Annotated in this window: 116 protein-coding genes, 4 tRNA genes, 1 other RNA gene and 1 riboswitch (1 of these 122 running past the window's edge); of the genes, 40 read left to right on the forward strand and 81 right to left on the reverse strand. The window is 40.2% G+C overall.

The window, feature by feature from the left end; all coding sequences use genetic code 11:
* Positions 1-181: 181 nt before the first annotated feature.
* From QL986_RS06840 to QL986_RS06850, 3 genes are all read right to left on the reverse strand, one after another.
* A complete protein-coding gene (locus QL986_RS06840; RefSeq protein ID WP_290191374.1) occupies positions 182-505 on the reverse strand; it encodes a hypothetical protein in 324 nt (107 codons plus the stop codon).
* A gap of 299 nt (positions 506-804) precedes the next feature.
* Positions 805-1,542 carry a hypothetical protein gene (locus QL986_RS06845; protein WP_290191375.1) on the reverse strand — a complete coding sequence of 246 codons (738 nt, stop codon included), beginning with the start codon at positions 1,540-1,542 and terminating at the stop codon, positions 805-807.
* 61 nt (positions 1,543-1,603) lie between these two features.
* Entirely contained in the window at positions 1,604-1,996 is a 393-nt protein-coding gene (locus tag QL986_RS06850; RefSeq protein ID WP_290191376.1) for a hypothetical protein, read from the reverse strand.
* Between the two features lie 485 nt (positions 1,997-2,481).
* Here QL986_RS06850 and QL986_RS06855 point away from each other — a divergent pair, with 485 nt between their 5' ends.
* The 5 genes from QL986_RS06855 to arsJ are packed head-to-tail and all read left to right on the forward strand — an operon-like array spanning position 2,482 to position 7,035.
* Complete coding sequence (locus tag QL986_RS06855; protein ID WP_029609889.1) at positions 2,482-3,243, forward strand: metalloregulator ArsR/SmtB family transcription factor; 762 nt, start codon at positions 2,482-2,484, stop codon at positions 3,241-3,243.
* Positions 3,244-3,254: 11 nt separating this feature from the next.
* Positions 3,255-4,277, forward strand: coding sequence for an ACR3 family arsenite efflux transporter (arsB, locus tag QL986_RS06860; RefSeq protein WP_028835005.1), 1,023 nt, complete (start codon positions 3,255-3,257; stop codon positions 4,275-4,277).
* Between the two features lie 14 nt (positions 4,278-4,291).
* A complete protein-coding gene (locus tag QL986_RS06865; RefSeq protein ID WP_016898911.1) occupies positions 4,292-4,795 on the forward strand; it encodes a cyclin-dependent kinase inhibitor 3 family protein in 504 nt (167 codons plus the stop codon).
* A 2-nt stretch (positions 4,796-4,797) separates the two neighbouring features.
* Positions 4,798-5,808 (forward strand): ArsJ-associated glyceraldehyde-3-phosphate dehydrogenase, encoded by a 1,011-nt coding sequence (locus QL986_RS06870; RefSeq protein WP_016898910.1) that lies wholly within the window; start codon positions 4,798-4,800, stop codon positions 5,806-5,808.
* Between the two features lie 9 nt (positions 5,809-5,817).
* Complete coding sequence (gene arsJ, locus QL986_RS06875; protein WP_290191377.1) at positions 5,818-7,035, forward strand: organoarsenical effux MFS transporter ArsJ; 1,218 nt, start codon at positions 5,818-5,820, stop codon at positions 7,033-7,035.
* A gap of 50 nt (positions 7,036-7,085) precedes the next feature.
* Here arsJ and QL986_RS06880 read toward each other — a convergent pair whose 3' ends face one another.
* The 6 genes from QL986_RS06880 to rsmI all read right to left on the reverse strand — a co-directional run bounded on the left by QL986_RS06880 (position 7,086) and on the right by rsmI (position 12,989).
* Entirely contained in the window at positions 7,086-7,304 is a 219-nt protein-coding gene (locus tag QL986_RS06880; RefSeq protein WP_081485404.1) for a GDCCVxC domain-containing (seleno)protein, read from the reverse strand.
* A 331-nt stretch (positions 7,305-7,635) separates the two neighbouring features.
* The gene (locus QL986_RS06885) at positions 7,636-8,337 is read right to left on the reverse strand and encodes a protein phosphatase 2C domain-containing protein (protein ID WP_290191378.1); all 702 of its coding nucleotides are present in this window, start codon (positions 8,335-8,337) and stop codon (positions 7,636-7,638) included.
* 2 nt (positions 8,338-8,339) lie between these two features.
* Positions 8,340-9,662, reverse strand: coding sequence for a serine/threonine-protein kinase (locus QL986_RS06890; RefSeq protein ID WP_290191379.1), 1,323 nt, complete (start codon positions 9,660-9,662; stop codon positions 8,340-8,342).
* 35 nt (positions 9,663-9,697) lie between these two features.
* Entirely contained in the window at positions 9,698-11,596 is a 1,899-nt protein-coding gene (locus QL986_RS06895) for a DUF3258 domain-containing protein (protein ID WP_290191380.1), read from the reverse strand.
* 127 nt (positions 11,597-11,723) lie between these two features.
* Positions 11,724-12,089, reverse strand: an RNA gene (gene rnpB, locus QL986_RS06900) — RNase P RNA component class A.
* Positions 12,090-12,131: 42 nt separating this feature from the next.
* Positions 12,132-12,989, reverse strand: coding sequence for a 16S rRNA (cytidine(1402)-2'-O)-methyltransferase (rsmI, locus tag QL986_RS06905; protein WP_008468384.1), 858 nt, complete (start codon positions 12,987-12,989; stop codon positions 12,132-12,134).
* A gap of 60 nt (positions 12,990-13,049) precedes the next feature.
* Here rsmI and QL986_RS06910 point away from each other — a divergent pair, with 60 nt between their 5' ends.
* The 4 genes from QL986_RS06910 to dolP all read left to right on the forward strand — a co-directional run bounded on the left by QL986_RS06910 (position 13,050) and on the right by dolP (position 16,615).
* The gene (locus tag QL986_RS06910; RefSeq protein ID WP_290191381.1) at positions 13,050-14,930 is read left to right on the forward strand and encodes a penicillin-binding protein activator; all 1,881 of its coding nucleotides are present in this window, start codon (positions 13,050-13,052) and stop codon (positions 14,928-14,930) included.
* Between the two features lie 9 nt (positions 14,931-14,939).
* Positions 14,940-15,311, forward strand: a complete 372-nt coding sequence (locus tag QL986_RS06915) for a YraN family protein (protein WP_058154142.1) — start codon at positions 14,940-14,942, stop codon at positions 15,309-15,311.
* Positions 15,312-15,462: 151 nt separating this feature from the next.
* Positions 15,463-16,056: an SIS domain-containing protein gene (locus QL986_RS06920; protein WP_290191382.1), complete on the forward strand. Its 594-nt coding sequence runs from the start codon at positions 15,463-15,465 to the stop codon at positions 16,054-16,056.
* Positions 16,049-16,615: a division/outer membrane stress-associated lipid-binding lipoprotein gene (gene dolP, locus QL986_RS06925; protein ID WP_013464043.1), complete on the forward strand. Its 567-nt coding sequence runs from the start codon at positions 16,049-16,051 to the stop codon at positions 16,613-16,615. Before QL986_RS06920 ends, dolP begins: the two co-directional genes overlap by 8 nt.
* Before the next feature lie 581 nt (positions 16,616-17,196).
* Here the strand turns inward: dolP and QL986_RS06930 are convergent.
* The 8 genes from QL986_RS06930 to rplM form a co-directional block, all read right to left on the reverse strand.
* Positions 17,197-17,634, reverse strand: a complete 438-nt coding sequence (locus QL986_RS06930; protein WP_028834446.1) for a ClpXP protease specificity-enhancing factor — start codon at positions 17,632-17,634, stop codon at positions 17,197-17,199.
* Positions 17,634-18,260, reverse strand: coding sequence for a stringent starvation protein SspA (sspA, locus tag QL986_RS06935; RefSeq protein ID WP_013464041.1), 627 nt, complete (start codon positions 18,258-18,260; stop codon positions 17,634-17,636). The genes QL986_RS06930 and sspA overlap by 1 nt, the downstream gene beginning before the upstream one ends.
* A gap of 79 nt (positions 18,261-18,339) precedes the next feature.
* Complete coding sequence (locus tag QL986_RS06940; protein ID WP_008110862.1) at positions 18,340-19,083, reverse strand: cytochrome c1; 744 nt, start codon at positions 19,081-19,083, stop codon at positions 18,340-18,342.
* Entirely contained in the window at positions 19,080-20,345 is a 1,266-nt protein-coding gene (locus QL986_RS06945) for a cytochrome b N-terminal domain-containing protein (RefSeq protein WP_008110864.1), read from the reverse strand. The genes QL986_RS06940 and QL986_RS06945 overlap by 4 nt, the downstream gene beginning before the upstream one ends.
* Positions 20,345-20,935, reverse strand: a complete 591-nt coding sequence (gene petA / locus QL986_RS06950) for a ubiquinol-cytochrome c reductase iron-sulfur subunit (protein WP_008110867.1) — start codon at positions 20,933-20,935, stop codon at positions 20,345-20,347. Before petA ends, QL986_RS06945 begins: the two co-directional genes overlap by 1 nt.
* Positions 20,936-21,485: 550 nt before the next feature.
* The gene (locus QL986_RS06955; protein WP_356741852.1) at positions 21,486-22,013 is read right to left on the reverse strand and encodes a four helix bundle protein; all 528 of its coding nucleotides are present in this window, start codon (positions 22,011-22,013) and stop codon (positions 21,486-21,488) included.
* A gap of 67 nt (positions 22,014-22,080) precedes the next feature.
* The gene (gene rpsI, locus QL986_RS06960; protein WP_024600778.1) at positions 22,081-22,473 is read right to left on the reverse strand and encodes a 30S ribosomal protein S9; all 393 of its coding nucleotides are present in this window, start codon (positions 22,471-22,473) and stop codon (positions 22,081-22,083) included.
* Between the two features lie 8 nt (positions 22,474-22,481).
* Positions 22,482-22,910 carry a 50S ribosomal protein L13 gene (gene rplM / locus QL986_RS06965; RefSeq protein WP_002957960.1) on the reverse strand — a complete coding sequence of 143 codons (429 nt, stop codon included), beginning with the start codon at positions 22,908-22,910 and terminating at the stop codon, positions 22,482-22,484.
* 407 nt (positions 22,911-23,317) lie between these two features.
* On the opposite strand from rplM, the gene QL986_RS06970 reads away from it, so the two are divergent.
* Positions 23,318-23,665: a four helix bundle protein gene (locus QL986_RS06970; RefSeq protein WP_290191383.1), complete on the forward strand. Its 348-nt coding sequence runs from the start codon at positions 23,318-23,320 to the stop codon at positions 23,663-23,665.
* A gap of 44 nt (positions 23,666-23,709) precedes the next feature.
* Here the strand turns inward: QL986_RS06970 and mutM are convergent, their stop codons facing one another.
* Both mutM and QL986_RS06980 read right to left on the reverse strand, forming a co-directional pair.
* Entirely contained in the window at positions 23,710-24,519 is an 810-nt protein-coding gene (gene mutM, locus QL986_RS06975) for a bifunctional DNA-formamidopyrimidine glycosylase/DNA-(apurinic or apyrimidinic site) lyase (RefSeq protein WP_138561717.1), read from the reverse strand.
* A 13-nt stretch (positions 24,520-24,532) separates the two neighbouring features.
* Entirely contained in the window at positions 24,533-25,033 is a 501-nt protein-coding gene (locus QL986_RS06980; protein ID WP_290191384.1) for a hypothetical protein, read from the reverse strand.
* 117 nt (positions 25,034-25,150) lie between these two features.
* Between QL986_RS06980 and QL986_RS06985 the strand changes: the two genes are divergently transcribed.
* The 3 genes from QL986_RS06985 to QL986_RS06995 all read left to right on the forward strand — a co-directional run bounded on the left by QL986_RS06985 (position 25,151) and on the right by QL986_RS06995 (position 29,309).
* Positions 25,151-26,074, forward strand: a complete 924-nt coding sequence (locus QL986_RS06985) for a manganese-dependent inorganic pyrophosphatase (RefSeq protein ID WP_013464036.1) — start codon at positions 25,151-25,153, stop codon at positions 26,072-26,074.
* Between the two features lie 332 nt (positions 26,075-26,406).
* On the forward strand, positions 26,407-27,789 hold the full coding sequence (locus QL986_RS06990) for an MBL fold metallo-hydrolase (protein WP_290191385.1): 1,383 nt from the start codon (positions 26,407-26,409) through the stop codon (positions 27,787-27,789).
* A gap of 152 nt (positions 27,790-27,941) precedes the next feature.
* Complete coding sequence (locus QL986_RS06995; RefSeq protein WP_290191386.1) at positions 27,942-29,309, forward strand: MFS transporter; 1,368 nt, start codon at positions 27,942-27,944, stop codon at positions 29,307-29,309.
* A 460-nt stretch (positions 29,310-29,769) separates the two neighbouring features.
* Here the strand turns inward: QL986_RS06995 and galU are convergent, their stop codons facing one another.
* The 19 genes from galU to QL986_RS07090 all read right to left on the reverse strand — a co-directional run bounded on the left by galU (position 29,770) and on the right by QL986_RS07090 (position 51,412).
* A complete protein-coding gene (galU, locus tag QL986_RS07000; RefSeq protein WP_290191387.1) occupies positions 29,770-30,654 on the reverse strand; it encodes a UTP--glucose-1-phosphate uridylyltransferase GalU in 885 nt (294 codons plus the stop codon).
* A gap of 162 nt (positions 30,655-30,816) precedes the next feature.
* Positions 30,817-31,890, reverse strand: a complete 1,074-nt coding sequence (wecA, locus tag QL986_RS07005) for a UDP-N-acetylglucosamine--undecaprenyl-phosphate N-acetylglucosaminephosphotransferase (RefSeq protein WP_290191388.1) — start codon at positions 31,888-31,890, stop codon at positions 30,817-30,819.
* A 14-nt stretch (positions 31,891-31,904) separates the two neighbouring features.
* Positions 31,905-32,606, reverse strand: coding sequence for a WecB/TagA/CpsF family glycosyltransferase (locus QL986_RS07010; protein WP_290191389.1), 702 nt, complete (start codon positions 32,604-32,606; stop codon positions 31,905-31,907).
* Positions 32,603-33,784 (reverse strand): glycosyltransferase family 4 protein, encoded by a 1,182-nt coding sequence (locus QL986_RS07015; protein ID WP_290191390.1) that lies wholly within the window; start codon positions 33,782-33,784, stop codon positions 32,603-32,605. The genes QL986_RS07010 and QL986_RS07015 overlap by 4 nt, the downstream gene beginning before the upstream one ends.
* Positions 33,785-33,820: 36 nt before the next feature.
* Positions 33,821-35,128 carry a DUF6369 family protein gene (locus tag QL986_RS07020; protein ID WP_290191391.1) on the reverse strand — a complete coding sequence of 436 codons (1,308 nt, stop codon included), beginning with the start codon at positions 35,126-35,128 and terminating at the stop codon, positions 33,821-33,823.
* Positions 35,129-35,242: 114 nt separating this feature from the next.
* Positions 35,243-36,652, reverse strand: a complete 1,410-nt coding sequence (locus QL986_RS07025; protein WP_290191392.1) for a lipopolysaccharide biosynthesis protein — start codon at positions 36,650-36,652, stop codon at positions 35,243-35,245.
* An 84-nt stretch (positions 36,653-36,736) separates the two neighbouring features.
* Positions 36,737-37,780 carry a TDP-N-acetylfucosamine:lipid II N-acetylfucosaminyltransferase gene (locus QL986_RS07030; protein ID WP_290191393.1) on the reverse strand — a complete coding sequence of 348 codons (1,044 nt, stop codon included), beginning with the start codon at positions 37,778-37,780 and terminating at the stop codon, positions 36,737-36,739.
* Positions 37,777-38,901, reverse strand: a complete 1,125-nt coding sequence (gene rffA, locus QL986_RS07035; protein WP_290191394.1) for a dTDP-4-amino-4,6-dideoxygalactose transaminase — start codon at positions 38,899-38,901, stop codon at positions 37,777-37,779. Before rffA ends, QL986_RS07030 begins: the two co-directional genes overlap by 4 nt.
* Positions 38,901-40,052, reverse strand: a complete 1,152-nt coding sequence (locus QL986_RS07040; protein ID WP_290191395.1) for an ATP-grasp domain-containing protein — start codon at positions 40,050-40,052, stop codon at positions 38,901-38,903. Before QL986_RS07040 ends, rffA begins: the two co-directional genes overlap by 1 nt.
* On the reverse strand, positions 40,049-40,714 hold the full coding sequence (locus QL986_RS07045) for a NeuD/PglB/VioB family sugar acetyltransferase (RefSeq protein WP_290191396.1): 666 nt from the start codon (positions 40,712-40,714) through the stop codon (positions 40,049-40,051). Before QL986_RS07045 ends, QL986_RS07040 begins: the two co-directional genes overlap by 4 nt.
* 13 nt (positions 40,715-40,727) lie before the next feature.
* Positions 40,728-41,600, reverse strand: coding sequence for a glucose-1-phosphate thymidylyltransferase RfbA (gene rfbA, locus QL986_RS07050; protein WP_290191397.1), 873 nt, complete (start codon positions 41,598-41,600; stop codon positions 40,728-40,730).
* Position 41,601: 1 nt separating this feature from the next.
* Positions 41,602-42,690, reverse strand: a complete 1,089-nt coding sequence (rfbB, locus tag QL986_RS07055; RefSeq protein WP_290191398.1) for a dTDP-glucose 4,6-dehydratase — start codon at positions 42,688-42,690, stop codon at positions 41,602-41,604.
* Positions 42,690-43,964, reverse strand: coding sequence for a UDP-N-acetyl-D-mannosamine dehydrogenase (gene wecC / locus QL986_RS07060; protein ID WP_290191399.1), 1,275 nt, complete (start codon positions 43,962-43,964; stop codon positions 42,690-42,692). Before wecC ends, rfbB begins: the two co-directional genes overlap by 1 nt.
* Before the next feature lie 251 nt (positions 43,965-44,215).
* Positions 44,216-45,334: a UDP-N-acetylglucosamine 2-epimerase (non-hydrolyzing) gene (gene wecB / locus QL986_RS07065; RefSeq protein WP_290191400.1), complete on the reverse strand. Its 1,119-nt coding sequence runs from the start codon at positions 45,332-45,334 to the stop codon at positions 44,216-44,218.
* Positions 45,335-45,388: 54 nt separating this feature from the next.
* A complete protein-coding gene (locus tag QL986_RS07070) occupies positions 45,389-46,351 on the reverse strand; it encodes a Wzz/FepE/Etk N-terminal domain-containing protein (protein ID WP_290191401.1) in 963 nt (320 codons plus the stop codon).
* Positions 46,352-46,399: 48 nt separating this feature from the next.
* Positions 46,400-46,747 (reverse strand): four helix bundle protein, encoded by a 348-nt coding sequence (locus QL986_RS07075; protein WP_016899555.1) that lies wholly within the window; start codon positions 46,745-46,747, stop codon positions 46,400-46,402.
* 168 nt (positions 46,748-46,915) lie between these two features.
* Complete coding sequence (locus QL986_RS07080) at positions 46,916-49,582, reverse strand: SLBB domain-containing protein (protein ID WP_290191402.1); 2,667 nt, start codon at positions 49,580-49,582, stop codon at positions 46,916-46,918.
* Positions 49,583-49,704: 122 nt separating this feature from the next.
* Positions 49,705-50,487, reverse strand: a complete 783-nt coding sequence (locus tag QL986_RS07085; protein WP_290191403.1) for a DUF481 domain-containing protein — start codon at positions 50,485-50,487, stop codon at positions 49,705-49,707.
* A gap of 106 nt (positions 50,488-50,593) precedes the next feature.
* Positions 50,594-51,412: a mechanosensitive ion channel domain-containing protein gene (locus QL986_RS07090; protein ID WP_013464003.1), complete on the reverse strand. Its 819-nt coding sequence runs from the start codon at positions 51,410-51,412 to the stop codon at positions 50,594-50,596.
* 253 nt (positions 51,413-51,665) lie between these two features.
* Between QL986_RS07090 and QL986_RS07095 the strand changes: the two genes are divergently transcribed.
* Positions 51,666-51,741, forward strand: a tRNA-His gene (locus QL986_RS07095).
* An 842-nt stretch (positions 51,742-52,583) separates the two neighbouring features.
* Positions 52,584-53,030 (forward strand): transposase, encoded by a 447-nt coding sequence (locus QL986_RS07100; protein WP_290191404.1) that lies wholly within the window; start codon positions 52,584-52,586, stop codon positions 53,028-53,030.
* Positions 53,031-53,167: 137 nt separating this feature from the next.
* Here the strand turns inward: QL986_RS07100 and QL986_RS07105 are convergent, their stop codons facing one another.
* The 11 genes from QL986_RS07105 to trmJ form a co-directional block, all read right to left on the reverse strand.
* Positions 53,168-55,717, reverse strand: a complete 2,550-nt coding sequence (locus QL986_RS07105; protein WP_290191405.1) for an EAL domain-containing protein — start codon at positions 55,715-55,717, stop codon at positions 53,168-53,170.
* 4 nt (positions 55,718-55,721) lie between these two features.
* Complete coding sequence (locus QL986_RS07110) at positions 55,722-57,263, reverse strand: PAS domain-containing methyl-accepting chemotaxis protein (RefSeq protein WP_290191406.1); 1,542 nt, start codon at positions 57,261-57,263, stop codon at positions 55,722-55,724.
* A gap of 473 nt (positions 57,264-57,736) precedes the next feature.
* Entirely contained in the window at positions 57,737-59,164 is a 1,428-nt protein-coding gene (locus tag QL986_RS07115) for an NAD-dependent succinate-semialdehyde dehydrogenase (protein ID WP_290191407.1), read from the reverse strand.
* Between the two features lie 812 nt (positions 59,165-59,976).
* The gene (fdx, locus tag QL986_RS07120) at positions 59,977-60,315 is read right to left on the reverse strand and encodes an ISC system 2Fe-2S type ferredoxin (RefSeq protein ID WP_008113929.1); all 339 of its coding nucleotides are present in this window, start codon (positions 60,313-60,315) and stop codon (positions 59,977-59,979) included.
* An 11-nt stretch (positions 60,316-60,326) separates the two neighbouring features.
* On the reverse strand, positions 60,327-62,189 hold the full coding sequence (gene hscA, locus QL986_RS07125) for a Fe-S protein assembly chaperone HscA (protein WP_024602640.1): 1,863 nt from the start codon (positions 62,187-62,189) through the stop codon (positions 60,327-60,329).
* A gap of 41 nt (positions 62,190-62,230) precedes the next feature.
* Positions 62,231-62,758 carry a co-chaperone HscB gene (gene hscB / locus QL986_RS07130; protein WP_290191408.1) on the reverse strand — a complete coding sequence of 176 codons (528 nt, stop codon included), beginning with the start codon at positions 62,756-62,758 and terminating at the stop codon, positions 62,231-62,233.
* Between the two features lie 70 nt (positions 62,759-62,828).
* A complete protein-coding gene (gene iscA / locus QL986_RS07135; RefSeq protein WP_008113924.1) occupies positions 62,829-63,152 on the reverse strand; it encodes an iron-sulfur cluster assembly protein IscA in 324 nt (107 codons plus the stop codon).
* Positions 63,153-63,161: 9 nt separating this feature from the next.
* Positions 63,162-63,545, reverse strand: a complete 384-nt coding sequence (gene iscU, locus QL986_RS07140; protein WP_008113923.1) for a Fe-S cluster assembly scaffold IscU — start codon at positions 63,543-63,545, stop codon at positions 63,162-63,164.
* A gap of 40 nt (positions 63,546-63,585) precedes the next feature.
* The gene (locus QL986_RS07145) at positions 63,586-64,803 is read right to left on the reverse strand and encodes an IscS subfamily cysteine desulfurase (protein ID WP_008113922.1); all 1,218 of its coding nucleotides are present in this window, start codon (positions 64,801-64,803) and stop codon (positions 63,586-63,588) included.
* A 24-nt stretch (positions 64,804-64,827) separates the two neighbouring features.
* A complete protein-coding gene (gene iscR, locus QL986_RS07150) occupies positions 64,828-65,319 on the reverse strand; it encodes a Fe-S cluster assembly transcriptional regulator IscR (protein ID WP_008113921.1) in 492 nt (163 codons plus the stop codon).
* 202 nt (positions 65,320-65,521) lie between these two features.
* Positions 65,522-66,247: a tRNA (cytosine(32)/uridine(32)-2'-O)-methyltransferase TrmJ gene (gene trmJ, locus QL986_RS07155; protein ID WP_290191409.1), complete on the reverse strand. Its 726-nt coding sequence runs from the start codon at positions 66,245-66,247 to the stop codon at positions 65,522-65,524.
* A 67-nt stretch (positions 66,248-66,314) separates the two neighbouring features.
* Here trmJ and QL986_RS18865 point away from each other — a divergent pair, with 67 nt between their 5' ends.
* A complete protein-coding gene (locus QL986_RS18865; RefSeq protein ID WP_356741902.1) occupies positions 66,315-66,485 on the forward strand; it encodes a hypothetical protein in 171 nt (56 codons plus the stop codon).
* Between the two features lie 190 nt (positions 66,486-66,675).
* On the opposite strand, the gene QL986_RS07160 is transcribed toward QL986_RS18865, so the two are convergent.
* The 3 genes from QL986_RS07160 to prlC all read right to left on the reverse strand — a co-directional run bounded on the left by QL986_RS07160 (position 66,676) and on the right by prlC (position 70,889).
* Positions 66,676-67,431 carry a class I SAM-dependent methyltransferase gene (locus QL986_RS07160; RefSeq protein ID WP_290191410.1) on the reverse strand — a complete coding sequence of 252 codons (756 nt, stop codon included), beginning with the start codon at positions 67,429-67,431 and terminating at the stop codon, positions 66,676-66,678.
* 65 nt (positions 67,432-67,496) lie between these two features.
* A complete protein-coding gene (locus QL986_RS07165; protein WP_013463997.1) occupies positions 67,497-68,675 on the reverse strand; it encodes a response regulator in 1,179 nt (392 codons plus the stop codon).
* Between the two features lie 162 nt (positions 68,676-68,837).
* Positions 68,838-70,889, reverse strand: coding sequence for an oligopeptidase A (gene prlC, locus QL986_RS07170; RefSeq protein ID WP_290191411.1), 2,052 nt, complete (start codon positions 70,887-70,889; stop codon positions 68,838-68,840).
* Positions 70,890-71,141: 252 nt separating this feature from the next.
* On the opposite strand from prlC, the gene gorA reads away from it, so the two are divergent.
* Positions 71,142-72,503, forward strand: a complete 1,362-nt coding sequence (gene gorA / locus QL986_RS07175) for a glutathione-disulfide reductase (protein WP_013463995.1) — start codon at positions 71,142-71,144, stop codon at positions 72,501-72,503.
* Between the two features lie 155 nt (positions 72,504-72,658).
* Here gorA and zapE read toward each other — a convergent pair whose 3' ends face one another.
* Positions 72,659-73,747: a cell division protein ZapE gene (gene zapE, locus QL986_RS07180; RefSeq protein WP_290191412.1), complete on the reverse strand. Its 1,089-nt coding sequence runs from the start codon at positions 73,745-73,747 to the stop codon at positions 72,659-72,661.
* Positions 73,748-73,880: 133 nt separating this feature from the next.
* On the opposite strand from zapE, the gene QL986_RS07185 reads away from it, so the two are divergent.
* The 3 genes from QL986_RS07185 (at position 73,881) to QL986_RS07195 (ending at position 77,222) form a co-directional block, all read left to right on the forward strand.
* The gene (locus tag QL986_RS07185) at positions 73,881-74,315 is read left to right on the forward strand and encodes a YhcB family protein (RefSeq protein ID WP_008115546.1); all 435 of its coding nucleotides are present in this window, start codon (positions 73,881-73,883) and stop codon (positions 74,313-74,315) included.
* A gap of 384 nt (positions 74,316-74,699) precedes the next feature.
* Positions 74,700-76,052, forward strand: a complete 1,353-nt coding sequence (locus QL986_RS07190; protein WP_008465125.1) for a Do family serine endopeptidase — start codon at positions 74,700-74,702, stop codon at positions 76,050-76,052.
* An 87-nt stretch (positions 76,053-76,139) separates the two neighbouring features.
* The gene (locus tag QL986_RS07195) at positions 76,140-77,222 is read left to right on the forward strand and encodes a trypsin-like peptidase domain-containing protein (RefSeq protein ID WP_013463993.1); all 1,083 of its coding nucleotides are present in this window, start codon (positions 76,140-76,142) and stop codon (positions 77,220-77,222) included.
* A 91-nt stretch (positions 77,223-77,313) separates the two neighbouring features.
* On the opposite strand, the gene murA is transcribed toward QL986_RS07195, so the two are convergent.
* From murA to QL986_RS07230, 7 genes are read right to left on the reverse strand one after another with little or no spacing between them, the layout of a single operon-like run.
* Positions 77,314-78,573: a UDP-N-acetylglucosamine 1-carboxyvinyltransferase gene (murA, locus tag QL986_RS07200; RefSeq protein ID WP_008465122.1), complete on the reverse strand. Its 1,260-nt coding sequence runs from the start codon at positions 78,571-78,573 to the stop codon at positions 77,314-77,316.
* A 14-nt stretch (positions 78,574-78,587) separates the two neighbouring features.
* Positions 78,588-78,845: a BolA family protein gene (locus QL986_RS07205; RefSeq protein WP_290191413.1), complete on the reverse strand. Its 258-nt coding sequence runs from the start codon at positions 78,843-78,845 to the stop codon at positions 78,588-78,590.
* A 5-nt stretch (positions 78,846-78,850) separates the two neighbouring features.
* A complete protein-coding gene (locus tag QL986_RS07210; RefSeq protein WP_008465119.1) occupies positions 78,851-79,144 on the reverse strand; it encodes an STAS domain-containing protein in 294 nt (97 codons plus the stop codon).
* Entirely contained in the window at positions 79,137-79,817 is a 681-nt protein-coding gene (locus tag QL986_RS07215; RefSeq protein ID WP_290191414.1) for an ABC transporter substrate-binding protein, read from the reverse strand. The genes QL986_RS07210 and QL986_RS07215 overlap by 8 nt, the downstream gene beginning before the upstream one ends.
* 5 nt (positions 79,818-79,822) lie before the next feature.
* Positions 79,823-80,371: an outer membrane lipid asymmetry maintenance protein MlaD gene (gene mlaD, locus QL986_RS07220; RefSeq protein ID WP_013463990.1), complete on the reverse strand. Its 549-nt coding sequence runs from the start codon at positions 80,369-80,371 to the stop codon at positions 79,823-79,825.
* A gap of 14 nt (positions 80,372-80,385) precedes the next feature.
* Entirely contained in the window at positions 80,386-81,165 is a 780-nt protein-coding gene (mlaE, locus tag QL986_RS07225; protein WP_013463989.1) for a lipid asymmetry maintenance ABC transporter permease subunit MlaE, read from the reverse strand.
* A complete protein-coding gene (locus QL986_RS07230) occupies positions 81,165-81,980 on the reverse strand; it encodes an ATP-binding cassette domain-containing protein (protein ID WP_013463988.1) in 816 nt (271 codons plus the stop codon). The genes mlaE and QL986_RS07230 overlap by 1 nt, the downstream gene beginning before the upstream one ends.
* Before the next feature lie 266 nt (positions 81,981-82,246).
* Between QL986_RS07230 and QL986_RS07235 the strand changes: the two genes are divergently transcribed.
* The 12 genes from QL986_RS07235 to mgtE all read left to right on the forward strand — a co-directional run bounded on the left by QL986_RS07235 (position 82,247) and on the right by mgtE (position 91,541).
* Positions 82,247-83,215: a calcium/sodium antiporter gene (locus QL986_RS07235; protein ID WP_024601341.1), complete on the forward strand. Its 969-nt coding sequence runs from the start codon at positions 82,247-82,249 to the stop codon at positions 83,213-83,215.
* Positions 83,216-83,218: 3 nt separating this feature from the next.
* Entirely contained in the window at positions 83,219-84,190 is a 972-nt protein-coding gene (locus tag QL986_RS07240; RefSeq protein WP_290191415.1) for a KpsF/GutQ family sugar-phosphate isomerase, read from the forward strand.
* Positions 84,191-84,742 carry a 3-deoxy-manno-octulosonate-8-phosphatase KdsC gene (gene kdsC, locus QL986_RS07245; protein ID WP_013463985.1) on the forward strand — a complete coding sequence of 184 codons (552 nt, stop codon included), beginning with the start codon at positions 84,191-84,193 and terminating at the stop codon, positions 84,740-84,742. It abuts the gene before it with no gap.
* Positions 84,739-85,293, forward strand: a complete 555-nt coding sequence (gene lptC / locus QL986_RS07250) for an LPS export ABC transporter periplasmic protein LptC (RefSeq protein WP_013463984.1) — start codon at positions 84,739-84,741, stop codon at positions 85,291-85,293. Before kdsC ends, lptC begins: the two co-directional genes overlap by 4 nt.
* Positions 85,283-85,822, forward strand: a complete 540-nt coding sequence (gene lptA / locus QL986_RS07255; protein ID WP_290191416.1) for a lipopolysaccharide transport periplasmic protein LptA — start codon at positions 85,283-85,285, stop codon at positions 85,820-85,822. The genes lptC and lptA overlap by 11 nt, the downstream gene beginning before the upstream one ends.
* Positions 85,819-86,544, forward strand: a complete 726-nt coding sequence (gene lptB, locus QL986_RS07260) for an LPS export ABC transporter ATP-binding protein (protein ID WP_013463982.1) — start codon at positions 85,819-85,821, stop codon at positions 86,542-86,544. The genes lptA and lptB overlap by 4 nt, the downstream gene beginning before the upstream one ends.
* A 69-nt stretch (positions 86,545-86,613) precedes the next feature.
* On the forward strand, positions 86,614-88,113 hold the full coding sequence (locus QL986_RS07265; protein WP_024601344.1) for an RNA polymerase factor sigma-54: 1,500 nt from the start codon (positions 86,614-86,616) through the stop codon (positions 88,111-88,113).
* 26 nt (positions 88,114-88,139) lie between these two features.
* Complete coding sequence (gene hpf, locus QL986_RS07270; RefSeq protein WP_010390562.1) at positions 88,140-88,427, forward strand: ribosome hibernation promoting factor; 288 nt, start codon at positions 88,140-88,142, stop codon at positions 88,425-88,427.
* Positions 88,428-88,431: 4 nt separating this feature from the next.
* Positions 88,432-88,884 (forward strand): PTS IIA-like nitrogen regulatory protein PtsN, encoded by a 453-nt coding sequence (ptsN, locus tag QL986_RS07275; protein WP_024601345.1) that lies wholly within the window; start codon positions 88,432-88,434, stop codon positions 88,882-88,884.
* A gap of 19 nt (positions 88,885-88,903) precedes the next feature.
* Positions 88,904-89,746 (forward strand): RNase adapter RapZ, encoded by an 843-nt coding sequence (rapZ, locus tag QL986_RS07280; RefSeq protein ID WP_024601346.1) that lies wholly within the window; start codon positions 88,904-88,906, stop codon positions 89,744-89,746.
* Between the two features lie 24 nt (positions 89,747-89,770).
* A complete protein-coding gene (locus QL986_RS07285; protein ID WP_013463979.1) occupies positions 89,771-90,043 on the forward strand; it encodes an HPr family phosphocarrier protein in 273 nt (90 codons plus the stop codon).
* 139 nt (positions 90,044-90,182) lie between these two features.
* Positions 90,183-91,541, forward strand: a complete 1,359-nt coding sequence (gene mgtE / locus QL986_RS07290; protein WP_013463978.1) for a magnesium transporter — start codon at positions 90,183-90,185, stop codon at positions 91,539-91,541.
* A gap of 77 nt (positions 91,542-91,618) precedes the next feature.
* Here mgtE and QL986_RS07295 read toward each other — a convergent pair whose 3' ends face one another.
* Positions 91,619-93,802 (reverse strand): YgiQ family radical SAM protein, encoded by a 2,184-nt coding sequence (locus QL986_RS07295; protein ID WP_290191417.1) that lies wholly within the window; start codon positions 93,800-93,802, stop codon positions 91,619-91,621.
* A 289-nt stretch (positions 93,803-94,091) separates the two neighbouring features.
* Here QL986_RS07295 and QL986_RS07300 point away from each other — a divergent pair, with 289 nt between their 5' ends.
* Positions 94,092-94,640 carry an SRPBCC family protein gene (locus QL986_RS07300; protein ID WP_028834533.1) on the forward strand — a complete coding sequence of 183 codons (549 nt, stop codon included), beginning with the start codon at positions 94,092-94,094 and terminating at the stop codon, positions 94,638-94,640.
* Positions 94,609-95,490, forward strand: a complete 882-nt coding sequence (locus QL986_RS07305; protein WP_290191418.1) for a TIGR03899 family protein — start codon at positions 94,609-94,611, stop codon at positions 95,488-95,490. The genes QL986_RS07300 and QL986_RS07305 overlap by 32 nt, the downstream gene beginning before the upstream one ends.
* Positions 95,491-95,573: 83 nt before the next feature.
* On the opposite strand, the gene QL986_RS07310 is transcribed toward QL986_RS07305, so the two are convergent.
* The 8 genes from QL986_RS07310 to QL986_RS07345 all read right to left on the reverse strand — a co-directional run bounded on the left by QL986_RS07310 (position 95,574) and on the right by QL986_RS07345 (position 101,078).
* A complete protein-coding gene (locus QL986_RS07310) occupies positions 95,574-96,344 on the reverse strand; it encodes a TIGR04219 family outer membrane beta-barrel protein (RefSeq protein ID WP_290191419.1) in 771 nt (256 codons plus the stop codon).
* A gap of 3 nt (positions 96,345-96,347) precedes the next feature.
* The gene (locus QL986_RS07315) at positions 96,348-97,334 is read right to left on the reverse strand and encodes a DUF2333 family protein (RefSeq protein ID WP_013463973.1); all 987 of its coding nucleotides are present in this window, start codon (positions 97,332-97,334) and stop codon (positions 96,348-96,350) included.
* Positions 97,335-97,342: 8 nt separating this feature from the next.
* Positions 97,343-97,852 (reverse strand): copper chaperone PCu(A)C, encoded by a 510-nt coding sequence (locus QL986_RS07320; protein WP_013463972.1) that lies wholly within the window; start codon positions 97,850-97,852, stop codon positions 97,343-97,345.
* A 78-nt stretch (positions 97,853-97,930) separates the two neighbouring features.
* Positions 97,931-98,257, reverse strand: coding sequence for a hypothetical protein (locus QL986_RS07325; protein WP_013463971.1), 327 nt, complete (start codon positions 98,255-98,257; stop codon positions 97,931-97,933).
* A 10-nt stretch (positions 98,258-98,267) separates the two neighbouring features.
* A complete protein-coding gene (locus QL986_RS07330) occupies positions 98,268-98,474 on the reverse strand; it encodes a PspC domain-containing protein (RefSeq protein WP_013463970.1) in 207 nt (68 codons plus the stop codon).
* Between the two features lie 10 nt (positions 98,475-98,484).
* On the reverse strand, positions 98,485-99,165 hold the full coding sequence (locus tag QL986_RS07335) for a PspA/IM30 family protein (protein ID WP_013463969.1): 681 nt from the start codon (positions 99,163-99,165) through the stop codon (positions 98,485-98,487).
* Positions 99,166-99,401: 236 nt separating this feature from the next.
* Positions 99,402-100,334, reverse strand: a complete 933-nt coding sequence (gene dusA / locus QL986_RS07340) for a tRNA dihydrouridine(20/20a) synthase DusA (RefSeq protein WP_290191448.1) — start codon at positions 100,332-100,334, stop codon at positions 99,402-99,404.
* 123 nt (positions 100,335-100,457) lie between these two features.
* Positions 100,458-101,078 carry a MarC family protein gene (locus tag QL986_RS07345; RefSeq protein ID WP_008115498.1) on the reverse strand — a complete coding sequence of 207 codons (621 nt, stop codon included), beginning with the start codon at positions 101,076-101,078 and terminating at the stop codon, positions 100,458-100,460.
* Between the two features lie 92 nt (positions 101,079-101,170).
* On the opposite strand from QL986_RS07345, the gene QL986_RS07350 reads away from it, so the two are divergent.
* The 3 genes from QL986_RS07350 (at position 101,171) to QL986_RS07360 (ending at position 102,561) form a co-directional block, all read left to right on the forward strand.
* A complete protein-coding gene (locus QL986_RS07350) occupies positions 101,171-101,605 on the forward strand; it encodes a transcriptional repressor (RefSeq protein ID WP_013463967.1) in 435 nt (144 codons plus the stop codon).
* 63 nt (positions 101,606-101,668) lie between these two features.
* Positions 101,669-102,136 (forward strand): chemotaxis protein CheX, encoded by a 468-nt coding sequence (locus QL986_RS07355; protein ID WP_013463966.1) that lies wholly within the window; start codon positions 101,669-101,671, stop codon positions 102,134-102,136.
* Entirely contained in the window at positions 102,133-102,561 is a 429-nt protein-coding gene (locus tag QL986_RS07360; RefSeq protein ID WP_024601659.1) for a secondary thiamine-phosphate synthase enzyme YjbQ, read from the forward strand. Before QL986_RS07355 ends, QL986_RS07360 begins: the two co-directional genes overlap by 4 nt.
* A 311-nt stretch (positions 102,562-102,872) precedes the next feature.
* Here QL986_RS07360 and QL986_RS07365 read toward each other — a convergent pair.
* The 4 genes from QL986_RS07365 to orn form a co-directional block, all read right to left on the reverse strand.
* Positions 102,873-102,948: transfer RNA gene (locus QL986_RS07365), tRNA-Gly, on the reverse strand.
* 106 nt (positions 102,949-103,054) lie between these two features.
* Positions 103,055-103,130: transfer RNA gene (locus tag QL986_RS07370), tRNA-Gly, on the reverse strand.
* Positions 103,131-103,337: 207 nt separating this feature from the next.
* Positions 103,338-103,413: transfer RNA gene (locus QL986_RS07375), tRNA-Gly, on the reverse strand.
* 97 nt (positions 103,414-103,510) lie between these two features.
* Positions 103,511-104,056 carry an oligoribonuclease gene (gene orn / locus QL986_RS07380; protein WP_028834530.1) on the reverse strand — a complete coding sequence of 182 codons (546 nt, stop codon included), beginning with the start codon at positions 104,054-104,056 and terminating at the stop codon, positions 103,511-103,513.
* Between the two features lie 122 nt (positions 104,057-104,178).
* Here orn and rsgA point away from each other — a divergent pair, with 122 nt between their 5' ends.
* Together rsgA and asd are read left to right on the forward strand one after the other, a co-directional pair.
* Positions 104,179-105,237 (forward strand): small ribosomal subunit biogenesis GTPase RsgA, encoded by a 1,059-nt coding sequence (gene rsgA / locus QL986_RS07385; protein WP_013463964.1) that lies wholly within the window; start codon positions 104,179-104,181, stop codon positions 105,235-105,237.
* Between the two features lie 14 nt (positions 105,238-105,251).
* Complete coding sequence (asd, locus tag QL986_RS07390; protein ID WP_016900290.1) at positions 105,252-106,118, forward strand: archaetidylserine decarboxylase; 867 nt, start codon at positions 105,252-105,254, stop codon at positions 106,116-106,118.
* A 109-nt stretch (positions 106,119-106,227) separates the two neighbouring features.
* Here the strand turns inward: asd and QL986_RS07395 are convergent, their stop codons facing one another.
* The 8 genes from QL986_RS07395 to QL986_RS07430 all read right to left on the reverse strand — a co-directional run bounded on the left by QL986_RS07395 (position 106,228) and on the right by QL986_RS07430 (position 113,858).
* A complete protein-coding gene (locus QL986_RS07395; RefSeq protein WP_290191420.1) occupies positions 106,228-107,007 on the reverse strand; it encodes a HesA/MoeB/ThiF family protein in 780 nt (259 codons plus the stop codon).
* Positions 106,991-108,517, reverse strand: a complete 1,527-nt coding sequence (thiE, locus tag QL986_RS07400; RefSeq protein WP_215521913.1) for a thiamine phosphate synthase — start codon at positions 108,515-108,517, stop codon at positions 106,991-106,993. Before thiE ends, QL986_RS07395 begins: the two co-directional genes overlap by 17 nt.
* Positions 108,518-108,529: 12 nt before the next feature.
* A complete protein-coding gene (locus QL986_RS07405) occupies positions 108,530-109,321 on the reverse strand; it encodes a thiazole synthase (protein WP_013463960.1) in 792 nt (263 codons plus the stop codon).
* Positions 109,322-109,325: 4 nt separating this feature from the next.
* Positions 109,326-109,520, reverse strand: a complete 195-nt coding sequence (thiS, locus tag QL986_RS07410; protein ID WP_013463959.1) for a sulfur carrier protein ThiS — start codon at positions 109,518-109,520, stop codon at positions 109,326-109,328.
* A gap of 7 nt (positions 109,521-109,527) precedes the next feature.
* The gene (locus QL986_RS07415; RefSeq protein WP_013463958.1) at positions 109,528-110,529 is read right to left on the reverse strand and encodes an FAD-dependent oxidoreductase; all 1,002 of its coding nucleotides are present in this window, start codon (positions 110,527-110,529) and stop codon (positions 109,528-109,530) included.
* Positions 110,530-110,632: 103 nt separating this feature from the next.
* Complete coding sequence (thiC, locus tag QL986_RS07420) at positions 110,633-112,585, reverse strand: phosphomethylpyrimidine synthase ThiC (RefSeq protein WP_013463957.1); 1,953 nt, start codon at positions 112,583-112,585, stop codon at positions 110,633-110,635.
* Between the two features lie 142 nt (positions 112,586-112,727).
* Positions 112,728-112,834: riboswitch (TPP riboswitch) on the reverse strand.
* Positions 112,835-112,934: 100 nt separating this feature from the next.
* Positions 112,935-113,333, reverse strand: coding sequence for an META domain-containing protein (locus QL986_RS07425; RefSeq protein WP_013463956.1), 399 nt, complete (start codon positions 113,331-113,333; stop codon positions 112,935-112,937).
* 126 nt (positions 113,334-113,459) lie between these two features.
* Positions 113,460-113,858: an acyl-CoA thioesterase gene (locus tag QL986_RS07430; RefSeq protein WP_008465083.1), complete on the reverse strand. Its 399-nt coding sequence runs from the start codon at positions 113,856-113,858 to the stop codon at positions 113,460-113,462.
* Between the two features lie 102 nt (positions 113,859-113,960).
* Between QL986_RS07430 and QL986_RS07435 the strand changes: the two genes are divergently transcribed.
* Positions 113,961-115,343: the 5' portion of a TonB-dependent receptor gene (locus tag QL986_RS07435; RefSeq protein ID WP_290191421.1), read on the forward strand. It continues 717 nt past the right edge of the window; only the first 1,383 of its 2,100 coding nucleotides appear in the window; its start codon is at positions 113,961-113,963; its stop codon lies off the right edge, out of view.

The following is a 115,343-nucleotide window of genomic DNA, read 5'->3' on the forward strand; positions in this document are numbered from 1 at the left end:
TATTCATGCTGTTGTGTGGTAACAAGCCTAATTGCACGTTCACGAAATTCTGATGTATAGCGATTTGATTTTTTCATAGTTCCAGTTTCTCAAGTTATTGAGTCTCTGGCAAACACGGGGCGATTCAAACAGCCAGTTGTTTCAAGTCCTTCTTTGATTTGTTTGTTAGCTGTTTATATATTTAAATGATTGATTGTAAATATTGAGCTATAAAGTCTATAAATTCAGGTCCATAGTTCACCAACTCTACCTTCAAGTTTGCAATAACATCACTTGTATTTGTGTAACCTTGTTCAAATAACGACCTTGCCGCATCCTTAACTGCGGCTCTTGCATCAATTGGTACTAAATTTGGTGCAACTTCTTGAATGTCTTCATCAGGGATCTTATCTACTGCTTCATAAAAGCGGTTTCTAAACTTGTTAATCGAGTCAACTGCCCCATCTGGGGTTGAGAAAAACTCATTGTTAGCACCTTTCCAACCATCTTCCAATTTATGTACCATCTAACCTCCTAATCTTTTTTATTGTTATTTTTGAATCACTGTAAGCTATTTACAGCTAACGAGACTGTAGAATAACTCAAACAGCCAAATTCAATTAAAAAACGAGCTCCTGTAATTAACTCTAAGCGTTTTTAAAGCATTAGGTAATGCATTTGGAACCCATAAAACGAGCTGTTTTTCTTAAAAAAGAGTAATTCTACAGCCTCAACGCCGTTTTAAGCGGCAAATTTTTAGTTGACTAAGATAAGTGAGTCACGAACAAAAAACCAACTAAAATTTGTCCGAATTGAAAACCCTTGTTAGCCGTCATTAAAACCCAGCAACTTAGATAAACCTGTCAGTTGGTCTACTTTTTTAGCTGTTGAGACAGTTTTATTTAGACCGTCCAAAATTTTTAAGTACTTCTTAAATACTCCACCAGAATTATCTTTTGCTACTGATTCTTTAACTTTTTCTCTGTTAAGTACAAGTGAACCAAGACTCAATTCCATCTCTGTTTCAATACCATCTATACCTTTAATTTTATAAGCAATTAATGCCTGTCTAAGGCTCTCAATGTTTCTTAAAAGAAGTAGCTGCAGAGATGGCTCTAAAGACGAATTGGAAATCATCTCCGAAAGTTCTGTGAGTGACTTTTTGATTTGATCTAGTTCGCTATTTTTTAACGCTGTAATTTTCGAATTTCGGTTTAATTTATCTGAGCAAAATTGAAGTCCGTAAATCGTTGGTTCATCAATCAAATTTTTCAAACCCTGCCAATTCGCTTCCAAGTTTATAGAAGAGAATAGACGTTCAATTTTATTAAATGGCTTTAGGTAAAGTTTATGGTCTACATCATCTAAGGCTTCAATTTGAGATTTGGTTTTATAAGTTAACTGAATCAAGTCAGCAATCATTCTTAGAATTGTACCAGTATCACTTTCATCTACACCGAAAACGTCAGCCCAAACTTTTCGAACTTTTTGCTGATCTGGCTTACTTCTAGCTTCTTGTAAAATATCGAAAAGGCGACCTGCTGGTTCAGTTTTAACTTCCATATAATTAATATTCTCCAAAATTTGGTTTGACGGTTAACGCCCGCATATGCGGGCTTTAGGTTTACGAAACCAATAGATCTCCATAGCCCCATACTGCAGTACCAAGAATGACAAAGATATGAGAAACAACACTAAGGATTTTTCTTGAACGTGGCGCTTCTGGCTTCTTTGTTAGGTTTGATTGAACTAAACCGTTCACTATTGGATTATCCGAAACTGATGGCGTGGACGCCTTTTTTCTTGCGGTTTGGATGGCTGCATTATAGATATCTTCATAAGAATAGGATGCAAGCCTAAACTCAACTATTGCTGCGACTAGCACAACTATAGCGCCTGAACGTGCAAACCACGTAGTGGAGTTAATAGAGCATAAATCGAAATATATAGAAACTGAAATACATAACAGCCCAAAAGCCAGCAACAACCATTCTATTTTATATTTTGATAATTCCACGATACTTGCCTGAAAACCTAACTTCTTTATCAGAGGACACTTTCCCATTCCCTATTTTAGCGCGAAAACATCCTTATTTTGTGAACTTACATTAATAGCAAATAGTATTAGTGATTGCCAGCTATAAATATTATGCTTTCTGTAACTCATATAAACATGTAAAAAAGAGGAAACTTTCCTCTTATTCTTACTAAGTTAATGATTACTCACCTAAGTGACCGGTTATCGCTCACAGCCGAACTTCGTAAAAGTGCCACTTTGAGTCGTTCAGTTTAATTCTTTGCTCAACTAATAAAAACTAATTAACAGACGTTTTACCTAATTCATTTAGGTCAGTGGCTTAGCTCTCCAATTAACCAACTGCGGTATTGTACTAGCAGTTATACTTCTAACTAACACTACTCATAACTCATTTTTTCGAAAATATCTGTTGCCACCATAACATAATAAATTTATTATATAATAAATTCATTATGGAGTATTTCATGAAAGTTCTCTTTTTATGCACTGAAAACTCAGCTAGGTCTATCATGGCTGAGGCGTTGCTAAAACATCATGGTAAAGGTGAGTACGAGGTTTATAGTGCTGGTACTGAGCCAAATAGTGTTGATAGTCGTACCTTGTCAGCTATCGAGCACTTTGGGTTACCTACCGATGGATTACACTCAAAACACCTTGATGAAGTTAGCAATATCCATTTCGATTTTGTTATTACCCTGTGTGATAAAGCGGCAAAAGAGTGTGATAGCCGAGTCAATGGTACTAACTGCCTTGCTTGGGATTTCCCTGAGCCTCGTTCTCGTAGAGATGCCAACCCGTTTGAAAAAACGCTACAAGAGCTAAATGAACGGATCAAAATGTTTTTGCTGATACAAGAAAAGCAAATGCCAGCGCCAATAACGCCAACAACTTTTTACAAAGCTCTGGCTGATGATATTCGCTTGAAAACGCTTTTAATCATTGCGGTTGAGGGTGAAGCGTGTGTCTGTGAGTTGATGACTGCATTAGATGAAGAGAGCCAGCCCAAAGTGTCCCGTCACCTAGCACAGCTTCGAAAAACAGGCATTTTATCTGACAGAAAGCATCAGCAATGGGTGTTTTATTCGATCAATCCAACATTGCCAGCGTGGATGAAGCAAACCATCACCTCAACGGTAGTGAATGAGCCTATTTTTATCGAACAAGAGCTAGCCAGATTAAACTCGATGGGTGACCGTCCTACGCGTGTGGCAAGCTGCTGTAATTAAGGAATGTAACTATGGGGATTTTTGAACGTTATTTATCTGTTTGGGTGGCGATATCAATTGCTGCTGGTGTGGCGCTGGGGATTGTTTACCCACCTCTTTTTGAAGCTATTGCAAAGCTTGAAGTTGCCCATGTAAATGTAGTTGTTGCTGTTTTCATTTGGGTAATGATCTACCCAATGATGGTGCAAGTGGATTTTTCAACCATTAAGGAAGTAGGGAAGAATCCGCAAGGCTTGGTATTAACTTTGGTGGTCAACTGGCTTATTAAACCATTTTCAATGGCTGCTTTAGGTTGGTTGTTCTTCGAAGGCTTATTTGCCGATTTTGTATCACCAGAAACAGCGCAAGAATACATCGCTGGTATGATTTTACTGGGGGTTGCACCTTGTACGGCAATGGTGTTTGTCTGGTCGCAATTAACCAAAGGTGATGCGAACTATACCTTAGTTCAGGTGTCGGTGAACGACATCATCATGATTTTTGCATTCGCTCCCATTGCGGGGTTATTGCTTGGTGTAACAGACATTCATGTACCTTGGGGCACCTTGTTTATCTCGGTGATTTTGTATGTATTGCTCCCTTTAATCGCGGGAATCCTGACTAGAAAACACTTAAACAGCTCAGGTCGCGATGAAGCAGCTATCACAAGTTTGCTAGAGAAGTTAAAACCGTTTTCTGTTATCGGTTTACTGGCAACAGTCGTTTTGCTGTTTGGCTTTCAAGCTAACACCATTATTGAGCAACCACTTAATATCTTGCTAATCGCCATTCCGCTTATCCTGCAAACCTATGGCATTTTCATTATTGCCTATTTTATCGCGGTCAGACTCAAGCTTAAGCACAACATTGCTGCACCTTCTTGTTTGATTGGTACATCTAACTTCTTTGAATTGGCAGTGGCAGTAGCTATTTCCCTTTTCGGCTTACATTCAGGCGCTGCATTGGCGACCGTGGTTGGGGTTCTGGTTGAAGTTCCAGTTATGTTGTCTCTCGTATCGATTGTGAACAGAACAAAACATTGGTTTAACGAATAATTAAGAGGCTTTTTATGCACACTCATCCATATGACATACTAACACTTGATAATGGCGCAAGCTTTATCTTTACTCCTTGCCCCGGAACAAAAGACGTTGATTTAACAACATCGGTTACACAATTGAAAGATGCTGGAGCACAAGCGATTGTGACGCTGATGTACGATGCAGAAATGAACAAGAATGAAGCCGAAGACCTTCCTCAAGTGTGTGATGCACAAGGTATTAAATGGTTTCAGTTACCTATTTTAGATGACGATGCACCAAATGAAGATTTTGCAGCAGCGTTCAAATCAAACCTTGATGACATGCTATCTATCTTACGCAATCAAGGCACCATTGCCGTGCATTGTAAAGGCGGCTCTGGTCGCACAGGCTTAGTCATTGGACTACTGATGTTTGAACTAGGTTACGACAAGGCAGACATTATTAAACAAGTGCAGAAAATGCGCCCTAAAGCGCTCTCACACCCAGTACAACTTTCTTTTTTCAATGAGTTTCAAATAGTAGGAGCTTAACAATGGCAATTAAAATTGGTATTAACGGTTTTGGCCGCATGGGTCGCTTAACACTTAGAGCTGCTTTTGGTTGGCAAGACATTGAGTTTGTGCAAATCAACGATCCTGCTGGCAATGCAGAAACGCTAGCACATTTATTAAAGTACGATTCTGTGCATGGTACTTGGTCACATGATGTAACCCATGATGACAATAACGTGATAATTGATGGTCAAGCCATTCGTGTAACGCAAAACAAAGCAATTAATGATACGGATTGGTCTGAATGTGATTTGGTCATTGAAGCGTCAGGCAAGATGAAGAAAACTGAGTTGCTACAAGCCTACTTAGACCAAGGAGTAAAAAAAGTCGTTGTAACAGCACCCGTAAAAGAAGAAGGTGTACTTAATGTGGTTATGGGGGTTAACGACCATCTATATGATGTTGAACAGCACTCAATCGTAACGGCAGCGTCTTGCACCACAAACTGCTTAGCACCAGTGGTGAAAGTGTTACTGGATAAAATCGGCATCAAACATGGCTCGATGACGACTATCCACGACATTACCAACACTCAAACGATTCTAGATGCTCCGCATAAAGATTTACGTAGAGCGCGTGCCTGTGGCATGAGCTTAATCCCAACCACTACAGGTTCGGCAACGGCGATTACTCATATTTTCCCAGAGTTGAAAGGTAAGCTGAATGGTCATGCGGTACGTGTGCCTCTTGCGAATGCTTCAATTACTGATTGTGTATTTGAGGTTGAGCGTCCAACAACGGAAGCTGAAATTAACGCTTGGATGAAAGAAGCGGCTGAGGGCGAATTAAAAGGCATTCTTGGTTATGAAGAAAAGCCACTTGTGTCTATCGATTATAAAACCGACCCACGTTCTAGCGTTGTCGATGCATTATCAACAATGGTCGTTAATGGCACTCAGGTGAAGCTGTACACATGGTATGACAACGAGTGGGGTTACGCTAATAGAACGGCTGAACTTGCTCGTAAAGTCGGATCATCAATTAAAGGGTAATGTAACACTATGAAGCGCTTGACATCATTATCAGACGATATTAAGCAATACCTTGTTGTCACAGGTAACTACTGGGCATTTACCTTAACAGATGGCGCACTACGCATGTTGGTAGTGCTTCATTTCCACGCGTTAGGCTATAGTCCGCTTAGCATTGCGATGTTGTTCTTGTTTTATGAAATATTTGGCGTTGTCACTAATTTAGTTGGCGGCTTCTTAGGTGCCCGTTTAGGGCTAAATAAAACCATGAACATTGGCTTAGCCATTCAAACTATCGCCTTGCTGATGTTAGCTGTTCCTGCTGAATGGTTAACAGTTGTGTATGTGATGATTGCACAAGCGCTTTCAGGCATTGCCAAAGACTTAAACAAAATGAGCGCAAAAAGCTCAATTAAGATGTTGGTTGCCGCAGGACAAGAAGGCACCTTGTTTAAATGGGTCGCGGTATTAACAGGCTCTAAGAATGCCCTGAAAGGCGTTGGCTTTTTCTTAGGCGGCTTACTGTTAACTTTACTTTCCTTCAAAGGCGCAATGTTGTTAATGGCAGGTGTTTTGGCTCTTGTTTGGTGTTACAGCCTTTATGCTTTGAAAAACGACTTAGGTAAAGCCAAGAACAAACCTAAGTTTACCGACATCTTCTCAAAGAGTCGCTCTATCAATATCTTATCGGCTGCACGACTCTTCTTGTTTGGTGCCCGTGATGTCTGGTTTGTGGTTGCACTACCTGTGTTCTTGTCACAAGTGTTTGAATGGGATCATTGGACAGTAGGTGGCTTCTTAGCGCTTTGGGTGATTGGTTACGGTTTTGTCCAATCAATGACACCTAAGCTAATCAATTTCAAAGCTAGCGTTTCTCCTGCCACTGAAACCGTAAAATGGGCAAGCTTGTTGGCATTAGTGACATTAGGTATAGCTTTATCGTTACACTTTAACTGGGAGGTTAAAACGGCACTCATTGCTGGCTTAATGGTATTTGGCGTACTGTTTGCCATTAACTCATCTCTGCACAGTTACCTGATTGTTAGCATGGCTGATGCCGATGGCGTTTCGTTAGATGTTGGCTTTTACTACATGGCAAATGCAATGGGGCGTTTGATTGGTACAGTGCTGTCAGGCTGGGTTTTCCAGCTATACGGGTTAGCTGCTTGTTTAGCAATTTCATTTATCTTTATTAGTTTAGCTGCACTTATTTCTGCCAAGTTACCAGCCACAGCAAGTAACAAGTAAACAGTTTGCATTAAGGCTTTCCCCTGACACTTAGCAGTCAGGGGAATGAATTATTTACCAAAGCAACAACTGTTCCCTTCTTGGATGGGAGGACACTTTACTGTCCCATAAGAGCAATAGACGCAACAATCACCTTTTAATGGTTTAAGCAACTTTTTACAGCTTTCGCATTCGTAGTACCACTGGCAAGCATTTGTAGGCATAATCTCAACCTTACTAAACCCGCACTCTGGACAGGTTATCTTTGATTCTAACTCTATGCCTTGCATACTGGCTCCATAACAGGCCTAACCATATCTAATACTGACATAAATACCATCCATGTGATCAAAGAGACATCATTATACAATTAATGCAGATTGCCTAAACTCAATTTTAGGGCATGAACGGGTTCGCTAAGCGTCCGCTTTGTAGAATTAAGTCCAGATATCCAGATAACTCTGACTGTCTCTTATTCGCTCTTTTGAGGCATTCGCCTCAACACGTTTTGGGGCAGAAACGAGTTATACCTGAATAGCTGCTTTTGGCACATATGCGACTGTCAGGTTTGATCAAAATCAAAAAATCAAACCTGACAGATTAAGTTAAGACTTATTCGCATTAATCAACTTCAATAATAATAATAGAATAGTTATCTGATGCACCAACTTTATGTACATGATTAACTAGGCTGTTACCAAACTCTTTAATATTAATGTGTTTCTTAGATAAATCTCTGAATAACTTCTTATGGACTGAATTATAAAAGCCATCAGTAGTTAATATAATTCTATCGTTCGCTTTTAGATCAAACTCGAATCTATCAATTACTAAGTCTTTCTGTGAGCCAAGAGCACTGTATATAATATTTTTCCTTGGATAGTCAATTGCTTGTTCTTTTGTCAACTTGCCTTCTCTCAAGTATTTAGCAACTTCAGAATGATCTTCAGAAAGCTGCTTCAGTCCATTATTTCTTAAGAGGTATGCTCTTGAGTCACCAACATGTACTCCTTCCAAATGAGTACCTGTAATCAAGGCGGCCGTAAAAGTTGTAGCCATTCCTTTTAAATTCAGATCTTTATCGGCCAAATTAATAAGTAACGAATGGGTTTCATTAATAGCATTAATGAAGGAAACCTCCTCTTCAACAACTAATTTTATAAAGTTTTTAACCGCAAATTTCGATGCAACTTCCCCACCATTATTACCGCCTACACCATCGGCTACACAGATAAGAACTGCGCCAGATCTTAATTTGGCAACGCCAAGATGATCTTGATTAGTGTCTCTTGGCCCCTCTGAGGTATGAGAAAACTTTTTCATTATTATTTACAAAGCTTATGTAGAGTAGTATTAATAATTGGATGAAAGTAACTTAAATCGATACTAATTGAGTGATGTAAATGTTCGAACATTCTGCATGCATTACTCCCTAGAACTCTTATTTCTAGAGCGAAGCGTTTAGCAATATCTTCCGGCATATTTACACTTACATAACTCATAAATTTTCTTTCAACATACCAACGATTATGACTTGTGCCCAAATGTAAAAGTGCTAGTAAAACTTCTGTTTTACATGTCAAATCATCAAGAGAATAAAATGCTGCTAATCGATTTGCGATACCATCACATAAAGAAAAATCAAAGCTCCCACTTTTTGCCCATTCGCAATATTTTAATGCGAATTTAGGGGATAAATCTGTTCCTAATTCAAGAATTTGATTAACCCTTGCCAAACTTAGTTTAGCCAATAGTAAATTCACGTCGTTATCTTTAAAGTTCTTTTCAATATAAGTAAAAAGACTTTGCCATTGCGTAAGATTCAATTCTGAGTCTGACTCGATTAATGAAATAAAGTCGGTAGCTTCTTGCGTTTGTGCATACTCATTACTCAAGTCAATCTCAAGTAAAGCTTCTCGAAGATCTACTACGGACTGAAACCTTCTGTTTGGATCTCTTCTTGTACAGATTCGTATGATATCGGAGAAAATACTTTGGTCATCGCTTATTTCATTACAAGGTATTCTATCACTAGTTCCCACGAAATCGTGAAGAATACAACCTAAAGAGTAAATATCAGATCTAGCACTAGCTCTTCTCAAGTCAGCTACAATTTCTGGCGCAGTGTAAAAATCAGAACCCATCCTCATACCTGTATGGGTGATCATCGATAGCTGTGTATCGTTGATAGACATTAACCCAAAGTCACTAATAGCATACCTGTTATTACCATTACTCCCTAAATTAAGTACATTTTGTGGCTTAAGATCTCTATGGTAGATACCTAGTGAATGGATTTCTTCTAGTGCCGCTATAATATCCATTAATGCTGCTAAATAATTACCATTTAAATCTCGGCTATTACTAATCTCATCACCTAATGTCGAAAACGCTAATTGCATAATAAAATATGGCGGCTCGCTATCAGTAGAACTTTCAAAAACAGGTACTATGTTATTGTGTTTTAATTCAGATTGGACTTTTGCCTCTCTAATAAAGCGACGCTTTACGTTGTCGAGCATTTCTGGTGTATACTGGCCAGGTTGATTTAGTGAGAATGTTTTTTTGGCAAACCTTTTTCCAAACTCATTTTCGACTAGCTCAACTGTTCCAAAACCACCTTGTCCTAATGTTTGTAATGTTCTCATTAATCGTAGTCCTTTATTGATTGTAATTTATTTCATCATAACTTAAAGCTATCGACTACTTCTAGTAGTCTCTTCAAACTAGCACCACCGTGTGTGTACTTATCAGTTATCCCACCTTTTGAAAGTTCATGACCAACCACTTGTTGTATTAGTGAAAGGTCAAACGAGTGGTTATTGCGTATATTACTTATGAACGTATGTCTAAAGCTGTGATAGCTGCGAAGTTCGTTTAGCTCATTCACACTCGGTATTTCAAGCTCCACAACTAAACGACCAAACCAACTAGTGATACTTTCAGCTGAAGTTATTTCATAGAGAATACGTTCTTGCGATTGCTCTACATACTCTAAAAAGCCAAGCTCGATTAAGCGTTTATGGATAGGAATTTTACGTTTAGCGTTACTTGTTTTAAGGCGTTGTGATTCGTGTTCATCAGTTACTAATATGTAGTTAATACCATCTTCAACACGGATATCTGGTTTTCTTAACTGATATATCTCTGTACGTCTTGCGCCTGTGTACATGGCTAATAAAAGTGACCACTTTTGCCACGCATGTTTTGTTTGTATTGCAAATGCTTCAAACTTTTTAAGTTCTTCGCTATTAAAAACACCACGTATACGCTGTTTAAAGTCTCGTTTTATAGTACATGGTGAATGCTGAATATATTCAACAGTATCTCTTTTAGCATACGCGAATATCCCCTGTAACCACTTGTAATAGCCTTGAACTGTTTTCGGTGTAACTAAGTCTTCTTCTGGCACATCAAAGTCTAGGCACTCTTGTAGGCTCATTTTACTGTATGGTGCGCGATTCTTTTTAGGTAGCTGATAACAACGGTCAATAAAGCGACCTATATCACTCGCTTTATAACTTTCAATAGGTTTGTCTTCACTCAGTAAACACCATGCGTCGTAGTGGCGAGCATATTCTTTTACAAGCCGATCACTTAAACCTGCCTTTACTTTAAAATCTAAAAACTCGGCATACACTTCTGAAAATAATGGGCCTTGAGTTTGTTGTTTTTCTTTACTTGGCTGACTATCAGCAATGGTGTGTGAGCTTTTATTAAACATTGAATCTAATAAATGTTTTTGCTCTGAGTTTTTAGTTAAGCAAGAAGCCAAGTATTTAGCCTGCAAATTTCTTGATGTTTCTAACATACTTTTAAATGCTGAATACTCTAATGAGCCATGTTCGAACTCTACATCGTGTTTGTTTAGGGTTTCTATTGCATCAATATTATCGGCATAAAAGTTGTCGTTTTCATCGCAGTCATCAAACAAGCCTTCATCTGTTTCAACTTCAGAACTATTACACATACCAGCGAGTAAAAACGTATCTAACTGCCGTGCAAGTTGACGAACACTTTTTTCGATTTGTTTATTAGCTACAATATCGGCATTACTTAAACCACTATTTTTAAGTGCCATGTACTTGCTGACCAAAACATAAATATTAAGAACTTCATAATCATTGTTTTTTAAAGCTTCAACCAATAATTCACCTGTTTCACCATCTGCAATAGAAAGCATAATGTTTGCGGCAGTTCTTAAATGTGTAGGTGAGTGATTGTTTAACGGCTTTGCTTTAATGCCATGAACAGAGTGCGCAGTTGAAGCATAACGTTGTTCTTCTTTTGCTATTATTTTTTTGCTTAGCTCATGGGTAAGTTTTTGCTTCATATGAATTAAGATACATTTTGCTTGAGTGATTAAAGTTTCAGTATCTATATTGTGTCGATCACTCGCAAGTATTTTTAGTTTATCTAATTCGGGTTTGATTAATTCAAGGAAGTTTAAAGCATGATGAAGGTGTTTGGTTTTAAGTGAAATGCGTATATCGGAGCCGATAAATTTGCGAGGGAAAACATAACGAAAATAGTAACGCTCTTTCCGTAGTATGAGGTGTTCGGGGAGTTTGATATGTCTCATTAAGTTACCTATGTGTAAGTAACGTATTGAGTTTATTTGGCACACTATTTGGCACACTTTTGAAATTTTGTGCCATGAGATTAGTGGTTCAAGCGTAAGCACCTAATAAATCAGATGCTTACGCTTGAGTTTGAGTCAGCCGGTAAGCCGGGTTCTGTCCTTTCCGAAGAAAGTGATAATCATTCGTCTAGGCCATAAATCGCTCTATGGCTCAAGCAACCTACCCGGTTCCAACGTGGGCCACGCCATAAGGAACCCTATTTGGTCTTGCTCCGAGTGGAGTTTACCTTGCAACCGACTATTACTAGCGGCCCGGTGCGCTCTTACCGCACCCTTTCACCCTTACCAATCCGAAGATTGGCGGTCTTCTCTCTGCTGCACTTGTCGTGGGCTCACGCCCCCCAGCCGTTAACTGGCACTCTGCCCTGTGGAGCCCGGACTTTCCTCCCCCTGCGCATTTTCGTTGCAGGCAGCGATTATCTTGGCTAACTCGGCGCGCAGTATACATGAGAGCACCACACTACGCAGTAAACATTTACTGTTTTTCTTCAATAATTGTTTTATACAGCGCGTTTTTCTTCATACCAAAGTAATCGGCCACCACGCCACAGGCTTTTTTCATTGGCATTTCGTTTTCAAGTAGCGCTAACATTTTGCGTGCCTCTGGCGGAATATCGTCAACTACCTTAGGTTTACCCGGCAGCATGAGTACTATTTCACCGCGCTGTTTAGTAGGATCGTCAGTTAAAAACTGCTTTAACTCAGTCACTGTGCCATTAAAAAAGGTTTCAAATGTTTTAGTGAGCTCTTTGGCAAATACCACTTGCTGCTCACCACCTAGCGCTGCTTCTAAATCGTCTAAGCTTGCCATAATACGGTGGGTACTTTCATACATAATACTGGTAATACTTGAGTTAACCGCATCAATAAAAAAGTCTTGGCGTGCTTTACTTTTAGCGGGCGTAAAGCCAACAAACTGAAAACGGTCGGTTGGCAGCCCTGAACAACATACCGCCGTAATAGCAGCGCATGCACCAGGTACAGGTGTGACAAGTGCGCCCTGCTCACGGCATAAATTAACAACGGCATAACCAGGGTCGCTTATAAGCGGCGTGCCGGCATCGGATACTAACGCAATATTTAACCCTTGATTAAGTTGGTCGATAATTTGCTGCGCTTTTTGCTTTTCATTATGGTCATGTAACGCAAAGGTTTTAGCCTTAATACCAAAGTGGCTGAGTAGCTTGCCAGTATGGCGAGTGTCTTCAGCAGCGATTAAGTCAACCTGCGATAATGTCGCGATTGCACGCTGACTTAAGTCGTCATAATTGCCGATTGGGGTGGCAACAACGTAAAGAGTGCCAATTTTCTGTGAATTCTCCTCATTTAACATTGAGGTCTCCTGCGTCAGTCAGTAATATAAGCAAATCGCGTTAACGTATGGGAAATCATTGTGCGACTTAAACTAGTTAGTCTATTAATTATATTGTCAGGGTTATCGGCGTGTAGCACAACCGAAAAACCAACTAAAACCAGCGATAACTTAAATAGCAGTGCCAATACGCTGAAAAATGAAGCACTGAACGCGCAATCGATTTATCAATTAGCGCAAAACCGTTTTGGTGCAGATAAAATTCAACTGCTTTATAGTGCCCGTGATAGCGCCATTACGGAAGAAAACTGGCCGCTACTCGAAACAATATGTAGCGAACTTGCACTTACTGCCAGTGTTGATCAAATTCAAAACCGTTTATATATTGCCTTTGCAAAAAAAGAGCAGAATAAAAACCAGCAAGCACTTGAAGTATTAAACTCACTTGAGGGACAACTCAAGCAACCCGAACATTTTGCCTGGCACCAATTTTTAACTGCCAGCATTTTTGCTTCTCAAAACTTGCCAAAACGTGCTGCACCCTATTTTTTTGCGGCGTCAGAATCTGCAACTAAAAACACTATTTCAATTCCTCAGCTTAGTGATGCACTTTGGAAAAATTTAAAGCAACTCTCATCTTACGCATTAGAACGATTTAACCGTGGTTCTGTGATCCAACAAGGTTGGGTTAACTTAGCTTTGTATCATCAAGTTTACGCCAACAGCTCGGTTGATTTAGACCAAGCCATTAATAATTGGCGCCGCCGTTACCTGGGGCATCCTGGTAACAATGTACTGCCAAAACAAGAAACGTATGCTAATGAATTAGCGCCAATTAATATTGAGCGTTTGGTTGTTTTACTGCCTCAGTCAGGTGCTAATAAGCGCCTTGGGGATGCCTTAAAAGCCGGTATATTGGCAGCGCTTGATAAAAAAGAGATCAACGAAACACTGTTTATAGATGAAAACACTGAAACAGAAGCGTTGAGCGCACAAATTTCTCAGTTACAGCCTGACTTTGTTATTGGTCCACTATTAAAAGCCAATATAGATAAGCTCGCTAATACCAATACATTACTCGATATACCCACCTTACATTTAAATACCTTTGATGGCGAAAGAACCTCGCTGCAACATTACTTTTTTGCGCTTAATCCTGAACATGAAGTACAGCAAACGCTAGAGCACTTTTTAGCACAGGGTTATCAAAAGCCGATGTTGCTAGCGCCAAATAATACCAATGGCCAGCGCTTAGTTGACTACTTTAATCTGCAGTGGCAACGCTATAGTGAAACAACCACGCAAGTTGGTTTTTACAACGATAACAAAGATATGCCCAATACGATTACTAGCTTGTTAGAAGTTGATAAGTCAAAAGAACGTATTAAATCTGTTAAAGCACTTTTTAATAAAGAAGTTGAAAGCGAAACACGCTCACGTGGAGATATTGATGCCATCTACATACTCGGCGACGCCATTGAAACCCGATTAATTAAGCCTTACCTTGATGTTAATGTGAGTACCTTTGCCGATAGAATTCCTATTTACGCCAGCTCTAAAAGCCACAGTAAGCAAATAGATACCACTGACAAAGGTGATTTAGACGGACTCTACTTTACTGAACTGCCTTGGATGTTAGACTCACAAATTAAGCAACATAATCTGCGTCAGCAATACAATGATTTATGGCCTGAACAAGCCGATATAAGCCAACGTTTATTTGCGATGGCTTATGATTCCGTTACCATGCTTAACGATATTAGACAATTGAGTGTTACACCCGATAAATACTTTTCAGGGTTGAGCGGTAAATTGTCGATTAATAGTGCCGGTGATATTGAACGTTCACTGCAATGGGCTCAGTACAGCAACCGCCGAATAAAACCGGTGGAGTTAAAAACACAACGCCCTGTACCGCTATTTATGCAATCAGCTAACGATGGCATAACCATAATTAACTAAGGGGTCGACATGTCGTGGTTTAAACAGCTGTGGCAAAATAGTCGTGAAAAAGGCCAGTATTATGAGCGCCAAGCGCAAAAGTATTTAGAAGCACAAGGCTTAAAAGCGATTGAGCGTAATTACTACTGCCCCTATGGCGAACTTGATGTCATTATGAAAGACGGTGACACCTTAGTGTTTGTTGAGGTTAAGTTTCGTAAAAATAATATAAAAGGCGGCGCTAATTATGCTTTAAGCCCGCAAAAGCAAGAAAAATTAAGACGAACTATTTATCATTACCTCGCGGCTAAAAACTTAAAGAATCAGCCATTACGTATTGATTATGTTGCTATAACAGGCGAGCCATCACTACACATAAACTGGCTAAAAAACGTATTTTAATACCGAGCACATACAAATGAGTGAGCAATTATTACAACAGCTAAATGCATTAATGCGTAGTTAAAAATTAACAAGCTGCTTCTAAAAATCATCATCCTTAATAAAGCGGGTGTGAGCTCACACAGAATTAGATATTAATTGTTGGTAATCCATGCAAGACACAATAAAAGAAATTTTTAAAGAAAGTATTCAAGTTCAAATTGCAGCAGGTGAAGTACTTCCTAGCGCATTGGAGTCAGCGGCATTCACCATTGCACAAAGCCTGATCAATGGTAATAAACTGATATGTTGCGGCACAGCAAACTGCCACATGTTGGCACAACACATGGCTGGCGTATTAGTAAACTTTTACGAAACAGAGCGCCCTTGCTTACCTGCAATTACCCTTTCGCAAGAAAATATTAATCTAGGTCAAGGCCATCAAATAGATGACCACGATACCTTTGCACGCCAAGTACGTGCCTTTGCTCAGCAAGGTGATTTGCTCCTTGCATTAGCAATTAATGGCAATGAAAAACATATAATTTCTGCAGTAGAAGCGGCACTAACCAAAGATATGAAGGTCATAGTAATGGTAGGTGATGATGGTGGCGAACTCGTTGGCTTACTTGGGCACAACGATGTAGAAATACGTACACCGTCTAAACGCCCTAGTCGCATTATTGAATCGCATTTAGTTAACCTTCACTGTTTAAGTGAATTGGTAGATTTAACTCTTTTCCCGCAGGATGAAAATTATGTTTAAACGCTCCCTGATTATTTTAGGCACCGTTGTGTTATTACAAGGTTGTGCTGCTGCTGTAGTGGCCGGCACAGCCAGTGCTGTTACTGCAGCAAACGATAGACGAACCATTGGCTCGCAAATAGACGACAACAACATTGAAATAAAAGCCAGCATTGCTATTAGTGAAGATGAACGTCTTAATAAGTTTGCTCATATCAGCGTTATAAGCGTTAATGGCGTGGTTTTAATGGTAGGGCAAGTTCCTAACCAAGAAATGAAAAACCAAGCGTTTAAAACCATTGAGAACCTATCTGGCATTCGTAAAATTCACAACCAATTACGCATTGGCTCTAATATTGGTATTACCACGCAAACTCACGACTCATGGTTAACCTCAAAAGTAAAAGCGCAGCTTTTAGCGGCTGAAAACATCAGCAGTAATAATATAAAAGTAGTGACTGAAAATGCCGAAGTATACTTAATGGGGCTAGTATCTGACGCTGAAGCAAACCAAGCCGTTAATATTGCCCGTAATATCTCTGGCGTAGAGCGCGTTATTAAAGTGTTTGAGTATTTGTAAAGTATCAGGTTCGAGGTTCGAGGTTCGAGGTTCGAGGTTCGAGGTTCGAGGTTCGAGGTTCGAGGTTCGAGGTTCGAGGTTCGAGGTTCGAGGTTCGAGAAATTTAAAAACCTTGCGGTTAACATCGCAAGGTTTTTTTATACCTGTAGCAGCGGGTTCACCCCGCGTGTGTATTAGGTTCAAGGTTTTAGGTATGAGGCCCGTCGCTCGTGAACTTAAATCAAACTTGCACGGCGTAAGCCCCACTTAAAAAACATTTTTACCACAGAGTACACAGAGACGCTTCGCGCTACACAGAGAAGACAGGACAAATAAAACATGTCTTTAATCATTTCCTCTGTGTGCTCTGCCCCCTCTGTGGTGAATAAAATCTCTTTAAGATCTTTTTGCACAAAGAGAAGTGAATGAGGAGTAAATGAGAAAACAACAACCATTAGCCCAACTAATTAATTCGAGTCTCTAGGCCCGTTGCTCGCTTCTCGCAGCTCGTCGCTCGTGAGCCTTTCTAACCTTTAACCTAATATTTTCATACAGACATAAAAAAACCGCTTATTAAGCGGTTTTTATCTAACATTTAAGGGTTATTTTATAACGCGTAAATGTGAGCCTTTTTTCTTTTCAGGCTTAGGATCAGGTGTTTCATCAACTAGTTCAGGTGATGAATCGACACTTTCAAGCTCTGGAGCAAAATCGTCTTCGTCCTCTAAAAACTCATCTGCAGTAAAGACTGTGCCTTCGCCATTTTCGCGTGCATATATTGCAAGTACAGCCCCTAAAGGCACGTACACTTGCATTGGCTGACCGCCAAAGCGTGCGTTAAAGCTAAGCTGAGAATTATCTAACGAAAACTGCGTAACCGCTGAAGGGCTTATGTTCAATACAATTTGGCCGTCTTGGACAAACTGTGTTGGCACTTGCACTGCAGGAAAATCAGCATTAACCACTAAGTGTGGTGTGCATTCGTTATCAACAATCCAATCAAAAAAAGCGCGTAGTAAATAAGGACGATTAGAGGTCATTATAAACGGATCTCACGCTCTGCTTCAGTTAAAGAAGCTTGGAATGATTCACGTTCAAATAAACGGATCATATACTCTTTAAGTTCTTTAGAGCCTGCACCATTTAGCTCAATACCAAACTCAGGTAAACGCCATAATAGTGGAGCTAAATAACAATCAACCAAGCTAAACTCTTCACTCATAAAGTAAGGCGCTTCACTAAAGATGGGTGCTATTGCAAGTAATGCTTCTGTCAGCTCTTTACGCGCTTGCGCTGCTTCAGACGTGTTGTTAATGATTTTTTCAGCTAGGCTGTACCAATCAGTATCAATACGGTGCATCATTAAACGACTACGACCACGCATGACCGGGTATACAGGCATTAGTGGAGGATGAGGAAAACGTTCATCAAGGTATTCCATGATGATGTTTGCCTGATATAAACCAAGCTCACGGTCAATCAGTGTTGGCACTGTGCCGTAAGGGTTAATTTCGTGAAGTGCTTCTGGCAGATTATCCTTTTCAGCCATATGAATATCTACACTTACACCTTTTTCAGCAAGTACAATGCGTACTTGGTGGCTATACATACAGTTAGCACCAGAAAAAAGGGTCATTACAGGGCGCTTATTGGCAGCTACGGCCATGCCTACCTCCATTAAATAACTAAAACAGCAATAGGGGCTTAAGCCCCTATTGCAAAATTACCTTTAAATATGTTCAAACTTAATGAACATCTCTCCAGTATTCTTTCTTCAGCATAAATGCCAAGATAAATAGAATCACTAAGAATCCAAGTACCTTAATACCTAGCGCTTCCGATTCGAGACGTGTAGGTTCACCTACATACTCTAGGAAATTCGTTAAATCACGAACTGCTTGGTCATATTCATCTACACTTAATTCGCCCGTACCATCTGTTTCTGTACCAGTAATATGAGTGGTTGTTTTACCATTTACTGTTACTTCTTCAGTAATTGCAGTAGGAACACCTTGCAACTCTTGAAGAACATGTGGCATACCCACCGATGGGAATAACGTATTATTTACGCCAAACGGACGAGATTCATCTTTGTAAAACGATTTTAAATAGGTATAAATCCAATCACTGCCACGCACACGCGCAACATTTGTTAGATCCGGCGGAGCCGCACCAAACCATTTTGCAGCATCTTCTTTCTTCATTGCATTATTGATATGACTACCTACTTTTGAACCATCAAAAATAAGTTGCTCTTGACCAATCTCTGTTGGAATACCAATATCGCGGAAAGTACGTTCATAACGTTGATACTGCATTTGGTGACAACCAAGACAGTAGTTCATGAACAACTTTGCGCCACGTTGCAAAGAAGGTTGATCAGATATATCGTTACCCGCTTCCATTAGAGGAACTGACGGGCCTGCCGCCATTGCTGGTAATACGTTTACTGATAAAGCGAATAAACCAATAAGTAGCTTTTTCATCATTTCGTTAACCTCTCAGGCAATGGCTTAGTTTTTTCATTCTTACTGTAAACAAATAACAGTACGAAGAACATAAAGTAAGTCACAGTACAGATTTGCGAAACAAGCGTTTTAAAGTCAGTTTGAGGTGTAGCACCAACCCAACCTAAAAGAACGAAAGTAACTACAAAGCCTGCAATGTTCCATTTGTGGAAACCACAACGGTAACGAACTGAACGAACCGAACCACGGTCAATCCAAGGCAATAATGCTAGCACGACAATAGATGCACCCATTGCTGCAACACCCATTAGCTTGTCTGGAATCGCACGTAAGATTGCATAAAACGGCGTAAAGTACCAAACAGGGAAAATATGCGCTGGTGTTTTAAGTGGGTTTGCCGGTTCAAAGTTTGGCGCTTCTAGGAAGAAACCACCCATTGCAGGCATAAAGAACACCACCCAACAGAACAAGATTAAGAAGCCAACCACACCCACAATATCTTTTACTGTGTAATAAGGGTGGAACGGTATCGCATCAATAATGTCTTTTTTATCTGTGTAGTATTCATGGAACTTAAATTTAGGCTTGTCTTCTTCAGCCACGGTTCCTTTTTTACGTTTGTTATCAATACCGTCAGGGTTGTTAGAACCCACTTCGTGCAATGCAACAATGTGTAAAAATACTAAGATAACAATAACCAGTGGTAATGCTATTACGTGTAATGCAAAGAAGCGGTTAAGCGTTGCACCCGAAATAACGTAGTCACCACGGATCCACAGTGTTAAATCATCACCAATTACCGGAATAGCGCCGAACAGTGAAATGATTACCTGTGCACCCCAAAACGACATTTGACCCCATGGTAATAAGTAACCCATGAACGCTTCAGCCATTAGGGCTAGGAAAATAAACATACCGAATAACCACAGTAATTCACGTGGTTTTTGGTAAGAACCGTAGATCATGCCACGGAACATATGCATGTAAACAACGATGAAGAACGCAGATGCACCCGTTGAATGCAAATAACGTAATAACCAACCGTACTCTACATCACGCATGATGTATTCTACTGATGCAAACGCACCTTCAGCAGATGGTACATAGTTCATCGTTAACCAAATACCGGTAAGGATTTGGTTAACTAGTACTAACATAGCGAGTGAGCCAAAGAAGTACCAGAAGTTAAAGTTTTTTGGTGCTGGATACTGTGCAATGTGCATGTTCCAAACACGTGTCATTGGGATACGGTCGTCTATCCACTCAACAATTTTTCCAAACATTAGGCCACCCCTTGTTCTTCGCCCACTAAAATAGTGGTCTCATCAAGAAAAGTATATGGTGGGACTTCTAAATTTAATGGTGCAGGTACCGATTGAAATACACGGCCGGCCATATCAAACTTAGAACCGTGACATGGACAGTAAAAACCGTCATCAGTCCCTTCCACTTTCTCACCAAAGCCACCTTGTAAAAAGCTAGGTGAACAACCCAAATGCGTACAAATACCTACAGCGACAAAAATCTCTGGGCGTAATGAACGGAAATCATTGGTTGATGATTCTAATTGTTGTGGCTCTTGCGATTGCGGATCACGAAGTTGACCTTCATGTTCTTTCATCTGCTCAAGCATTTTTGGGGTCCGTGATACAACCCATACAGGTTTACCACGCCACTCGACACGTATTAATTGTCCTGGCTCAAGTTTGCTGATATCTACTTCTACAGGCGCACCCGCAGATTTAGCTCGCTCACTTGGATTCCAAGACGCAATAAAAGGAACAGCAGCCCCAGCCGCACCAACACCACCAACAACAGAGGTAGCTATGGTTAAAAAGCGACGTCGGCCATTGTCTACAGGCGCATTGCTCATCCACTTATCTCCACTATGATTCTCAACACTTGCTATATTGAGAACATCAGTTACAGCAGGTTAATTTTTCGAATTTTAAAAGAGAAACGATCATAATTAAAACCCTTGTTTAAAACAAGGTTATTCACAGCCTCCTGCTCGAATAATCCTGACTTGCTCAAATAGTTGATTAAGTTAGCTCGAGTATGAAACCAAATGACTATAGTATCGCTTCCGTAAAAACAATTTGTAAACAAGTACAATCTCACCAACTAAGTACAGTAACCACTGAATTTGGCGACATTAAACTCATTCACTTTATTTGCCCGCCAATTGTAGCAAAAAAATTCACCAATTAACTGATGGATTTAAACTAATTGCGATAATTATTTAACTTTTTTTGCGTTAGTCGGTCATTTTTAAGCTTTCGTTCAATAAATACGCATACTTGGCCTATTTTGATCAAGCTAATGTCGACATTAGTCTTAAAGGGAAAATTGAAGCTGAAAGGCGAAAGGCGAAAGGCGAAACATACTCATATATTTTTGAATGAATATTAATTTTGAACCTCTTATTTCCAAGCATCGATTGATTTCATCAATGCTGAAATCATACGGGAAAGCTCACGAGTTTCCTCAATCCATTCAGTGGCCTTTGTCGTATCAACCTCTCCTATTTTTAATGCAATGTAAATTTGAGAGCGTAATTCTCCACAGCTCCCCTTAGAATATGATAAAAATCGAGTATAATCTTTAGGTGTTACTCGTTCATAACCCTCAGCTATATTTGAAGAAATTGAAAGTGCAGATCGTGTTATTTGATCTTTTAAACCAAACTCTTTGCTCTGCTTAAAATGTAAATAAATCTCGCAAGCTAAATCGGCTGAACGTTGCCATACCCTTAAATCTTCAAACCTCATAACATAACCAGTCAGCTGAAACATGCTTAACTTATAACTGTAAAATAAGAAAGACACAAAGCTTAGATCAAATTTATAGCTTGAACCTTGAGCCTTGAACCTTGAACCTTGAACCTTGAGCCTTGAACCTTGAACCTTGAACCTTGAACCTTGAACCTTGAGCCTTGAACCTTGAAGCAAAATCTTATAGCTACAAAACAAAAAACCCAGCATAAGCTGGGTTTTTGAATTCTTGATAACGTAAAAATTAACGTTTTGAGAACTGTGGACGCTTACGCGCTTTCTTAAGACCCACTTTCTTACGTTCAACTTTACGTGCATCACGAGTAACGAAACCTGCTTTACGAAGTTGTGGACGTAATGACTCGTCAAACTCCATAAGTGCACGAGTGATACCGTGACGGATAGCACCAGCTTGACCAGTAGTACCACCACCAGCAACGGTGATGTGTAAGTCAAACTTTTCAGTCATGTCAACAAGCTCAAGAGCTTGACGAACAACCATGCGTGCTGTTTCGCGACCAAAGTACTCTTCTAAAGAGCGCTTGTTGATTACGATGTTACCAGTGCCTGGGCGTAAGAATACGCGAGCACTTGAACTTTTACGACGACCTGTACCGTAGTATTGATTTGCCATGATAGTGCTCCTTAAATGTCTAGAACCTGAGGCTGTTGTGCAGCATGATTGTGCTCAGTACCCGCGTAAACTTTAAGTTTACGGTACATAGCGCGGCCTAAAGGACCACGTGGCAACATGCCTTTAACAGCTTTTTCGATGATCATTTCAGGCTTTGCAGCTTGAAGTTTATCAAAAGTAGTAGACTTAAGACCACCTGGGAAACCAGAGTGAGCATAGTACACTTTGTCTTTGAATTTATTACCAGTAACAGTAACTTTCTCAGCGTTAATAACGATGATGTAATCACCAGTATCTACGTGCGGTGTGTACTCAGCTTTATGCTTACCGCGTAGGCGATGAGCGATTTCAGTAGCGATGCGACCTAAAGTTTTACCTTCAGCGTCAACTACGTACCAGTCACGTTTTACTGTTTCTGGTTTAGCAACAAACGTTTTCATTTATAAAAATCCAATGTTTTTCAATTAAAACCACAGGTAGTTATGTTTAACTACCGCTCTAAGTTTGCTACAACCCCTTCGAGTTTTAGACTTTTGCGCCGCTCACAAGTGGCTAAACTATATGAGGACATAGAACGCAACGTGGCAGACGCGGGAGTATACCAGCACTTAAATCACATTGCTACCGGCCGGTTGTTTTTTCCTCAAGAAAAGTTATTACTCAACGGTCAGCGGTCAGCGGTCAGCGGTCAGCGGTCAGCGGTCAGCGGTCAGCGGTCAGCGGTCAGCGGTCAGAAAAGCTAATTATAACTTTAGAGTCAACAGAAAATACTTCCTTGCTGAAAATAGATATTTGTAGTTAATAAAATATCAACTAGGATAAAAACTGAGCATAAGGATTTTGTATTATGAACTTTGAAAACTTAGAGGTATGGAAGCGTTCAGCCCGCCTTAGCGCTAATATTTATAAAAATACACAACCAATCAAAGACTTTAACTTTAGAGATCAACTAACACGCTCTAGTTTATCTGTTCCTAGTAATATAGCTGAGGGTATGACAAGAGAGAGCGATAAAGAAAAAACACGCTTTTTAGATATCGCTCGCTCTTCGCTTGCTGAGGCAAGAACCCAAATATATATTGGCATCGATATTAACTATATTGATACCGACATAGGTAAGTCTTGGCTAAATGAAACAGTCCAGCTGTCAAAAATGCTAACAAGTTTGATAGCAAAAATAAAAACAAGTGAGTAACCATTCTTACTGACAGCTGAAAACTTACAGCTGACAGCTATTCTCTACTTCTGACACACCTCACAAAAAACGGTGCTGCGTTGCCCTAGGCGAATTTCGGTTAATTCGGTATCGCAATTTACACAAGGTTGGCCTTTTCGGCCATACACTAATAGCTGCTGCGCAAAGTAGCCTGGCTTACCGTCACTTTGGGCAAAGTCTTTCAACGTTGTGCCGCCTTGAGTAATTGCAGCGGCTAAGGTGTCTTTTATAATTGGGATTAACGCTTGGTAGCGCTTAAGGCTTACCTTTCCGGCTTCTTTACGAGGGTCAATACCCGCTTTAAATAATGACTCGTTAGCATAAATATTACCGACCCCCACCACCACGGCGTTATTCATAATAAACTGCTTAACGGGCACTTTTTTATTACGTGATTGCTCATAAACACGTTTAGCAAAAAAGTCATCAGTGAGTGGTTCAGGGCCTAATTTAGCTAGTAGCTTGTGCTCTTCATTGGGTGCTTGCCATAAACAACAACCAAAGCGGCGTGGATCGTTTAAACGAAGCGCCTTATTGTTCGCTAAAATAAACTCAACATGGTCGTGTTTTTTAAGTGGCTCGGTTTTATTTACAACGCGCAAGTTCCCTGACATCCCTAAGTGCAATATAGCCGCCCCAAGCTCACATTCTAATAGCAAGTATTTTGCGCGGCGTTCAATACTGCTAACCACCAACCCCTCAAGTTGGTATACCTCATCTGGCACAGGCCAGCGCATACTGGCATTATGAATGTTTACCTTAGTAACGACTTGGTTTAGCACATGGGGGGTAATGCCCATGCGGCTAACTTCTACTTCTGGTAATTCAGGCATTTATAAAACTCACTTATGAAAAGGTAAAACTAGGAAATAATTGCTTGGCAGTGCTTAAATCAAGCAACATTAGCCGCTGACTGGTTTTCTCGAGAAGATAATACTCACCATTTGCTTTATATAATAAATACATCCAAGGTAGGGGCTCACCCGCGAGTTCAAACGTCGCTGCCGATAGTGGCTTATTAATATCAAGCGCATCAGGTGTGGTGGTGGTCATCAGCGCTGTATTTTGCCATAAATAAACAAGCTCACTAAGTTGCTGCTCTGAACCTTGCCAACTAAGCGGTACCTCTTTGATCAAAGCAGTAGTACGCCAGCTTGTACCAATGCGCTCAATTTTTTGGTCGCTAAATTCAAGTGTTAACACAAAGCTTTGCACAGGAAGTAGTGGCTGCAGTTGCGCCTGCGTTTCATCGGATCCAATCTTTTTATGAAGACCATTTAAAAAGAAGATCATGATCAACATAGAAAAAATAATAACATTGTTCCAACCTTTGCGGCTTAATCGCATATGCAGTTCCTAATTTATATAAGGTTTTCAAGTTTAGCTAAAACTTAATTGCACTGTCTATATGTTAAAAGCTGGATACTTTGCTAGAATATCGGCAAATTTTAAGGAGTTTAGTCAATGTCAATGTATGTAGTGGGCCATAAAATCCCAGATTCAGATTCAATATGTGGTGCAATTGCACTGGCTTATTTAAAAAACCAAATTGATGAGCCGGCAATTCCAACCCGCCTTGGTGAAGTATCACCAGAAACACAGTTTATTTTAGATAAATTTGGCTTCGAAGCACCTGAGCTTAAACTTAGCTACGCTGGCGAAGACGTTTACATTGTAGACCACACAGAAAAAACCCAAGCACCTGATGATATCGACCAAGCTCGCGTAGTGGGCGTGGTTGATCACCATAAATTAGGTGATTTAACCTCATCAACCCCGCTTGAATGCTGGATCCGCCCTGTTGGTTGTTCAAACACCATCATTAAGATGATGTACGATTTTTATAACGTAGAGATCCCTAAAGATATTGCTGGCATTATGCTTTGCGCTATTTTAAGTGACACCGTTATTTTTAAATCGCCAACCTGTACCACTGCCGATATTAAATGTGTTGAAGCCCTTGCTGAAATTGCAGGCATTGAAGACTTTAAAGAACTAGGCATGGACATGTTCCGCGTTAAATCAGCCGTTGAAGATACGCCTGTACGTGATTTAGTAATGCGTGACTTTAAAGACTTTAACATGAACGGTAACCTTGTTGGTATTGGTCAGTTAGAAGTTATTGACCTTGCAGTATTTGACGAGATTAAAGCTGACCTTGAAGCTGACATTGCCAAGCTTAAAGAAGAAGGCGGTCGTCATTCAGTATTTTTACTTCTGACCGACATTATGAAAGAAGGCTCACAAATGCTAATTGCATCAGACGATGCCAGCCTAGTTGAGCAAGCCTATGGTGAAAAACCAGAAGACGGTAAAGTATGGCTAGACGGCGTATTGAGTCGTAAAAAGCAAGTAGTTCCTCCACTACAAGACGCTTTTAAGAGCTAGATTCGAGGTTCGAGGTTCGAGGTTCGAGGTTCGAGGTTCGAGGTTCGAGGTTCGAGGTTCGAGGTTCGAGAAATTTAAAAACCTTGCGGTTAACATCGCAAGGTTTTTTTATACCTGTAGGCGGGAGTTTACCCCGCGTCAGTATTAGGCTCAAGATGTTAGTTGCTAGGCTCGTCGCTCGTGGCACGCTGCCCGCCCGTTACGGTATGAAGTCCCACCAACATTAAAATACCTGCTATATTTATCGATAAAATAAAGGCGTTAGGCTCTAAGTGCTAGGCTCGGGCTTCGAGCCGTAACCCGTGGCCCGCAGCCAAACATAAGGACATAAAATGCACATACTTCACCACGGAGCAGTAAATGGCGTGACAGGCTCATGCCACCAGCTGATAATAAACGACCAAAGCTCTTTTCTAATTGATTGCGGACTATTCCAAGGTGAAGATTCTGTAGATGATCTAAGCATTGAATTTAATATAGACACTGTTCGCGCATTAATAGTTACCCATTGCCATATTGATCATGTTGGCCGAATTCCCTATTTACTGATGGCTGGCTTTAAAGGCCCTATATTTACCTCTGTTGCATCAGCAAGCTTATTGCCTTTAGTCATTGAAGATGCATTAAAAGTGGGCGTTACGCGAGACCAAAAAATAATAGATACCTGCTTAAGGCTGCTTAAACAACAAGTTGTAGCTGTAGACTTTAAAGCTTGGTTTGAGCTTCCTTGCAAAGGTGAACACACAGCGAAAGCCCGACTACAACGAGCAGGGCATATTTTAGGCTCCGCTTATGTAGAAATAGACATAAGCACGCCTCCTTATAAAGCGAGCAATAATCATAGAGTGGTTTTTTCTGGTGATTTAGGTGCGCCCTACACGCCTTTACTACCCTCACCTAAAGCGCCCTATAAAGCCGATACCTTAGTCATAGAGTCAACTTATGGTGATAAAAATCACCAAGGTCGTAAACAACGTACGCAAACCTTAAAAAACGTGATTGAACGCGCCGTTGCCGATAACGGCGTAGTACTTGTGCCTGCCTTTAGTATTGGCCGCACGCAAGAGCTGTTATACGAACTTGAACAGCTAATTCATGCTTCTGCTAAAAACTCACCTTGGCGCACAATACAAGTAATACTCGATTCCCCCATGGCAGCTAACTTTACTCAGCAGTACCGAAAATTTAAATATTTATGGGATGAAGAAGCCAAACAAAAAGTAGCCAAAGGTCGTCACCCACTCGACTTTGAAAACCTCACTACAATAAACACCCATAGCGAGCACTTAGCGTTAATAAATTACTTAGCCAGCCGCCAAACACCTGCCATTATTTTAGCAGCAAGCGGTATGTGCACCGGCGGACGCATAGTTAATTACTTAGAGCGCTTTTTAACCGACAAAACCACCGATGTACTCTTTGTAGGTTACCAAGGGCGCGGCACGCTGGGTCGCGACATACAAACCTACGGACCAAATAATGGCTATGTGTTGATAAATAATACTAGGGTGAATATTAACGCCAAAATACACACTATAAGCGGTTATAGTGCTCATGCAGATCAGGCAGGTCTCATCAAATTTGTAACCGGTATGCGCAAAAAGCCCCACCATATAAAAATAGTTCACGGCGATGATGACGCTAAAAATACACTCGCAGCAAAATACAGAGAAGTATTGGGAGATGAGGTGACGGTAGAAATTGGCAAGGGATAGGTTCGAGGTTCGGTGTTAAGCTCTAGGCTCGTAGCTCGCTCCCCGCTCCCCGTCGCCCACCGCTCGTCGCCCGCAACCCGCTGCCCTTTAAATCCTGTACAAGCAAGTATATTCACGTATCATTTTAAGGCCAGTAAATAAAAGGATACCTCTTGTTTAATCTCCCCCCCACTACGATTGCACTTATTATCGTTTGTAGCGGCTCTATTATTGGGCCGCTTGGCATGGCTGGCGTTAACATCGCTATTCCTGACCTTGCTGAAGATTTACACGCAAGCGCAAAAATGATTGCGTGGATGCCCACCTTGTATTTACTCAGTAGCGTTATCTTTATGCTGCCGTGCGGTAAAATAGCAGACAACTATGGTCGCAAACGCGTGTATGCATTTGGTTTAGGTTTAAATGCACTGGCCTCGCTAATGTGTGCGTTAGCAAACTCTATTGAGTGGGTGCTTTTTTGGCGCTTTATACAAGGGGCCGCAGGCGCCATGATTTTTGGTATAGGCGTTGCCATTATCACCTCTGTCACGCCTGATAATAAACGCGGAATGGCACTGGGCATCTCTGCGGCGTGTGTATACATAGGACTCAGTGCAGCGCCTGCGGTTGGTGGCTGGCTCACTGAAATATGGGGATGGCGCGCCGTGTTTTACTCGCAAATCCCCTTGGTACTTATGCTACTTATTGCCATTAAACTGTTTTTACATGGCGAATGGAAAAACGATAAAAAATCACCGTTTGACTGGTGGGGCATGGTTATTTTCTCGCTCTTTGCACTGTGCTTAGTATTAGGATTAAGTGATTTACCGAATATAGCTGGCTGGCTATTAACCGCACTTTCAATCATTTGTTTAATGCTATTTATTGTTCACCAAAGTCGCAGTCGACGCCCCTTAATTAGAGTACAAATGTTTTTAGAAAGTCGTGTATTCAGCCTATCGTTGTCTACTTCGTTTCTCATGTATGCTAGTAACTTTTCACTGGCCTTTTTGTTAAGTTTGTACCTGCAATATATAAAAGGATTAAGCCCCGCACATGCTGGGCAAATAGTATTACTGCAAGCGGTTTCAATGGCTATTATGGCACCCCTAGCAGGTAAACTTGCCGATAAAATACAGCCTCGCTTACTTGCCACGCTAGGCTGTGTAATTGTTCTGGTTGGATTTTTTCTGTTATCCCAGTTATCGGTTAGTTCAAGCACCGCTTACATTAGTGGCTCACTGTTATTATTAGGGATTGGGTTTGGCTTATTTTCGACCCCTAACAACAATGCCATTATGGGAGCGGTGGATAAAAGTGAGCTAGGTGTGGCGTCTTCCTCAATGAACTTATCACGCACTATTGGTAATTTATTTGGCATGAGCTTAATCAACTTAATTGTGCATTATTACCTTGGTGACAGCACCTTCTCAGCGCAAAATAGCCACGCATTAATGAGCACCATTTCATTGGCGTTTAAAGTGTCATTAGGGTTTGTCATGCTGGCAAGCTGTATTTCTGCGCTACGAGGCCGGGCTTAAAAGGCTGCTAGCTTCAAGGTTCGAGGTTCGAGGTTCGAGGTTCGAGGTTCGAGGTTCGAGGTTCGAGGTTCGAGGTTCGAGGTTCGAGGTTCGAGGTTCCAGATATTTAAAAACCTTGCGGCTAATATCGCAAGGTTTTTTTATACCTGTAGCAGCGGGTTCACCCCCCGTCGGTATTAGAATTTAGGTTCGAGGCCCGAAGCTCGTCGCCCGTAACCCGTCGCCCGAAGCTCGTAACTTCCTCTAAAAGCGCAGCGTCTCTTAAACTCTTTGTGCATAAATATTTTAAGATCTTATTCACAAAGAGAAGTGAATGAGGAGTAAATGAGAAAATAAAACCATTAGCCCAACTGATTAATTCGAGGTTCTAGGCTCGAGGCCCGAAGCTCGTCGCCCGGAGCCCGTAACCCGTCGCTCGTAACCCGTTGCTCGATGCCCATCGCCCGGAGCTCGCAACCCGTTACCCTTTAACCAACTCTTTCATATATTCGGTAAACTCATCGCCCAAAGTTTCATGGCGCATGCTGTATTCTACAATCGCTTTCAAATAACCAAGTTTATCGCCACAGTCGTGTGAGCCGCCACTCATATGAAACGCTTCTACCGTATCAATAGCCAATAATGCATCAATCGCGTCTGTAAGCTGTATTTCACCACCAGCACCTACATGAGTTTTAGCGAGTAATGGCCAAATATTTTTACTTAAAACATAACGACCAACAACGGCTAAGTTTGAAGGCGCAACCTCTGCGGCTGGTTTTTCAACTATTCTTTTAATTGCTGCACTTTCACCAGCAGCAAGCTCTGCACCATTAATATCAGCAATGCCGTACTTACTTACATCTTCAATAGCAACAGGCTCTAACATAATTTGGCTGGCATGGGTTTGATTAAAGCGTGCGATCATCGCCGCTAAGTTTTCAGTTTTTTGATCTGCCGTATAAGCATCCAATATTACATCGGGTAACACCACAACAAAATCACTATCGCCAACTATCGGCTTGGCACATAAAATAGCGTGCCCTAAGCCTTTAGCCTCACCTTGGCGTACATGCATAATGGTTACATCTGGTGGGCAAATAGAGCGTACTTCTTCCAGTAGGGTACGTTTTACGCGTTTTTCTAACGTGGCTTCTAACTCAAAACTGGTATCAAAATGGTTTTCAATGGCATTTTTAGAGCTATGTGTCACGAGCACAATTTCTTTAATACCCGCCGCTACACATTCATTTACTATGTATTGAATAAGCGGTTTATCAACCAAGGGGAGCATTTCTTTGGGGATTGCCTTAGTCATTGGCAACATACGGGTGCCTAAACCGGCAACAGGAATTACAGCTTTCACAAATAGTCCTTTAACATAAGTGAGTATATTTGCTTACAAAAGTAGCATAGCTAAATATATACAGCCTGAATCAGCTAAAGGTAAGAATAAATTATAGGTGCATAATATTACACAAAGTAAAACACCGAGTTGCTAACTCGGTGTTTAATACAACCATATAATTTAGTTTGGTGAAAACTTTTTCTCTGGTAAGTTTAATTTGCGGCGAAAATAATTCATTACAGTGCAATAATTTATTAAAAATATAAGGTACACAGTAAAAATAGCAATAAACCCATAGAACATAATGAACTCAGGTATTAAGAATACCTCTCCAATAATACCTACAGCGGCAAAAACCGCAGCAATAAAGCAAATTAGAGTTAATGTTTGTAGTGATGAAAAGCCTAAGCGTTGACAAATATGATGTAAATGCTCACGGTCTGGCTTAAATGGTGACTTTCCTTGCTTTACTCGGCGCACCATTATGGCAACCATATCCATAAGAGGAACAGCAATAAGCCATAACGCTGTAACAGGTCGAATCATCGGGTTACCTGCTGTTTGGCTTGCGCCAATAAGTAACCAAATAACAGTAAACCCAATCATCATACTACCAGCATCGCCCATAAACACTTTACGTTTGTGACCAACAAAACCTAAGTTTAATAGTATGTAAGGCACCATACATACTACCAGTAACAAACATAAGTAGCTGAGGCTTTGCTCTCCGGCTAATAAAAGTAATATGCCAATACTTGCAAAAGTCACTATTGATAAGCCACCTAATAGGCCATCAATACCATCAACCATGTTAAATGCATTAATACAGCCAATAACAGCAAGTACAGTTACCACACCACCAAATAGTCCTAGCTCAATAGCGCCAAAACCAAGTAAATTTCCCAATGTATGTAGTTCTGCATTGGCAAAGTAAATCATCGCTACAGATATTAACGCTTGCACTAACATGCGTATTTTTACACTTAAATCAAACCTGTCATCTAATGCGCCAACAGCTGTTAAACCGCAAATACAAAGCATATATAAATTTGCATGGTTAATCATGTTAGGATGTGTATAAATATAATTAACCATAGTTATACATATTGCAACGCCACCAACTAATGGTACATTACCCGTGTGCATTTTTCGCCCTGATGGCTTATCTACTAGGCCTACTCTGCGAGCTACCTTACGCATTAAAAACAATATTGCAAAGGCAATAAAAAAAGTAAAAAGCAGATCTAAAAACATTATATTTACTGAACCTATCTAGAAAATTTATCAAAAATACACCTAAATAAAAATTTAGGTAGAACAATCTGCCTGCGCCATCTTGATGGCTCTAAATATAATCGGTAGATAGACTCTAAACCTAAATTAACTAACCATTTGGGAGCTCTTTTTACTTTTCCAGTGTATAAATCAAAAGCACCTCCCACAGGGTAAAATTTTGCTTTTAAAAGCCGTTGTTTTAATTTTTTACTAAGCACCTCTTGTTTTGGTTGCCCCATACCAATAAAAACGAATTCAGGCTTTGATTCTACTAATCTTTCTATTATTTCTTTTTCTGACGAAAAGTATCCATCGTTATAAAAAACAATATCTAAGTGCGGGTAATTATATTTTATTTTACGAATTAATAACTCCATCGTATCTGTAGTAGCCCCTAAAAAAGCAACCTTACCAGTTTCTAATTTATCTAAAACAGATAGCCAGAGCTCGCATCCTGGTAGCTTCTTTAAAACCCCACTGCCATTTAAGGAGCTTGCTAAAACAGGGCCTACACCGTCGCTAAAACCATAGTTATCGTTGACTATATTAATAAAGTTAGCATCCTTTTCATATAAGCATTCAGCGTTAATTGATATATAAATACCAGGATTATTTATAGAAAAGGTAGCCAATTCATCAACACTATTGAATGCAAAAACCTTAAAACCATAGAGATATTCGATAATACTACTCACTTGTATACCTCAACATACTTATTGATATGACAATTCCAAGAGTAGTTTTCTAAAACATATTTAAATGAAGAAGTAATTAAAGCATTATAATCATCAAAACTGCTATAAACATCATAGAGTGTATCCGCTAATTCATCTACATTCTCAGCAGGAACAACAAGTCCATTTACTTTATCTGTTACCAATTCCAGCATACCTCTAACATCACTAACAATCACTAGCTTCTTCTGTGCCATAGCCTCTAGCGGCTTAAGAGGAGTAACTGTATGGGCAATTTCTTCATCTCTTCTAAAGTTTACAATTACATCGACTGAATCATAAAATTTATCTACACTTTCAAATGGAAAACTACCACAAGCATGAACTTGCTTTGTTATACCTAGTAACTGCGATTTAGCTATGATAGTACTTACTGATTCCCCCTTACCCGCTATAAAGAAATCAATTTCAACTCCATAATCCCTTTTTACTATTTTTAATGCATCTAAGACTAACTCTAGCCCTTCCAAAGGAATAAGCGAGCCAATAAAACCAAAACTTATTTGTTCATTCTTTTTCAGCAATAACTCATTTTTTGTAAAACGATCATCATGCACAGCATTGGAAATAAGGAAAGTCCTTGGATTTACCTTCGAATACTTTTCGAATAACCCAGCACTTATTACAACTAAGCTATCAGCTTTACTTGCAACGTAGAGTTCAATTTTACCAAAAAGGTTTTGATAAAAAGTACCTGAAGAAAAGGCCTCATCTAAATGCCAATCACTGCGAATTTCATATACGAATTTTTTGCCAAGCAACCTAGCAACTATTAATGCTGGCACTCCACAAAATGCCATAGCATGTGCATGAATTACATCAACGTCATATTTTTTGGAAACTTTATAAACATCTTTAGTAAAATAAATAAAGGATACAGCTTTCTTTAATTTAGTAAAAAAACTTTTTGGTTTATTGACTTCATATTTTTCATTACCTCTTTTAAATGTCCTGTAATATGAAACACCATCTATAATATCATAAGATTTTTCACTACAACCCTTTTGTAATGGACTGGTAATTACAATGGGTTCAAAAGTTGATGAATTATACATTGCATCAACAATACTTTTACTGCGAGTACTAGAACCTGATATATTAGGGTAACTTTGATACAAAACATGGAGTACTTTAAACATATAAATATTTTAACCTTAAATTTTTTCGCTTATGAATTAAACATTTTTATTTTGGCGTTTAACTTGAACCATAGAAAAAAACAACCAACATATTGCTAAATATGAGAATGATGATTGGTACCAAAAACTCATTGTTGTGCAGTAAGCAAACAAAGCCAAACTCACCACTGATTTCACAAGGAGCTCTTTTGAAACTTTACTAATTAATAAATAAAAGAAATATGTGAGTGTTAACAAACCTACCACACCAAACTTTGCTAGTATTGACAGATAAAAGTTATCTATAAAAGCTGAGTATGGATCTATTCCCGGCCGATAAGCAAACCAAGGGATATAAAACGATGTGCCAGCCCCAAAACCAAAAATGTACGCCTGCAAACTTGTATCACTATCATAAAGCTGGAACAAAGGCGAATAACGTATTTCCAACAAACGATATATTGTCTCATATGAAAGCAATGAAGAGAACCGGTCCAAGTTTTCAATATTTATGGAATTTTCAAACCTCAAGTCAAAAGCCAATATGATTAAGAAACAAAAACACAGTAAAAACCCAAATATCGATGCAAACAACCGCCCTTTAGCACTAGAATTCAAGGAGAACGTTATGAAGAGAATCATATATATAAATAGAAATGTTCTATTTCCTGAAATTAAAGATAATAAAAGCGCTGCAAGGAAGGTCAAAAGAATAGAAAACAACGGAGAGGTTTTGGAAGTAAAAATAAAACTTACCAATATAAAAACCATTGAAAAATCTGAATATCTTGAAATCATTTCAGCATCTGATGTGTAAAACCCATCACTAGATGGAGACGAAAGAAATCCATTGTAATTTAAGTATAATAAAATTATACACTTTACAACCAAGATTAATTCAAGTAAATGAGAATAAACAAAAGAGGCATTTTCTCTATAGTCACTTTTCCTGCCAAGCTCACTGACTATAATCTTGTACGAAAAATAAATGGTAAAAATTAAAAATAATGGCTTTATATCTTTAATGACAGCTAACACCCTAAAGTGCTCATTGTAAAAAATGGAAATCACAATAGAAAAGAAAAGAAAGTTTACTATTATAAAAAAATAAATAACGATTGAAGTCGGTAAGTGAATTTTAACTTTTTCAATTAATAAAAGATATAGACTAGAAAGCGCCATACCTATGATAAAAAAATCAAATACATTTGCGCCAGAGAAATAAAAATAGACATTAAAGATTGCCGAATAGGGCAACAAAGCACCTACAACCACTACAGTGACCAGATAAATAAATTTTCTTTTAACTATAAATAAGCACCCCATGACTAGAAAAAAAATAGACTGTATAAAAAATAAAATCATAAGAAGTCCGCGATAAAGTACATCAAAAGTAATGGGCTAGTTTTATTAATTTCTAGAACATTATTGATTATTGGGCTTGCTCCGAGATAGAAGTTATTTTCAAAGCCACCTTGATTACTTACTTGCATTAGCTATCCAAATAAAAATTTCTGCGACTTCTTTTCTAAAAAAGAATAAACTAAATACAAGTGTAATTAACCAAAAAGCAAGCAATGGAATCGTGTAATTTTTACCATAAAAAGTGCTTAGGGAGGCACCAATTACAAGCAAGGCCGTATAGCTATATAATTGCAATCTCGGAAAAGGTTTCCATACATAAATCGAAAACTCAGTCCTTAATAACAAAAACACCCAAAACGATACGCAAGTACTTACAGCTGCTCCTGCCGCCCCAAAATCAGGGATTAGCCACCAATTCCCAAGTAAGTTTACAACAAGAGCTAACAATGCAGCGAGCATTGCAAAACCAGAACGACGAGTAACACCAATCCCCACTACCGTTGTCTCTGAAAGAGTATAAAGTAATGGGAACCCTAAACATGGTATTAAAATCCATTGCACGTCATTATAATTGCTAGGAAGTATTAAAGTTACAACCCACGAGAATAAACCTGCCAAGCAAAAAAGTACAATTACCGCTAATAATACATAACGATTTACTTTATATATTTTATCTAGATTTTCACCAGCTGCTGCCCACCTATAAACCATAGGTGCCCAAATAGTTGAAAAAACACTTTGGAAAATGGTCGCTGCAGCCGCAAAACTAACAGCAACCGAATACAGACCTAACTGTTCAAAATCAGATAGCTCTTTTAAAAGGATTTTATCTGTCGCCGTTAGTCCCCAAAATGCCAAACCACCAAATATCAGTGGAATCCCAAAACTAACAAGGCTTTTTAGGTAGTTATAGTCAATACTTTCTTTTATACCTAGCAACCACTCGCTACGCGTATTCCACGCATATATTATACAAACAAATAGTGTAGCCGACACATTCGCTAAAACGAGGTTGGTTATACTTTTACTCACAGAAAAAACGACATACCCACCAATAATTAAAATTAAAAGTAACTTAGGGAGTAGCTGACTCATAGAATAAGCAAAGCCTTGCTCATTCATACGTAATATTAAAGATAAAAATCGAGATAAAAAAGCAGATAAAACGGCTACAGACACAAGTAAGCTAAGCAGTACACTATCTATTTCAAACAACCAGAGTGAAATTACATTATCAAAGCAAAGCAATACGCCTAACGCTATAAATATAAGCACTAAGCCTGGCAGTAAAGTGGTTTTAAATAATGCAGGTTTACTTTTTATTTCATGGAATTCTCGTACATATGCTTGATCAAGACCTAAACTAAAAAGTAAAATGCTAAAGCTTATTACAACATTTAGCATCGCTAAACGACCAATATCTTCTTGAGAAAAAAACCATGTTATTATTGGAAGTGTTATAAAACCCAGTAACGCTCCACCTAAAGGGCCGAGTGAAAATGCGGCTATTTTTTTTGGATTCATAACTTTCTATTTTTTACCATGTTTTTAATTCCATAAAAACTTTATAAAATAAATGACGCAAAAGCCTTAATACCTACTAGGAAGTTACACTTCAAATATCTTAGCAAGTTGTTTTTTATAATTGTCTAAAGAAAAATACTCTTTGACATACTCAATATTTTCTTTTTTTTCATAACACTCTAAACTGCTGAGTAAATCTATATCACCGACTTTGATATTTTTTTCTTTCAAAAAAGACCATTGAGAAGTGTCGCTGCGAATATAAACCGTTTTTCCAAGCCCTAATAGCGTAATAGTGTTACCCATCGCTTGTTGGCGTTTATGATTAAAAATAGCGATATCGATTGACCCTAAAAATGATAAGTATTCTTCAAAAGGCATAAAATCAGTAAGGGGCTTAAATTTATCTCCGAACCACTCTTCCCCCTGCTTTATGACTTGTTGAGCATATACTTCTGAGCCATATGATAAAGGTACAAAAATACATATATTTTCATTTTTAAACGGTAATAATTTTTCAAGCGCCTCAATATGGTTATTACTCGGATCAGCTGAGTTACCGAGCTGAATATTCACAGTAGTTTCTTTATTTTCAGGTACTTTGTACTCTCTGTACAAATTACTCGTGTACATTAAACATTCTTGGTATTTGCCTGTTGCACCATACCATTTTCTTGCAAGCGAAATATCACCTTCGATATAAGTGACTAAATGCCCCATATTTTTTATAACAGGGCGACGGAAAAACTCTTTAACTTTCCATTTAAAGTTTTTAGTACCTGACTGATATGTGTATAAATCAGCCCCCCATATAGCCCAGTGACACTTTTTCAATAACCACGGTGAAAAGAAGAGAATTTGTACAACTTTTATATTGAATAAGCCATGTAAAATAACTTGATTAGCTTGGTGCATTTTTATAATTAAAGAAAAATAATACTTTAATTTTGAAAGCTTTGTTCTCCCTATTAAATTTACATTAGTACAATAATCAAGTTCTCCAGATGACATGCCACCCGTTAACATAAACTCATGCTTAGTTGAATCAAAATGCGAATTAACAAAATCAATATAAGGAGGGATAAACTTATCACAGTCCGCTATATGCAGTATCTCCTTACCCTTCAAGAAAAAAACTCCATTGCCGATTCAACTACTTTTTGCTGTTCAGCGAGGGTCATTCCAAAATAAAGGGGTAAACGTACTAATTTGCTGCTTTCAAGTGATGTGTATTTATCATTGCCCATGAATTTGCCAAACTGCATACCTGCTGGGCTTGAGTGTAACGGAATGTAATGAAAAGGAGTGATAATATCGCACGTTTTCATAAAGGATATAAATTTAGCTCTTTCCTCGCTAGTACCTAATTTAATATAAAACATATGTGCATTGTGTTTTAAATCATTAGGTATGTGTGGGAGCTGCGCTGGTTGCAATATTTTACTAAACTCAGTGTAATAGTTATTCCATAGTGACAAGCGAAAGTCATTTATCTCACTAGCAGATTCTAATTGAGCATATAAATATGCAGCCTGCAATTCACTTGGTAAAAAGCTTGATCCGATATCTTGCCATGTATATTTATCGACTATACCGTGTAAAAACTGGCTACGATTAGTGCCTTTCTCGCGAATAATTTCAGCGCGAGCAACTAATTTAGGGTCATTTATTAATATTGCCCCGCCTTCTCCACCCGATGAGTAGTTTTTAGTCTCATGAAAACTGAAGCAACCAATATGGCCTATCGCCCCAAGTGCTTTACCTTTATATGTTGACATTACACCTTGAGCTGCATCCTCTATAACCCAGAGTTCATGTTTTTCAGCAATGGTTAATATAGTATCCATTTCACATGCCACACCAGCGTAATGTACGGGGACTATTGCACGAGTTTTAGGCGTTATAGCGGCTTCGATTAATGATGCATCCATGTTCATAGTATCCGGGCGTACATCAATAAAAATGATTTTTGCACCTCGTAGTACAAATGCGTTAGCGGTAGATACAAACGTATACGAAGGCATTATAACTTCATCACCTTCTTTTATATCTATTAATATTGCCGCTAATTCCAATGCAGCTGTACATGAAGGAGTAAGCAACGCTTTAGCTGTATTAAAGTTTTCTTCTATCCATGCTTCACATTTTTTTGAAAACTGGCCATCACCGCATAACTTATCTGAGTTAATAGCTTGCTCAATATATTTAAGCTCAGCACCTGTTTTGGGGGGTATATTAAAAGGGATCATTACTGGCATACCTGCTTAATTTTCATAACTTCTGAATTCGGTACCTTAATTATATGGTATCCATATCTTTCTGAACTACTTAAAACATTACCAGAATAATTTTCATTAACTGCAGTATCAATAATTTTAGAACAGAATAACTCTTGAACCTGGTTGTAATGCTTTTCATCAAACGAAAATATAACACTAATAACCGATTCTATTTCTTTATCTCCTGTCAGCTCACTATCACTTACATCTTGACCTAACGCGTTCATTATCTCTAATCTTAAGAAATCTACTTTCGTATTTTGTATAACTAAGTCGGAGCCGATGAAGTCTCCTCCCATTCTCGAACCTATTTCGATTATTTTTATCTCACCTGCTTCATTTATCTTAATTTCTGAATGGCTTGAGCCAAATTCGACTTTTAAATTAGTTAATGCTTTCGATACAACCTGTTTAATTTTTTCTTCTAATTTAATATCAATAAAAGCAGGAGCTAGGTGTGCTCTTTCTATAAACCTAGGAGCACCGGTAGTATATTTCTTTGTAATTTGTAATATGAAATGTGAGCCATTTTTACTATAGCTTTCAATACTATATTCATCGCCTTCTATAAACTCTTCTATTATTGATTCAGATAAAAATGATTCTTCAATACTCTCTTTGACTGCTTTTTGTAATTGATCAAAGTTATGAACTAAATTAACTCCGCGGCTACCGGATCTGTCAACAGGTTTTACAATATATGGGAAGTGACACAACTCAATTAAGTTTTGGTTTTTTTTAGCTACCTGATAGTATGGGATTGGACTTCCACCTGCTTTCAAAGCCCCCCTCATCAAGTACTTATTTGTTGTTAATTCGAGACAATCATTTGAATTTTTAATATGCCCTAACTTCTCTCTGATATAGTTTACTGTTAAATTAGTTAAATCTGATGCAATACTGCAAACACCATCAACTTTTAAAAGCTTACACTTCTCAAATATTTCTTGTCTCTTTGTTACATCAACCTGATAAAAATTATCAGCGTTTAATTCCCCTGCTTCTCCTCCACCCCAAGAAAAAACATGTGTTTCAATTCCTAATTCTTTTGCTTTTAAAATTAGGCGATTTTGATACTCATTAGCACCTATTATTGCTATTTTCTTTCCTGTGAAGTTCATCCTATCTTTATTCCCATATCTGAGTGTGTACCAACTTTCCTTGCCGGCTGCCCAATGAGTTTGGTATGAGGTTCACTATTATTTAAAACTAATGAACAAGCGCCAACTAACGTTTCATTTTCTATAATAATTTGTTGTAACACCACTGCATTAAAACCAATAAAACACATATTTTTTACATTTGAGTAACCGCCAACAATACAACGGGCTGCAAAAAAAGAATGGCTTTCAATGCTAGTATCATGACAAATAGTTACACCGCTCCAAAAAATGTTATTGTTCCCTATACTTACACCATGTTCAATAATAACACCATCCATGAAAATATTATTACATCCAATCTTTACTGTAGAATTAACCGTTGCGTCATTGCTTACATAATTAGCAAGAGAATAACCCTTAGCTATAGCATTTTCATATAACCTTTTCCTCGCACGCATAGAACTATAACCTACAGCTACAAACATAGAGTAGTCTTGTGGGGGGTATTTTTTGGTAACATTACTGAAAGAAATTAACTCTTTGTCATTGAATGTATCGCTGCTTCTATACTCATCATCTACTGTATACGCAACAACTTGAAACTGACTCTCAGATTCAAAAATTCTGGTGCAGTGTAGAGCAAAATCTCCAGCGCCATAAATTATCAGCTTTTTTGCCATAGACACCTCAAAACTAATCAACTAATGCTATTAAGTATTGGCCGTAACTATTTTTTAATAGTGGCTTTGAGAGTTCTTTAATTTTCTCTTTACTTAACCAGCCATTATAAAATGCAATTTCTTCTAAACAGGCTATTTTATAGCCCTGGCAGCGTTCAATGGTTTCTACAAACTGCGCTGCTTCAAGTAAACTTTCATGCGTACCTGTATCCAGCCATGTAAAACCACGCCCTAGCATTTCGACATTCAGCTTATTTTTCTTTAAATACATTTCATTTAAACAAGTAATTTCAAGTTCGCCTCTATGTGATGGCTCTACTTGTTTAGCTAAATCGACTACGGAATTGTCATAAAAATACAAACCAGTTACTGCAAAGTTTGATTTAGGTTTTTTTGGTTTTTCTTCTATTGAGATCGCTTTTTGATTTTCATCAAACTCAACTACGCCAAAACGTTCAGGATCTTTAACTTGGTAGCCAAATACAGTAGCTCCCTGACCGTTTTTTGCATTTTCAACAGCGTGCTTTAACTTAGGTGTAAAACCTTGGCCGTAAAAAATGTTATCACCCAAAACTAAGCATACATCATCATGACCAATAAAGTCTTCACCAAGTATAAAAGCCTGCGCTAATCCATCGGGGCTTGGCTGTACTGTATAGCTAAGCTCAATACCAAATTGTGAACCATCACCCAGTAGACGTTTAAATGAGTCGCTATCTTCCGGGGTAGTAATAATAAGTACTTCACGAATACCCGCTAACATTAATACTGACAGCGGATAATAAATCATTGGCTTATCATAAATTGGTAATAACTGCTTAGAGACACCCATGGTTATAGGGTAAAGCCGAGTGCCAGAACCTCCAGCAAGAATAATTCCTTTCATATTACTTTCCTTTGGCTTTTGTATTTATTTCACCAAGTCGCTCGCGCTGATATGATCCATCCTGCACATTATTACACCATGCTTGGTTTTTTAAGTACCATTGAACTGTTTTCCGAAGCCCTGTATCGAAAGTTTCAACTGGCTCCCAGTTAAGCTCTTTACTCATTTTTGATGCATCTATAGCGTAACGGCGATCGTGCCCTGGCCTATCATTAACAAATGTTATTTGCTCGGCATAACTCGACTTTTTTGGCACCAACTCATCTAAAATACTGCAAATGGTTTTTACTACTTCAATATTTTGTTTTTCGTTATGTCCGCCAATATTGTATGTTTCGCCAACTTTACCTTCAGTTACTACCTTGTATAAGGCTCGAGCGTGATCTTCTACATAAAGCCAATCACGTATTTGGTCACCTTTACCATAAATTGGAAGTTCCTTCCCCTCAAGTGCATTCAATATCACCAAAGGAATTAACTTTTCAGGAAAGTGATAAGGGCCATAATTGTTTGAGCAGTTTGTAATTATGGTCGGTAAACCATAAGTGCGCAGCCAAGATCGAACTAAATGATCGCTTGACGCTTTACTTGCTGAATACGGGCTACTTGGTGCATAAGCAGTTTGCTCAGTAAATAAGGGGAGCTCGCCATCTTGTTCATCTGGATGTGGTAAATCACCATAAACTTCATCGGTGGAAATATGATGAAATCTAAATGTTTGTTTAGCACAACCATCCAACGTATTCCAATATTCACGAGCAGCTTCTAATAAGTTATACGTACCTACAATATTAGTTTGTATAAACTCTGCAGGGCCTGTGATTGAGCGGTCAACATGGCTCTCCGCAGCCAAATGCATTACTGCCTCAGGCTTATGCGTTTTGAAAACACGGTCAAGCTCTGCTCTGTTACAAATATCAACCTGTTCAAATGTGTAACGTTCACTCATAGATGCTGAGTTAAGTGACTCTAAATTACCTGCGTAAGTTAGCTTATCAAGATTAATAACTGAGTCTTGTGTATTTTCTATAATATGGCGCACTACTGCTGAACCGATAAAGCCGGCCCCCCCAGTTACTAGTATTTTCATTACCAAATGCCCTTAGTATCAATTAGGTAGTCACTCTTTATCGCCCAGCCCTTAAATTCTTTATGATCAACTAATAATAAATGAATGTCCGCATTTTCTTTTGCATTCTCTAAGGTAGATAAATTGAATGACGAAATGCTACTCGGCAGTTTATTTATATTAGGTTCAATTGTTATAACAGAGCCCGAATGCAGTGCTGTAATTTTTTTAGTTATATTTAATGCAGGGCTTTCTCGTAAATCATCGATATCTGGTTTAAACGCTAAACCATAACAAGCAATGGTTACATCTTTTGCTGTTTTAGTTGGGTTAGCTTGTAAAAAATCAGCAATTGCCAACTTAACTTTATTAATTACCCATTGTGGTTTGGCATCATTTACTTTACGAGCAGTATGAATAATTTTTGCCTGCTCAGGGGTTTTACTAACAATAAACCAAGGATCTACTGCAATACAGTGCCCGCCAACTCCCGGGCCTGGTTGTAAAATATTAATACGTGGATGGCGGTTAGCAAGTGAAATAAGCTCCCAGACGTCAATATCTAACTTATCGCAAATGATTGATAATTCATTAGCAAAGGCAATTTGAACATCGCGGCATGAGTTCTCTGTTAATTTTGCCATTTCTGCTGTACGCGCATTTGTTATTACACACTCACCTTGCACAAATGTTTTATAAAGCTCTACAGCGCGCGCAGAACATTTAGCAGTGATACCACCAATAACGCGATCATTCTCAACCAGCTCACGCACTACATGGCCTGGTAATACACGTTCAGGGCAATGTGCTATATTTACATCTATGTTAGTATCTGTATAACTACTTTCAGCACTAGGGAATGTTAAGTCTGGCCGCGCAGCGGCTAACCAGTCAGCCATTTGCTCTGTAGCCCCTACAGGCGATGTTGATTCTAATATAACTAAGTCACCTTTTTTAAGTACTGGTGCAATAGCTTCACTGGCTTTTTTTATATAGCTTAAATCAGGCTCAGGTATTTCAGAATCATTATTTTTGAATGGTGTTGGTACGGCTATCAAAAAGGCGTCCGCTAACTCAGGTTTTGTTACCGCTTTTAAATACCCCTCAGTCACAGCAGTATGTACCATCATATCAAGATCAGGCTCTACAATATGAATTTCACCACGGTTAATTGTATCTACCGCATGTTGATTTACATCAACCCCTATTACGTTTTTTTTACGTGATGCAAACATTGCTGCAGTTGGCAAGCCAATATAGCCCAAACCAACAACTGAAATTGTATCAAATGACATGGTATTCCTTGTGTATGTAAATCCTAGGTTCTAGGTTCTAGGTTCTAGGTTCTAGGTTCTAGGTTCTAGGTTCTAGGTTCTAGGTTCTAGGTTCTAGGTTCTAGGTTCTAGGTTCTAGGTTCTAGGTTCTAGGTTCTAGGTTCTACAATATTCTAATCTTAAATTTTTTATGCAAGCATTACTTATATTTTTATAGCTTGCGAATCTATTCTCTATAATATTGTGACGCGATATAAAATCGCTGCTACCAATTAATCTTTTGCTAAAATATCGCAAATACGTTGGCACGCCTTACCGTCACCGTAAGGGTTATGAGCGCGGCTCATTGTTTTATATGATTCATCGTTGGTTAAAAGCTCATTTAATGCTGAGGTTATTTTAGCTACATCGGTACCAACCAACCTAACTGTTCCCGCATATACTGCTTCAGGGCGTTCAGTGGTGTCACGCATAACAAGCACGGGTTTACCTAAACTTGGTGCTTCTTCTTGAATACCACCAGAATCAGTCAAGATAATATGCGAGCGATTCATTAAATACACAAATGGTAAGTATTGCTGAGGCTCAATTAAATGTACGTTATCAACATCTTTTAAAATACGTTTTACTGGCTCTTGTACATTTGGGTTTAAATGCACAGGGTAAAGTATTTGGCAACTTGGATGCGCTTTAGCTGTTTGTGCTAATGCCTCACAAATTCGCTCAAACCCACCACCAAAGCTTTCACGGCGGTGCCCTGTAACTAAGATGAGTTTTTTTCTTTCATCCAGCATTTGGAACTGCCCGGCTAACGAATTACTTAAATCGGCATTATCTTCTATTTGTTGCTTAACAAGTAAAAGTGCATCTATAACCGTATTACCAGTTACTGATATATTTTCAGCTGAGTAATTTTCTTTCAATAAGTTAGCTTTAGAGTTTTCGGTTGGTGCAAAATGGTATTTTGTAAGTGCGCCCGTTAATTTACGGTTGCCTTCTTCTGGCCATGGTGAATATATATTCCCAGTACGCAAGCCGGCTTCAACATGTCCAACTGCTATTTGCTCATAGTATGCCGCCAAACTTGCAGCAAAAGTGGTAGCAGTATCACCGTGTACCAGCACTACATCGGGTTTGAATTCTTTTAGTACGGGAGTAAGCTCTAATAAAATACGGCTCGTTACTTCAGGTAATGTTTGCCCAGCTTTCATTAAATTTAAATCGTAATCAGGCGTTATTTTAAAAAGTTCAAGTACTTGATCTAGCATTTCACGGTGCTGTGCCGTCACACATACCTTTGCTTCAAAACGATTATCACTATTAAGTGCGTGTACTAACGGAGCCATTTTAATAGCTTCAGGGCGTGTGCCAAATACGGTTAAAACTTTCACTTTAAATCCTTATTTTATAAATAACTCGAATTATATAAACTATTAAGCTTTTAACTATTTTTTATTCATAAAATATCTAATAATTACTGACGTAATGCTCAACATACCACCTAGTAAAACACCTAAAATACATAATAGCGCACGTTTAGGGCCTGATTTTTCTTCCGGTACTAAAGCAGGGTCAATGGTTTTAAATACATATTCATCACGCACGTTAGCAAACATGATGGTTTTTGTTTGCTCTTCTACTAGTTTGTAAAGTACGGTACGTATGTCAGCAATTTTAGTTTGTTCTAGCTGCTGAGTTAAAAAAGTAGTACTTTTGTTTGCCTCAAGTACGTCGCGTTGCTTCATAGTTTTATTAATATCTTGTATTAACCAGTTTACCCATTGTTGCGCTACATAAGGTGATACATGCTCTATGGCTATTTTAACCATTCCAGTTTCCTTATCCTTATTTGCACTAACAATTTTACTAAATTCTTTATAAGCCTCTTGCATTGAAGGCTCTGGTTTAAAAGGCAATTCAACTTCGCGAATCCATTTATTTTGATCTGCAATATAAAGCTCTTCATCATAAATAACTGTATTAGTTTCACGGTTCCATGTTTTTGCTGCCATTAAATCTGGCAAAATATTGTGCTTTTGAATAAATTCACTGGTAAATTTGCGCGACTTTAATACCTCAAGCGCCATTTGCGTTTTATCAACCCCGCCACCTGAACCTAAATTAACCCCTGCTAAACTTGCTAAGCCACCAAACTGGCCCGCTAGAGCCCCCAAGCCACCAGCTTTGTCTTGCTCTGCAGGGGCAAGTAACGCCTCAGACTTATAAATATTTGGCTGGTTTATGGCGTAAAAAACAGATGCAACAGCAAATAGGGTAGTTATAGCGATAATGATCCATTTACCTTGCCAAATAGCGGTAAATAGTTCGCGAAGGTCTATTTCGTCATCAGCAATGTTGTTTTGCATTGGCATATTTGCTTGATTTAGATTGTTTGAGTTGTTTTCCATTTAAATCTCATAAGTTCTAGGTTATGGCTTCGGGCTACGAGCTATTGGCTAAGAGCTATTTTTAATGACCGTTATCAATCTGCTTAGCATCTTTGCAATTACCTCACATTCCTCAAGGATATAACCTGCTTTTAAGCTATTTATATATCCTAATTCTGAAGCAATCATTACTTGTGTTTTTAATTCGCCTATGGAGCCTTTAGCTATCCATAAAAAACGAGCTTTTTCTTTTTCAAAGCCTCTTTCCATCCCCTCTGCAATATTGCTAGGTACAGAAACAGAGCATCTGCACATTTGATCTTTTAGACCATAATCCTGGAGCTGCTGAAAGTTTTTATAAATCAATAAACTTAGCTTAAAAGCTCTTTGCCAAACTTCTAGGTTTTCATATTTCATTTTTAACTCTAAAGTAATACTTTAAAGTTAAAATGTAGCAGGTTTTAACACCTTTACTGTTAGCTAAGCTCCAGTTAGTAGCTATATACAGCATCGGCCGTGAGCTTCGAGCTCTAGGCCCATAGCCCATAGCCATGTGCTCCAAGCTTTCCTCGCACCTACATTATATTAAATACTGCTTATGGCTGCTACTGCTACACCTAACTGGTAAAGTATTTGTGTTGCGGTGCTCCAAAGCGTTAGCTTATCCATATGGCCTGCGTCTAGTGGGACAACAATGGTATCGCCTGGTTCAAGTTGGTTTGCGTTATTAACTGCAAACCAGTTGCCGGTATTTGGTATTTTTACTGAGCCGTTAGCTTTTATTATGTAAATACGGTCATCAGCAGCGCGCTCTTTTAAGCCACCGCTTAGGTCTATGTATTCGTCTACACCTATACCTTCTTTGTAAAGGTGCGAGGTAGAGTAATTAACCTCACCTATTACACTAATTGAGTCGCGCTCACTCGGTACATAAAGTACATCGCCATCTTGCAGTACTAAGTTTTGCTGATTGTTAACAATAAGCGGTAAATCTATAACTAAGCGGCCTACGGCATCAACGTTAGCAAGGTCCTTCAAAAGCTTATTCATTTCATCGTAAGTAAGTGTGTTGCTACTTACTGAACTTTGAAAGCTTTTTGATGCTATATCTCGGCGAAGCTCGGTAGATAAACGCGCTAGCTGTTGTTGCTCTTGCTTTTTAATCGACTGACGAGTAAATACAGCGGCATTAGTGGCTGCAAACTCAGAAAAGCCACCAGCGCGTTCTAGTAAGTTACTTAAAGTTTCACCGCGGCGAATAGTGTAAGTCCCTGGGAATTTAAGCTCACCCTTTAGCTCTACTTTTAGGTTTTCTTGCCAATTTGGTATAGCAAATATATTTACGCTGTCTTTACTCTGTAATGAAATATTAGATGCGGCTTTACCTTGCATAGCACTTTTTAAATCAAACTTAATATGCTCAATGTTTGATACATCGTTATTGGCAATTCTTGTTACTTCAGCTTGTTGTGTGTAAGCCGACTCTAACAAGCCCCCCGCAGCAGTAATTAGGTCTTTTACTTCACCGCCTTCCATTAACGGGTAAATGCCTGGGTACATTACACTGCCGCTAATTTCCACTATTTGCATCGCCTGCATTACACCGGCCTGCTGCTCTAACTTAGCAATTACCGGTTTAAGTAAATTATGGCGGCTAAACAACGCATAACTTTGCGCATCTTCTTCTTGTTCTTTAAGCTTTTTCTCAAGCATTTCCGCCATGCTTAAATTTGGATTTACCTCTTCAAACTCTGACTTTTTAACCGCCACACCAACGTATTTTTCAAACTCTTTTTGTTGGTATTCATGCCAAAGTTCAGCTTTGCGTTGTTGGTCTTGCTGCTCTTTAGTTAACGCTAAATTTGCAAGCGCTATATCTTCTAATGCTTTTTCTTCAAAACGACTGAATACAATAATTTTATCGTTAGGGTTAAGTGGTAAGTTGTTCTCAGTATTTTTTGTAATGGCTTTTGCTAAATCAAACTGATGAATTTCAATATCACCATTTACGTTGGTTTCGCGCACTACTAATGCATAATCTAAATCGGCCTGTGGTAGTAAGTCACCACGTACTGAGCCTAATATGTCTGAAATACGCTTACCCTTGTACCACTGGTAATTACCTGGGCGTACTACAGCACCAATTAAACTAATTGAAGTTTGGTATTGCTCACCAATGGCACTAAAACGAATACGATCGCCATCTTGTGGAATGTAGTTAACTTGCTCTTTGCTAAAGTCTACCGAAAGCACTTCTTTATGTTGGTTATTAAAACGTTCAACTATCACACTTTTAGCGTAAGCATTTGGCTTTATGCCGCCCGCCATTTTTAATAATTGTTCTGCCGTTTCGCCTTTTTTAAGCTCAAAAATAGCAGGGCGTTTTACTAAACCATCAACGGTTACTTGCTCGCCAACAGACGGTATAAATACCACGTCACCCGGTTTTAAAATAATATCGTTGCTGCTATCACCGCGAATAAGTAAGTCGTATAAATCAAAGTTAGTAACAACCTTACCACCGCGTTTTACTTGAATATTGCGCAGTGAGGCAATATCAGACACGCCACCACTTACAAATAATGCATGCGACACAGTAGTGAGTGACGATACACTATAGCTACCTGGTTTGTATGCTTCACCTAAAACCAAAATACGAATACTGCGAAGTTTACCAAGCGATACAAACGCTTTTACACCTATAATCTCTTGTTCAACTTTTACTTTTATTAACTCTTTAACTTCAGCAAAGGTTAAACCAGCTACCTGAACAGGACTTAAGTCGGGAATGTTAATACGTCCTTCCCTATCAACGATGACTTCGTAGCTTGCGCTTTCTTTACCGTAAAAGTTGATTAATAGCTGATCGCCACGCCCCACTAAATACGTATCGGGTACTGCAGCATTTTCGTTGGGCATGAATGTGGTGGGTTCGCCGGCAAATAAGTCATAACCAAATGGTTTTACCGTGTTATCTTCTGGCTTAAAGCGTTCTTCATCTGTAAAAGCTTGTTCGTCGGCGGTATTGCGTTCACCTACTGTGGGTTTATCTTGTTCGTTATTTTTGCCACTGGCATTGCCTGCACCTTCAAGGCTTGAAATATCTACGCCATATTGCTTTGCAAGTGCCTGCTGTTGAGACTTAGGCAACTTTTGAAACTGCTCTAGTTGAGCGGCTGTTGGCGCAAATGCTAATGTGCTAAAGCTACATATAAGTACAAAAGCACTTAATAAATGTTTAATAACGTTCACGAGTAGGTATTTCCCTAGGTCTACAACCAAAATTGGTGGGTATCATACATTATTTATGGGCAAATAAAAAAGGGACTTTAGCCCCTTTCATAGTTTTATTACAATTAATTTACTACTTGATGTTAAAAGCTGTAAACCAATGTTAATGAGGTCTCAGTGTCGGTTGCTTCTTTGTCATCAGCCACATCTGAGTTATTGGTGATATTGTAGGCTACTTTCATTTGTAATGAGCCATTAATTTTAGTAAGTAGCGCAGTTTCTGAGCGAGTTTTGGTATTGGTATCACCATATTCTACCGATACTAACTGGGTAAAACGCGCGTTGTCTGAAATTTTCCAGCTAAAGTCTAACTTACCTAACGCAATTACTTCGCCTTCGTATTCACCCGCTAGTGAGTTGCCGTTTTCATCAACCTCTTCGCTTACATCTGGGTATTTAAAGTACTTATAACCCGGGCCAATTTCAGCATTTAGTTTCATGTTTGACTCGTTTAGTAAACGTAAACCATAACCCGCTGAAATAACCGACTCACTTCGGTATGCACCAAAGTAGTCAGATACGTGTGATCCATAAATAAATAAATGAGCGTGTTTCTCATTTAACTTGTAATTACCTTGTGCTGAAATAGAGTACTTTTCGTTAGTACGCTGTTTTTCTTTTATGCCGTTTTCGTTTTCTACCTCATCTTCTTTGTAGATGCCGTCTAACTTATACTCGTTGTTCCAATTTTCTAAGTTATGTAATACTTTAATACCGCCTTTTAAGGTCGTTGTTTCGGTATTACCGCTGGTAATAATAGCGCCTACTTCACTGGTAACTTCCCAGGTTTTTTGTTCTTCTTCTGCTGCAAATGCATTGGTTGTAGCTGAGGCTGCTACTAAAATTGATAAAAGCTTAAGTTTCATTAAAAAATAACCCTGTAAAAAATATATTAATACCTATTAAAAAGGCAACGCGCATACTAATAAATCAAATTTGAGCGCTGCCTTAATAAATAAGTATTTTAAAAAATTAGTCTTGCTTGTGTAAATGTACATCCATTTGCGGGAATGGAATGGTAATGTCTGCGTCGTCTAACGCTATTTTAATGTTTTCCATTAACGACCAATATGTTGGCCAGTAATCTTCTGAGTTAACCCACGGGCGCACTATAAAGTTAACGCTTGAATCGGCAAGTTCAGATACAGATACGTTATATGCAGGATCTTTTAAAATACGCGATTCGTTATCAAGCACTGATTTAAGTACTTCTTTTGCTTTTCGTAAGTCGGCGTCGTAGCCAACACCAATCACAAGGTCAACGCGGCGTGTTGATTCGCGCGAGTAGTTAATGATCGCATCTGACATGATTTTTGAATTAGGCATTACAATAACTTTGTTATCGGGTGTGCGCATTTCAGTTGAGAATATTTCGATTTTTTTAATCGTACCGGCTTTACCGCCCGCTTCAACGTAGTCACCTGATTTAAATGGGCGAAGTAGAATAATTAATACGCCTGACGCAAAGTTAGATAACGACCCTTGCAGTGCTAAGCCAACGGCTAAACCTGCCGCACCTAAAATAGCAATGAATGATGTGGTTTCGATGCCAATTTGTGACAGCGCCATTAAAATAGTGGCTGCAAATACAATGGCATATACAATACTAGAGACAAACGATGAAACCGCTTTATCTACTTTTTTCTTGTCGAATGCTTTTTCGGTTAACTTTGCACAAAATTTAGCAATTCGTCCACCCAGTAAAAATATAACAAGCGCTATGACTGCTTGAATACCGTAGTGTAAGATTAAGCCTGAATTTTCATTCAGCCAATTGAGTATTGAATCCATATTAACTCCTGATAGTGTTATTAAGCAGTTTAGCGGTGTTGTTTATTGTATTGTAAATCTTTAATACGTGTTTGCAACGACCTTATTAAGGGTTAAAGCTACAAGGTTTAACGGCAACCACGAAAAATAAGCGTCATATTATAGAGCAATTTTTATACGTTGGTAATAAGTTTAATTTTTTTTGATTTTTTGCTTCACAAGCATGGGGATATTATGTATTATGCGCGCCACACCAAACAAGGTGTATGTAGTGGCGGTTGTAGCTCAGTTGGTAGAGCCCCGGATTGTGATTCCGGTTGTCGCGGGTTCGAGCCCCGTCAATCGCCCCACTATTCTCTAAGTCTCCTTAGCAATATCTAAAGTTAATCTCTAAATTATATTTACCCGATACAAAACAAAGTCCAAAATAAAGAAAGCATGCTAACTTGTCTGTAGGTATGAGTTTACCTTACGCATTTATTAGATCTTAAACCTGACGCGACATAACGTCGCTGCTACCATAGATTTACAAACAACACCCATAGCAGTGGATTTACCCCCGTTTAATTATGTTCTTTATTTTATGCTTTTTATAAAACCCTGACGCGACATAAAGTCGCTGCTACCATAGCTCTACAAACAACACCTGTAGCAGCGGGTTTACCCCGCGTTTAATTATGTTCTTTATTTTATGCTTTTTATGAAGCCCTGACGCGACATAAAGTCGCTGCTACCATAGCTCTACAAACAACACCTGTAGCAGCGGGTTTACCCCGCGTTTAATTATGTCATTATTTTATGATTTTTATAAAACCCTGACGCGATATAAAGTCGCTACTACCATAGATTTAAAAACAACACCTGTAGCTGCGGGTTTATCCCGCGTTTAATTATGTTCTTTATTTTATGCTTTTTATGAAGCCCTGACGCGACATGAAGTCGCTGCTACCATAGATTTACAAACAACACCTGTAGCTGCGGGTTTACCCCGCGTTTAATTATGTCATTATTTTATGATTTTTATAAAACCCTGACGCGACATGAAGTCGCTGCTACCATAGATTTACAAACATCACCTGTAGCAGCGGGTTTACCCCGCGTTTAATTATGTCATTATTTTATGCTTTTTATAAAACCCTGACGCGACATAAAGTCGCTGCTACACTTTATTCTTTATGCGCAAGGACTCGCTATGAAGAAGGCTTATCGACTCAGAAAAGGGAGGGTTTCACTAGCTAATCATTACTATATTGTCACTATTGTATCCCATAATCGGGGTAAGATTTTTACCGAACTTAATATGAATCGTTGTTTAATCAAACATATGCGAAAGTTAGAACGAGAACAACGAATAAAATCAATCGCATTCGTTATTATGCCGGATCATTTACATTGGCAATTTCAAATTATTCCTAACAACACACTTTCTAATATACTTCGTCTTTTTAAAGGCAGAACCGCCGCTAGTTTTTATAAGTTTGGAATTTATAAATTGTGGCAAAAGGGATATTACGATCATTTAATTCGTGATGAAGAAGACCTTGTAGCAAGTGCACGCTATATTATTGCTAATCCTTTGAGGGCAAAGTTAGTAGTCAACGTTGCGGATTACCCTTATTGGGATTGTGTATATGTTTAATATTACACCCGACGTGTAGCAACAGGTTTACCCCGCGTTTATAAAAGTTTCGAGGCTTTAGATTATACTCGAATCTAACAGCACGTTGTATGCACCTTTAACCAAAAACGCGACATAAAGGCGCTGCTACCGGTTTATTAAAGGCACTCTTTCCACTGTGCAATAGGCAGTGGCTTTGAAAATAAATAGCCTTGAAATAAGTTGCAACCGCGCTGCTTTAAATAATTAAATTGCGCAGGTTCCTCAACGCCTTCAGCAACGCTATTTACGCCTAAAGCACTGGCCATGTCGATGATCATATTAACGATAGTTTTACTTGAATTATCGTCAGTATCCATAATGCCATCGACAAAGTATTTATCTATTTTAAGCTCTGAAATTGGCAACTCTTTCAAATAACTCAGGCTTGAATAACCCGTTCCGAAGTCATCAATTGAAAACCTAAAGCCCATTTTATTAAGTTCAAGCATAGTCTCTTTTACTAGTTCGATGTCTGACACTAAGGTCGTTTCGGTCAGCTCTATCACTAAGTTACGTGGTGACACTTGCCACTTATGAACACTGGCGAGCAATTTTTCCTTAAAATCGGGGGCTACAATTTGTTTAGCGCTAATGTTAACGGCAATACAGGTGTTTTTTCCTGCTCGGCTGACTTCATGCAGCAACTTACATACTTGATCAACCACCCAATCGCCAATTTTAATAATGGCTTCACTCTCTTCTGCTAGGGGTATAAATTCCCCAGGGCTTATTACGCCTAATTCCTCAGAATCCCAACGTAATAATGCTTCGGCTGAATTAAAGGTATTTTCATTAATAAATTGTGGCTGTAGTACCAGTGTTAATTCATCACTTTTATCAACATTTATTAGTAAATAGCGAATCTTATTGGTACGTTCGTAACGTTTTAATGCATCTAAATCTGCAAAGTAATAACCAAAAGGAGACAACTTTTTGGCTTGTTTTAGTGCGTATTCCAACTTATCAAACATAGAGCTATAGGAGTCTCTACTCGCATTAATAATTGTACTGCCCAACGAGGCGCTTAGTACCACATCAAGATCACTGATCTTATGTGAGAAGTTATCTAGCGCTAATATTTTAGAGTCTATACTTGGTTGTTGTTGCTCTAGGTAGGATAAGTCATTACTTATATTGGCGCTTATAATTAAAAAAGAATCGACTCCGCTTTTGTATAGCTTGTACTCGCCCTGTACCGCATTTGATAGTTTTTTAGCCGTTAAAATGAGTGCTTCGTTGCCCGCCTCAATACCGTACTTAAAGTTAAATTGCGCTAACTTATCCATATCTAATAATGCAGCATATATATAGCCATTATTAATGCTGGCACTTTGAAGTAAACTTCTGCATTCGCGCTCAAACCACCGCTTATTTTTTAATCCTGTTATGGGATCTGAATAAGCTAAATTATAAATGGTATCTTGCGCTTTGAGTTTTTCACTAATATCTCTAACTACACCAATATATTCAACGCTTTGCTCATTAACTGCTTTGGTAAGTGACAATTCTATTTGAAAAATAGTGCCGTCTTTTTTTCTTGCAGGTAGTTGCCTACCAACACCAATAATTTTAGCCTCACCTGTTTGCTCATAATTTCGCATATACGAGTGATGCTTAGATGCATAAGGCTCAGGCATTAAGTTGTTAATCGACAAGCCAAGCATTTCATTTTGCTTATAGCCAAACATAGTTAATGCGGTTGAGTTACAGTGAACAATAACGCCTTGCTGATTAATAGTGATCACTGCATCATTTAAGTTATTTAAAATAGCTTCAAGGCGATTATTTTTATCATCAACCTTGGCCTTTAACTCATACTCTAAAGTGACATCTTCAAAAGCACCATGCACTTTAATAACCTGATGATCATCATTAAAAACAGGGTGACCACTCGTACGTACCCACTTTTTATTGCCATGAGCATCTACAAACTCAAAGTCTTCACAATAAGGAAGACCATGTGTTTGCAAACGATTAAAAAAATCACGAATACGCGCTTGCTCTTTTTCACCAGCATAATGCGCAATCGCTTGTGTGGTCGTGAGCGGTTTGCGCTTATCAAGGCCATAAATATTATAAACCTCGGGTGAATAATTTAGCTCGCCGGTTGAAATTGTGTATTCCCACGTGCCTACCTTCGACATAGCTTCAACAGCACTAAATAGTGATTGCTGTGAGCTTGATTTATCTTCTAAAAAACACTTTTGCAGGAACACTGCTGTATAACTCGCAAAGTTAATTAGCCTTGGTAGGTAGCGTTCGATTGTTGGATCACTATTTAAATAAAGACCAACCAGTACGCCGCTTAATTGGCCTTCATCATTGCTTATAGAGACGCCAATGTAAGCTTGCGCATTTATAGTTTTTAGTAGCTTGTTTTCAGGGTAGTGTTGTTGTAATTCATCCGTTATAAAACACGCACTTTTTGAAGGTAGTTGTTCACAAGGCGAGCCTTCTAGCGAATAAGAAAAGTTATCAACGACCTCTGCGTTATGTAAAACCAATTGCGTAGTTGCTAATTTATCTTCATTTACAGAGGCAATAAATAAGTAATCGGCTTTAATTTCTTGCTGCAGTACTCTCAATTGTGCACTTAAATTTGCACATTGAGAATACGATACATCATAGGCTGTACCTATATCTAACTGCTTGCTATCCTTGCTCACTTTACTAACCTACTTTGAAAGAAAGACCTAATGACGCTAATGCTTTAGAGTGTTTTTCAATCGCATCAGACTCTGCCCCTACACAATGCGCTTGGGCTAAGTTTTCTGAAGACGCGCTACTAATATTGGAAATATTGCGGCTAATTTCTTGCGATACCATGCTTTGCTCTTCTGCAGCGGTTGAAATCTGCGTTGCTAAATCAGAAATATCAGTAATTGCCGCATATACTTTTGATACGATATCTTGCGTATTACGCGTTTCTTTCACACATGTTTCAGCAGCGTGTTTACCCGCTTCCATTGTTTTTGACCAGTTGAGTAGCGTAGACTGCATTTCGGAGATAGAGACTTGAATTTGCTCTGTGGCGGTATGTGTTCTGCTTGATAACGCACGTACCTCATCAGCAACAACAGAGAAGCCTCGGCCATGTTCACCAGCACGCGCAGCCTCAATAGCAGCATTAAGTGCAAGTAAATTTGTTTGATCGGCAATCCCTTGTATCTCTTGCATTATTCCACCTATTTTTTCAGCTTCTGTTGCTAACTCGCTCGCAGAGCTTGCTGAGTTATCAACCTCTGTCGCTAACAACGACACCTCTCGCATTGTCCCTGACATGGCTTGTGTTGCTGATTCACAATCTTGGTGAGCTTGTTGCACTCGTTGATTAGTAACTAAGGTATTTTTTGCTACCTCGTCAATTGAATGCACCATTTCTTCGACCGCAGACGATACCTGATGTAATTCAGACGCTTCTTTTTCAACGCCAGCTTGCGCAGCCTCAGCACAAACTTTAAGCGAATCAGCTCCTTTGCTAAGGCTTAAAGTACCATCAATAATACGCCCAACAATGGTCGTTACTTTACCCTCAAGTAATTTAATCTGAAAGTCTGCAAAGCTGAGGCTATCGCTACCAGAGTAAATATGGCGAGATACGCTATCTGGGCCTGCTTTGGTTTTTTTGATTTTGCTTTGCGAACGAATTAACTCTTCATAAAAAATAACAAAAGGCAGAGGAACAAACAGCAAGCATAACCAGAACATGTAACTTGTTAACCAAGCAATTAAAGCAGCACACCCAATAAATAGAGGCAATTTAAATGCAGCTAATTTTTCACTTAAAGGCGTAATTGATTGACCGTTGTTTAAACGTTGGTAAAGCTTTTCTGCGCGGTGTTTATATTCTGGAAGGAGTTGTTGACGAACTGATTGATAACCTACTTTTTTACCGTTTTCGTAAATAGGGGTAACAAATGCATCAACCCAGTAATAACGCCCATCTTTACATCTATTTTTTACAGCTCCTCGCCATGCGGTATCGCTTTTTAAATTAGACCACATATCACCAAATGCCGCAGGTGGCATATCTGGGTGACGAACCATATTATGATTTTTCCCTTTTAACTCATTGATGGTATACCCTGAAACTTTACAAAAGCTATCATTTGCATAGGTGATAACCCCTCGTAAATCTGTTGTAGAAACTAATTCTTCGTCAATGCCAAACGAAACTTCCTGGTCTACCGTTGCTTGATTTCTTCTACTCATAGTGGGTGCTTCATTATTTTTTAATGGGTGAATTTGCGGGATGTTAATTTATAAATGTATAAAACACAATTATACATTATTACTATATTCTAACAGTTCAAAAGAGCCTGAAACTTCATATTACACCTCAGCTTAGTAAAAATATACATTTAAAAACATGAGGTTACAAAAACTCACAAAAACAAACGAGAATAGTTATTACTTTATTTTAAGCTTATATACAAAGTTTAAACACCAATCACTGCTTATAGAGTAATTTTAGACCGAAGCGATAAGGTTCGCCACAAAAGTGGCTAAAAAAAATGCCACCAAATGGTGGCATTTACACACGGGGGTATTTCTACTTATAGAAATTTTTTTACTATTTTGTTACGAAAAATATATATTAAAAAGGTAACATTTAGCCCATTATCTAGCAACATTTAACCGAGTTTTATCTTACAACCATTAACTCATCGGAACAGTCTTAATCATTACACCTTAATACATACGTATTTTTCTTCTAAGTACTCATCTAAACCCTGATGCCCGCCTTCACGACCAAGACCTGATTGCTTTACACCACCAAACGGCGCAACTGGGTTTGATATAACTCCCTCATTTACACCTACCATGCCAAACTCTAGCCCTTCGCTTATACGATAGATTTGTTTAATGTTTTGGCTATAAAAGTACGCAGCTAACCCATAAGGGACGTCATTAGCAAGCGCAAGTACTTCGCTTTCTTCATCAAATGGGATCACCGTTAATACAGGACCAAACACTTCTTCGTGATAAATATCCATTTGTGTAGTGACATTGTTGACTATTAATGGGTTTTGAAAACTGCCACCTAAATTGCTGTTATCTCCAATTAGCGTAGCGCCTTTATCAAGAGCGTCTTTAATCAGTTGTTGCACTTTCTCTTTTGCTTTGGGGTAAATAAGCGGTCCTATGTCGGCATTTTCATCAAAACCGTTCGCAACTTTGAGCGCAGCGACTTTGGGTGTAATTTTTTCAAGCACGTCATTTAATATATTACGCTGAATAAAAATACGATTTGCTGCAACACATGCTTGTCCTGAGTTTCTAAATTTGGCCGCCATTAACCCATCAATAGCATCGTCAATATCAGCATTATCAAATATTATAAACGGGGCATTTCCCCCCAATTCCATTGAAGTACGCTTTATTGTAGATGCACATTGAGAGAGTAACTGCTTACCTACACCGGTAGAGCCAGTAAAAGTAAACTTACGTACCACGTCTGAGTCGGTCAGCATTTTGCCCACCTTTTTGGCATCTTGTGACACAAGCACATTAAATGCACCTTTAACAAAGCCAGCCTGATCAGCTAAATAAGCTAAAGCGATAGCACATAATGGTGTGTGCTCGGAAGGCTTGAGTATAAAACTACAGCCCGCGGCATAAGCCGGCGCGACTTTTCGAGTCACCATAGCAACAGGAAAGTTCCAAGGCGTAATACCTGCTACCACGCCAATAGGTTGCTTGAAGCTAGTTAAACGATGACTGTTATCGGTGGCGGGGATCACATCGCCGTAGCTGCGTTTAGCTTCCTCTGCAAACCATTTAATAAAACCGGCGCCATAATCTATTTCACCTAGCGATTCTTTAAGCGGTTTTCCCTGCTCTTTAGTCATGAGCTTAGCGAGTGTTTGTTTGTGCTTTATCACTATATCATACCAACGCATCAGGGTTTCACTTCGCTCGGTAGCATTGGTGGCTTTTAATTTTACAAAAGCGCCTTGCGCTGCTGTTATGGCATTTTTTACGCCTTGCTCATCAATATCACTTACATCAACAATACTTTGTTCGGTGGCCGGATCATCAACGCTAAAGCGTGAGTTGGTTTGATAAAATTCACCGTTAATAAACGAGTCTGAAAAAATAAGATCACTCAAAATATACCTCCAAAATGGGTTTTGGGCTTCGGGTTTTGGGCTTCGGGCTTCGGGCTTCGGGCTTCGATAAATTAAAAAAGCCTTGTGGTTAACGCTACAAGACTTATTCATTTTAATTTACCCGCCGCCCGTAACCCTTTACCTTCAACCTTTGTATTTATTCACTTCCTCTGCGCACTCTGTAATCTCTGTGGTAAATAAAATCACTAACAAACGTTAGATAAACCGCTTTAAAAAGCATATGCACAAAGAGAAGTGAATGAGAAGAAAATGAGAAAACACTAACCATTAGCCTGAGTGATTAATTGTTTTGTCACTTCCTCTAAAAGCGCAGCGTCTCTTAACCTCTTTGTGCATAATTTTATTACCTTTAACCACATTTTCGCGGCGTAAAGCCGCGCCTACAGGCTATTTTAATTTACCCGCGTCTCGCAGCCCGCCGCTCGTAACCTTTTGCCTTTCGCCTTTAACCTTTAAAAAAGACGCGGGGTAAACCCGCTGCTACTTCTGCTCGGCGTAAAGCCCCGCCTACAAAATATTTACACCACAGAGAATACAAAGGCGCTTCGCGCTTCACCGAGGGGTTAAGGTAAATAACACTAAACCTTTGCCTTTGCTCACTTTCTCTGTGAACTCTGTGCCCTCTGTGGTGAATAAATCACTAAAAAATCAAACAATGAGCCGCTGCAAGGCTAACTTGAGAAAGCTCTACGTCTACAAAAGATTTGTCTGCGCGGCATAAATCTTCGCCTAAAACAAAAAAGCCGCTGTATCAAACAGCGGCTTTTAATATAATAGTCATTAATTAAAAACTAGTGTTCTTCATTAACGATATTGAGATTGTACTTAGGTATTTCAACCACTAAGTCTTCATCCCTAATAATTGCTTGGCAACCTAAGCGCGATTCAGGCTCTAAACCCCATGCTTTATCTAGCATGTCATCTTCTAGATCATCACTTTCATCTAATGAGTCAAAACCTTCACGGATCACTAAATGACACGTTGTACATGCACATGATTTTTCACAGGCATGAGGAATGCTAATGCCATTTTTAAGCGCGATATCAAGTACCGTTTCGCCAGCGGGCGCTTCTATTGCTGCACCGTCAGGACACAACTCCGGATGGGGAAGAAAAACAATTTGTGGCATTCTAATCTCTCTTATATATTGTCTACTGACTGACCCGTTAAGGCTTTTTTAATTGACGCGTCCATTCTGCGCGCGGCAAAATCACTGCTCGCATTATCCATTTTTTCAATGGCCGCTTTAATTTCGCTTGGCTCTTGCGCACTCTCGCGTACTTTCGCAAGTTCGCTTATTTCCACTTTTAGCGTCGCTAATTGCTCAGGCTCAAGTAAATCGCCATCAGCAGCTAATGAGGCTTCCATCGCTTCTATTACACGAAGCGCTTCAACTTGTTGCTCTTTAAGCATACGCGCTTGCATATCGCCTTTAGCGTTACTCATCGACTCTTTAAGCATATTAGCAACTTGGTCGTCAGACAAACCAAACGACGGTTTTACTTGTATTTCTGCTTGGACACCCGTTGATTTTTCCATGGCTGATACGCTTAGTAAACCATCAGCGTCTACTTTAAAGGTAACGCGAATATGCGCCGCCCCCGCCGCCATAGGAGGAATACCTTTTAAGCTGAACTTTGCCAGCGATCGACAATCGTCAACCAGTTCACGTTCACCTTGTAATACATGCAACGACATGGCCGTTTGACCATCCTTAAACGTAGTAAATTCTTGCGCACGTGCAACCGGAATCGTGGTATTGCGTGGAATGATTTTTTCAACCAAGCCACCCATTGTTTCAAGGCCTAACGACAACGGTAACACATCAAGTAATAACATGTCTGAATCTGGCTTGTTACCAATTAATACGTCAGCTTGTAATGCAGCACCCAGTGCAACAACGCGATCAGGGTCAATTGAAGTGAGTGGCTGTTTATCAAAAAATTCACCGACTTGAGTACGCACTAATGGCATACGGGTTGAACCACCAACCATTACAACTTGTAATACTTCTTGATTTTCAATACCAGCATCTTTTACTGCACGACGACATGAGCGGAGCGTTTTTTTAACCAGTGGCATAGCGAGCTCATTAAATTTTTCTCGCGTTACTTCAACCATGTATTTTTCATCGTCAAACTCAAGGCCAACATTCACTTTTTCGTATTGGCTGAGTGCTTCTTTACAGGCTTTGGCTTTATTAATGAATAAGCGTAATACCGAAGGAGATAAGCCTGTCACGCCGGTTTCTTGTTTTAGGTAATCAACTAATAATGAGTCAAAGTCGTCACCGCCTAGACTAGAATCGCCACCGGTGGCCAGCACTTCAAACACGCCTTTATTAAGACGCAGAATAGAAATATCAAAGGTACCGCCTCCTAAATCATAAACGGCGATAATACCTTCTTGCCCTGAATCTAAACCGTAAGCAACGGCAGCGGCAGTAGGCTCGTTTAGTAAGCGCAGTACATTAATACCGGCAAGCTCAGCCGCATCTTTGGTGCTTTGACGCTGTGCATCATCAAAATAAGCTGGTACCGTAATCACTGCCCCTAAAATATCTTGATTACCAAAGCTTTGCTCAGCGCGTACTTTTAAAGCATTTAAAATATGACTTGAGGCTTTAACTGGGCTGATTTTTCCCGCAGCCGTTTCGATAGCCAATGCACCATCATCATCGCAAAACTGATAAGGCAGTTGGCCATAGCTTTGTTCTATTTCGGTTTGCGTTTTACCTAAAAAGCGCTTCACTGAAATAAGCGTATTAACCGGATCGAGTGTAGCTGCTTGCATTGCATCATTACCCACGGTAATGCCGCCAGCTTGATAACGAACCACTGAGGGTAACATCGCTTCGCCTGACTCATCAGTAATAGTGCGTGCTTCGCCGCTTTGTACGGTTGCCACTAATGAATTTGTAGTGCCTAAATCAATTCCAATGGCTAATTTGTGTTCATGTGGTGCCGCGCTCTGCCCCGGCTCAGCAATTTGCAATAATGCCATAATGCTCTTTAAACTCGTGTTGCTCGCTTTGCAGCAAGTAATTAATCGTCAAATAAACTGTCTTCAATGCGTTCAAGTTCGTCTTGTAACTTATATACAAATTTTAATTTGCGAATGTTGTCAGCAGCGTGTTGATATTGTTGCTCATCGTTGCTTGCAAGTTGCTCAGCCAATTCGTTGCTATACCGGGCTTTTAATTGCTTTATTTGCGACTCAAAATTAGCAATAGCGATATCTGGATCACTTGCAGAGGGAAGTTCTTCAAGCTCTTCGCGCAGTTCCATTTGTTGCATCAAGAACATGGGATCTTGCAGTGTTTGCTGCTCAGCGCGAATATCAACGCCCAGCTCACTCAACATATATTCAGCACGTTTAACCGGATGCTTAAGTGTTTGTAATGCGTCGTTAATTTCAGCGGTACTTTGTACGGCTATTAATTTATCACGACTGCTGGCATTAGCATGGCGATCAGGGTGTACAGCACGTTGAAGTTCTAAGTAGTGCTTGTTGATCATTGCTAAGTCAATATTGTAATCAACCGGTATTGCAAATAACTCAAAATAACGCATAACTTCTCACAAATGACAAAGCCCTACATTAACTGGCAGGGCTTATTTATATCTTAAAACAAGTTTGAGCTTAAACGGTAAAGCTTTCGCCACAGCCACACTCATCAGCTTGGTTAGGGTTATTAAATTTAAACCCTTCATTTAAACCTTCTTTAGTGTAGTCGAGCTCGGTGCCGTCGATATAAACTAAGCTTTTAGCGTCAACAATTAAGGTAACGCCTTTGGCCGCAAATGTTTCATCGTCATCGTTTAGCTCATCAACAAACTCTAGAACATAAGCAAGACCTGAACAGCCCGTCGTTTTAATGCCAACTCGCAGGCCAATGCCTTTACCACGGTTTGCTAAAAATGATTGTACGCGGTTTGCTGCCGCATCTGTCAATGTCACTGCCATGAATATCTCTTAGTTTGTATGTTTGCTTTTGTAATCTGCAATTGCTGCTTGAATTGCATCTTCGGCTAAAATTGAGCAGTGAATTTTCACTGGTGGTAATTCTAGCTCTGCGCTGATATCGGTATTTTTGATAGTCGCAGCTTCGTCTAATGTTTTGCCTTTAACCCACTCTGTTACCAGCGAAGATGAAGCAATTGCGCTACCACAGCCGTACGTTTTGAATTTTGCATCTTCAATAACGCCTTCCGCCGATACTTTAATTTGCAATTTCATTACGTCACCACATGCTGGTGCGCCTACCATACCCGTTGCCACTGACGGATCATTTTTGTCTAGAGCACCTACGTTACGTGGGTTTTCTACGTGGTCGATTACTTTATCACTGTAAGCCATAATTCTATCCTCACTACCTGCTAGGTATGGGCTCCACTAATTAGTGGTGCGCCCATTCAACTGAATCTAAATCAACACCTTCTTGGTGCATTTCCCAAAGAGGAGACATTTCACGTAAACGGCCAATCGAGTTTTTCATTAGCTCAACGGTGTAATCAATCTCTTCTTCGGTGGTAAAACGGCCAATACTAAAACGAATCGAGCTGTGCGCTAGCTCGTCGTTGCGACCTAATGCACGTAATACGTAAGAAGGCTCTAAACTTGCAGATGTACAGGCTGAACCTGACGATACCGCAATATCTTTAACAGCCATTAATAACGACTCACCTTCAACAAAGTTAAAGCTAATGTTGACAATACCAGGTACTGATTGGTCTTGCGTGCCGTTAAAGTACACTTCGTCCATATCCGTTAAAATGCCGTCGATTAGGCGTTTACGCAACGCACTGATGTGTGCGTGATCTTTTTCAAAATCTTGTTTTGCAATTCTAAATGCTGCACCCATACCCACTAATTGATGAGTTGCTAATGTACCAGAACGCATGCCACGCTCATGGCCGCCACCGTGCATTTGTGCTTCTAAACGTGCACGTGGTTTACGACGAACATACAAAGCACCTACGCCTTTAGGGCCGTATACTTTGTGCGCCGAGAATGACATAAAATCTACTTTGGTTTGTTGCACATCGATTAAAACTTTACCCGCGCTTTGTGCCGCATCTACGTGGAACATAATTTTACGTTCGCGACACATTTCACCAATAGTATTGATGTCTTGGATTACACCTAGCTCGTTATTTACATGCATAATACTTACAAGCACGGTGTCGTCACGCATAGTGTCTGCTAATTTTTGCAGATCAAGTAGGCCGTTTTCTTCAACGTCCATGTAGGTTACTTCAAACCCTTGACGCTCAAGTTCACGACATGTGTCGATAACCGCTTTGTGTTCAGTTTTAGCGGTAATAACATGCTTACCTTTTTTCTTGTAAAACTGAGCTGCACCTTTAATAGCAAGGTTATTTGATTCTGTTGCACCCGATGTGAATACAATTTCACGTGGGTCTGCATTAATTAAATCAGCAATGTCAGTACGTGCTTGGTCAACGACTTCTTCAGCTTGCCAACCAAAACGGTGTGAACGCGATGCTGGATTACCAAAATTACCGTCCATAGTCAGGCACTGCATCATTTCTTTGGCAACTCGTTCGTCAACAGGCGTAGTTGCTGCGTAATCTAAATAAATCGGTAACTTCATTTCTCTCTCCGCTGCAGGTCAACCTTAAAGTTGACAGCTTACTTGAATATTTTCCAACTGCTTAATTGCATCATTAACGCTGTTTTCTTGGCGAAGAGCGACCGCTTTAACGTCCGACTTTTCAACCAGTTCAGCTAAGGTAATATTATTTAAAAATTCTTCAATTCGTGCGCTTAAGTCTGACCACAATGTATGGGTTAAACAACGCATACCACTTTGACAACCAGTATTGCTTCGCTGACACCGTGTAGCGTCAACAGATTCATCTACCGCATTGATAACATCGCCAACTGAAATTACGTCAGCCTCACGTCCTAGTAAATAGCCCCCACCAGGACCTCGAACTGAGCTTACGAGCCCATTTTTACGTAAACGGGCAAATAATTGCTCAAGATAAGACAAAGAAATTTCTTGGCGCTGCGAAATATCTGCAAGCGCTACAGGGCCTATATTTGCATGTAGTGCAACATCCAGCATGGCTGTAACGGCGTATCTGCCTTTTGATGTTAACTTCATAACGCCCCCCGCACAAAAGAGTGCAAATTTTAATTACCAGAGTAGATTAGTCAAGTATTATCCTGATTGGCTAGCCTCGAATGCCAGCCGATAAACTTGTAATACCCGACTGTTTTGGTCAAGTATTGGGTCTATTGTAATTACCTGAGTAATTTAGTCAAGTATTAGTAGAGCAATAAAGGGCGCTATTTATAACTAATTGCTATTTTATAGACTTATTAATTGAGGTAAGAATACCTCGTAATATGTTCATTTCAGCATCTTCAGGGCGAGCACGATTAAACAAGCGACGTAGCTTAGTCATTACCATGCCTGGGTGCTGCTTAATGATGAAGCCTGTTTTAAACAAGGTGTCTTCAAGATGTTCGTAAAACAGCTCTGTTTGTTTAGACGATGGATATAGGGTGTCGTCTTCTTCTTGTTCCGCTTTAGGCTGTTGATTTAAAAACGCCATACGCGTTTCATAGCATAAGGTTTGTACTGCCATGGCTAAATTTAGCGAGCTGTATTCTGGGTTAGCAGGAATACATACATGGTAATTACACAGTTGTAATTCTTCGTTTGTTAAGCCACTGTTTTCACGACCAAATACAAGTGCTACAGGGCCATTTACAGCTTCGCCAACAAGCTTTTCACCACATTCTCTCGGCTCAACCATAGGCCACGACAATGTACGCGAACGGGCGCTAGTACCAATCGTTAATGCACAATCAGCAATCGCATCTGCAACACTATCAACAATAACGGCATTGCCTAGCACATCAGTCGCACCAGCAGCGAGTGCACTTGCATGGCTGTCTATTTCACAGGCTGGATCAACAAGGTATAACTTTGATAATCCCATGGTTTTCATGGCGCGCGCCGCTGAACCAATGTTACCAGAGTGTGATGTGTTTACTAAAACGATGCGAATATCATCTAAGATCATTGACAGTGCTACTTATCGAGTACAAAAAAATTGCGCAAATTCTAGCATGAAAACGCGCTGAGATCCTATATTCAATAGTCGAGATCTAAAAGATCAGTTCGGGGTCAGCGGTCAGCGGTCAGCGGTCAGCGGTCAGCGGTCAGCGGTCAGCGGTCAGCGGTCAGCGGTCAGCGGTCAGCGGTCAGCGGTCAGCGGTCAGCGGTCAGCGGTCAGCGGTCAGCGGTCAGCGGTCAGGTAGTAAAATACAACACCGAGCCTTATGCAAGCCCAGTTTTTATATTATAGGCGAGAGTTTACCTCGCGCACTTTCACAACATGTCAAACTACCTGCGCGGCGTAAAGCCCCGCCTACGTTTAACCCAAACACCGTACTTGGCTTAATCTTTTGCTGACAACTGACAGCTGAAGACTAAAAACTGTTCTTTAACCTAAACCATCGCGGCTTTTACATATACATCAAAGCGGTTCTTTTTAGTTTTGATTTGCATGCTTGGGGTTTTATCATTTAAAAATGGCGCATAATCGGGGCGTTTAACTACAACACGTTTGCTGGCAAGGGGGTAGGCAAACTCGAGTAAATCATCGGCGTCGGTATCGCCACCCACTAACTCTTGGAATACCCGCATTTCTTTTTTAACCAGTGCTGATTTTTCACGGTGCGGAAACATTGGATCTAAATACACCACATCTGGCATGCTGTCACATTGAGTAAGTAAGGTATGGCTTGAGCCAAATATTAAGCTCATATTTTGCTGCATCCATAGGCCAATTTCACTATCGTTATAAGCGCGTTGTAAACCGTCATATAACAGCGCGGCAACCACGGGGTGGCGCTCATGCAAAATCACTTTACAGCCTAGCGAAGCTAAAACAAAACCATCACGTCCAAGCCCTGCGGTTGCATCGAGTACCACTGGCGTTGCGCCCTTATTAAGACCAACGGCTTTAGCAATTGATTGCCCTTTACCACCACCAAATTTACGCCTATGTGCAACAGCACCAGTTACAAAGTCTACGTTAATTGCACCTAGTTTAGGCTCATCAGTTTTATATAGGCTTAGCCCTTTATCATCGTAATGCAAACTAAAGCCACGGCTTTGCTCCGCCCATTGAGCAAGCCCAAAACGTGTTTCTAACTCATTCAAATATGGCCGACACTCTTTAAACGCACACTGTATAACCACTTCACACTCCGATGATAAATTTCACCGTTATTATACTCAAACAAAAGCAATATACGATCTCTAGTTTAAAACAACTCAATATCGTTATTTTCACTCTCAGATTCTGGCTGCGCTTGTTGTTTACTTAGTTGTGTTTGAGTAATTAAGTCATCACGCTGTTGAGTAGTTGTTTTTAGTTGGTGCTTAATAAAGGCTAAATCATTCGTGGTTGCAACCAGCTGCTGTGATGTATGGCTAAGCTGAGTTATTTGCTCATTGAGCTGCGAAGCTGGTAAGTCATTTTGTGTTTGCATTAACGATTGGAGTTGCTCGAGCTGCTCTGTAAGCTGGCTAATCGCATTCGTTTGCATGGCGTTTTGATTTTTAAGCTGGGCAACAATATCTTTAAAAGCAAGGGTGAGCTCATTGTCGCGCATTAGTCGATATTGGTGCTGCTGTATAGTAACTACTTTTTCGTTAGTTACTTCTAAAATATGCGGAAATAAATCTTTATAGCGACCATACAGTGATGGCGTATCTATTGGCATATTTTTAATTAACAGTGAAATATTAGGGTAATTAATAATAGTACTATGACCAATATCAACAAAGCGCTCTGCATTTTTATGCTGCATGAGTAGCTCTTGCTCTAATGGGCATACGCCCGTCTCTTGGCTATAAAACACTCCCTGGTTATTTTGCCAAAAAACAACCACGACATTGAGGTGTAATGGCGTAAAAAAGCCTAAAAAGTATTCACTTAATAGTTCTAAATTATCAGCATGGTAGCTTTGACAAACAAAGCGCATAATGCGTCCCATGTCACCGGTTTCAATCATCGCCATTTCAGCTGTTTTATTGGCCTTTGCTATATCATACTGCAGTGCTGCGCATTGCTTGCGGTACTGGTAAAGAATTTTAATGCGTGCCATCAGCTCCTGCGCGTTAAAAGGCTTTAAAATGTAGTCAGCCCCGCCAACACTAAACCCTTTAATACGTTCGGCCTGCCCCACTTTGGATGATAAAAACATTACCGGAATGTCTGTTGTGGCTTTATTTTGTTTAATACTTTGGCAGACCTCATAACCAGACATACCCGGCATTTCAACATCAAGCAAAATAATATCAGGGTTATATTTATTTGCTTGTCTTATGCCATCTTCACCATTTTTGGCATGGAGCACTTTACAAAACCCAGCTAAAGACTCTTCAATAATATGGTGCATTAATTTATCGTCATCAATTGCCAGTATTAACTTTGCCATGCGTTAGTCCCTTTTAGTACTTTGTTCAAAGCATAGTACGCTATGTTGAAACTACTAAAATTTATTCAAAATATTCTTTAACAACGCTGTGTTTTAGGCAATAAAAAAGCGCCACTGGGGCGCTTTTGTAATTATATTTTAATCCGCAAAGGTCAACAGACCCTAAGCGGCAATGCCACTGTGGCGTAGTAGTGCGTCTACACTTGGCTCACGACCACGGAAGTTTTTAAACAATGTCATCGGCTCTTCGCTGCCGCCTTTTTCAAGAATGTGCTGCATAAACGCTTGGCCTGTTTGTGGATTAAAAATCCCCTCTTCTTCAAATTTAGAATAGGCGTCTGCCGAAAGTACTTCAGCCCATTTGTACGAGTAATACCCCGCGCTATAACCGCCCGCAAAAATATGACTAAAGCCATGCTGAAAACGATTAAACGCTGGCGGCTTAATGACTGAGGTACGACTGCGTACATCATCAAGCACAGCTTGAATGTTACATGGTTTGTCTGCCACGTAATCGTGGTGGATTTTAAAATCAAATAACGAGAACTCAAGTTGTCTTAACATTTGCATACCTGAGTTATAATTTTTAGCCGCAAGTAGTTTATCAAGCAACTCTTTTGGTAGTGGCTCACCGGTTTCGAAGTGACCTGAGATAAAGCTAAGCGCTTCTTCCTCGTAACACCAGTTTTCTAAAAACTGGCTTGGCAACTCAACAGCATCCCACGCTACCCCATTAATACCAGCAACGGGGGCTGCATCTACTTGGGTAAGCATATGATGAATACCGTGACCAAACTCATGAAACAGTGTGGTTACTTCATTATGGGTAAATAACGCCGGCTTATCGCCAATCGCTTTATTAAAGTTACAGACTAGGTAAGCAACCGGTGTTTGTAGCTCGCCATTTGCGCGCACTTTTCGACCCATACAGTCATCCATCCACGCACCACCACGCTTGTGATCGCGCGCATACAAATCTAAGTAAAAACGACCACGTAAAGTGTTATTGCTGTCATAAATTTCAAAAAAGCGTACATCTTTATGGTAGCTATCAAAATCAGCGACTTCTTTTACAGTAATGCCAAATAGGCGATTAACCGTTTCAAATAAGCCACTCAGTACTTTATTTGCTGGGAAGTACGGGCGAAGGACTTCATCTGAAATCGCGTACTTTTCTTGCTTTAGTTTTTCACTGTAATAACCAAAATCCCACGCCTGCAGTTCACTAATACCATGCTTTAGCTCTGCGTATTGTTGCAGCTCTTTAAGTTCTTGCTCTGCTTGTGGTTTAGACTTAGCGGCTAAGTCTTCTAAAAATGAGAATACCTGCCCGGGTGATTCTGCCATTTTTGTAGCCAACGATTTTTCAGCGTAGTTATTAAAGCCAAGTAATTGTGCTAACTCATGACGCAGTGCAAGTTCTTCGCTCATTATGGCTGAGTTATCAAACTCTCCCGCATTAGGGCCTTGATCGGATGCACGGGTAGAAAACGCGGTGTATGTTTCTTTGCGAAGTTCACGATTATCTGCATAGGTCATAATCGGCAAATATGAAGGGAAATCTAGGGTAAATACCCAGCCATCTAGCTCTTTACTTTTTGCTGTATCGGCCGCTAATGCAAGCGCTGATTCTGGTAAACCAGCCAATTGGCTTTCATCGGTAATATGCTTATGCCATGCAAGCGTGGCATCCATCACATTATTACCAAATTTTGAGGCAAGCTCTGATAAACGCGCACTAATTTCACCGTAGCGTTTTTGCTGCTCAGGATTTAGTGCAATGCCTGAAAGCTTAAAGTCACGCAATGCGTTAGTAATGGTTTTTTGCTGGGCAGTAGTGAGTGTTTTAAATTCGTCACTGTTATAAAGTGCGTTGTAAGCCTCATACAAACCTTGGTGCTGACCAACAAAAGTCGAGTATTCAGAAATAAGCGGTAAACATTGCTCGTAGGCTTCGCGAAGTTCATCATTATTCATTACTGAGTTCAAATGCGATACCGGTGAAAACAATCGCGATAGTTTATCGTCAGCTTCTTCAAGGGGTAATACTAAATCTTCCCATGTGTATGATTGCTTTGCTAATACATCATCAATTGCACTGCGACAGTGCTCAATACCTTTTTTTAGTGCCGGGACAACATGCTCTGGCTTTATTTTTGAAAAAGGCGGTAAACCTTCAAGCCCGATTAGGGGATTAGTATGTGCATTGGTCATAGTGATTCTCGGTTTATGCAAAATATAAAAATTTAAGTTGGGGCAAAATACGTAAATACAAGGGCAAACCTACTTTACTAGTTAACGAGTGTGTATCTGTAAATGATCACCTAGCAGCTTGATCTGAAATAGCATATCTTTCGTTTGATGAAGGATGTTTGATAGATTTTAGCAGCCCCGAACAAGTGACTTGCTCATCGCATATGCTATCATCGGCACAGAAAAGTTAAATTAATATTTAGAGGATTAAACATGGCTCAGCATTTTGATTACATTGCAATTGGTGGCGGTAGTGGTGGTATTGCATCAGCTAACCGTGCAGCAATGCGTGGCGCAAAAGTAGCATTAATTGAAGCTAAACACATGGGTGGCACCTGCGTAAACGTAGGGTGTGTTCCTAAAAAAGTAATGTGGCATGGCGCTCAAGTTGCTGAAGCAATTAATCTTTATGCTCCTGATTACGGTTTTGATGTTGAAGTTAAAGGCTTTGACTGGTCAAAGCTAGTAGAAAGCCGTGAAGCCTATATTGGCCGCATTCACAAAGGCTATGATAATGGTTTAGCTAAAAATGGCGTAACTGTGATCAAAGGCTTTGCAAAATTTGTGGATAGTAAAACCGTTGAAGTAAATGGTGAGCATTACACTGCTGATCACATTTTAGTTGCCGTAGGCGGACGCCCTACTATTCCTAACATTCCAGGTGCTGAACACGGTATTGATTCAAACGGCTTTTTTGAGCTGAACGAACAACCTAAGCGTGTTGCCGTTGTTGGTGCCGGTTACATTGCCGTAGAAATCGCTGGTGTGCTACACAGCCTAGGGACACAAACCCATTTATTTGTTCGTAAGAGCAAGCCGCTGCGCACCTTTGACCCATACATTATCGACACACTGGTTGATATTATGGCAAAAGAAGGCCCTACTCTGCACACTGAGTGTTCGCCAAAAGAGGTGGTAAAAGAGGCTGATGGCAGCTTAACTATTCATTTTGAAAACGGTTACAGCGAAAATGTTGATCAGGTTATTTGGGCGATTGGTCGTACACCTACAACCGATAAAATTAACCTTGCTGCAGCAGGCGTTGAAGTAAACGAAAGCGGCTATGTAAAAGTAGATGAATACCAAAACACCACGGCTAAAAATGTATACGCTGTGGGTGATATTATCGAAAATGGTATTGAGCTTACACCTGTTGCTGTAAAAGCGGGTCGTACTCTATCGGAGCGTTTATTCAATAAAGAATTGCCGAACGATTTGAAAATGGACTACAGCCTAGTACCAACCGTGGTATTTAGCCATCCACCTATCGGCACCATTGGCTTAACTGAGCAAGAGGCAATTTCTCAGTACGGCGAAGAAAATGTAAAAGTATATAAATCAAGCTTTGCGGCTATGTACACCGCAGTTACTCAGCATCGCCAAGCATGTAACATGATGCTTGTGTGTGCAGGCGATGATGAAAAAGTTGTGGGCTTACACGGTATCGGTTTCACCGTTGATGAAATGATTCAGGGCTTTGCTGTCGCCATGAAAATGGGCGCGACTAAAGCCGATTTTGATGCGGTTGTAGCACTACACCCAACAGGGTCGGAAGAATTTGTTACCATGAGATAGGTCGAGGTTCGAGGTTCGAGGTTCGAGGTTCGAGGTTCGAGGTTCGAGGTTCGAGAAATAAAAAAACCTTGTGGTTAACATCGCAAGGTTTTTTTATTTAGAAGTTAGGTGTTTTGCTCGAGACGCGCAGCCCGTCGCCCGCTAACCTTCGTATTTTAAGCTAAATGCTCTCGGGCTAAATATTCTAACGATTGCATTTCTTGCAGGCGACTAATACAGCGTTTAAATTCAAAGTTTAAATTGCCTTGTGTATAGAGCTCGGTAATGGGTTTTTCTGCAGAGATAATTAACGTCACATTGCGCTCATAAAACTCATCTACCAACGCAATAAAACGCCTTGCTGCATCATCATTATTTTGTCCAAGCTGTTTTACGTTTGATAAAATCACCGTGTTATATAATCGGCTTATTTCCATGTAATCCACTTGGCTACGCGCGGTTTCACACAGTTCGCTAAATTCAAACATAACGATGCAATCAGACACCTTACGGGTTTTGATCATCCGCCCTTCTATTTCAATTGGGGTGTCTACTTTACCGGCCTCAGGGGAGAGCTTATCAAAGTATTCAAATAGGTTTTTATCAGCTTGCTCATCAAGCGGGCTGTGAAAAATTTCTGCTTGTTCCAGTGTACGTAACCGGTAATCAACACCGGAATCTACATTAACTATTTCAGTATGCTTATTCACTAAGGCAATAGCCGGTAAAAAACGAGCGCGTTGTAAGCCATTGCGGTATAAATCATCAGGTATAATATTAGAGGTTGCAACCAACACAATACCACGAGCAAATAGCGCTTCCATTAAACCACCGAGCAGCATGGCATCGGTAATGTCTTGTACAAAAAACTCATCAAAACAAATTATGTCTGTTTCTGCTTTAAAAATATCGGCAACTGTTTCTAATGGGTTTGCTGTGTTGTTTAACTTTTTAAGCTCGTCGTGTACTCGGTGCATAAAGCGGTGAAAATGCATTCGCATTTTTCTATCGCTCGGTAAAGCTTCGTAAAAAGTATCAACAAGGTAAGTTTTACCACGGCCTACGCCACCCCAAAAGTATAAACCTTTAATGGGAGCTGGCTCTGCTTTATTAAAAAGCTTTGCAAAAAAGCCTTTAGATTGTGGTTTTGCTTGTGTTAAATCGTCGTATAAACGCTGTAAATGACGAACTGCATTTTCTTGTGCTGCGTCATGTACAAAGTCATCGCGTTGAAGGTCTTGCTGGTATGTTTGCCAAGGAGTCATATCTATTTACAGTTAAAACACAGTTTAATTTGTAAAGCATATTAACACGCATCAATACTCAGGGTATATTAGACTTAGTATGAATTATTATTGAACTAAATTTTTTTAGTTATTTTCGCATAGAGGTGAATTTATGGGTACATTTACATGGGTAGGTTTAGTGATAGTGGTTGCTATTGCTGCATTTTTCGTTGGTGCCTTTGTCACTAAAAAACAATTTAAACAAGATGAGTTAGAGCAACAAGCAGAGCAAGCTAAGCATTCGCTTGAGCAGTATCGTCAAGATGTTGCCGACCATTTAGCGAACACTGGTAAGTTAGTAAACAAAATGAAAGAAAACTACGACCAGTTATTAAGCCATGTTGAAGAAACCAATCAACTATTACTTGAAGACAGAAATAAAGCCCCTGCTGAACCGTTTTTCTCTAAAGAAACCACAGAGCAGTTACAAGCGTCATTAAAAGAGCGTAGTTCAGATCGCTCAAACGCCGATGCTCAACCAGCTGATTATGTGTCGGGTAAATCAGGATTATTTGCTGGTGATGTGAATACTTCTAAAGCATCTTGATGAACTTTTTTTTGACCCCATAGTCTTTAGTAATATACCCAATCAATCTCATGATGAAGAATTCAGCATTTCACAGGGATTGGCTATCAAGGCGTGACTTTGCATAAATGGTAGTCCCTTTTAAAAAGTCACAACACCGAGAGCCTGTTCCTGTGAAATGCCCCATGGGTTGGTTTAAATGCGATTTATACTGCGTTATTGATTTTAATAATAGAACCACTATTACTTACAATCAATGCCTTGCCTAAATCGCATTTAAATCCAACTGAAACTCCCATCATGAGGTTGATTGGGTATACAGCTTTGTTGTTTTATCTTACTGATATACTTTTTTGAGGCTGCTTATTGCAGCCTTTTGCTTTTTAAGTGGAGTAAACCCTGACTATGAAAATGAAATTATCACTTATCAGTGCTGCTATTTTATCTACTAGCTTATTACTAAGTCCAACCGCCTCGTTTGCTAAATTGCCGGTTGCCGTTAATGGTCAACAATTACCAACACTTGCCCCTATGCTTGAGCAAATTACCCCAGGTGTAGTGAGTATTCAGGTTTCAGGCTCTAAAGAGGTTCGCCGACGCGGTGACCCGCTCGATTTCTTTTTTGGCAACCCGCAGCCACGTAGCCAAAAGCGCCAGTTTAGTGGTTTAGGCTCAGGAGTTATTATTGATGCTGACAAAGGTTATGTCGTTACTAACAACCATGTAGTGCAAGACGCTGAAAAAATGGTGGTCACCCTTGAAGATGGCCGCGAATATGAAGCAACAAAAATTGGTAGCGATAAAGAGTCTGATATTGCGCTACTACAAATAGACGCAGATGAATTAACCGCAGTAAAGCTAGCTAACTCAGATGACTTACGTGTCGGTGATTTTGCCGTCGCAATTGGTAACCCTTTTGGTTTAAGCCACACGGTTACCTCAGGTATTGTTAGCGCATTAGGCCGCAGTGGCTTAAATATTGAGGGTTACGAAGATTTCATTCAAACCGATGCCGCGATAAACCAAGGTAACTCAGGTGGGGCTTTAGTTAATTTAAACGGTGAGCTGATTGGTATTAATACCGCTATTTTAGGTGCATCAGGCGGAAATGTGGGGATTGGCTTTGCTATTCCGTCAAATATGATGAAAAACCTAGTTGATCAAATTGTAGAGCATGGTGAAGTACGCCGTGGTTCGTTAGGTATTTCAGGCCGCCCTCTTGATGCAGGTCTTGCTAAAGCACAGCAGCTTGATGTTAAACAAGGGGCTTATGTTATGCAGGTAATGGATGACACTGCAGCCAGCAAAGCGGGAATTAAAGCAGGCGATGTAATTATTAGTATTAATGGTAGTGAAATTAGTGGCTTCCATGAACTACGCAGTAAAATTGCCACCTTAGGTGAAGGCCGCGAAGTACAATTGGGGATTTACCGTGACGGTAAAGTTAAAAATGTGGAAGTAACCCTAGATGGTGCATCAGGCATTACCGCTGCGGGCGAAGAGTTACACCCAGCATTCCAAGGTGCAACGCTTGAAAACGTGAAGAAGAACAAAATGAAAGGGATTGAGGTGACCTCTGTAGACCCTCGTTCGCCATCAGCACGGGTTGGCCTTGAAGAAGGCGATGTTATTGTGCAAGTAAACCGTCAACGAGTAGAAAGCATTCGCGACATGAACAAAATTATCGAAGATATTCAAGGTAATATTGTGTTAGGTGTGAAACGCGGACGTGAATCTATTTTTGTATTAATTCAGTAATAATACAATAAAAGTAACAGCGGCACTTGCCGCTGTTATTTTTTTTGTGCCATCATAAAGGGATTGCTCACTAACAATAAGAATACCGTGCTAAAACTTCTAAAATTTGTACTTCCTCCTCTATTTGCCGGTTTAGGCATTGCTTTTTTAGTGGTTTTTTTTAGCCCTAACATGCGCACTGCATTGCTACCTAACGTGCCGCTACCTAGTGCAATGACTGCAAGTCATTTGAGCTTTTCTGATGCAGTTAAGCGCGCAGCGCCATCGGTTGTCACCATTTTTTCAGAAAGCATTTCTAAAGAGCCACGCTATAAACGCCAAAATACGGTGCAAGAGCTTGGTTCTGGGGTGATCATGTCACCTGACGGTTATATTTTGACTAATTACCATGTGATCAATAATGCCGATCAAATACTGGTTATTCTTACTGACGGCAGACGTTTTTTTGATGTGCAACTCATTGGATTTGATACTATTACCGACTTAGCATTATTAAAAATAAATGCCAATCACCTGCCTGTTATACCCGTTAACGATAACTACAGTTCGAGTGTAGGCGATTTAGTATTAGCCATCGGAAACCCACTTAACTTAGGGCAAACCATTACTCAGGGGATCATTAGCGCCACCGGTAAACAAAAAATTACCGATAGTCCTTACAATAACTTACTGCAAATGGACGCTGCTATTAACGTAGGTAACTCTGGTGGTGCACTGGTAAATTCTAATGGCGATTTAGTAGGGATCACCTCTGCCCAGTTTAAAACCCGTGAAAACTTAAATATACAAGGGATCTTTTTTGCGGTGCCTTACACCTTGGCAAAAGAGGTAATGGGCAAACTTATTCGCCATGGTCGTGTAGTACGCGGCTATTTGGGCTTTGAAGGCACAGCGGTAGACAGTACAGGTAAAGAGGTCAATGATAGCTTAACGCCCGTTGCAGGCATGCGTATTACCAACCTAGACCCTTTAGGTCCTGCATGGCAGGCGGGTATAGAAGAGCAAGATATTGTGATTAAAATTGCTGGGCTTTCAGTGGCTAATCCACAAAATGTATTGAAAAAAATAGGCAGTACCGAACCGGGGAAAGAAATTGAATTTGAGCTTTACCGTAACGGTGAAATACAAAAAATAATGGTAAAAGTAGCAGAGCTTGAAACCAAGCTATAAAGCGCTTATTTATACTTTGGCATTAGACATAAAAAAACGCGATAGATCATCGCGTTTTTTATGGATTAGAATAATAATTGTATTAGTATAACTAATTGCTTTTACGTTTGATGTTAGCACCTAGCGCACTGAGTTTATCTTCAATACGCTGATAGCCTCTATCTACATGATAAATACGATCAACAACCGTTTCGCCTTGAGCCACAATCCCCGTTAGAATAAGACTTGCCGATGCGCGTAAATCGGTTGCCATAACCTGCGCACCCGATAAGCTTTTTGTTTCACCACAAAAGGCCGTATTGCCTTCTAAGCGAATATTAGCGCCCATACGTTGTAGCTCAGGCACATGCATAAAACGATTTTCAAAAATAGTTTCGGTAATCGTCGCACTACCATTAGCCACCACATTTAATGCGGTAAACTGCGCTTGCATATCGGTTGGAAAACCTGGATGAGGCATAGTTTTAATATTCACCGCTTTAAGCTCTCGGCCTCGCATGTCTAAATAAATACTGTCATCGTGCACTTCTAATAACGCATTGGTTGCACGTAGTTTTTCTATTACAGGCTCAAGTGAATGAAAATCGGTCATTTTACATAGTACTTCGCCGCCAGCCATCGCTGCAGCCACTAAAAAGGTACCTGTTTCAATACGATCCGGTAATATGCGGTGTTCACAACCTGATAAACGCTCAACCCCTTCAATCTCAATACGGCTTGAGCCCGCACCACTGATTTTAGCCCCCATAGCAATTAAGCAATTGGCTAAATCGATAATTTCTGGCTCGCGGGCAGCATTTTCTAGTACTGTTTTACCCTCGGCGAGCGTTGCCGCCATCAGTAAGTTTTCAGTAGCACCTACGCTAATCATTTCCATGAAAACTTCAGCGCCTTTTAAGCGACCATCTACTTTGGCATTAATATAACCGTTTTCAACGGTTATTTGAGCGCCCATACGCTCTAAGCCTTGAATATGAATATCAACCGGGCGCGCACCAATAGCACAGCCACCAGGTAAGGATACTTGTGCCTCACCAAATCGAGCGACTAAAGGGCCAAGTGCAAGCACTGACGCACGCATTTGCTTTACTAAGTCATAAGGCGCTAACGTGCTATTTACCGTTGCACCATCAATAATGAGTGAATCGCCCTGCCACTGAACATCAGCGCCTAACGTTTTTAATAAGGCTTCGGTCGTAATGATATCGCGAAGATGTGGTACGTTAGTAAAAGTACTTTTGCCATCAGCTAATAAAGCTGCAAATAGAATCGGAAGAGCTGCGTTTTTAGCGCCAGAAATAGTTACTTCACCAGCCAGTGAAGTGCCACCTTGAATTACAAATTGATCCATCTAAGGGGCCTTATTTATTGCGGTAAAATTAATTTTTGCTCACGTTTCCACTCTGTCGGAGTAAAAGCGCGGATAGAAACAGCATGAATGGTACCGTCTGAAATAGTGTTCATTAATGGCCCATATACTAGCTGTTGCTTTTTAACACGACTTAATCCGTCAAAGCATTCACCGACAGCAATTACTTCATAATGACTGCCGTTGGCTTTTACATGTACTTCAGCTAACTGAAGTTCGTCGCGTAATAATGTTTCGACTTGACTCGTTTCCATAACTCTCACTCAAATAGGGTTGTAACCTGGCCTAACTGCATAAGGTTTTGCAGTTGTTCAGGTGGGTTTTGCAATTCAAGGCGAATGCCTTGTTGCTTAAATTCTGTAAAAGAGTGAATTAACCAAGCTAAGCCGGCTGTGTCAACCCTTGTCACCTCACTTAGGTCAAAATAAAGGGTTTTATGCTCAGTTTGTCGCTTGGTATTCAGAAGCCGTTCATTGCCAATTGAATTATGAGTCAATTCACCACTGACTCGTAGATGCTGTTCATCGACTTGGCTGATTGCCAATTTAGTCATTTGTGTCACTGCCTCTAAACTGAACCGGTAACTTACTTTTTTGCTCTAACAGGTCGCTAACGTGGTCAATACCTTGTTGGCGTAAAATGCCCTGAAGCTCACTTTGTTTTGCATCAAGTAAGCTAATGCCTTCAGCAATCATATCGTAAGCGCGCCATTCGCCACTTCTATCTTCACGTACTTTAAAATCAATTTTAATATCAGGCTTACCGGCTTCTACAATTTTGGTTTTTACCACCACCACATCTTTGCCTTTAAAAGGCTGCTCGGCAGCAAATTCAACTTGTTGATTAGTATACTGGGTAAAAACGCCAGCATAAGTGGCAACAAGGTACTCTCTAAACGCGCCAATAAAACGCTGAATATCTTCAATTGCTTTTGCTTTTTCTGCTTTGTCGGTAATAGCGCGTACCTTAGATACTTCGCTACCTAACACTCTCAGTGCAGCATATTTGTAGTCAATGTAAGGCATCAGTTCTTCTTCAACGATGACCCGTAAATGCTCTTTATTAGTGGTTATTAACGGCTGGTCTTTGGTAATACGCTCAAAGGTATTATCAGCAACCTGACGTACCATTTTATTAGGATCAGCCAATTTGACTTCACTGGCGTGTACACTTTGTACCAGCGCGACAGTTACTAATGCGATACTTGCTAAAAATGTTTTCAACATAATAATTACTCACTACCTTGGTTGAATAAAAACTGGCCTATTAATTCTTCTAGTACCAATGCTGACTTGGTATCTGTAATAGAATCGCCGTTAGCTAATGCTTTACTTTGAACGCCAAATAAATCGTCAATGGCTTGATCTTGTTCGCTGTTCGCTACATCTTCGCCTAAGCATCGCTGTTTAGCTGAATCTGATGCGATCACAGGGTTAATACCTAAGTATTGCTCACCTAAAATACCCGAGGTTAAGATAGAGATGGAACTAGTGTCCGAAAAACGACACAAATACTGCGCATCAATACTCATATTTACTACTGGTAAAAACTCTTGTGGGTGTACATAAATTGACTCTACACGACCAATAACAACGCCGCCCACCTTAATGGGTGCACGTGTTTTTAATGATCCTATATTTTCAAACTTGGCGTTCAATGTGTAGGTTTCACCTGAGCCGCTAATACCTGAATTGGCCACTTTAAGCGCCAGCATTGAAAATGCCAAAATGCCCAATGCTACAAAAAAACCAACTAAAATTTCTAATTTCCGTGAATTCATTATTTAATACCCTATTAGCTGGTAAACATTACCGCTGTCAAAATAAAGTCAAAACCTAATACCGCTAGTGATGAGTGCACCACTGTCTCTGTTGTTGCCTTGCTGATCCCCTCTGATGTGGGAACACAGTCATACCCTTTGTAAAGCGCAATCCAGGTAACAACAATCGCAAATACGATACTTTTAATTAAACCGTTTAGTATGTCTTTTTCAAACGACACCTGAGATTGCATAATTGACCAGAAACTTCCCGTATCAACGCCTAGCCAATCAACCCCCACTAAATGAGCACCAATAATAGCTACAGCAGAAAAAATAAGTGCCAACATTGGCATACTAATCAAACCAGCCCAAAACCGCGGCGCTATAATTCGCCTAAGCGGGTCGATGGCCATCATCTCAAGCGATGATAACTGTTCGGTGGCTTTCATTAAGCCAATTTCAGCGGTTAACGCACTGCCTGCCCTACCGGCAAATAATAATGCGGTTACTACTGGCCCAAGTTCACGTAATAAACTGAGTGCCACTAAAGGGCCTAAGCTGTCTTCAGCGCCATAATCAACTAAAACAGTATAGCCTTGCAGGGCTAATACCATGCCGATAAACAATCCTGATACAACAATGATCAATAATGACTGTGAGCCAACCATATATAATTGGCGCACGAGTAAAGGTGTGCCTTTTTTAAAATTGGGTACATGCCATAACGCACTTGCCAGCATTTGGGTTGAACGCCCCAGTGCAGCAAATCGGCCCAGCGTTTTGTGGCCTATTTTTTGTAGTAAATCCAACATTACTGCTGCTCTCCTAACAGTTCATCTGCATAGGTTTGTGCTGGATAATGAAATGGCACTGGACCATCTGATAACCCTTTTAAAAACTGTTGAACAAGTGGTGATTCGTGCTCTCGCATCTGCTCTGGTGTACCACTGCCAATAACGCCTTGATCAGCAATAATAATAACATGGTCGGCAATACTCATTACTTCTGTCACATCGTGCGTGACAATTAAAGAAGATAAGCCAAGTACTTCGTTTAAAGATTTGATCAGCTTAACTAAAACCCCCATTGAAATAGGGTCTTGTCCTGCAAAAGGCTCATCATACATAATAAGTTCAGGATCAAGCGCTATAGAGCGAGCCAAAGCTGCACGACGTGCCATACCGCCAGATAACTCTGAAGGCATTAAATCTTTAGCACCACGTAAGCCAACAGCTTGTAGTTTCATTAATACCACTAAACGGATTAAATCTTCACTGAGTTGCGTGTGCTCTCGAATGGGGAATGCAATGTTATCGAACACCGACATATCAGTAAATAAGGCACCGCTTTGAAATAACATACTCATGCGTTTACGTGCCGCGTAGAGTTCTTTGCGCGACATAGCGACAATGCTGTCGTTTTTAAATAAAATATCACCGGAGTCTGGTTTAAGCTGGCCACCTATTAGGCGTAGCATCGTGGTTTTGCCAATTCCGCTTGGCCCCATAATGGCAGTAATTTTACCCTCAGGTACGTCAAAGCTCATATTTTTATATATGACCCTATCGCCTCTAGAAAAGGTAACATCCTTGACTTCAACTATTGATTGCGACAAGTCGCTCTCCATAACAATACTCTCTCATATTTCTATTTTAAGGGTTTTTTAACCAATATGGAAAAAACAATTCGTAAGATTTTGTAATAGTGTCGCAAAAACAGTTATAAGATTGATTCAAGCAGCCTTAACTTTGGCTTAAAATTTCATATAAAAAGCGCCAAAGAATACTTAAAATAACCGCCTAATGTATTACACCTTATTCTTTTATTTATACTTTTATGGTGGCTTTTGTTACTATTCGCGCTATCTGAATTTACATTAATTGGCTTATCACAATGGTTACCTCGTTTGTCATTTTAATTCTTGGTTTTGCGGCTCTCGTATGGAGTGCAGACAGGTTTGTTTATGGTGCAGCAGCACTGGCTAAAAACTTTGGCGTGCCAACGCTAATTGTAGGTTTAACCGTGGTAGCTATGGGCTCTTCAGCGCCTGAAATGATGGTATCGGCTTCAGCAGCTTTGGCAAATAAAACCGATACTGCCGTGGGTAATGCAGTTGGTTCAAACATCACTAACATCTTATTAGTTTTAGGTATTACCGCCCTTTTAAGACCCTTATCAGTATCTTCAAGTACGTTAAAACGTGAAATTCCACTGGTACTGCTGGTCTCCATTGCAACTTGGTATATTTTTTCAGATAACTATTTTTCATTTTTTGAAGGTGCAGCCTTATTATTTGGCTTTGTTGTTTTTATTGGCGGACTTATTTTTGTCTCACTGCGAGCTAAAAACCAAGACGATCCGTTTGTGAGCGAAGCCTGTGACGAAGTACCTGACAACGTACCAACCAAAAAAGCTGTTTTTTGGCTGGTAGTGGGTATGATTTTACTGCCGGTTAGTTCACACTTTTTAGTTGGCTCAGCCGTTGATATCGCAAAATATTTTGGCTTAAGTGACTTAGTGATTGGTTTGACCATTATTGCTATAGGCACCAGCTTACCTGAACTTGCAGCTTCAATTGCAGGTGTACTTAAAAATGAAGATGACTTAGCGCTGGGTAACATAGTTGGTTCGAATATTTTTAATATTTTAGCGGTATTACCGCTGGCAGGATTAATTAATCCATCGGTTATCGATACTTCGGTTGCTAACCGTGATGTTATTATTATGATTGGCGCAACCTTGGCGCTAATTGCTATGTCATTGAACTTTAGAGGTCAAAGACGTATCAATAGAATAGAAGGTGGCTTGCTCATCGTCGCATTTATGATTTACCAAGGTTATATTTTTAGTCAAGTAGGATAGCCCATGTCAACGCTAAACTTTATTCAACAAGGGTTACGTGTTCTAGAGATTGAACGCCAAGCACTCAGCGATATTACACAATACGTTAATGAAAGCTTTAACCAAGCCTGTCAATTAATGTATGACTGCTCAGGTCGTATTATTGTTATTGGCATGGGTAAATCAGGCCATATTGGTAACAAAATAGCCGCCACTCTTGCCAGTACCGGCAGCCCCGCATTTTTTGTTCACCCGGGTGAAGCAAGCCATGGTGATTTAGGAATGATCACAGCAAATGACGTGGTTATCCTCATTTCAAACTCTGGTGAAACCAGCGAAGTACTTAATATTATTCCAGTATTAAAGCGCATTGGTGCCAAAATGATTGCCATGACAGGCAACCAAGGCTCAACCATGGCAACATTGGCAAATGTGCATGTGTGTATTAAAGTTGAACAAGAAGCCTGCTCATTGGGCTTAGCACCTACTGCAAGTACCACTGCCACACTCGCTATGGGTGATGCCATGGCGGTGGCATTATTAGAAGCACGCGGCTTTACTGCTGATGATTTTGCACTATCGCACCCTGGTGGTAGCTTAGGCAAGCGATTACTCTTAACTCTTAAAGATGTTATGCACAGTGGTGCTGATACGCCTATCATTAACGAGACGCAAACGATTAAAGATGCCTTAATTGAAATGTCGGCCAAAGGACTCGGCATGACCGCTATTGTTGATAGTGACCAGCAATTATCAGGCCTGTTTACCGATGGCGATTTACGCCGTATTTTAGAGCAACGTATTGACATTCATAGCACTGAAATTAATGTTGTGATGACCAAGTCGTGTACTACAGCCACCCAAGAGATGCTCGCGGCTGAAGCGTTAAATATTATGGAACAAAAACGTATTAATGGTTTAATTGTAATTAATGAGCATAATCAACCGATTGGCGCACTAAATATGCAAGACTTACTTAAAGCCGGAGTGCTATAAATGCAATTTGAAGATCTCTATCAACCGCTAAGTGATGATGCAAAGGCGCGCGCAAAAAAAGTAAAGCTATTAATTTGTGATATTGATGGTGTATTTTCTGATGGCCGTATTTACCTTGGAAACCAAGGTGAAGAACTCAAAGCATTTAACACCAAAGACGGATTTGGTATCAAAGCCCTGATTAACAGCGGTTTTGAAGTCGCCGTGATCACCGGGCGCCATTCTCATATAGTGCAGCAACGTATGAGCAGTTTAACCGTACAACATATATATCAAGGCCAAGAAGACAAACTCATAGCCTATCAAGAATTAAAACAAAAATTAGCGCTTAGCGATGAGCAAATTGCTTATATAGGTGATGATGGCCCAGACATGCCAGTAATGGAGCAAGTCGGTTTTGCGGTTGCCGTAAACGATGCTCATCCACTTATTAAACGTTTATCACATTATGTAACCCAACTGCCCGGCGGTTTTGGTGCGGTAAGAGAGCTGACAGACTTACTTATGCTCGAAAATAACAAGCCACTAACTAGCCAAGGAACGAGTTCATGAATGTAGCGCGCATTATACTGAGCGTTTTATTCATAAGCTGTATGGTTTGGCTCTGGTATCCTTATTTTACTAAGGTTGATATTACTGCAAGCGAAGAAACACAAGTTATTGCTAAGCCTGATTATACCGCTATTGAGCTAAAACAAACGGCTTATAATGAACAAGGTAAAGTGAGCCATAAGGTAACTGCGGTAAAAATGGAGTTGTATCAACAACTCGGTTTTACCTTTTTTGAAAAGCCTATATTCACTTTATACAACGAGCAGCAAACATGGCGTATTAACGCCGATGAAGCCACCCTCTACGACGACCGTCAACTGGTGTTAGAGGGTAATGTAACCGCTCAAAACTTAGTAGATAACGCCATGATCGATACGATCAACGCCCAGACCATCAATGTTGATATAAAACTATTAACCATGCAATCACAGCAGCCTGTCGTTATTACAGGACCTAATTTAAAAATCACAGGTAAAGGCCTTGAGGCCGATTTAAAAACCGAGGTGATTAAACTTATTAACCATACGCGAACCCTATATTATGACCAATAACCTATTTAAAATTTTAATTGTTCCCTCACTATTAATTGCTTTTAACAGTAATGGCGCTGAACCTGCTGAAGCCCCCGCTGCTAATCAAATTTCAATTAGTGCAGATAAGCAAGAAGGTCAATTAAAAGAAAACGTAGGCATTTTTGAGAAAAATGTTGAAATTATTCATGGTAATCGCCGTATCACAGCTGACCGTTTAGAAGTGCATAAACGCGATGAGCTAGGCGATAACAAACAGTTATTAATTGCCACAGGCAGCCCTGCATATTTTGAAGAAACACAAGCTGATGGCACCATAATGAGCGCCAGTGCTAATGAAGTGCGTTACGATGTGTCGCTGCGTTTTTTAACCTTAATCGGCGATGCAAGCATTGCTCAAGCAGGTCAAAAAATAACAGCTAAAAGTATCACTTACGATATCGAGCAGCAGTTAATTAGCGCAGAAAAAGACGAAAACTCAACAGACCGTGTACACACTATTTTAGTCCCTGTTGAAAATAAAAAAGAAGATGATAAAGGTCAACCATGAGCACATTAAAAGCAGAGCTATTAGCTAAAAGCTACAAAGGTCGTGAAGTTGTAAAAAACGTTGGCCTAGAGGTTGAAGCTGGCAGTATTGTGGGGTTACTTGGCCCTAATGGTGCAGGTAAAACCACCACTTTTTATATGATTGTAGGCCTTGTGCCTAGCGATAAAGGCAAAATATCAATTGATGATAAAGATATTACTTTATTACCGATGCACAGCCGAGCGCGTTTAGGGATTGGTTATTTACCGCAAGAGTCGTCTATTTTTAGAAAGCTGACTGTTTATCAAAACTTAATGGCTATCTTAGAAACACGTAAAGAATTAAATAAACAACAACGCGAAGATACCTTAAATAATTTACTTGATGAATTTAGCATTCAGCATATCCGCGATAGTCAAGGTATGGCTTTATCAGGTGGTGAACGTCGCCGCGTTGAAATTGCTCGCGCGTTAGCAGCAAACCCTAAATTTATCCTTTTAGACGAACCCTTTGCGGGGGTTGATCCTATCTCAGTATTAGATATTAAAAAGATTATAGAGCATCTTAAAAACCGAGGAATTGGCGTACTTATCACAGATCACAACGTACGCGAAACTCTTGATGTTTGTGAAAAAGCCTACATAGTTTCTCATGGAGAGTTAATTGCATCAGGCACTCCAGAATATGTATTAAACGATAAAACAGTACGCGATGTTTATTTAGGCGAGCAGTTCAAGCTCTAATATGTGTGTTATTACACTAAGCATCTGCTAATATTAATTATAATAATTTAAAAGGATTGTTAGAGATACATGAGGCAATCATTACAGCTGCGCATGGGCCAGCAACTTACAATGACTCCACAGTTGCAACAAGCAATTCGCTTATTGCAACTCAGTACATTGGATCTCCAGCAAGAAATTCAAGAAGCGCTCGATAGCAACCCCTTGCTTGAAGTTGAAGAACACGATTACAGCGAAGACACTGCAGGTAAAAACGAACAAAAAGCCGATAACGATGACTTAACGCTAAGTGCCTCAGCTGACGATAAACCTAGCGAGTATGAGCAAGATAGCGGCGAAGCAATGACCAAAGACACTATTAGCGATGATATGGCTATGGATGTTACTTGGGATGAATATATGAGCGCTGCGCCTGCCTCTTCATCGGGCCCAATGCCAGAAGATGAATCTATTTATCAAGGCTCTTCGACTGAAACGCTGCATGAGTATTTAATGTGGCAACTTCAACTGACGCCGTTTAGTCCTACCGATGAAGCGATAGCTATTGCAATTGTAGAAGCTGTAGACGACTCAGGGATTCTAACCCTTAGCTGTGAAGAAATATTAGAAAGCTTTAACCAAGAAAACGACGGCGAAGATGAAGTTGAACTTGACGAAATAGAAGCGGTACTAAAGCGTATTCAACTATTTGATCCAGTGGGAATAGCCGCGCGTAGTTTACAAGAGTGCTTGTGTATTCAGCTAAATCAATTTGATAAAGACACACCTTTTTTAAACGAAACAAAAATGATCTTAACCGATCATATTGATTTACTTGCTGCACGTGACTATCGCACGTTAATGAAAAAAACAAAGCTTAAAGAAGATGAGCTTAAAGAAATCATGACGTTGATTCATACGCTCAGCCCAAAACCGGCAGACACTATTGTCAGAGAAGAGTCTGAATACGTTATTCCTGATGTGTCGGTTAAAAAAGTTAAAGGTCGTTGGGTAGTTGAATTAAACCCAGATAGCATGCCTAAGATCAGAGTAAATAGCCAATATGCAGCTATGTCGCGTACGGTTAAATCAAGTGGTGATAGCCAGTTTATTCGCTCGCACTTACAAGAGGCTAAATGGTTTATAAAAAGCTTAGAAAGTAGAAATGACACGCTACTTAAAGTAACCAACTGTATTGTGCAGCAGCAACAGGCCTTTTTTGAACACGGTCCTGAGGCTATGAAGCCTATGGTGCTTAACGATGTGGCTGAAATGGTGGAAATGCATGAGTCGACTATATCGCGTGTTACTACGCAAAAATACATGCATACACCACGTGGCATTTTTGAGCTTAAATATTTCTTTTCAAGCCATGTAAGTACTGAAAATGGTGGCGAATGTTCATCAACAGCAATACGTGCATTAATTAAAAAATTAATCGCTGCAGAAAACTCAGCTAAACCATTGAGTGATAGTAAAATTGCAGATATATTGGCAGAGCAAGGAATTAAAGTAGCGAGGAGAACCATTGCAAAATATCGCGAATCTCTAGCTATTCCCCCGTCTAATCAACGTAAAAGTTTGATTTAAGGCGTACAACAAAGAGGAAAATGTTTATGCAACTGAATTTAACTGGTCGCCATGTAGATATTACCGACTCGCTTAGAGACTACGTAAATAGTAAATTTTCGAAGTTACAGAGGCACACTGATCACATAACGAATGTGCACGTTATTCTCGATGTAGAAAAACTAAACCAAAAAGCTGAAGCAACCGTTCATGTTAGTGGCGCTGAGATTTTTGCCTCTACTGAGCATCAAGATATGTATGCCGCTATAGACTCGCTCATTGACAAGCTAGATCGTCAAGTAATTAAACACAAAGAGAAACTTGCTCGACACTAACACTATGAAACTAAGCTCACTTATCTGTCAGGACTGCAGTAAAGCTGCGGTCCTTTTTAATAGTAAAAAAAGAATTTTAGAATTTATCAGTGAATTGGCTCACAATAAGCTGCCCTATTTAACACAACAAGATATTCTTAATGCATTAACTGCAAGAGAAAAGCTTGGAAGTACAGGCATTGGCCGAGGCATTGCTATTCCACATGGTCGCATGAGTGGAGCTCAAGAGCCCCTTGCTTTGATTTTAGTGAGCGAAACAGCTATTAATTTTGATGCGATTGATAACCGACCGGTTGACATTTTTGTCGCGTTAATTGTTCCCGATGGCGATAATCAGCAGCATTTGAAGATGCTAGCCACGATTGCTGATAAGCTCAATGATAAAGAATTTTGTAAACAGTTACGCGCCGCCAAATCGGATAGCGAACTGTATCAGGTTATCGTCAGTCAATCGTAGTAATAAAGAAAGGTGATAAATGGAATTAATAATTATAAGCGGTCGCTCAGGGTCAGGTAAATCTGTGGCGTTACGCGTTGTGGAAGACTTAGGTTATTATTGTGTAGACAATATTCCTCTTAATTTATTACCATCATTAGTGCGCAGCGTTTCCGACAGTTATAATAAAATTGCTGTGAGTGTTGATGTGCGTAATCTACCTAAAGAGCAACAGCAATTTAATGAAATACTCGAATATTTACCTGGTTTTACTAAACCAACGGTATTTTATTTAGACAGTGACGATCAAACATTAATAAAACGTTTTTCAGAAACGCGACGTCTCCACCCTTTATCTATTGATTCTTTGCCGCTTGATTTAGCCATAAAAAAAGAAAAACAACTGCTTGATGTATTGATTAATCGTGCTGATTATATGATTGATACCACAGATTTAAGTGTGCATCAGCTTGCTGAATCTATTCGTGAAAAAATACTCGGAAAAAAAGATAAACAACTGATCATTACCTTTGAGTCATTTGGTTTTAAACACGGCATCCCTAAAGAAGCAGATTACGTATTCGATGCCCGTTTTTTACCAAACCCGCATTGGGAGCCTGAACTTAAGCCACTTACGGGGCTGGATCAACCAGTAAAAGACTACCTAGCAAGTCACAGCATAGTGCAAAAATTTACATGGCAAATTCAAACATTTGTGCAAACATGGCTGCCGCATTTAGAACGAAATAACCGCAGCTACTTAACCATTGCAATTGGCTGTACCGGTGGGCAACACCGCTCTGTTTATTTAGCGCAAACCATTGGTGAAAGCTTTGCAATGAGTCATCCTAATGTAAAAATTCGCCACCGAGAACAAGAATAAAATCAAAGCTTGCGAGAACATGTCATGCGGTTAGAAAATACATTTTTAATAAAAAACAAATTAGGATTACACGCTAGAGCGGCGACAGTATTAGCTCAGCTTTCTGTGCAATTTGATGCCACAATCACTTTATTTCAAGATGACAAACAAGCCGCTGGCGATAGCGTGCTGGCACTTATGTTACTCGAAAGCAGCCAAGGCAAAGAAGTTAAGGTGGTATGCGAAGGCCCCGACGCTGAGCCTGCACTTAGCGCAATAGGTGAACTCATCGACCAACGATTTAATGAGCAAGAATAAAAAAGTTCATTATTAACTCATCATCCTAAGCTTAGGTTAATAGTGGTTGAGTTAGTTTGCTCACATAAAGTAAGATAAACTAAAATTGAATAGCATTTATACCCTTCCAGCATGTAATACAATTTAATTAAGGACGCCAATGCCTGAAGCTTTAGAACAAGATATTCCACTACAACAACTAAAACAGGTGACTAAGTCACTAAATAGTGGTCAATTTGTTCAAGTTAGACGCATGCTGGCAAAAACGGCGCCTTGTGATACCGCACTTCTTTTAGAATCATCCCCGCATAAAATTCGCCGTATGCTCTGGCAGCTTGTTGATCCTGATGTACAAGGTGATGTGCTTGAAGAGCTGTCTGAAGATGTACGTTTGGGCATTATTGCGCAAATGGCACCCGAGCACATTGCTGCCGCAACCGAAGACATGGGCCATGATGACTTAGGGGAAGTACTACGTAGCCTACCTGACACCGTTTATAAAGATGTTGTTAGCGCTATGGATATTCAAGATAGAGAACGTGCAACGCAGGCTTTATCGTATCAAGAGCGCTCTGCTGGCGCATTGATGAATATCGATACCGTTACTATTCGCCCCGATGTGACTCTAGATGTGGTACTGCGTTATATTCGCTTACGCGGCGAATTACCTGAGGGTACAGATGACTTATATGTGGTTGATGAAAATAACTGCTTTTTAGGCGCCCTATCGCTGAGTACTTTATTAACTAATCCCCCTGAAAAAATTGTTCATGAGTTAATGGATGAAGACTGTGAGTCTATTCCTATTTCAATGGATGAGAGCGAAGTTGCACAATTGTTTGAGCGTCATAACTGGATATCGGCACCGGTTGTTGATGACAACGCACACTTGCTTGGGCGGATCACCATTGATGATATCGTTGATGTTATTCGTGAAGACGCTGAGCACAGTTTACTGGGTTTAGCGGGTTTAGATGATGAAGAAGATACCTTTGCACCTGTGTTGAAAAGCTCTAAAAAGCGCTCAATTTGGCTGGGTGTAAACTTACTAACTGCATTGCTGGCTGCAATTGTGGCGAGCTTTTTTGAAAACACCTTAGCTATATTACCAATTCTTGCTGTGCTCAATGGCATTGTCCCGTCAATGGGTGGGGTTGCAGGCAGCCAAACCTTAACTTTGGTTATTCGCGGTATCGCGGTGGGTCATATCAACCAAACTAACCAACGTTTTTTATTATTAAAAGAACTCGCTATCGGTGCGATTAATGGTATGGTTTGGTCTATCCTAATTGCCGGTGTTGTTGCGCTTTGGCAATGGGATTTCAAACTCGGTGGTGTTTTAGCGTTTGCTATGTTTATGAATTTAGTTGCAGCAGGTATTGCGGGTGCTAGTATCCCACTATTGCTTAAAAAAATGAAAATAGATCCAGCACTTGCAGGCAGTGTGGTACTAACCACGGTAACTGATATTGTTGGTATATTTGCCTTCTTAGGTACTGCGACTTGGTTATTGATTTAATCTTTTTATAAACAAAAACACCGCATCAATACTCGGTGTTTTTGTTTAAGCCGATAGTTACTTTACATAAGTTAAGGCTACTTAGCGCGCTGGCGATTACCACCTACCTTAGGCTTAGTGTTGGCTTTTTTAAACTGGCTAAAGCCAGTATGACGAGTCAGCGCAGGACGACCGCCCTTATTGCCTTTACCGCGTTTGGTTTGCCTTTCATCTCGGCCTTCTTCTGGCACTAAACAATTTGGACCTTTACCAATAAGCTTGGCTTTGCCCATGTTACGCAGGGCTTCGCGGATCATTGGCCAACCGGCAGGATCGTGATAGCGTAAAATTGCTTTATGCAAACGACGTTGGCGCGCTCCCTTAGGCACAGCAACTTGCTCAGTATTATTTTTAATATTACGAAGCGAGTTCATTTCTGTGTGGTAAATGGTGGTAGCGTTGGCCATCGGTGATGGATAAAAGTTTTGTACCTGATCAAGCTTAAAATCATTCGATTTCAGCCACAAAGCCATGTTTACCATGTCTTCATCTTTAGTCCCCGGGTGAGCAGAAATAAAGTATGGAATTAAATACTGCTTTTTACCCGCTTCTTTTGAGTACTTATCAAATAACGCTTTAAATTCATCATAGGCGCCCATACCCGGCTTCATCATTTTTGATAATGGGCCGTCTTCTGTGTGCTCGGGTGCTATTTTTAAATATCCACCAACATGATGGGTTACTAGCTCTTTAACGTAACGAGGATCACGTACTGCAAGGTCATAACGCACGCCCGAAGCAATTAAGATCTTTTTGATCCCTTTAACCTCACGCGCCTTTTTATATAAGTCGATAGTGGGTGTGTGATCGGTATCCATATGCTTACAAATATCAGGATACACACACGACAAGCGACGGCACGTACTCTCTGCTTTTTTGCTGGTACAACGCAGTTTGTACATATTTGCAGTTGGCCCACCTAAATCAGAAATAACCCCCGTAAAGCCCGGCACTTTATCTCTAATTTGTTCAATTTCTTCGATAATCGATTCTTGAGAACGGCTTTGTATTATGCGCCCCTCATGCTCGGTAATAGAACAAAACGAACAGCCGCCAAAACAGCCGCGCATAATATTTACCGACGTTTTAATCATATCGTAAGCAGGGATTTTATCATCGCCATAACTTGGATGTGGTATACGCTGGTAAGGTAAACCAAACACGTCATCCATTTCCTGAGTTTCAAGCGGATAAGCCGGCGGATTCACCCAAATAGAACGATCGCCATGACGCTGAAATAACGCCCTTGCACAACCTGGGTTGGTTTCTTGATGTAAAATACGTGATGCATGGGCATACAAAGGCTTATTAACGCTAACCTGCTCAAATGCCGGCAGTTTAACGTAAGTTTTTTCCCACGGCTTAGGACGAGCAGGCTGGATGGTAATTGGTTTTGCAGCTTCTGCTTGTAAATCGATGCCGGCTTGCTTAAATTCTGATTTAGCACAGCCCACATCATCCGCGCCATAAGGATTAGGAATAGGGTCTATTTTACCAATTTTATCAATGGCTGTTGAGTCACTGCCACGCCAACCAGGTAAAGGCTCTTTACGAATAACTGCCGTGCCTCTAACATCCTGTATGGTATCGATGGTTTCACCGGCAGCGATACGATGCGCTACTTCAACTAACGGGCGTTCGGCATTACCATAAATTAAAATATCGCCTTTAGCGTCAAATAATACGCTACGACGTACTTTTTCTTGCCAGTAATCATAATGAGCAATACGGCGCAGACTGGCTTCAATGCCCCCTAACACTAATGGCACATCTTTGTAGGCTTCACGACAGCGTTGTGAATAAATGATCACTGCGCGATCTGGGCGTTTACCGCCGACATTTCCTGGTGTGTATGCGTCATCATGGCGCATTCGTTTTTCAGCGGTGTAACGATTGATCATCGAGTCCATATTACCGGCTGTAATACCAAAAAATAAGTTAGGCTTACCCAATGCCATAAACGCATCTTTAGAGTTCCAATCTGGTTGAGCAATAATACCCACTCTAAAACCTTGCGCTTCTAGCACTCGGCCAATTACGGCCATCCCAAAACTAGGATGGTCTACATAAGCATCACCGCTAATAATAATAATATCGCAGCTATCCCAGCCAAGCGCGTCCATTTCTTCGCGTGTTGTTGGTAAAAATGGAGCTGTGCCATAACACTCAGCCCAATACTTGGGGTATGAGAATAAGGCGCGTTCAGCTTTTAATGTGCTCATAAAATTGGCCGTTCAATAACAAAAGGCGCGAATTATACCCTATCGACATCCCCGTTGATATAGCACAAAATGAAAGCGCTGATTAAAAATTGTTTACCTTTATGGCATTACTAAAACTAATAAATCATCTAAACTTATTACGGCTAATGTCTGCTTTTGGAATAATACAAGGTAGATAAAATAGATCAAAAGCAACCGCGACTTCGTTAAACTATTAAATAATTAATAATTGATAGACGCTGTAAATTAAAATAGATGAGGAATACCTATTAAACTACTTAAAAAAATAATGCAGTTTTCAATCATTTTACTCCTGGTTTTTGTTGTCGTTGGATTATTGTTACCACAAAATTATCATGTGCAAAAAAGTATAAAGATTAACGCACGCGCTCCCGTAATAAAGTCATTAGTTGAGGACTTTACCCAGTGGTATAAATGGTCGCCGTGGCAACAAATAGACCCTAATATTAAGTTTAATATTGGAGAACCGAGCTCTGGCGCAGGAGCCTACCAATCTTGGGAAGGTAAATGGGGCAAAGGCGAAATGACAATATCGTCATTAAGCGATAATGAAGTTGTATTTAGTGTGTTATTTAATCAAGAGCATATTATCACTAGCAAATTGCTATTTAGCCCGCACACAAAAACCGTCACGTGGCATATAGAAGGACAAGCAACGATGCCGCTTATTTCTGGGTACGTTGCTATATTTGCTGAAAATATATTAGGTAATATAGTGACCCTAGGGCTAAATAACTTAAAAACGGTCGCTCAACTCAGTGATGCACAAGCAATAATGGAAAGCCATGACAGTCAAAACCGCACAAGCCAGGATTAAACTTGCCAATATTATTGAGTCACTGCTAGGTTACTCGGTCACAAAAGTGAGTAATACGCCTGCCATTGATGAAAAAACCTATAATCCTCAAGGTAAAGCCAAATCGCTTTATAGTATTAATAGCGAGCATTCAATTTTAGCGCGTGCTCAAAAAAGACAAGACTTACTACTGATTAAACAGCAACAAAATATTGAGACTATTTTAGCCTTAGCAATGGAGTTTTGTCCTGATGTTGCTTGCGCCAAACAGCCCGATGCTGATTGGGTAGAGCACTTTATAGCCTTATGTGAAGATACCTCAAATCAATCTATGCAAGTGTTGTGGGCAAAAATTTTTACTGGCGAAACCATTAGCCCAGGTACTTTTTCTATTAAAAGTTTACAAACACTCAAGCACATGACCCAGCGCGAAGCCGATTCATTAAGAAAGTGCGTGTCTATTTCTGGGTATAACGAAAAGGATAGCAGCCACCTAATATTCTTGGGGTATTACAAAAAACCCTCGTTATTTGATTTACTAGGTAAAGGCAATAAAGTGTCATTAAGCATAGGTAAAAGCGGCGTGAGCTTTCCAGACGTACTAACTTTAATGGATTTAAACTTGCTGTATCGTAAAGAAATAGAGTCAGCGGCATTAAAAGTAGGACAAGAGATCACCCTTTCCTTTTTATCACAAAAATTAACCTTAAAAGCAAAAAGTAACGATTTGGTGCTTAGCTATTATAAGTTTACTCAAACAGGTGATGAACTGTTTAGATTAATGAACTACCCAATTAACAAGGTGTACAAACAGTTAATTGGTTCAGCATTTGAAGGGGAATTTGAATTAGTTTGGCATTCTTTAAAATAGCAAACAAAGATGACTAATAATAAAAGCGTGTGTTAGCTTTTAAAAATAAGAGCCACACAAGGTGGCTCAAAATAAAACTTTAATTAAAAGTGAACTTGAATACCGGCAAACGGCCCTGATGCATCAATATTAGTATTAATATCATCAACATCATCAAGCTCTAAAGTCATTGAACGGTAGCCCGCTTTAACCGCAACATCGACGGCTAAGTTATCAATAAATTCCCAAGCAATACCCATTTGATAATCTTGTACTTTGCTGTCATCGATGGCTAAAAAGCTGCCTTCAGCAAAAACACTTAAACCACTAAATGGTAAACCCGCTTCAAAACGTCCATATACTAACGGCACAACACCAGAGAACTCTTCGATTTCAGTAAAGTTAGCGCCACCTTGTTGTGATGTACCTGTTACAACAAGCTCACCATCAAACTGCTTAGCATTAAGACCTAAATCAATTGAGATTAAATCGTTATCAAAAATCTCGTAGTAAAGAATATAATCAATGTGCGATAAGTCAGTCACTGAATTAACATCAGTGCCAACAATATAATCAGTACCGTTAAAACTAAATGTGTCTTCAAGCACTGTTGAACCGTTTAATTCAAGCTCAGTGTATTTTAACTTTAAGTTTGGCACTAATGGCACTGGGTGCTCAAGCGCAGCGTAATAACTGACAAAGGTTTCATCTTCAAAGTTGAAGTTTTGCAGGGCGTTATTATTATCAGAAAAGCTCCCGTCATTATCTGCTTTCCAACCATCAACCCCTACATATAAACCCAATACAGTGTCGGCTTGTGCTACAGGGGCTAAACATGCCATTGATAAGGCTGCTGCTATACAATACTTTTTCATTTTTTATCCTTGCGCTAATAATTCGCTAAGTTCAATTAGTGCCGCATTGGCTCTAGAAATATAATTTGCCATAACAAGTGAATGGTTGGCGACATAACCAAATCCATTACCGTTTAAAATCATTGGGCTCCATACCGTTTCTTGGGTTGCTTCAAGCTCGCGAATAATTTGTTGCAAGCTGACACGGGCGTTCTTTTTATCAAGCACATCGGCAAAATCATATTCAACCGCCTGTAAAAAGTGCAGTAAAGCCCAAGTGGCCCCACGTGACTCATAAAATACATCATCAATTTCCCACCATGATGTTTTTATTTGTTGTTGTAAAGGCGTATAGGTGGCCTGTGTATTTGAAGAGTTACCGGCGAGGTCAGTGTTAACCTTATCTTGACCCACGCTTGCACTTAAACGCTGACTTAAGCTGCCTAAACGCTTTTCAGCTTCTTTTAACCAACTGCGTAGGTTATCTGCACGAGAGTAAAATTGGCTATCGCGCTCATGCTGATTGGCTATTTGAGAACGATATACCATTAAATAATCAATTCCTTTTTGGTATTCACCCTCAGCACTTGGCCATGCCCATGCTTCAGAGCTGATATTAAATTGTGGCTGAGCTTTTTTGAGCGCTTCGTGTTCAGTTGATTGCGATTGTGAGCGGCTAAAATCTTTTCGCATAGACAACGCTAAATCACGCACCATTTCCAGCGCACCATACTCCCAGGCCGGCATATTGTCCATTATTACGCTCGGTGGTAGCACATCATTTGATAAGTAACCGCCTGATTTAGTTAAAAGCGTATCAGCTACAGTGATGAGTGTTGAAGTTGTTACATAACCTGTGACTAGTTTTTCACTGCGTTGCTGCGCTTGTTGCTTAGCATTTTGCACAACATCAAAACGTGAAGGCTCTATACTCCAGTACACTGCAATGGCGTAAAACACGACAAATAACAGTACCAGTGCCGTTATTATTTTTCCTTTATGCTGTGACATTTATCCTCCTAATGATGACTATGATCTTTCGATGCTTTTACCGGCTCTGCTTGTGAGGCTAACGAAACGACTTTTGCATTGGTAAATACTCGGTTCCCGTCTTCAAAATATAGCGTGAGTTTACGTTCTTGACCTACTTTTAACGGTTCTTGTGGTTCAAACACCATTAAATGATAGCTGCCTGGCTTAAAATCGAGTTGTTGGTGAGCTTTAATAAGCAATGATTCGACTTTTTGCATTTTCATCATACCGTCAGCGTGAACGTGCTCATGAATTTCAACACGCCCTAGGCCATCAATTGTCGCTTTAGTCAACGTTGCTGGTACATTGCTGTGGTTTTTAATACTAAAGTAAGCCACACTCGCTTTGGTTGCCGGCAAAAACTCTCTTACTTGCGCATGTGTTACTTGTAGCTGCGCAACAACACTATCGTGTTCATGTCCTTCGTGCGCCATTAACGAAGACGAAAAAACACCCACCATTAATGCACTTGCTATCAAAATACATTGTTTAATCATCAGTAAAATCCTTGTTAAAACAAAAAAATATAGTTCAAATTTATCATAATTCCCCTATGTTAGGCAGCTAATTTAAGCTCAAGAGACGACTTTTTTGTTATCTGCGATTAACCAACACAGCCCTGCTACAAACAATAACGGCCAAGCAATCATCAATGATCCGAATAAAAAAGCTAAAATAGTACCAGCCAGTGCCACCATCGCCGCGCCAACTAACCCCATCGTCACTAAAGCAACAATCGCAATAACAACGATAATAGCAACTAATGCACCAATGAGCTCTATACCTGTCCAGCTAATATCTGAGATCCATAGCGGAAACTGCCACACATCAAAGTGAATAATTGAACCGCTATTAATTAAAAACAACGCAAGAATAACTAGGCACACGGCGAATGTTTTCATGCTGCTCTCCTTACACTGCTTTTTCTTCAAGGCAACAGTGAGCAATTAAATAACCTAGCGCCACTGCAAACGGAAAACTTAAAAATAATAAAACAGTCACTAAGCGAGTAGACCATACCGGAAAGTCTAGTCGGTAAGCTAACCCACTACAGACGCCTGATATTTTTTTGTTAAGCGTATTTTTGTACCAACGACGGTGTGTATTAAAACTATTCATAACAATCTCCTTAAGCTGTTTGTTTATTAGCAGTATTTAAACTTGCTTTTAAACTAGCCAGTTCTGCATCAATTTTTTCATTTTTAACCAGTGACTCAATTTGCATAGCTGTATTGCTCGCAGTATCTGTGAGCTCATACGCTGCAACTTGCGACTCTACACTTTCAACGCGGCGCTCTATTTGCTCAAATCGTGATAAGGCAAAAGCCACTTTATCGCTTTGTAGTTGCGTATTTATTTTTGCCCTTGCCTCAACTACGTTTTCACGCTTTGCAAGTTGTGCTTGCTTTGCTTTTGCCTGCGTCATTTTTTGCTGTAAGCGCTCGCAGTCTTCAGTGATTTTAGTAATCGATTGTTGTAATGCCTCAAGCTGCGTTTGCAAGCACCCTATGCTTTGTTCAACTGTGTGTTTTTCGGCTAATGCTGATTTAGCTAAATCGTCACGATTTTTTGTCACAGCATGCTCAGCTTTTAATTGCCAATTTGCGAGCGCTTGCTGTTTGTTACTTATTTGACGTTTAATGCTCTTTTCTTCACATAAAAGTGCAGCTGCCGTACTACGACACTCATTAAGCGCTTCTTGCATTTCAGTAAGCATTAAATTGAGTAACTTTTCTGAGTCTTCTGCTTTATCAAGCATAGCTACAATATTTGCTTGAATGACGTCGTTTACGCGGTTAAATATGCCCATGTTATTCTCCTGATGATTTTTATTTATACATCAACAGGATTCCAAGAGTTATGCCAACAACTTAAAATGGTTTTATTTTCATTAAATATCATGTGGTTAAGTTATTTTAAGTAGGTAAATTAATGACTCACCACTGAATGAAATTAAGTCGAATTGGCTAATAAATTAAACTTTTGACCAAAATTTGGGATCAAAAAAAGCCACCTGAGGTGGCTTTTTTCTATACAGAGGATCTGTTATTCGGGTACGTAACTTAGTGCTTTATCCATAACACTCAAATCAGCTTGCTTGCCATGGCCATTTTCAGATAAATGGCGTCTAAAACCACGCGCACCGGGTTGTCCCTGAAAAATACCTAACATATGGCGAGCAACATGCCAAAAGTTAGCGCCTAAACGCATCTCTTCTTCAATGTAATCATACATAGAGCGCACAACATCATGACGTGTCTGAGTATTAGCAACATCACCATATATTTTTTCATCCACTTCATTTAGCATAAATGGATTGCTGTAAGCCTCTCGCCCAACCATCACCCCATCTATGTACTGTAAATGCTCAAGGCTTTGCTCAATGGTTTTAACACCGCCATTAATACTTAAATCAAGTTGTGGATAATCTTTTTTAAGCTGGTAAACGCGGGGGTAGTTAAGCTCAGGAACTTCGCGATTTTCTTTTGGACTCAATCCTTTTAGCCATGCCTTACGGGCATGAATAATAAAATCATCACAGCCTACTTTATGCGATGCTTCAATAAGCGCACATAAAAATTCATAGGAATCTTGCTCATCAATACCAATGCGCGTTTTTACCGTAACAGGAATACTGACTTCACTTTTCATTGCAGCAACACACTCTGCCACAAGCTCGGGCTCTGCCATTAAACAGGCACCAAAACGCCCATTTTGCACACGATCAGACGGGCAACCTACGTTAAGGTTTATTTCATCATAACCGCGCTCACCTGCAAGCTTGGCACACTGTGCTAGCGCTTGCGGATCTGAGCCCCCCAGCTGCAGCGCTACTGGGCCTTCATGTTGATTAAAGTGCAAATAGTCACCACGGCCAAACAAAATAGCACCTGTGGTGATCATTTCCGTGTAGAGCACGGTGTGCTTTGTCATTTTACGATGAAACGTACGACAATGGCGATCAGTCCAATCGAGCATGGGGGCAACAGAAAAGCGTCGATTTAAAGTACGTTTATCCAAAATGTAGTCCTCAAAAATTTATAATTTAAGCACAGCTTAAAAGGCGCTGCATTTTACACAAAAGCCCCATGCGCAGCAATATTAAGCAAACACCTGCAAGCCAAAGTATTGTGCGATACCATTTAAAATATTCGTTACTGCGACTGAGCTTAAAATTAACCCCATAATTCGGCTAATAATACTTGCCCCACTATCACCTATTATTTTATGTACATGCGTAGCAAGTAATAACAAAATAAGTACCACCACTAAAACGGCCAGCATCATTGATGAGGTAATCATTTGTTCAACCCAAGTATATTCTTCATTACGCGTCATTAATACCGCACCTAACATAGCGCCTGGGCTTGCAATTGAGGGTATAGCCAGCGGAAAAATAGCGGTTTCAGTGCTATCGCGAACACTTTTAATTTCAGCTTCGGGTTTACTTTCACCAAACGTCATGGAGAGTGCAAAAATTAATAAGATCAACCCACCGGCTATTTGAAATGCCGATAGTGGAATCTCAATCACATTGAGTAATTGCTCACCGGCAACCACAAAAAATAACAGTACTAAAGCAGATACACCCACTGCTTTAAAAATTACTTTACGCTTAAACTTGTCGTCATCACCCCGAGTTACGGCGATAAAAACCGGAATTGTGCCGATTGGATCGATAACTGCAAAAAAGAAAATAAATATGGCTAATAGTTCATGCATTAATGAATACCTTTTCACAAAAGCGGTTAATAAAACGCTGCAACTACAATACAGTATGTTAGTATATCACGGCAAAGTAAGGATGAGAGAAGATGAATATAGAATCACTCGTAAGTAAAGCAAAACAAGTATGCGACAACCGTGGTGCGCGATTCACACCTATTCGCGAAAAGGTATTTCGTTTATTAGCAAGCGCTCAAGGTGGTGTGGGTGCATACGATTTGCTAGAGCAATTAAAAGTCACTGAAACAGGCGCAAAACCTGCGACAATTTATCGTGCTTTAGACTTTTTAGCAGAACTCGGTTTTATTCATAAAATTGAAAGCACTAATGCATTCATGTTGTGTCATCACTTTGATCATATTCATCCTGTTCAATTACTAATTTGCGATACATGTGGGTTTGTTAAAGAGCTGCATTCAACAGTAATTTCACATGAGCTCAATAACTTAGCAGCCGAAAGTGGCTTTGTAGTTTCTGGGCAAACCATAGAAGCACACGGTAAATGTGACGCTTGTCGAGCATAGCTGAGCGACTATAGCTATACTTTACGTATACCCTCTATCAGTACCAATTTAAGGATATATAATATGAATGTAGAGTTCATTAATCCCTTTTTATCTTCTTTGATGAATGTATTGAGCACCATGGCTCAAACTCAGTTAAAACCAGGTAAACCTCGCATTAAAACCGATGAAGTAGCCTGTGGTGATGTATCGGGATTAATTGGTATGGTTGGCCCCCAAACTCGCGGTTCATTTTCAATAACCTTCGACGAAAGTTTAGCGCTGACTATAATGGAACGTATGTTAGGTGAGCGACCTGACAGCGTAAATGAAGAAGTCACTGACATGGTCGGCGAAATAACCAATATGGTCACCGGTGGTGCTAAAAACCTATTAGGTGAAAAAGGCTATGACTTTGCCATGGCAACCCCCATTGTTGTGTCTGGTAAAAACCATACTATTACGCATAAAAGTGACGGCAAAAAAATTATTATGCCATTTACCAGTGATGCAGGTAATGCAAACATTGAAGTGAGCTTCGATAAGCTATGAGCTGGTCGCAAACCACGATTACATTAAAGCCTCGCTCGCGGGGCTTTCACTTAATTGATAACGACATACTGACTAAACTCCCACAGCTGAGCCAACTAAAAATAGGTTTATTACACTTATTTATTCAACACACCTCTGCCAGCTTAACCATTAATGAAAATGCCGATCCGACCGTGCGTATGGATATGGAAAGCCACTTCAATCAGTTTGTACCTGAGCGCCAGCCTTATTATCGTCATGACTATGAGGGCGATGATGATATGCCTGCTCATATTAAAACCAGCACTTTAGGTTGCGAGTTAACGATACCTATTAATGATGGTCAATTAGCGCTGGGGACTTGGCAAGGAATATACTTAGGCGAACATCGCGACCATGGCGGGGCTAGGCGTATTATTGCCACTTTGCAAGGCGAAACGTTTTAGAGCTAGGTTTTAGGTTTTATACCAATTCGCTTAATTAAGCGGTCTATTTTGAGGCAGGAAAAACGGGTTGATAGCTAGGCAAAAAATTCGCTATTTAGTTGTTCTAAATGAGAATTTTTTAACACAGATAGCGACACGTTTAGCCCCGCAAAATGATTGAGTATTATTGCGGATTGGTATTACAACACAGATCGTTCGCATCCATTGAGCACTTCAAATCTAATAAAAATTATATAAATTAAATTTATAATGATTCACATGTGGATTATTGTTTGCTATTTGAAAATGAATATCTGGAAAGTAAATAAGATTGGAGCGGTACACGAGGCTCGAACTCGTGACCTCGACCTTGGCAAGGTCGCGCTCTACCAACTGAGCTAGTACCGCATTATATGAAGATTCTAGGTCCTAGGTTCTGTCAAAATTAAACCTTGTTCCTTTCGCCTTTCATCTTGAATCTTTATTTCTACTACAATTTCTTTTGGTGAGAAATTGGAGCGGCACACGAGGCTCGAACTCGTGACCTCGACCTTGGCAAGGTCGCGCTCTACCAACTGAGCTAGTGCCGCATTCAAAATAGTCAGTAATTCGTCCGTTAGTGCGCGACGGGTCGCGTCCTACATTCTGACAACTGAGCTAGTGCCGCATTCAAAATAGTCAGTAATTTGTCCGTTGGTGCGCGACAGGTCGCGTCCTACATTCTGGCAACTGAGCTAGTGCCGCATTATATCAATTTTAACTTTTCATCTTGAACTACAATTTCTTTGGTGAGAAATTGGAGCGGCACACGAGGCTCGAACTCGTGACCTCGACCTTGGCAAGGTCGCGCTCTACCAACTGAGCTAGTGCCGCATTCAAAAGTCAAAGCTCAAACACACTAACCCCGCGGGGGTTATCGTCTTGAGCGGGGCAGGATTCTACAATAATTAGGGTGCTTTGCAAGTATTTTTTATAAATTAAAAAACTTTTCTCGGTAAACCTTTAATTCCATAATCGAATCTTTAATGTCGTCTAACGCTAAATGTGACCCTTTTTTATTCACTTGAGCCAATACATCTGGTTTCCAACGACGAGCAAGTTCTTTAATGGTACTTACATCTAAATTACGGTAATGAAAAAAGTCTTCAAGCTCACGCATATACTTATTCATAAAACGACGGTCTTGGCCAATCGAGTTACCACACATAGGTGAAGCACCCGCTGGCACCCATTGCTTTAAAAACGCGAGGGTTTGATCAACGGCATAAGCTTCATCGAAAGTACTTGCCTTACAACGCGCTGTAAGCCCTGATTTGCCATGCTGAGTTGTACACCACTCATCCATACCATCAAGTAGTTCATCACTTTGATGAATGGCAATGGTTGGGCCTTCGGCTAATATATTCAGATCAGCGTCAGTGACAACAGTTGCAATTTCAAGTATTTTGTCAGTCTCTGGTTCAAGTCCGGTCATTTCCAGATCGAGCCAAATTAAATTTGATTTATTAATAGTCATAATTACCTTAAACGGTGCTTTTCTTTAGATCCAACGCATTTCGATATATCATATTAGCATCAACCGTCGAGCTAAAGCTTTTTTTGGCAAACTCGGCATTTAACTCAGGTTATAGGCCTCAAGTGGCAAAACAGAAAAAATTAAGTAAAGGCCAATCCCGTAGGATCAAGGCCAATCATCAAAAGCGCTTATCGAATGCCGATACAAAACCGGCAAAAGTCGGCGCGCAAGAATGGCAAACAGATAATTTAGGTCAAGTGGAAAATGCGATTGTTATTAGCCGCTTTGGACAACATGCCGATGTAGAAACACAAAACGGTGATGTATTACGTTGTAATATTCGTCGTACCGTATCGAACTTGGTTTGCGGCGATGAAGTATTGTTTCGCCGTGCAAAAGTAAGTGAAGGTGATTTAGCGGGTGTTATTGAAGCAACTCAAGAGCGCCGTTCACAACTCACGCGCCCCGATTTTTATGATGGGGTTAAAGTGATTGCCGCTAACATTGATCAAATTTTAATGGTTTCAGCGGTACTGCCAGAGTTTACCCCGAGCATTATTGACCGCTATTTAATTGCCTGTGAAGACATGGGTATCGAACCCATTTTAGTACTTAATAAAATTGATTTAATTGATGAAGCTGGTTTAAACGAAATACAACAAATCCTCGACATTTACCGTAAGCTTAATTATCAGGTGCTGCTAGTTAGTAATATAACTGGCGAAGGCATTAATGAGTTAAAAGAAGTACTTGCGGGCAAAAATAATATTTTTGTTGGTCAAAGTGGCGTGGGTAAATCTACCTTAGTTAACACTGTACTGCCAGATGCTGAAATTTTGACTAAAGAAGTGTCTGAAAACAGCGGGCTTGGCCAGCACACCACCACGGTATCGCGTCTTCATCATTTACCGAGCGGGGGTAATTTAATTGACTCACCGGGAATTCGTGAATTTGGCCTATGGCATTTAGATGTTGAACGCGTCACTTGGTGCTTTAAAGAATTTAGAGAATTTATAGGCGGATGCCGGTTTAGAGATTGTAAACATTTAAACGATCCGGGCTGTATAATTAAACAAGCGGTAGCCGATGGCGATATTTCAAAATTACGCTTTGAAAGCTACCACCGTATTTTAGAAACCATGGCCGATGGCCGTGCAGGCGCTCGTGCGCCCCGCGTATAATAAGGGAATAACCTGTGAGTTTAGATAAATTTAAAATCGCCATGCAGTATGCCATGCCAAAACACTTTATTTCTCGTGTGGTAGGTAAACTTGCTGCAGCAAAAGCCGGTGCGTTAACAACCACATTAATTAAATTATTTATTAAACAATATAAAATAGATATGAGCGAAGCTAAATATTCAGATCCGGCTCATTACAAAAGCTTTAATGAATTTTTTACCCGTCCGTTAAAAGACGGTGTGCGTCCTATGGTTGAAGATGACGATATTATTATTCATCCAGTAGACGGCGCAATTAGCCAACTAGGCGACATTGTTGATGGTCAACTTATTCAAGCTAAAGGCCACGATTACAGCTTACAAGCATTGTTAGGTGGATCACAAGACGACACAACCCCGTTTTTAGGCGGTAAATTTGCAACTATTTACTTAGCCCCAAAAGATTACCACCGTATTCATATGCCAATTGATGGCACGCTAAGCAAAATGATTTATGTACCGGGCGATTTATTTTCAGTAAACCCACTTACCGCTCAAAACGTACCAAATTTATTTGCCCGTAACGAGCGTGTAGTGGCTATTTTTGAAACTGAAATTGGCCCGCTAGCTATGGTTTTAGTAGGCGCAACCATTGTTGCCAGCATAGAAACTATTTGGGCTGGCACAGTGACTCCACCAGCTGGCAGTGATGTGTTTAGCTGGAACTACCCAACTAAAGGCGAAAACGCGATCACCCTTAAGAAAGGGGAAGAAATGGGTCGCTTTAAATTAGGCTCAACGGTTGTGCTCGCATGGGGTGCGAACAAAGCAGAAATATTAGACGATCAACTCCCAGAGGTAGTTACTCGTTTAGGCACTGCCTTTGCAAAAATTGATGATTAATAGGTAGTGTCAGTTCGAGCTAAAAAAAACACCGCGTTTATTTTCAATAACCGCGGTGTTTTTTTCTTGTAGACGGAGAGCTTACTCACGTTAAAAGCCAAGCTTTTCATTACTCATACCCGCCACACTCTTTACACGCTAAATCCTTAGTCATCTTAAAATGCTGTTGCTTTAAGCTTAATGCGTCAAACGTTATAAACACATTCCCCTTAAAATGACCTAACAACATATTGAGGGTTAATTGTGCCTGCATTGACCCAACAATCCCAAGTAAAGGGCTAATTACCCCGGCATTACTACAATTTATAACCGGTGCATCGCTACTTTGAGGGAAAACACAGCCGTAACATGGGCTGTCACTTTGCCTAAAATCAAACCCCATTAATTGCCCTTGAGTTGCCAGCGCAGCCCCTGTAATTAAGCTAGTGTTATTAGCAATGCAATAGCGATTAACCGCATAACGGGTACTAAAGTTATCAGAGCAATCAAGCACTATGTCGGCGTTTTTTAAGAGCAACGCACTGTTGGTATCATCCAGCTTTTGAGTGTGGGTTATTATATTTATTTGATTGTTAAGGCTCACAAGCACTTTTCCAGCCGCGCGAACTTTGTTTTGCCCCAAATGATTTACTTTATAGAGCACTTGGCGCTGCAAGTTAGACAGTTCAACTACATCGTCATCAATTAAAATAAGCGACCCAATGCCAGCTGCCGCTAAATACAGCAGCGCAGGACTACCTAAGCCACCTGCGCCAACTACGGCAACCGTTGAGCGTTTCAGCGTTAACTGCCCTTCAAGCCCCACTTCATCAAGTAATATATGGCGGCTATAACGCAAGGTTTCTTTGTCGCTGAGCTGCTGCGTTTGCATGTTAGCAGGCATTCTCATTTATCACCGATTTTAAGGTATTGATTGCCTCTACATAATCATCAGCCTCGGTAATAGCACGTACCACGGCTACACTGCCCACGCCCGTTTTAGCAACCTCTTGCGCCCTATTTAAATCAATTCCGCCAATAGCCACTGTAGGATAGCTTTGCATTAATGGCACAAACCGAGTTAGCTTTTCAAGCCCTTGTATCTGGCCAGTCATGTCTTTGGTCGTCGTTGGGTAAATAGCACCAAACGCCATGTAGCTTGGGCGATAATTATGCGCGCGTAGCATTTCATAAAACCCATGGGTAGAGAGACCAAGTCGCAGGCCTGCTTCTTTTATAGCAACTAAGTTTGCACTCTCTAAGTCTTCTTGTCCTAAATGCACCCCATAGGCGCCATGTTTGATGGCAAGTTGCCAGTAATCATTTATAAATACCTGCGCATTATACTGCTCACCCAAAGTGACCGCTTTGGCAATCAGTTCATCTAGCTCATTCTGCGTTTTATTTTTAACACGAAGCTGAGCTGTTTTAATTCCTTGCTGTAAGCACTTTTCTAGCCATTCAATGCTATCAACCACACCATAGAGGCCAAGCTTTTTACTTTCACAGGCTGCAAAATCAGCAGCCATATTAAAATCAAGCGGCACATCAAAATCCAACTCATCACCTAACCAGCTACCCGGTTCAATCACCTGAGGGTAATGTGCTAAATCGGTAGGAAACTGCGTTTGTGCGACTGGCCCTATGCCCTCGCCATAGCGAACTGATTGCTTTAAACCTTGGTTTATATAGGCTTTAGCTAAAATAAACGCATCTTTTAACGGATAGTCTTTTGCAAGACACGCAGCAATTACTGACGCCATACTGCACCCTGTACCATGGCTATGAGGAACTTGAATTTTTTCATTACCTAGCCAATAGTCTTCAGCGTTTTGTGTGCAGTAATCAATGCAATACCCGCTTGGGTAATCCCAATGTCCGCCTTTAATCACCACCGCTTTTGCGCCCCACGCCATCAGCTTACTCGCCGCTTCTTTAATCGCTGCAGGGCCAATTAAATACACACCCGTTAATAACTGTGTTTCGTGGGTATTTGGGGTAATTACATCTACCAGCGGTAGTAAACATTCTTTTATCGCGCTTACGGTGTCTTCTTCTGTTAGTAAGTCACCGCTTGAGGCAATAGCAACAGGGTCATACACAATAACCGGCGGCGTTGGCCATTTGGTTTTGTAGTGGCTTATGTGCTCACTAATTAACTGAATTTGCTGCACATTGGCAAGCATGCCAATTTTTATCACTTTGGCTTTCATGTCTTTTTCAAGTGCAAGCAACTGAGATTCAATAATATCGGTAGACACTGCATTAATAGCCTCTACACCTAAGCTATTTTGAGCGGTAAGCGCGGTGATTGCTGTACAAGCATGTACACCAAAACTTTGCATTGCCTTAATATCGGCTTGAATACCCGCGCCGCCGCCAGAATCAGAGCCAGCAATTGTCCACACTACGTTTGTCATATTTTTATTTCCTTACTGCTGATGCCAAAATGGCATACCCATTGTTGGGGTTGAGGGGGTTGCAACGTCTTTTTCGGGCATTGCTTTGGCATTGTATGCAAAGCGCCCTGCCTCTACCGCAGCTTTAAATGCACGGCTCATAGTCACTGGGCAACCCGCCCCTGCAATGGCTGAATTTAATAATACAGCATCATACCCTAATTCAAGTGCTTGGCAGGCATGCGATGGTAAACCTAACCCGGCATCAACAATTAATGTTGTATTAGGCAGGCGTTCTCTAATGGTTTTTAAATTATAACTATTTAACAATCCTTTACCGGTGCCAATAGGCGCGCCCCACGGCATTAGCACCTCACAGCCTAATCCATTCAAGCGCTGACACAGCACTAAATCATCAGTGCAATAAGGCAGTACTTTAAACCCATCATCAATCAATATTTTTGTGGCTTCAAGTAATGCAAAGGGATCGGGCTGTAAATTATAGTCATCGCCTATTAATTCAAGTTTTATCCAATCGGTAGCAAATACTTCTCGGCACATTTTAGCTAGGTTAATAGCCTCTTTGACGCTGTGGCATCCGGCAGTATTAGGCAGTATTTTTAAACCGGTGTTTTTAATTAATTGCCAAAAATCATTCCCTGCCGCCGCGTTTTGTTGTCGTCTAAGTGACACGGTGACTATCTCAGCACCTGAGGCTTTAATCGATTGCGTCATGATATCTGGTGACGGATATAACGCAGATCCAATTAACAAGCGACTATTGATTGGTTCACCATAAATTGTTAAACAGTCTTTGCTTTGCATAGCACTATCCACCTTGGATAGGTGACAATAACTCAATACTGTCACCTTCATTTATAACAACGTGGCTATGGCGACTCTGAGGAATAAACTCTCCATTTACAGCCACGGCATAAGGCGCCATCGCACCCACGTTTTTTACTATTTCCAGCAGCGCATGGCTAGTCACATTTAAAGGCTCACCATTAATTGTAATGTTCATTTAATACTCACTCTATTTGCGATAATGCTTGTGCCACAAGCGCGGGTGCCAACATATAGCCGTGGCGATATAAGCCATTGATACTGATAACCTTGCTCGTTTTTTTTACCTGTGGGCGATTATCGCTAAACGCTGGGCGTAAGCCTGTTTGAATATTTAATAATCGCGCTTCGGCAAAGCCACTATGAACAGTGTAGGCCGCTGATAATAGTTCAAGGGTTGAGCGCACAGTTGCAGGACCTGTATCTTGCGATTCGATCTCCGTTGCCCCTATGACATATTCATGATTAGGTTTAGGTGCAATATAAATAGGGTAACGCGGATGCATTAAACGCACAGGCCGCGTTAAGTTAACCTCAGGGGCGTATAACCTTGCCACTTCCCCGCGCACGCCTCGAAGTGGCTGATCTTGTTTGGCTCCAAGCCCTCTGCAATCAATAATGTAATCAAACTCTCGATTATTCACTTTATTATCAAAGATGCTGGCGCGTTGATTAAACACAAACTTTACTTTGCGCTTATTTAGCAACCTAAAGCTGGCTTTATAAAAGGCTTGGTTATCTATTTGCGCTTCACCGGATAAAAATAGCCCTTGATTAAAACGCCCTGTAAGCTCAGGTTCTAAATCCGCTATTTGCTGCGTATTAACCGCTTTGGCACTAAAATTTAGTAACGGCTTTATTCGCTGTGCAAAACTTTGTAAGTCGCCTTTATCCTGCGGGTGAGCAACCACTAAGGTGCCCTGCTGTTGAAAGAACACCTCACTGTTTAACTCATCTAAAATAGCAGGCCAGCGAGCAATAGAATCTACTCCCAATAGTGCTAAATCATGTTCACACATAACCGACTCAGCTAGTGGTGCCAGCATAGCCGCCGCCACTTTACCCGCACTATTTTGAGTATGCTCGTCATCAGCTTCAAATACAGTAATACGGTGCTGCTTACTTAACTCAAGCGCCGCCAACCGCCCCGCTAAACCAAAGCCCACCACAGCAATGTCATAAAACATAAACACTCCTACATTTAGCTGCGAGCTGCGGGTCTCTGGCTTCGAGCAACAAGATGTTAAGATAAACATTTCGCTACTCGATGCTCGCAACTCGCAACCTATTTTATATTGCTTTATGGTAAATCTCTGAGCCTGTTTGTTTAAACTCTTCAGATTTAGCTTTCATCTCGGCCTCTACATCAACCATTTTGATTTCAATGGCATCACCCACGTTATTAGGATCAATACCGCGCGCTTCTAGATCTTTGGCGTAGTCACGTACTTCTTGGGTTATTTTCATCGAACAAAATTTAGGACCACACATGGAGCAAAAGTGGGCTACTTTTCCTGATTCTTGCGGCAGTGTTTCATCATGGTATTCACGAGCGCGAACAGGGTCTAAACCAATGTTGAATTGGTCGTGCCACCTAAATTCAAAGCGTGCTTTTGATAAAGCATTGTCTCGCTCTTGTGCACCGGGGTGACCTTTGGCTAAATCGGCGGCATGAGCAGCAATTTTATAGGTGATAAGGCCTTCTTTAACGTCTTCTTTATTTGGCAAACCTAAATGTTCTTTCGGTGTTACATAACACAGCATGGCACAGCCATACCAAGCTATTTGCGCAGCCCCAATCCCTGAGGTTATATGGTCATACCCTGGTGCAATATCTGTGGTGAGTGGGCCTAAGGTATAAAAGGGCGCTTCGTCACAATGTTTAAGTTGCTCTTCCATATTGGCTTTGATCATATGCATAGGCACATGCCCAGGGCCTTCTATGAACACTTGTACATCATGCTTCCAAGCTATTTTAGTCAGTTCGCCTAAGGTACGAAGCTCACTAAATTGCGCTTCATCGTTAGCATCAGCAATAGAGCCTGGGCGAAGGCCATCGCCTAATGAAAAACACACATCGTATTGTTTTAAAATTTCACAAATATCTTCAAAATGCGTGTATAAAAAGTTTTCTTTGTGATGAGCTAGGCACCATTTAGCCATAATAGAGCCACCGCGCGATACAATGCCTGTTACGCGTTTTGCTGTCATAGGCACATAGCGCAGCAGTACACCAGCATGAATAGTAAAGTAATCAACACCTTGCTCGGCTTGCTCAATCAGCGTGTCACGAAATATTTCCCACGTTAAGTCTTCAGCTACGCCATTTACTTTTTCAAGGGCCTGATAAATGGGTACAGTACCAATAGGGACTGGCGAATTACGCACTAGCCATTCGCGGGTTTCGTGAATGTAGCGCCCAGTTGATAAATCCATTACGGTGTCGGCACCCCAACGGGTTGACCACACCATTTTTTCAACTTCTTCCTCAATGGATGAACCCACTGATGAATTACCTATATTGGCGTTAACTTTAACTAAAAAGTTGCGACCAACAATCATAGGTTCGGTTTCTGGATGATTAATATTGTTAGGTAAAATAGCGCGACCACGCGCTATTTCAGCACGCACAAATTCAGGAGTAATAAACTCAGGAATACTCGCGCCAAACGATTCCCCTTTATGTTGTGCCGCGAGAAGCTCTTCACGTATTTGCGCACGCCCCATGTTTTCACGTATCGCTACATATTCCATTTCTGGGGTAACTATCCCTTGGCGGGCATAGTGCATTTGCGTTACGTTTTTACCCGCTTTTGCACGGCGAATTTTTGGTAAATGCTCAAAGCGAATATGATCAAGCCCATCGTCAGCCATACGCTGCTGCGCAAACTGTGAGGTAACTGACTCAAGTACTTCAGTATCACCACGGCTTTCAATCCACTGCTCACGGTATTTATCAAGCCCTTTACGTACATCTAATTCAAAATTAGGATCGGTATACGGGCCAGATGTATCGTAAACACGCAGCGGCTCATTTGACTCATACACAGGGTTTTCATCTGTGCCACCTATGAATGTATCGCTTAATGTTATTTCGCGCATACCCACACGCACGCCTTGCTGGGTTCCTTCAACATACACTTTATGAGAGCTTGGAAATGGTTGACCCGTTAGGTTATAAATATAGTCAGATGCAGCAGCACGAGTTTCTCGGCGCGACGATTTGTTTGTAGTGTTTGACATGACTTACCTCATTGCTTAAGGGTTGTCTTGCCAGATATTCCAATGGAATAGAGAAAGATCGTAAAGTAGCTTTATGCCACTTTGCAGCCTAAATTGACGGGTTTGATTTTGTTGTACGCATAAAAAAAGACGCACAAGCGTCCCGTTTAGGCAGCTTGTTCCCTACGCAGGTATTAACCTGATCAGGTTCACGGATCCCGCTTTCGCGATCTCAGCCTAAATAAAACTTAGGCACTCCGACAAGTAGTTAAATTGTTCGTTGATTTGATAATGTTTTAATCAAATCTGCTATGAGTGTACGCCAGTTGAAAATTCCCTGCAAGGGGCTGTTTTTCAAAATGTGTAAAATTTACTTAGGGATAAACACAAATTTTTGCTCGCCTTGCATCACCAATTTTTGGTCTTGCAGGTTAAGCTCGGCACCTTGCTTAAGCGCTTGTAAAAACTGCTGTTCAAACTCATCCAGTTCAGGGCCGCATGATTTGCGTGTCATACCTAATTTACTTACGCTCAAGCTGCTATCTTCAAGCGAACCTTCACCAAAAAACTTATTGCATCCGGCAAAGCCATTTATTTGTAGCGCTTCTATAAAGCTCATTGATGCTTTAAAAGATGCGGGAATAGCCAAACCATCAACCTTTGATAATTGCCATTGTGTATATTTTAGCTGCTCAGTGGTAACTGTCCCTGTTGATGCGCAACCAACACATAAACCGATTACAAGCATCGGTATTGCTGCTAATTTCATGTTACTACTAACTTATTGTCTAATTAATGTAATAGTATCAATATTTGTCAGGTTTATCCGTTAAAAATGCATGTTTTAAATGTAAATTTTTGTTCTAAGCTAGTTTAAAAGCAGTGCTATTTGGAATTAAGCAATTGCTTGGAATAAGTTATCTATCTGTGGTGGTAAAAATGGACGACCTTTCTCGTTAACCGACGTACCTATTACTAAGGCATTGAGCATCACTTTTTCGTCTAATTTGCGAACTACCGTTTGTTTAAACGCAAATTTAAGGCGACTAATGCGTACAGGCTCTACTGCTACATAAAATTCATCCGCGGGCTTTAAAGACTGCTTGTAATCCATTTCACTGCGAAGTACCACTAAGTTAATTTTATCTTTGGCAAGTTGTGCAAAATCAACACCCTGTGCGTATAAAAACTCATGACGAGCGTGCTCCAGATAATTAAAATAAACACTATTATTTACAATACCTTGTAGGTCACACTCGTAGTCACGCACTTTAAAGTCTACTTTAAAGGTCATATTAGTAATCCAAATTATTTAACGTATAATTGCCGCGTTTATAGCACAAGTGTTGAAATAATTGCTACCATACAAGTCCCTAAAATGGAGTTAAGTAACCTAATGAATTTACGTTTGTCTTTAATTACAGCCACGTTATTACCACTATTCGGTGCCCCAATCTACGCCAATGCAGATGACACCGACCTAGAGAAAATCATTGTTACTGGTGACTTTCAAAAAGAAAGCATTCAAACGTTAAGTGCCAGCGCAAGTTTATTTTCTGAAGATGAAGTAAATCTCAGAGGGGCTACTTATTTAGATGAAATGCTAGCAAGCGCTGCAAATGTGAATTTTGCTTCAGGCGCCTCGCGCGGACGTTATATTCAAATTAGAGGGGTGGGACTTCGTTCACAATTCGTCGACCCAATTAACCCATCTGTCGGTTTAGTGATTGACGGTATAAATTATTCTGGCCTTGGTGGCAGCTCATTATTATTTGATATTGACCAAGTAGAAATTTACCGTGGTCCACAAGGTACACGTTTTGGCGCCGATGGCATGGCGGGTATGATTCAAATGCAATCAGCTAATGCAACCAGCGATCCTAGTTTAAAATTACATTTAGGTGCTGGCACTTATAACAGCCATGAAGCAGGCGTTGCTGCTAGCACAGGTTTAACCGATGATACCAGTGCACGCGTTAGCTACTTTCGCAGAAAATCTGACGGTTACGTAAACAACCTCTATTTAAATGATGAAACGCAAAACCAAGATGAACAAGTTGCCCGCTTTAAATTAAATAGCCAACTCACAGCTCATTTAAATTCAGAGCTAAACCTGCACTATATCGATATCAATAACGGTTATGATGCATTTACCCTTGATAATTCTCGCAACAGTCTTGCTGATCAACCGGGCGAAGATAACCAACAAAGCTATGCTGTTGGCCTTAATAATACTTACACCGGTTTTGACGCCTTTGATGTCAGCTTAAACCTTTCAGCCATTGATACTGAGCTTTTTTATAGTTTTGATGAAGACTGGGTATGTAACGATACAAGTAAGCCGCAATTATGTGCTGCCGGTCTGCACCCAGATGGTTATAGCTCAACAGATATTTATAGCCGCGATCGTGATGATCAAGCGCTCGATCTGCAGTTTAATGGCAAAACAGGTAATTGGGTGGCGGGTATTTACTATCAAAACCGCGATGTTGACCTTGAGCGTCAATATACATGGTTAGCCAATCCATTTGCCTCAACCTATGAAACCAATAACATGGCAGCTTATGGCCAATTAGCCACAGCAATAGGCCCAAAAACTACGCTTATTACCGGTTTACGTGTTGAGCAATATCAAGGTGATTACACAGATAGTAACGGTTTTATTGAAGAAACTGACGATATTATGCTCGGTGGCAAGGTTGCACTTGAATACCAAGTTATTGACCGCACCATGATTTATACCAGTATCACGCGCGGTTACAAAGCCGGTGGGATTAAT

Origin of the sequence: Pseudoalteromonas sp. APC 3250, from assembly GCF_030407915.1 — a bacterium.
Classification (GTDB): Bacteria; Pseudomonadota; Gammaproteobacteria; order Enterobacterales; family Alteromonadaceae; genus Pseudoalteromonas; species Pseudoalteromonas tetraodonis.

Excerpts from the sequence above, each read along its gene's own strand:
- QL986_RS06840 (WP_290191374.1), bottom strand. The coding sequence starts at position 505 with ATGGTACATAAATTGGAAGATGGTTGGAAAGGTGCTAACAATGAGTTT.
- QL986_RS06845 (WP_290191375.1), bottom strand. The coding sequence starts at position 1,542 with ATGGAAGTTAAAACTGAACCAGCAGGTCGCCTTTTCGATATTTTACAA.
- QL986_RS06855 (WP_029609889.1), top strand. The coding sequence starts at position 2,482 with ATGAAAGTTCTCTTTTTATGCACTGAAAACTCAGCTAGGTCTATCATG.
- arsB (WP_028835005.1), top strand. The coding sequence starts at position 3,255 with ATGGGGATTTTTGAACGTTATTTATCTGTTTGGGTGGCGATATCAATT.
- QL986_RS06865 (WP_016898911.1), top strand. The coding sequence starts at position 4,292 with ATGCACACTCATCCATATGACATACTAACACTTGATAATGGCGCAAGC.
- QL986_RS06870 (WP_016898910.1), top strand. The coding sequence starts at position 4,798 with ATGGCAATTAAAATTGGTATTAACGGTTTTGGCCGCATGGGTCGCTTA.
- arsJ (WP_290191377.1), top strand. The coding sequence starts at position 5,818 with ATGAAGCGCTTGACATCATTATCAGACGATATTAAGCAATACCTTGTT.
- QL986_RS06880 (WP_081485404.1), bottom strand. The coding sequence starts at position 7,304 with ATGCAAGGCATAGAGTTAGAATCAAAGATAACCTGTCCAGAGTGCGGG.
- QL986_RS06885 (WP_290191378.1), bottom strand. The coding sequence starts at position 8,337 with ATGAAAAAGTTTTCTCATACCTCAGAGGGGCCAAGAGACACTAATCAA.
- QL986_RS06890 (WP_290191379.1), bottom strand. The coding sequence starts at position 9,662 with ATGAGAACATTACAAACATTAGGACAAGGTGGTTTTGGAACAGTTGAG.
- QL986_RS06895 (WP_290191380.1), bottom strand. The coding sequence starts at position 11,596 with ATGAGACATATCAAACTCCCCGAACACCTCATACTACGGAAAGAGCGT.
- rsmI (WP_008468384.1), bottom strand. The coding sequence starts at position 12,989 with ATGTTAAATGAGGAGAATTCACAGAAAATTGGCACTCTTTACGTTGTT.
- QL986_RS06915 (WP_058154142.1), top strand. The coding sequence starts at position 14,940 with ATGTCGTGGTTTAAACAGCTGTGGCAAAATAGTCGTGAAAAAGGCCAG.
- QL986_RS06920 (WP_290191382.1), top strand. The coding sequence starts at position 15,463 with ATGCAAGACACAATAAAAGAAATTTTTAAAGAAAGTATTCAAGTTCAA.
- dolP (WP_013464043.1), top strand. The coding sequence starts at position 16,049 with ATGTTTAAACGCTCCCTGATTATTTTAGGCACCGTTGTGTTATTACAA.
- QL986_RS06930 (WP_028834446.1), bottom strand. The coding sequence starts at position 17,634 with ATGACCTCTAATCGTCCTTATTTACTACGCGCTTTTTTTGATTGGATT.
- sspA (WP_013464041.1), bottom strand. The coding sequence starts at position 18,260 with ATGGCCGTAGCTGCCAATAAGCGCCCTGTAATGACCCTTTTTTCTGGT.
- QL986_RS06940 (WP_008110862.1), bottom strand. The coding sequence starts at position 19,083 with ATGATGAAAAAGCTACTTATTGGTTTATTCGCTTTATCAGTAAACGTA.
- QL986_RS06945 (WP_008110864.1), bottom strand. The coding sequence starts at position 20,345 with ATGTTTGGAAAAATTGTTGAGTGGATAGACGACCGTATCCCAATGACA.
- petA (WP_008110867.1), bottom strand. The coding sequence starts at position 20,935 with ATGAGCAATGCGCCTGTAGACAATGGCCGACGTCGCTTTTTAACCATA.
- rplM (WP_002957960.1), bottom strand. The coding sequence starts at position 22,910 with ATGAAAACGTTTGTTGCTAAACCAGAAACAGTAAAACGTGACTGGTAC.
- QL986_RS06970 (WP_290191383.1), top strand. The coding sequence starts at position 23,318 with ATGAACTTTGAAAACTTAGAGGTATGGAAGCGTTCAGCCCGCCTTAGC.
- mutM (WP_138561717.1), bottom strand. The coding sequence starts at position 24,519 with ATGCCTGAATTACCAGAAGTAGAAGTTAGCCGCATGGGCATTACCCCC.
- QL986_RS06980 (WP_290191384.1), bottom strand. The coding sequence starts at position 25,033 with ATGCGATTAAGCCGCAAAGGTTGGAACAATGTTATTATTTTTTCTATG.
- QL986_RS06985 (WP_013464036.1), top strand. The coding sequence starts at position 25,151 with ATGTCAATGTATGTAGTGGGCCATAAAATCCCAGATTCAGATTCAATA.
- QL986_RS06990 (WP_290191385.1), top strand. The coding sequence starts at position 26,407 with ATGCACATACTTCACCACGGAGCAGTAAATGGCGTGACAGGCTCATGC.
- wecA (WP_290191388.1), bottom strand. The coding sequence starts at position 31,890 with ATGTTTTTAGATCTGCTTTTTACTTTTTTTATTGCCTTTGCAATATTG.
- QL986_RS07015 (WP_290191390.1), bottom strand. The coding sequence starts at position 33,784 with ATGTTTAAAGTACTCCATGTTTTGTATCAAAGTTACCCTAATATATCA.
- QL986_RS07020 (WP_290191391.1), bottom strand. The coding sequence starts at position 35,128 with ATGATTTTATTTTTTATACAGTCTATTTTTTTTCTAGTCATGGGGTGC.
- QL986_RS07025 (WP_290191392.1), bottom strand. The coding sequence starts at position 36,652 with ATGAATCCAAAAAAAATAGCCGCATTTTCACTCGGCCCTTTAGGTGGA.
- rffA (WP_290191394.1), bottom strand. The coding sequence starts at position 38,901 with ATGATCCCTTTTAATATACCCCCCAAAACAGGTGCTGAGCTTAAATAT.
- QL986_RS07040 (WP_290191395.1), bottom strand. The coding sequence starts at position 40,052 with ATGAACTTCACAGGAAAGAAAATAGCAATAATAGGTGCTAATGAGTAT.
- QL986_RS07045 (WP_290191396.1), bottom strand. The coding sequence starts at position 40,714 with ATGGCAAAAAAGCTGATAATTTATGGCGCTGGAGATTTTGCTCTACAC.
- rfbA (WP_290191397.1), bottom strand. The coding sequence starts at position 41,600 with ATGAAAGGAATTATTCTTGCTGGAGGTTCTGGCACTCGGCTTTACCCT.
- rfbB (WP_290191398.1), bottom strand. The coding sequence starts at position 42,690 with ATGAAAATACTAGTAACTGGGGGGGCCGGCTTTATCGGTTCAGCAGTA.
- wecC (WP_290191399.1), bottom strand. The coding sequence starts at position 43,964 with ATGTCATTTGATACAATTTCAGTTGTTGGTTTGGGCTATATTGGCTTG.
- QL986_RS07070 (WP_290191401.1), bottom strand. The coding sequence starts at position 46,351 with ATGGAAAACAACTCAAACAATCTAAATCAAGCAAATATGCCAATGCAA.
- QL986_RS07075 (WP_016899555.1), bottom strand. The coding sequence starts at position 46,747 with ATGAAATATGAAAACCTAGAAGTTTGGCAAAGAGCTTTTAAGCTAAGT.
- QL986_RS07085 (WP_290191403.1), bottom strand. The coding sequence starts at position 50,487 with ATGAAACTTAAGCTTTTATCAATTTTAGTAGCAGCCTCAGCTACAACC.
- QL986_RS07090 (WP_013464003.1), bottom strand. The coding sequence starts at position 51,412 with ATGGATTCAATACTCAATTGGCTGAATGAAAATTCAGGCTTAATCTTA.
- QL986_RS07100 (WP_290191404.1), top strand. The coding sequence starts at position 52,584 with ATGAAGAAGGCTTATCGACTCAGAAAAGGGAGGGTTTCACTAGCTAAT.
- QL986_RS07110 (WP_290191406.1), bottom strand. The coding sequence starts at position 57,263 with ATGAGTAGAAGAAATCAAGCAACGGTAGACCAGGAAGTTTCGTTTGGC.
- fdx (WP_008113929.1), bottom strand. The coding sequence starts at position 60,315 with ATGCCACAAATTGTTTTTCTTCCCCATCCGGAGTTGTGTCCTGACGGT.
- hscA (WP_024602640.1), bottom strand. The coding sequence starts at position 62,189 with ATGGCATTATTGCAAATTGCTGAGCCGGGGCAGAGCGCGGCACCACAT.
- hscB (WP_290191408.1), bottom strand. The coding sequence starts at position 62,758 with ATGCGTTATTTTGAGTTATTTGCAATACCGGTTGATTACAATATTGAC.
- iscA (WP_008113924.1), bottom strand. The coding sequence starts at position 63,152 with ATGGCAGTGACATTGACAGATGCGGCAGCAAACCGCGTACAATCATTT.
- iscU (WP_008113923.1), bottom strand. The coding sequence starts at position 63,545 with ATGGCTTACAGTGATAAAGTAATCGACCACGTAGAAAACCCACGTAAC.
- QL986_RS07145 (WP_008113922.1), bottom strand. The coding sequence starts at position 64,803 with ATGAAGTTACCGATTTATTTAGATTACGCAGCAACTACGCCTGTTGAC.
- iscR (WP_008113921.1), bottom strand. The coding sequence starts at position 65,319 with ATGAAGTTAACATCAAAAGGCAGATACGCCGTTACAGCCATGCTGGAT.
- trmJ (WP_290191409.1), bottom strand. The coding sequence starts at position 66,247 with ATGATCTTAGATGATATTCGCATCGTTTTAGTAAACACATCACACTCT.
- QL986_RS07165 (WP_013463997.1), bottom strand. The coding sequence starts at position 68,675 with ATGGCAAAGTTAATACTGGCAATTGATGACGATAAATTAATGCACCAT.
- prlC (WP_290191411.1), bottom strand. The coding sequence starts at position 70,889 with ATGACCAATGCACATACTAATCCCCTAATCGGGCTTGAAGGTTTACCG.
- gorA (WP_013463995.1), top strand. The coding sequence starts at position 71,142 with ATGGCTCAGCATTTTGATTACATTGCAATTGGTGGCGGTAGTGGTGGT.
- zapE (WP_290191412.1), bottom strand. The coding sequence starts at position 73,747 with ATGACTCCTTGGCAAACATACCAGCAAGACCTTCAACGCGATGACTTT.
- QL986_RS07185 (WP_008115546.1), top strand. The coding sequence starts at position 73,881 with ATGGGTACATTTACATGGGTAGGTTTAGTGATAGTGGTTGCTATTGCT.
- QL986_RS07190 (WP_008465125.1), top strand. The coding sequence starts at position 74,700 with ATGAAAATGAAATTATCACTTATCAGTGCTGCTATTTTATCTACTAGC.
- murA (WP_008465122.1), bottom strand. The coding sequence starts at position 78,573 with ATGGATCAATTTGTAATTCAAGGTGGCACTTCACTGGCTGGTGAAGTA.
- QL986_RS07205 (WP_290191413.1), bottom strand. The coding sequence starts at position 78,845 with ATGGAAACGAGTCAAGTCGAAACATTATTACGCGACGAACTTCAGTTA.
- QL986_RS07210 (WP_008465119.1), bottom strand. The coding sequence starts at position 79,144 with ATGACTAAATTGGCAATCAGCCAAGTCGATGAACAGCATCTACGAGTC.
- QL986_RS07215 (WP_290191414.1), bottom strand. The coding sequence starts at position 79,817 with ATGTTGAAAACATTTTTAGCAAGTATCGCATTAGTAACTGTCGCGCTG.
- mlaD (WP_013463990.1), bottom strand. The coding sequence starts at position 80,371 with ATGAATTCACGGAAATTAGAAATTTTAGTTGGTTTTTTTGTAGCATTG.
- mlaE (WP_013463989.1), bottom strand. The coding sequence starts at position 81,165 with ATGTTGGATTTACTACAAAAAATAGGCCACAAAACGCTGGGCCGATTT.
- QL986_RS07230 (WP_013463988.1), bottom strand. The coding sequence starts at position 81,980 with ATGGAGAGCGACTTGTCGCAATCAATAGTTGAAGTCAAGGATGTTACC.
- QL986_RS07235 (WP_024601341.1), top strand. The coding sequence starts at position 82,247 with ATGGTTACCTCGTTTGTCATTTTAATTCTTGGTTTTGCGGCTCTCGTA.
- QL986_RS07240 (WP_290191415.1), top strand. The coding sequence starts at position 83,219 with ATGTCAACGCTAAACTTTATTCAACAAGGGTTACGTGTTCTAGAGATT.
- kdsC (WP_013463985.1), top strand. The coding sequence starts at position 84,191 with ATGCAATTTGAAGATCTCTATCAACCGCTAAGTGATGATGCAAAGGCG.
- lptC (WP_013463984.1), top strand. The coding sequence starts at position 84,739 with ATGAATGTAGCGCGCATTATACTGAGCGTTTTATTCATAAGCTGTATG.
- lptA (WP_290191416.1), top strand. The coding sequence starts at position 85,283 with ATGACCAATAACCTATTTAAAATTTTAATTGTTCCCTCACTATTAATT.
- lptB (WP_013463982.1), top strand. The coding sequence starts at position 85,819 with ATGAGCACATTAAAAGCAGAGCTATTAGCTAAAAGCTACAAAGGTCGT.
- QL986_RS07265 (WP_024601344.1), top strand. The coding sequence starts at position 86,614 with ATGAGGCAATCATTACAGCTGCGCATGGGCCAGCAACTTACAATGACT.
- hpf (WP_010390562.1), top strand. The coding sequence starts at position 88,140 with ATGCAACTGAATTTAACTGGTCGCCATGTAGATATTACCGACTCGCTT.
- ptsN (WP_024601345.1), top strand. The coding sequence starts at position 88,432 with ATGAAACTAAGCTCACTTATCTGTCAGGACTGCAGTAAAGCTGCGGTC.
- rapZ (WP_024601346.1), top strand. The coding sequence starts at position 88,904 with ATGGAATTAATAATTATAAGCGGTCGCTCAGGGTCAGGTAAATCTGTG.
- QL986_RS07285 (WP_013463979.1), top strand. The coding sequence starts at position 89,771 with ATGCGGTTAGAAAATACATTTTTAATAAAAAACAAATTAGGATTACAC.
- mgtE (WP_013463978.1), top strand. The coding sequence starts at position 90,183 with ATGCCTGAAGCTTTAGAACAAGATATTCCACTACAACAACTAAAACAG.
- QL986_RS07295 (WP_290191417.1), bottom strand. The coding sequence starts at position 93,802 with ATGAGCACATTAAAAGCTGAACGCGCCTTATTCTCATACCCCAAGTAT.
- QL986_RS07300 (WP_028834533.1), top strand. The coding sequence starts at position 94,092 with ATGCAGTTTTCAATCATTTTACTCCTGGTTTTTGTTGTCGTTGGATTA.
- QL986_RS07305 (WP_290191418.1), top strand. The coding sequence starts at position 94,609 with ATGACAGTCAAAACCGCACAAGCCAGGATTAAACTTGCCAATATTATT.
- QL986_RS07310 (WP_290191419.1), bottom strand. The coding sequence starts at position 96,344 with ATGAAAAAGTATTGTATAGCAGCAGCCTTATCAATGGCATGTTTAGCC.
- QL986_RS07315 (WP_013463973.1), bottom strand. The coding sequence starts at position 97,334 with ATGTCACAGCATAAAGGAAAAATAATAACGGCACTGGTACTGTTATTT.
- QL986_RS07320 (WP_013463972.1), bottom strand. The coding sequence starts at position 97,852 with ATGATTAAACAATGTATTTTGATAGCAAGTGCATTAATGGTGGGTGTT.
- QL986_RS07325 (WP_013463971.1), bottom strand. The coding sequence starts at position 98,257 with ATGAAAACATTCGCCGTGTGCCTAGTTATTCTTGCGTTGTTTTTAATT.
- QL986_RS07330 (WP_013463970.1), bottom strand. The coding sequence starts at position 98,474 with ATGAATAGTTTTAATACACACCGTCGTTGGTACAAAAATACGCTTAAC.
- QL986_RS07335 (WP_013463969.1), bottom strand. The coding sequence starts at position 99,165 with ATGGGCATATTTAACCGCGTAAACGACGTCATTCAAGCAAATATTGTA.
- dusA (WP_290191448.1), bottom strand. The coding sequence starts at position 100,334 with ATGCTCGATTGGACTGATCGCCATTGTCGTACGTTTCATCGTAAAATG.
- QL986_RS07345 (WP_008115498.1), bottom strand. The coding sequence starts at position 101,078 with ATGCATGAACTATTAGCCATATTTATTTTCTTTTTTGCAGTTATCGAT.
- QL986_RS07350 (WP_013463967.1), top strand. The coding sequence starts at position 101,171 with ATGAATATAGAATCACTCGTAAGTAAAGCAAAACAAGTATGCGACAAC.
- QL986_RS07355 (WP_013463966.1), top strand. The coding sequence starts at position 101,669 with ATGAATGTAGAGTTCATTAATCCCTTTTTATCTTCTTTGATGAATGTA.
- QL986_RS07360 (WP_024601659.1), top strand. The coding sequence starts at position 102,133 with ATGAGCTGGTCGCAAACCACGATTACATTAAAGCCTCGCTCGCGGGGC.
- orn (WP_028834530.1), bottom strand. The coding sequence starts at position 104,056 with ATGACTATTAATAAATCAAATTTAATTTGGCTCGATCTGGAAATGACC.
- QL986_RS07395 (WP_290191420.1), bottom strand. The coding sequence starts at position 107,007 with ATGAGAATGCCTGCTAACATGCAAACGCAGCAGCTCAGCGACAAAGAA.
- thiE (WP_215521913.1), bottom strand. The coding sequence starts at position 108,517 with ATGACAAACGTAGTGTGGACAATTGCTGGCTCTGATTCTGGCGGCGGC.
- QL986_RS07405 (WP_013463960.1), bottom strand. The coding sequence starts at position 109,321 with ATGCAAAGCAAAGACTGTTTAACAATTTATGGTGAACCAATCAATAGT.
- thiS (WP_013463959.1), bottom strand. The coding sequence starts at position 109,520 with ATGAACATTACAATTAATGGTGAGCCTTTAAATGTGACTAGCCATGCG.
- QL986_RS07415 (WP_013463958.1), bottom strand. The coding sequence starts at position 110,529 with ATGTTTTATGACATTGCTGTGGTGGGCTTTGGTTTAGCGGGGCGGTTG.
- thiC (WP_013463957.1), bottom strand. The coding sequence starts at position 112,585 with ATGTCAAACACTACAAACAAATCGTCGCGCCGAGAAACTCGTGCTGCT.
- QL986_RS07425 (WP_013463956.1), bottom strand. The coding sequence starts at position 113,333 with ATGAAATTAGCAGCAATACCGATGCTTGTAATCGGTTTATGTGTTGGT.
- QL986_RS07430 (WP_008465083.1), bottom strand. The coding sequence starts at position 113,858 with ATGACCTTTAAAGTAGACTTTAAAGTGCGTGACTACGAGTGTGACCTA.